Origin of the sequence: Tahibacter sp., from assembly GCF_032229445.1 — a bacterium.
Taxonomy (GTDB): domain Bacteria; phylum Pseudomonadota; class Gammaproteobacteria; order Xanthomonadales; family Rhodanobacteraceae; genus Tahibacter.
Genome location: NZ_JAVTWC010000007.1, coordinates 1 through 113,007 on the forward strand (window position 1 = coordinate 1; position 113,007 = coordinate 113,007).

The 113,007-nt window shown below is 66.4% G+C and carries 94 protein-coding genes, 1 tRNA gene and 3 pseudogenes; 49 read left to right on the top strand and 49 right to left on the bottom strand.

Going from position 1 to position 113,007, the window contains the following annotated elements; all coding sequences use genetic code 11:
• Nucleotides 1-472: 472 nt before the first annotated feature.
• Nucleotides 473-547, bottom strand: a tRNA-Ala gene (locus tag RUU78_RS01720).
• Nucleotides 548-1,561: 1,014 nt separating this feature from the next.
• Here RUU78_RS01720 and RUU78_RS01725 point away from each other — a divergent pair.
• From RUU78_RS01725 to RUU78_RS01745, 5 genes are all read left to right on the top strand, one after another.
• Nucleotides 1,562-3,046: a hypothetical protein gene (locus tag RUU78_RS01725; RefSeq protein ID WP_313913046.1), complete on the top strand. Its 1,485-nt coding sequence runs from the start codon at nt 1,562-1,564 to the stop codon at nt 3,044-3,046.
• Between the two features lie 231 nt (nt 3,047-3,277).
• A complete protein-coding gene (locus RUU78_RS01730) occupies nt 3,278-3,586 on the top strand; it encodes a hypothetical protein (RefSeq protein ID WP_313913048.1) in 309 nt (102 codons plus the stop codon).
• The gene (gene tnpB, locus RUU78_RS01735; protein WP_313913049.1) at nt 3,580-3,918 is read left to right on the top strand and encodes an IS66 family insertion sequence element accessory protein TnpB; all 339 of its coding nucleotides are present in this window, start codon (nt 3,580-3,582) and stop codon (nt 3,916-3,918) included. The genes RUU78_RS01730 and tnpB overlap by 7 nt, the downstream gene beginning before the upstream one ends.
• A gap of 15 nt (nt 3,919-3,933) precedes the next feature.
• Complete coding sequence (locus RUU78_RS01740) at nt 3,934-5,520, top strand: IS66 family transposase (protein WP_313913051.1); 1,587 nt, start codon at nt 3,934-3,936, stop codon at nt 5,518-5,520.
• A gap of 415 nt (nt 5,521-5,935) precedes the next feature.
• Nucleotides 5,936-6,166, top strand: a complete 231-nt coding sequence (locus RUU78_RS01745; protein WP_313913052.1) for a hypothetical protein — start codon at nt 5,936-5,938, stop codon at nt 6,164-6,166.
• Here the strand turns inward: RUU78_RS01745 and RUU78_RS01750 are convergent.
• Nucleotides 6,138-6,374, bottom strand: a complete 237-nt coding sequence (locus RUU78_RS01750; RefSeq protein ID WP_313913054.1) for a hypothetical protein — start codon at nt 6,372-6,374, stop codon at nt 6,138-6,140. The genes RUU78_RS01745 and RUU78_RS01750 overlap by 29 nt on opposite strands.
• A gap of 311 nt (nt 6,375-6,685) precedes the next feature.
• Here RUU78_RS01750 and RUU78_RS01755 point away from each other — a divergent pair, with 311 nt between their 5' ends.
• Nucleotides 6,686-6,886 carry a hypothetical protein gene (locus tag RUU78_RS01755; RefSeq protein WP_313913056.1) on the top strand — a complete coding sequence of 67 codons (201 nt, stop codon included), beginning with the start codon at nt 6,686-6,688 and terminating at the stop codon, nt 6,884-6,886.
• A 575-nt stretch (nt 6,887-7,461) separates the two neighbouring features.
• On the opposite strand, the gene RUU78_RS01760 is transcribed toward RUU78_RS01755, so the two are convergent.
• Both RUU78_RS01760 and RUU78_RS01765 read right to left on the bottom strand, forming a co-directional pair.
• Nucleotides 7,462-9,330, bottom strand: a complete 1,869-nt coding sequence (locus RUU78_RS01760; protein ID WP_313913058.1) for a hypothetical protein — start codon at nt 9,328-9,330, stop codon at nt 7,462-7,464.
• A gap of 229 nt (nt 9,331-9,559) precedes the next feature.
• Nucleotides 9,560-9,775 (bottom strand): hypothetical protein, encoded by a 216-nt coding sequence (locus RUU78_RS01765; RefSeq protein ID WP_313913060.1) that lies wholly within the window; start codon nt 9,773-9,775, stop codon nt 9,560-9,562.
• Between the two features lie 334 nt (nt 9,776-10,109).
• Here RUU78_RS01765 and RUU78_RS01770 point away from each other — a divergent pair, with 334 nt between their 5' ends.
• From RUU78_RS01770 to RUU78_RS01780, 3 genes are all read left to right on the top strand, one after another.
• Nucleotides 10,110-10,922, top strand: coding sequence for an ankyrin repeat domain-containing protein (locus RUU78_RS01770; protein ID WP_313913062.1), 813 nt, complete (start codon nt 10,110-10,112; stop codon nt 10,920-10,922).
• Nucleotides 10,923-11,045: 123 nt separating this feature from the next.
• On the top strand, nt 11,046-11,906 hold the full coding sequence (locus tag RUU78_RS01775; RefSeq protein ID WP_313913064.1) for a hypothetical protein: 861 nt from the start codon (nt 11,046-11,048) through the stop codon (nt 11,904-11,906).
• 114 nt (nt 11,907-12,020) lie between these two features.
• Nucleotides 12,021-12,281 carry a hypothetical protein gene (locus RUU78_RS01780; protein WP_313913066.1) on the top strand — a complete coding sequence of 87 codons (261 nt, stop codon included), beginning with the start codon at nt 12,021-12,023 and terminating at the stop codon, nt 12,279-12,281.
• 56 nt (nt 12,282-12,337) lie between these two features.
• Here the strand turns inward: RUU78_RS01780 and RUU78_RS01785 are convergent, their stop codons facing one another.
• The 4 genes from RUU78_RS01785 to mobQ all read right to left on the bottom strand — a co-directional run bounded on the left by RUU78_RS01785 (nt 12,338) and on the right by mobQ (nt 17,522).
• Nucleotides 12,338-13,066 carry an ATP-binding protein gene (locus RUU78_RS01785; RefSeq protein WP_313913068.1) on the bottom strand — a complete coding sequence of 243 codons (729 nt, stop codon included), beginning with the start codon at nt 13,064-13,066 and terminating at the stop codon, nt 12,338-12,340.
• A complete protein-coding gene (gene istA, locus RUU78_RS01790) occupies nt 13,063-14,739 on the bottom strand; it encodes an IS21 family transposase (protein ID WP_313913069.1) in 1,677 nt (558 codons plus the stop codon). Before istA ends, RUU78_RS01785 begins: the two co-directional genes overlap by 4 nt.
• Before the next feature lie 436 nt (nt 14,740-15,175).
• On the bottom strand, nt 15,176-15,538 hold the full coding sequence (locus RUU78_RS01795) for an HTH domain-containing protein (RefSeq protein ID WP_313913071.1): 363 nt from the start codon (nt 15,536-15,538) through the stop codon (nt 15,176-15,178).
• A 451-nt stretch (nt 15,539-15,989) separates the two neighbouring features.
• Entirely contained in the window at nt 15,990-17,522 is a 1,533-nt protein-coding gene (gene mobQ, locus RUU78_RS01800) for a MobQ family relaxase (RefSeq protein ID WP_313913073.1), read from the bottom strand.
• A 550-nt stretch (nt 17,523-18,072) separates the two neighbouring features.
• Between mobQ and RUU78_RS01805 the strand changes: the two genes are divergently transcribed.
• The 3 genes from RUU78_RS01805 (at nt 18,073) to RUU78_RS01815 (ending at nt 19,168) form a co-directional block, all read left to right on the top strand.
• The gene (locus tag RUU78_RS01805; RefSeq protein ID WP_313913075.1) at nt 18,073-18,354 is read left to right on the top strand and encodes a hypothetical protein; all 282 of its coding nucleotides are present in this window, start codon (nt 18,073-18,075) and stop codon (nt 18,352-18,354) included.
• 62 nt (nt 18,355-18,416) lie between these two features.
• A complete protein-coding gene (locus tag RUU78_RS01810) occupies nt 18,417-18,842 on the top strand; it encodes a hypothetical protein (RefSeq protein WP_313913076.1) in 426 nt (141 codons plus the stop codon).
• Nucleotides 18,824-19,168, top strand: coding sequence for a conjugal transfer protein TraD (locus RUU78_RS01815; protein ID WP_313913078.1), 345 nt, complete (start codon nt 18,824-18,826; stop codon nt 19,166-19,168). The genes RUU78_RS01810 and RUU78_RS01815 overlap by 19 nt, the downstream gene beginning before the upstream one ends.
• Nucleotides 19,169-19,276: 108 nt before the next feature.
• Here the strand turns inward: RUU78_RS01815 and RUU78_RS01820 are convergent, their stop codons facing one another.
• The 6 genes from RUU78_RS01820 to RUU78_RS01845 all read right to left on the bottom strand — a co-directional run bounded on the left by RUU78_RS01820 (nt 19,277) and on the right by RUU78_RS01845 (nt 29,718).
• On the bottom strand, nt 19,277-19,486 hold the full coding sequence (locus tag RUU78_RS01820) for a hypothetical protein (protein WP_313913080.1): 210 nt from the start codon (nt 19,484-19,486) through the stop codon (nt 19,277-19,279).
• A 161-nt stretch (nt 19,487-19,647) separates the two neighbouring features.
• Nucleotides 19,648-21,246: a tyrosine-type recombinase/integrase gene (locus RUU78_RS01825; RefSeq protein ID WP_313913081.1), complete on the bottom strand. Its 1,599-nt coding sequence runs from the start codon at nt 21,244-21,246 to the stop codon at nt 19,648-19,650.
• Between the two features lie 558 nt (nt 21,247-21,804).
• Nucleotides 21,805-22,908 carry a hypothetical protein gene (locus RUU78_RS01830; RefSeq protein ID WP_313913084.1) on the bottom strand — a complete coding sequence of 368 codons (1,104 nt, stop codon included), beginning with the start codon at nt 22,906-22,908 and terminating at the stop codon, nt 21,805-21,807.
• Nucleotides 22,909-23,869: 961 nt separating this feature from the next.
• Nucleotides 23,870-26,476, bottom strand: a complete 2,607-nt coding sequence (locus tag RUU78_RS01835) for a cation-translocating P-type ATPase (protein ID WP_313913086.1) — start codon at nt 26,474-26,476, stop codon at nt 23,870-23,872.
• A complete protein-coding gene (locus RUU78_RS01840) occupies nt 26,476-27,279 on the bottom strand; it encodes a histidine phosphatase family protein (protein WP_313913088.1) in 804 nt (267 codons plus the stop codon). The genes RUU78_RS01835 and RUU78_RS01840 overlap by 1 nt, the downstream gene beginning before the upstream one ends.
• Before the next feature lie 66 nt (nt 27,280-27,345).
• Nucleotides 27,346-29,718, bottom strand: a complete 2,373-nt coding sequence (locus RUU78_RS01845; protein WP_313913090.1) for a phosphoketolase family protein — start codon at nt 29,716-29,718, stop codon at nt 27,346-27,348.
• 400 nt (nt 29,719-30,118) lie between these two features.
• Between RUU78_RS01845 and RUU78_RS01850 the strand changes: the two genes are divergently transcribed.
• The 5 genes from RUU78_RS01850 to RUU78_RS01870 all read left to right on the top strand — a co-directional run bounded on the left by RUU78_RS01850 (nt 30,119) and on the right by RUU78_RS01870 (nt 34,859).
• Nucleotides 30,119-30,652 carry a MarR family transcriptional regulator gene (locus tag RUU78_RS01850; RefSeq protein WP_313913091.1) on the top strand — a complete coding sequence of 178 codons (534 nt, stop codon included), beginning with the start codon at nt 30,119-30,121 and terminating at the stop codon, nt 30,650-30,652.
• Between the two features lie 37 nt (nt 30,653-30,689).
• Nucleotides 30,690-31,259, top strand: coding sequence for an arsinothricin resistance N-acetyltransferase ArsN1 family A (locus tag RUU78_RS01855; RefSeq protein WP_313913093.1), 570 nt, complete (start codon nt 30,690-30,692; stop codon nt 31,257-31,259).
• Nucleotides 31,252-32,697, top strand: coding sequence for an FAD-dependent oxidoreductase (locus RUU78_RS01860; RefSeq protein ID WP_313913095.1), 1,446 nt, complete (start codon nt 31,252-31,254; stop codon nt 32,695-32,697). Before RUU78_RS01855 ends, RUU78_RS01860 begins: the two co-directional genes overlap by 8 nt.
• Nucleotides 32,694-33,893, top strand: coding sequence for an MFS transporter (locus RUU78_RS01865; RefSeq protein WP_313913097.1), 1,200 nt, complete (start codon nt 32,694-32,696; stop codon nt 33,891-33,893). Before RUU78_RS01860 ends, RUU78_RS01865 begins: the two co-directional genes overlap by 4 nt.
• A gap of 81 nt (nt 33,894-33,974) precedes the next feature.
• Nucleotides 33,975-34,859, top strand: a complete 885-nt coding sequence (locus RUU78_RS01870; RefSeq protein WP_313913099.1) for a sterol desaturase family protein — start codon at nt 33,975-33,977, stop codon at nt 34,857-34,859.
• A gap of 232 nt (nt 34,860-35,091) precedes the next feature.
• Here the strand turns inward: RUU78_RS01870 and RUU78_RS01875 are convergent, their stop codons facing one another.
• The 8 genes and pseudogenes from RUU78_RS01875 to RUU78_RS01910 form a co-directional block, all read right to left on the bottom strand.
• Nucleotides 35,092-35,658: a YdeI/OmpD-associated family protein gene (locus tag RUU78_RS01875; RefSeq protein ID WP_313913100.1), complete on the bottom strand. Its 567-nt coding sequence runs from the start codon at nt 35,656-35,658 to the stop codon at nt 35,092-35,094.
• Nucleotides 35,645-36,901, bottom strand: coding sequence for an organoarsenical effux MFS transporter ArsJ (gene arsJ, locus RUU78_RS01880; protein WP_313913102.1), 1,257 nt, complete (start codon nt 36,899-36,901; stop codon nt 35,645-35,647). Before arsJ ends, RUU78_RS01875 begins: the two co-directional genes overlap by 14 nt.
• On the bottom strand, nt 36,898-37,905 hold the full coding sequence (locus RUU78_RS01885; RefSeq protein WP_313913104.1) for an ArsJ-associated glyceraldehyde-3-phosphate dehydrogenase: 1,008 nt from the start codon (nt 37,903-37,905) through the stop codon (nt 36,898-36,900). Before RUU78_RS01885 ends, arsJ begins: the two co-directional genes overlap by 4 nt.
• A 34-nt stretch (nt 37,906-37,939) precedes the next feature.
• Nucleotides 37,940-38,464: an arsenate reductase ArsC gene (locus tag RUU78_RS01890; RefSeq protein ID WP_313913106.1), complete on the bottom strand. Its 525-nt coding sequence runs from the start codon at nt 38,462-38,464 to the stop codon at nt 37,940-37,942.
• 34 nt (nt 38,465-38,498) lie between these two features.
• On the bottom strand, nt 38,499-39,563 hold the full coding sequence (gene arsB / locus RUU78_RS01895; protein WP_313913108.1) for an ACR3 family arsenite efflux transporter: 1,065 nt from the start codon (nt 39,561-39,563) through the stop codon (nt 38,499-38,501).
• Nucleotides 39,560-40,093: an arsenate reductase ArsC gene (locus RUU78_RS01900; RefSeq protein ID WP_313913110.1), complete on the bottom strand. Its 534-nt coding sequence runs from the start codon at nt 40,091-40,093 to the stop codon at nt 39,560-39,562. Before RUU78_RS01900 ends, arsB begins: the two co-directional genes overlap by 4 nt.
• Entirely contained in the window at nt 40,090-40,449 is a 360-nt protein-coding gene (locus RUU78_RS01905; RefSeq protein ID WP_313913113.1) for a helix-turn-helix transcriptional regulator, read from the bottom strand. Before RUU78_RS01905 ends, RUU78_RS01900 begins: the two co-directional genes overlap by 4 nt.
• A gap of 60 nt (nt 40,450-40,509) precedes the next feature.
• Nucleotides 40,510-40,698 (bottom strand): annotated as a pseudogene (locus RUU78_RS01910) (PhoU domain-containing protein); the annotation flags it as partial.
• Nucleotides 40,699-40,943: 245 nt separating this feature from the next.
• Between RUU78_RS01910 and RUU78_RS01915 the strand changes: the two are divergent.
• A complete protein-coding gene (locus RUU78_RS01915) occupies nt 40,944-41,597 on the top strand; it encodes a class I SAM-dependent methyltransferase (RefSeq protein ID WP_313913114.1) in 654 nt (217 codons plus the stop codon).
• A gap of 68 nt (nt 41,598-41,665) precedes the next feature.
• Nucleotides 41,666-42,895, top strand: coding sequence for a chromate efflux transporter (chrA, locus tag RUU78_RS01920; protein ID WP_313913116.1), 1,230 nt, complete (start codon nt 41,666-41,668; stop codon nt 42,893-42,895).
• 242 nt (nt 42,896-43,137) lie between these two features.
• Here the strand turns inward: chrA and RUU78_RS01925 are convergent, their stop codons facing one another.
• Together RUU78_RS01925 and RUU78_RS01930 are read right to left on the bottom strand one after the other, a co-directional pair.
• Entirely contained in the window at nt 43,138-43,569 is a 432-nt protein-coding gene (locus tag RUU78_RS01925; protein ID WP_313913118.1) for a hypothetical protein, read from the bottom strand.
• Nucleotides 43,570-43,725: 156 nt separating this feature from the next.
• A complete protein-coding gene (locus RUU78_RS01930) occupies nt 43,726-43,926 on the bottom strand; it encodes a hypothetical protein (protein WP_313913119.1) in 201 nt (66 codons plus the stop codon).
• A gap of 416 nt (nt 43,927-44,342) precedes the next feature.
• On the opposite strand from RUU78_RS01930, the gene RUU78_RS01935 reads away from it, so the two are divergent.
• On the top strand, nt 44,343-44,978 hold the full coding sequence (locus RUU78_RS01935; RefSeq protein ID WP_313913121.1) for an MOSC domain-containing protein: 636 nt from the start codon (nt 44,343-44,345) through the stop codon (nt 44,976-44,978).
• Here RUU78_RS01935 and RUU78_RS01940 read toward each other — a convergent pair.
• The 7 genes from RUU78_RS01940 to RUU78_RS01970 all read right to left on the bottom strand — a co-directional run bounded on the left by RUU78_RS01940 (nt 44,959) and on the right by RUU78_RS01970 (nt 53,508).
• Nucleotides 44,959-45,861 (bottom strand): PHB depolymerase family esterase, encoded by a 903-nt coding sequence (locus RUU78_RS01940; protein ID WP_313913123.1) that lies wholly within the window; start codon nt 45,859-45,861, stop codon nt 44,959-44,961. The genes RUU78_RS01935 and RUU78_RS01940 overlap by 20 nt on opposite strands.
• A 73-nt stretch (nt 45,862-45,934) precedes the next feature.
• Nucleotides 45,935-46,474, bottom strand: a complete 540-nt coding sequence (locus RUU78_RS01945; protein ID WP_313913125.1) for a hypothetical protein — start codon at nt 46,472-46,474, stop codon at nt 45,935-45,937.
• 28 nt (nt 46,475-46,502) lie between these two features.
• Nucleotides 46,503-47,963: an efflux transporter outer membrane subunit gene (locus tag RUU78_RS01950; RefSeq protein WP_313913127.1), complete on the bottom strand. Its 1,461-nt coding sequence runs from the start codon at nt 47,961-47,963 to the stop codon at nt 46,503-46,505.
• Nucleotides 47,956-51,120: a multidrug efflux RND transporter permease subunit gene (locus RUU78_RS01955; protein WP_313913129.1), complete on the bottom strand. Its 3,165-nt coding sequence runs from the start codon at nt 51,118-51,120 to the stop codon at nt 47,956-47,958. Before RUU78_RS01955 ends, RUU78_RS01950 begins: the two co-directional genes overlap by 8 nt.
• Before the next feature lie 143 nt (nt 51,121-51,263).
• Nucleotides 51,264-52,469 carry an efflux RND transporter periplasmic adaptor subunit gene (locus RUU78_RS01960; RefSeq protein WP_313913131.1) on the bottom strand — a complete coding sequence of 402 codons (1,206 nt, stop codon included), beginning with the start codon at nt 52,467-52,469 and terminating at the stop codon, nt 51,264-51,266.
• Nucleotides 52,466-53,266 carry an SDR family NAD(P)-dependent oxidoreductase gene (locus RUU78_RS01965; RefSeq protein WP_313913133.1) on the bottom strand — a complete coding sequence of 267 codons (801 nt, stop codon included), beginning with the start codon at nt 53,264-53,266 and terminating at the stop codon, nt 52,466-52,468. The genes RUU78_RS01960 and RUU78_RS01965 overlap by 4 nt, the downstream gene beginning before the upstream one ends.
• Nucleotides 53,263-53,508 (bottom strand): hypothetical protein, encoded by a 246-nt coding sequence (locus tag RUU78_RS01970; RefSeq protein WP_313913135.1) that lies wholly within the window; start codon nt 53,506-53,508, stop codon nt 53,263-53,265. The genes RUU78_RS01965 and RUU78_RS01970 overlap by 4 nt, the downstream gene beginning before the upstream one ends.
• A gap of 130 nt (nt 53,509-53,638) precedes the next feature.
• Here RUU78_RS01970 and RUU78_RS01975 point away from each other — a divergent pair, with 130 nt between their 5' ends.
• Together RUU78_RS01975 and RUU78_RS01980 are read left to right on the top strand one after the other, a co-directional pair.
• Nucleotides 53,639-54,700 carry a LysR substrate-binding domain-containing protein gene (locus RUU78_RS01975; protein WP_313913137.1) on the top strand — a complete coding sequence of 354 codons (1,062 nt, stop codon included), beginning with the start codon at nt 53,639-53,641 and terminating at the stop codon, nt 54,698-54,700.
• 255 nt (nt 54,701-54,955) lie between these two features.
• Complete coding sequence (locus RUU78_RS01980; protein ID WP_313913139.1) at nt 54,956-55,939, top strand: MBL fold metallo-hydrolase; 984 nt, start codon at nt 54,956-54,958, stop codon at nt 55,937-55,939.
• 100 nt (nt 55,940-56,039) lie between these two features.
• On the opposite strand, the gene RUU78_RS01985 is transcribed toward RUU78_RS01980, so the two are convergent.
• Nucleotides 56,040-56,348: a hypothetical protein gene (locus tag RUU78_RS01985; RefSeq protein WP_313913141.1), complete on the bottom strand. Its 309-nt coding sequence runs from the start codon at nt 56,346-56,348 to the stop codon at nt 56,040-56,042.
• 310 nt (nt 56,349-56,658) lie between these two features.
• Between RUU78_RS01985 and RUU78_RS01990 the strand changes: the two genes are divergently transcribed.
• The 6 genes from RUU78_RS01990 to RUU78_RS02015 all read left to right on the top strand — a co-directional run bounded on the left by RUU78_RS01990 (nt 56,659) and on the right by RUU78_RS02015 (nt 64,393).
• Complete coding sequence (locus RUU78_RS01990; RefSeq protein ID WP_313913143.1) at nt 56,659-60,366, top strand: CheR family methyltransferase; 3,708 nt, start codon at nt 56,659-56,661, stop codon at nt 60,364-60,366.
• A gap of 89 nt (nt 60,367-60,455) precedes the next feature.
• Nucleotides 60,456-61,172 carry a c-type cytochrome gene (locus RUU78_RS01995; RefSeq protein WP_313913146.1) on the top strand — a complete coding sequence of 239 codons (717 nt, stop codon included), beginning with the start codon at nt 60,456-60,458 and terminating at the stop codon, nt 61,170-61,172.
• Complete coding sequence (locus RUU78_RS02000; protein WP_313913148.1) at nt 61,169-62,461, top strand: c-type cytochrome; 1,293 nt, start codon at nt 61,169-61,171, stop codon at nt 62,459-62,461. The genes RUU78_RS01995 and RUU78_RS02000 overlap by 4 nt, the downstream gene beginning before the upstream one ends.
• A 3-nt stretch (nt 62,462-62,464) precedes the next feature.
• Nucleotides 62,465-63,886, top strand: coding sequence for a PLP-dependent aminotransferase family protein (locus tag RUU78_RS02005; RefSeq protein WP_313913149.1), 1,422 nt, complete (start codon nt 62,465-62,467; stop codon nt 63,884-63,886).
• Nucleotides 63,883-64,089: a twin transmembrane helix small protein gene (locus tag RUU78_RS02010; RefSeq protein ID WP_313913151.1), complete on the top strand. Its 207-nt coding sequence runs from the start codon at nt 63,883-63,885 to the stop codon at nt 64,087-64,089. Before RUU78_RS02005 ends, RUU78_RS02010 begins: the two co-directional genes overlap by 4 nt.
• 4 nt (nt 64,090-64,093) lie before the next feature.
• Nucleotides 64,094-64,393, top strand: a complete 300-nt coding sequence (locus RUU78_RS02015; protein WP_313913154.1) for a hypothetical protein — start codon at nt 64,094-64,096, stop codon at nt 64,391-64,393.
• Nucleotides 64,394-64,526: 133 nt separating this feature from the next.
• On the opposite strand, the gene RUU78_RS02020 is transcribed toward RUU78_RS02015, so the two are convergent.
• Complete coding sequence (locus RUU78_RS02020) at nt 64,527-64,775, bottom strand: hypothetical protein (protein ID WP_313913156.1); 249 nt, start codon at nt 64,773-64,775, stop codon at nt 64,527-64,529.
• A 304-nt stretch (nt 64,776-65,079) separates the two neighbouring features.
• Between RUU78_RS02020 and RUU78_RS02025 the strand changes: the two genes are divergently transcribed.
• The 3 genes from RUU78_RS02025 (at nt 65,080) to RUU78_RS02035 (ending at nt 66,224) form a co-directional block, all read left to right on the top strand.
• On the top strand, nt 65,080-65,535 hold the full coding sequence (locus RUU78_RS02025) for a MarR family transcriptional regulator (RefSeq protein ID WP_313913158.1): 456 nt from the start codon (nt 65,080-65,082) through the stop codon (nt 65,533-65,535).
• Nucleotides 65,532-65,768 carry a zinc ribbon domain-containing protein gene (locus RUU78_RS02030; RefSeq protein ID WP_313913161.1) on the top strand — a complete coding sequence of 79 codons (237 nt, stop codon included), beginning with the start codon at nt 65,532-65,534 and terminating at the stop codon, nt 65,766-65,768. The genes RUU78_RS02025 and RUU78_RS02030 overlap by 4 nt, the downstream gene beginning before the upstream one ends.
• Nucleotides 65,769-66,008: 240 nt before the next feature.
• Entirely contained in the window at nt 66,009-66,224 is a 216-nt protein-coding gene (locus RUU78_RS02035; RefSeq protein ID WP_313913162.1) for a LytTR family DNA-binding domain-containing protein, read from the top strand.
• 90 nt (nt 66,225-66,314) lie between these two features.
• On the opposite strand, the gene RUU78_RS02040 is transcribed toward RUU78_RS02035, so the two are convergent.
• Nucleotides 66,315-66,719, bottom strand: a complete 405-nt coding sequence (locus RUU78_RS02040; protein WP_313913164.1) for a response regulator — start codon at nt 66,717-66,719, stop codon at nt 66,315-66,317.
• A gap of 355 nt (nt 66,720-67,074) precedes the next feature.
• On the opposite strand from RUU78_RS02040, the gene RUU78_RS02045 reads away from it, so the two are divergent.
• Complete coding sequence (locus tag RUU78_RS02045) at nt 67,075-67,350, top strand: hypothetical protein (RefSeq protein ID WP_313913166.1); 276 nt, start codon at nt 67,075-67,077, stop codon at nt 67,348-67,350.
• A gap of 201 nt (nt 67,351-67,551) precedes the next feature.
• On the opposite strand, the gene RUU78_RS02050 is transcribed toward RUU78_RS02045, so the two are convergent.
• Nucleotides 67,552-68,427, bottom strand: a complete 876-nt coding sequence (locus tag RUU78_RS02050) for a ribonuclease H-like domain-containing protein (protein ID WP_313913167.1) — start codon at nt 68,425-68,427, stop codon at nt 67,552-67,554.
• On the bottom strand, nt 68,424-70,820 hold the full coding sequence (locus RUU78_RS02055) for a DEAD/DEAH box helicase (protein WP_313913169.1): 2,397 nt from the start codon (nt 70,818-70,820) through the stop codon (nt 68,424-68,426). The genes RUU78_RS02050 and RUU78_RS02055 overlap by 4 nt, the downstream gene beginning before the upstream one ends.
• Here RUU78_RS02055 and RUU78_RS02060 point away from each other — a divergent pair.
• The gene (locus RUU78_RS02060; RefSeq protein WP_313913170.1) at nt 70,786-71,283 is read left to right on the top strand and encodes a hypothetical protein; all 498 of its coding nucleotides are present in this window, start codon (nt 70,786-70,788) and stop codon (nt 71,281-71,283) included. The two genes, RUU78_RS02055 and RUU78_RS02060, sit on opposite strands and share 35 nt — an antisense overlap.
• Nucleotides 71,284-71,441: 158 nt before the next feature.
• Entirely contained in the window at nt 71,442-73,304 is a 1,863-nt protein-coding gene (locus tag RUU78_RS02065; RefSeq protein ID WP_313913172.1) for a hypothetical protein, read from the top strand.
• 164 nt (nt 73,305-73,468) lie between these two features.
• On the opposite strand, the gene recQ is transcribed toward RUU78_RS02065, so the two are convergent.
• Both recQ and RUU78_RS02075 read right to left on the bottom strand, forming a co-directional pair.
• Complete coding sequence (gene recQ / locus RUU78_RS02070; RefSeq protein ID WP_313913174.1) at nt 73,469-75,295, bottom strand: DNA helicase RecQ; 1,827 nt, start codon at nt 75,293-75,295, stop codon at nt 73,469-73,471.
• Between the two features lie 338 nt (nt 75,296-75,633).
• Complete coding sequence (locus RUU78_RS02075; protein ID WP_313913176.1) at nt 75,634-75,888, bottom strand: hypothetical protein; 255 nt, start codon at nt 75,886-75,888, stop codon at nt 75,634-75,636.
• Nucleotides 75,889-76,085: 197 nt separating this feature from the next.
• On the opposite strand from RUU78_RS02075, the gene RUU78_RS02080 reads away from it, so the two are divergent.
• The 3 genes from RUU78_RS02080 to RUU78_RS02090 all read left to right on the top strand — a co-directional run bounded on the left by RUU78_RS02080 (nt 76,086) and on the right by RUU78_RS02090 (nt 80,895).
• A complete protein-coding gene (locus RUU78_RS02080) occupies nt 76,086-76,586 on the top strand; it encodes an ECF-type sigma factor (protein ID WP_313913178.1) in 501 nt (166 codons plus the stop codon).
• 259 nt (nt 76,587-76,845) lie between these two features.
• A complete protein-coding gene (locus RUU78_RS02085) occupies nt 76,846-79,644 on the top strand; it encodes a serine/threonine-protein kinase (protein ID WP_313913179.1) in 2,799 nt (932 codons plus the stop codon).
• A 501-nt stretch (nt 79,645-80,145) separates the two neighbouring features.
• Nucleotides 80,146-80,895, top strand: coding sequence for a hypothetical protein (locus tag RUU78_RS02090; protein WP_313913181.1), 750 nt, complete (start codon nt 80,146-80,148; stop codon nt 80,893-80,895).
• A gap of 200 nt (nt 80,896-81,095) precedes the next feature.
• On the opposite strand, the gene RUU78_RS02095 is transcribed toward RUU78_RS02090, so the two are convergent.
• The 3 genes from RUU78_RS02095 to RUU78_RS02105 all read right to left on the bottom strand — a co-directional run bounded on the left by RUU78_RS02095 (nt 81,096) and on the right by RUU78_RS02105 (nt 86,350).
• A complete protein-coding gene (locus RUU78_RS02095) occupies nt 81,096-83,606 on the bottom strand; it encodes a PKD domain-containing protein (RefSeq protein WP_313913183.1) in 2,511 nt (836 codons plus the stop codon).
• Nucleotides 83,607-83,670: 64 nt separating this feature from the next.
• The gene (locus RUU78_RS02100) at nt 83,671-83,931 is read right to left on the bottom strand and encodes a hypothetical protein (protein ID WP_313913185.1); all 261 of its coding nucleotides are present in this window, start codon (nt 83,929-83,931) and stop codon (nt 83,671-83,673) included.
• A 724-nt stretch (nt 83,932-84,655) separates the two neighbouring features.
• On the bottom strand, nt 84,656-86,350 hold the full coding sequence (locus RUU78_RS02105; protein WP_313913187.1) for a hypothetical protein: 1,695 nt from the start codon (nt 86,348-86,350) through the stop codon (nt 84,656-84,658).
• Nucleotides 86,351-86,807: 457 nt separating this feature from the next.
• Here RUU78_RS02105 and RUU78_RS02110 point away from each other — a divergent pair, with 457 nt between their 5' ends.
• The 6 genes from RUU78_RS02110 to dxs all read left to right on the top strand — a co-directional run bounded on the left by RUU78_RS02110 (nt 86,808) and on the right by dxs (nt 93,677).
• Nucleotides 86,808-87,281, top strand: coding sequence for a hypothetical protein (locus RUU78_RS02110; RefSeq protein WP_313913189.1), 474 nt, complete (start codon nt 86,808-86,810; stop codon nt 87,279-87,281).
• A gap of 16 nt (nt 87,282-87,297) precedes the next feature.
• Complete coding sequence (locus tag RUU78_RS02115; RefSeq protein ID WP_313913191.1) at nt 87,298-89,085, top strand: acyl-CoA dehydrogenase C-terminal domain-containing protein; 1,788 nt, start codon at nt 87,298-87,300, stop codon at nt 89,083-89,085.
• A gap of 132 nt (nt 89,086-89,217) precedes the next feature.
• Nucleotides 89,218-89,697 carry a GNAT family N-acetyltransferase gene (locus tag RUU78_RS02120; protein ID WP_313913193.1) on the top strand — a complete coding sequence of 160 codons (480 nt, stop codon included), beginning with the start codon at nt 89,218-89,220 and terminating at the stop codon, nt 89,695-89,697.
• A gap of 198 nt (nt 89,698-89,895) precedes the next feature.
• Nucleotides 89,896-90,816, top strand: coding sequence for a right-handed parallel beta-helix repeat-containing protein (locus tag RUU78_RS02125; protein ID WP_313913195.1), 921 nt, complete (start codon nt 89,896-89,898; stop codon nt 90,814-90,816).
• 137 nt (nt 90,817-90,953) lie between these two features.
• The gene (locus RUU78_RS02130) at nt 90,954-91,547 is read left to right on the top strand and encodes an HNH endonuclease (protein ID WP_313913197.1); all 594 of its coding nucleotides are present in this window, start codon (nt 90,954-90,956) and stop codon (nt 91,545-91,547) included.
• 231 nt (nt 91,548-91,778) lie between these two features.
• The gene (gene dxs, locus RUU78_RS02135) at nt 91,779-93,677 is read left to right on the top strand and encodes a 1-deoxy-D-xylulose-5-phosphate synthase (protein ID WP_313913199.1); all 1,899 of its coding nucleotides are present in this window, start codon (nt 91,779-91,781) and stop codon (nt 93,675-93,677) included.
• A gap of 370 nt (nt 93,678-94,047) precedes the next feature.
• On the opposite strand, the pseudogene prmC reads toward dxs, so the two are convergent.
• From prmC to RUU78_RS02155, 4 genes and pseudogenes are all read right to left on the bottom strand, one after another.
• Nucleotides 94,048-94,692, bottom strand: a pseudogene (gene prmC / locus RUU78_RS02140) (peptide chain release factor N(5)-glutamine methyltransferase); the annotation flags it as partial.
• Nucleotides 94,671-95,099 (bottom strand): hypothetical protein, encoded by a 429-nt coding sequence (locus RUU78_RS02145; protein WP_313913202.1) that lies wholly within the window; start codon nt 95,097-95,099, stop codon nt 94,671-94,673. The gene RUU78_RS02145 and the pseudogene prmC, both read right to left, overlap by 22 nt.
• Nucleotides 95,044-99,228, bottom strand: coding sequence for a hypothetical protein (locus tag RUU78_RS02150; RefSeq protein WP_313913203.1), 4,185 nt, complete (start codon nt 99,226-99,228; stop codon nt 95,044-95,046). The genes RUU78_RS02145 and RUU78_RS02150 overlap by 56 nt, the downstream gene beginning before the upstream one ends.
• A gap of 122 nt (nt 99,229-99,350) precedes the next feature.
• The gene (locus RUU78_RS02155; RefSeq protein WP_313913206.1) at nt 99,351-100,622 is read right to left on the bottom strand and encodes an MFS transporter; all 1,272 of its coding nucleotides are present in this window, start codon (nt 100,620-100,622) and stop codon (nt 99,351-99,353) included.
• A gap of 97 nt (nt 100,623-100,719) precedes the next feature.
• Between RUU78_RS02155 and RUU78_RS02160 the strand changes: the two genes are divergently transcribed.
• Nucleotides 100,720-101,523: an MOSC domain-containing protein gene (locus RUU78_RS02160; RefSeq protein ID WP_313913208.1), complete on the top strand. Its 804-nt coding sequence runs from the start codon at nt 100,720-100,722 to the stop codon at nt 101,521-101,523.
• A 13-nt stretch (nt 101,524-101,536) separates the two neighbouring features.
• On the opposite strand, the gene RUU78_RS02165 is transcribed toward RUU78_RS02160, so the two are convergent.
• Nucleotides 101,537-103,633, bottom strand: coding sequence for a delta-60 repeat domain-containing protein (locus RUU78_RS02165; protein WP_313913210.1), 2,097 nt, complete (start codon nt 103,631-103,633; stop codon nt 101,537-101,539).
• A gap of 117 nt (nt 103,634-103,750) precedes the next feature.
• Here RUU78_RS02165 and RUU78_RS02170 point away from each other — a divergent pair, with 117 nt between their 5' ends.
• The 3 genes from RUU78_RS02170 to RUU78_RS02180 all read left to right on the top strand — a co-directional run bounded on the left by RUU78_RS02170 (nt 103,751) and on the right by RUU78_RS02180 (nt 106,388).
• Nucleotides 103,751-105,355, top strand: a complete 1,605-nt coding sequence (locus RUU78_RS02170; protein ID WP_313913212.1) for a choline dehydrogenase — start codon at nt 103,751-103,753, stop codon at nt 105,353-105,355.
• Nucleotides 105,356-105,625: 270 nt separating this feature from the next.
• On the top strand, nt 105,626-105,835 hold the full coding sequence (locus RUU78_RS02175) for a hypothetical protein (protein ID WP_313913214.1): 210 nt from the start codon (nt 105,626-105,628) through the stop codon (nt 105,833-105,835).
• A gap of 82 nt (nt 105,836-105,917) precedes the next feature.
• Complete coding sequence (locus tag RUU78_RS02180; protein WP_313913216.1) at nt 105,918-106,388, top strand: DUF1203 domain-containing protein; 471 nt, start codon at nt 105,918-105,920, stop codon at nt 106,386-106,388.
• An 8-nt stretch (nt 106,389-106,396) separates the two neighbouring features.
• Here RUU78_RS02180 and RUU78_RS02185 read toward each other — a convergent pair whose 3' ends face one another.
• Complete coding sequence (locus RUU78_RS02185) at nt 106,397-107,554, bottom strand: alanine racemase (protein ID WP_313913217.1); 1,158 nt, start codon at nt 107,552-107,554, stop codon at nt 106,397-106,399.
• 185 nt (nt 107,555-107,739) lie between these two features.
• Here RUU78_RS02185 and RUU78_RS02190 point away from each other — a divergent pair, with 185 nt between their 5' ends.
• Both RUU78_RS02190 and RUU78_RS02195 read left to right on the top strand, forming a co-directional pair.
• Complete coding sequence (locus RUU78_RS02190; protein WP_313913220.1) at nt 107,740-108,048, top strand: metalloregulator ArsR/SmtB family transcription factor; 309 nt, start codon at nt 107,740-107,742, stop codon at nt 108,046-108,048.
• 36 nt (nt 108,049-108,084) lie between these two features.
• Nucleotides 108,085-109,467 carry a DUF2867 domain-containing protein gene (locus tag RUU78_RS02195; RefSeq protein WP_313913222.1) on the top strand — a complete coding sequence of 461 codons (1,383 nt, stop codon included), beginning with the start codon at nt 108,085-108,087 and terminating at the stop codon, nt 109,465-109,467.
• A gap of 289 nt (nt 109,468-109,756) precedes the next feature.
• On the opposite strand, the gene RUU78_RS02200 is transcribed toward RUU78_RS02195, so the two are convergent.
• Both RUU78_RS02200 and RUU78_RS02205 read right to left on the bottom strand, forming a co-directional pair.
• Nucleotides 109,757-112,648, bottom strand: coding sequence for a TonB-dependent receptor (locus tag RUU78_RS02200; protein ID WP_313913224.1), 2,892 nt, complete (start codon nt 112,646-112,648; stop codon nt 109,757-109,759).
• 133 nt (nt 112,649-112,781) lie between these two features.
• Nucleotides 112,782-113,007, bottom strand: a pseudogene (locus RUU78_RS02205) (hypothetical protein); the annotation flags it as partial.

Genomic DNA, 113,007 nt, shown 5'->3' on the forward strand with positions numbered 1-113,007 from the left:
CCCCCCCCCCCCCCCCCCCCCCCCCCCCCCCCCCCCCCCCCCCCCCCCCTCCCCGCCCCCCCCCCCCCCCCCCCCCCCCCCCCCCCCCCGCCCAGCTGGAATGTGCAGGTAACAATCAGCACTGGGCGCATGCCCTCCGGGCCAGAACTAGGCGCATGCCCTTCGGGCCAGAACTAGGCGCATGCCCCTCCGGGCCAGCACCCCTCCGGGCCAGGACTAGGCACACGCCCCTCCGAACCAGCACTGGACGCATGCCCCCGCCCTGCTTCTTGGGTGCCCCCAGCCTCCCTCTTGCCCCCCGGCCTGCTTCATGGCCCCTGCTTCCCGGACGCCCCGGGAACGGATTCCAAGAGACCATCGCAGTCGATCGATACTGGATAGCTCCAGCTGCAGCACCATAAAAGAAGGCCGCCCGAAGGCGGCCTTCCGCAGGGTCGCAACTCCCCGCTACGCTTCACTCTACAGGTTCGTAAGGCCCGGGCGGGATTCGAACCCACAACCCTCTATTTGCGAAAATGAGAACTCTATCCAGTTGAGCTACCGGGCCGGTGAACCGACGCTAACGCTACGCCGAGTCGACCACGATTTCCAGTTTGACATTCGCCGCCGCCCCTCGTAAGATTGATTCGCGAAAATGAGAACAGAGCTCTTCGGATCTCTGAGCTACCAGCAAAAAAGGCCGGCCCAGCTGGCCTTTTTTGTTGCCTAAAAAACAGAGGCTTGTCCGAATAGTCGGGCTTTCGCGCCACGGTCGCGCCTGCTGGACCTGCCCGGCGCTCAGTCTTCGCCTGGCGCCATGATGATCACGCCGAGCGGACCCGATTCGCCGCCCCGGTCGCCTCCGCCGTGGCCCCTGCCTGCAGCGAAGCCCCCGCCTCCCGCCCGTCCGCTGCACCCGTCGCCCCGGCCTTCAGCATCCCCGCCATCGGCCCGCCCCCCGCATCCCCATCGGGCGGACCCGATTCGCCCCGCCTCTCGGTCACCGCCGTCGGCACGGCCATCGGCCCGCCCGCCTTCGTCGGTGCCCGCCCAGCCGTCCGAGCCGCCTTCTCGGCGGCCCGCTCCTCGTCCCGTCTTTTGGCCCGCTCGAGCCGTTCGGGCTCGGCCGGCGTCCAGACGGCGTCAAACCGATCCACCAAGTCGGCCACCGTGCGGCCGCAGAAAGACCATCGGGGTTGCCATCGGGCCCGGCGTTGGTTGCGTGCGTGAACCGTTGGGCGACGCTTCGCGATCGGTTGCGAAGCTACATCGTTAGTCGTGGCTGAGCTTCCCGGTATCGCGGGCGTTCGCCCACCCGGCGTGGCCCACGTCCATCGCCGATCGTTCCCGTGGATCGAGGTGTGGGCCATCACGACGACGTCGGCGTCCTTGGGCTGGTCCGCGTCCGTCGAACCCCAGAACCCTGTAGCCGTCCACGTTGAGTTTGTCCGATCGAAGCGTTTCGCCGTCGCGCGGACCGCCCGGCAAGAATCAGATGAGGCATGTACTGCCCACTTGGCTGCCGGCCTGTATGCGCGGAGGATGGTGGCATCATCGAACTCGGGCCACAGGAGCAGTCGAAATGACGCGGACCGGTGCGACGGGACGTGTGGGGATCTACTTCTCGGATTTCTTCGAGGTGGACAAGGCGGCCCTGGATTCCTACGGCGCCTTCAACGTGTCGCTCGTCAACGACCTGCCACTGTTCATCGACCCGTTCCTACTGTTCGACAGCGAGAACGCGGTCTACCAGGGTCTCCATGAACAGATCATCGACTACTTGAAGTTTCTGCGCGATGTGTCCGCCACCGGCGCGCTCACCCAAGTCCATATCGACCAGTGGTTCCGCTTCGCGGAGGTCAAGCAGAACTGGCTGGGCTTCAGCCGGTCGGGCAACAGCGGCAACGGCCTGGGCACGCAGTTCGCCAACACGCTGCACAAGAACCTCCACCACGTCTTTCGCGACTTCGGCGCCGAGAAGATCACCAAGTCCAGCCACTTGGAGAAGCTGTGTTTACTGAGCGATGGGGTAGGCCGCGACCACCTGAGCGATTTCGTCACCAACCTGATCAAGCAGTTCCTGCTGGAGTACACCCAGACCTTTGCCAAGACCCATCTGCGCGCCGAGCTGGTGAGGGTGGTCGCGGTCAATCGGGTGGCCTTCAATCCGGCCAGCAAGCGGTGGACATCGGGAAAGTACGAGCTGCCGTTTGTCAACGGCGACTACGTGATCCTGACGCCGAGGGACATGCTCACCAGGGACGAGGCGTGGATCAATCGCGGCGACCTGCTGGACGGGATCGAGGACGTCTATCAATCCATCCCGAACCAGCAGCTGCGCCATCAGATCGACACCTATTTCATGTCCCGTTTGGCCGAAGACGCGACGAATCAGGAGCGAAAGCGACTGGCGGCGCAGACTGTGGAGGAGTTTCCGGTCCTGTTGGACCACTTCATTCGCGCCAAGGAAGACACGGCCGACGAAGCCCACCGGACCAGCAAGAAGAAGGTGGCCGACACGCAGGCGCAGTTCGTCGACGAAGTGTCCCGGTTGGTCCGGGAGCATTTGGAAGGAACGGTGTTCTACACCGGCGGCAATTCCTTCACCGAGAGCATGGCGCGAGTCAACTTCCTGAAGGACGTCATCGAGCACAAGGATGGCTGGCGGATCTTCTACATCAACGGAAAGCCGATCACGCAAGAAGCTCACCTTCAGCTCCTCTATCGGCTGACGTGGTTCGCGTCGCGGATGGACGTCAACCGTGAGGTCAACAACGGCCGGGGTCCGGTGGACTACAAGATCTCGGAAGGCAACGCCGACAAAACGCTGGTGGAGTTCAAGCTGGCGCGGAACACCAAGCTGAAAACGAATCTGCAGAACCAGGTGCAGATCTACGAAAAGGCCAACGACACGTCGTCGTCCATCACGGTGATTCTCTACTTCACCGATGGCGAATGGACGCGGGTGAAAAAGATCTTGCAGGACCTGAAAATCGATAAGGCCAAGAACATCGTCCTGATCGACGGCTGCTCCACCAACAAACCCTCGGCGTCGACCGTGAAGTAGTCCAAGTCGCTGCGATCAAGGCGGTCGCAGCGCTCCTTCGCGAGACGGAATGGACGGACACGACGCTGGTTTCTAGCCAGTCCCCTTGGTTGCTGGCTAGGGTGGGAACGAATCGATGCTGACTGCTTTCCGCGAGGATAGCGGCATGCGACGTAAGCGTACGCCCTCGCCACCTTCCCCAACTACAGCAAAGCACCAATGCTCGCCTCTCCACCCGCAGAGGCGTCGAGCATGGCAATTCCAAGGTCAGAGCGATTCTGGCAGCAGCACGTTGATGTGTGGCGTGCGAGTGGCCTGACGCAGAAGCAGTACAGCAAGCGGCACGGGCTCAATGCGATGACACTGGCGAAGTGGAGCAGCGTGCTGCAGCGTCGCTTGCGCGCGACGCCGGGTCAGGCGCTGGTGCCTGTTCGTGTCGTGGCCGAACAGGTCCCAGCGTCAGCGATCGAAGTGCGGCAGGGCGGGCTGCGTGTTTTGGTCCCGGTGGGAACGGAGCCGCGCTGGGTCGCGGCGCTGCTGCGCGAGCTGGCTGCATGTTGAGTCCGGCGTCGTGGTGGATTGCAATCGAACCGATCGACCTGCGTCGTGGCATGGACGGATTGTTGACGACCATCGCGACGAAGTTTGGTCACGATGGGTTGGCCGGTGGCGCGTACGTGTTCCGTAATCGCAGTGGTACACGCATCAAGGTGATCTGCGCGGATGCGCACGGCGTGTGGATGTGCGTTCGACGCTTGCGCGAAGGCCGATTCGTGTGGCCGCGACGCAGCGATCGGGTGTGTGAGATCGACGCGCAGGCGTTCGCCTGGCTGTGCACCGGTGTCGATTGGCATCGTTTGTGCGCGAAGCCTCTGGTCGGCGAATTGGTGTGACTTTACTATCGGCGCATGAGTATCGATGCCCCTGCCTCCGACGATCTGCACGCACAATTGCGCGCCGCGTTGGCGGCAGTTGCTGAGCGCGATGCGGTGATTGCTCGGCGTGATGCACAGATCGCCGAGATGGCCACGATCGGTGCGTATCGCGAAGCGCGGATCAAGGCGTTGGAGTCACAGCTGGCGGCGATGAACCGCCTGCGCTTCGGCCGTCGTTCCGAACAACTGGATCCGGCGCAGCGGCTGTTGTTCGACGAAACACTCGACGAAGATATTGCCGCGATCGAGAACGAACTGGCCTCGCTGCGTTCGACACCGTCGACGCGTCGTCAGCCCAAGCGGCTGCCGTTGCCGGAGCATCTGCCGCGCGTGGAGGTACGTCATGAGCCGGCAGCGTGCACGTGTGAGAGCTGTGGCGGCGCGCTCGTGGCGATGGGCGAAGACGTGACGGAACGGCTGGATTGCAAAGCCGCCGAGTTCTGGGTGGAACGACACATCTATCCGAAGTACGCGTGTCGTGCGTGCGAGACGATCACGGTAGAACCCAGCGTGCCGAGTGTCATCGAGCGCGGCCGTGCGGCGCCGGGTTTGCTGGCACACGTGCTGATCAGCAAATACGCCGATCATTTGCCGCTGTATCGCCAGCAACAGATCTATCAGCGCAGCGGCATCGAGTTGGCCCGCTCCACGCTGGCCGGCTGGACCGGTGCCGCGGGCGTGGCGCTGATGCCGCTGGTGGCAGCGATGAAGGCTGACTTGCTGCAACAGCCGGTGATTCATGCGGATGAAACGCCGGTCGCCTTGCTCGATCCGGGCGCCGGCAAGACGGCGCGGGCTTACCTATTTGCGTATACCGCGGCCAACGGGCCACCGATCACGATCTTTGACTTCTGCACGAGCCGCAGCGGCGAACACGCGCAGCGCTTCCTCGGCGTTACCACGCATGCCGATGCCCAGGGCGCGGTTGCGGCAGCGTTCCGCGGCAGTCTCGTGGTCGACGATTACAGCGGCTACAAGGCGCTGTTCGCCGGCGGCATCACCGAGGTCGGCTGCTGGGCACACGTCCGACGACTGTACTTCCAACTCCATGCTGCCCAAGCCAGTACGCAAGCCGAACACGCGCTGCGCTTTATAGCTGAGCTTTATCACATCGAGACCGAAGCCAAAGGCCTGGATCCGCCCGCACGCCAGGCGCTGCGACACCACAAAGCACGCCCCGTCCTCGACGAGTTCCAGCGCTGGATCGCCGACGTCTCCGCACGCGTACTGCCCAACAGCGGCCTGGCCAAAGCCCTTGCGCATACGCGCAAGCGCTGGCCGGCGCTGGTTCGCTACATCGACGACGGTTTGGTGCCGATCGACAACAACCCGGTCGAGCGCGCCATCCGCCCTGTCGCCGTGGGCCGCAAGAACTGGCTCTTCGCCGGATCCAAAGCCGCCGGCGAGCGTGCCGCCGCGATCATGAGCCTGATCGCCACAGCCAATCAGAATGGGCACGAACCCTATGCCTACCTCAAGGATGTGCTGACCCGACTGCCGACTCATCCCTACCGCCGCATCGCCGAGCTGTTGCCACACCGATGGCAGCTGGCGGGGTAAGGATCGCTTTGATTTGTTCGCGGTGGAAGGTGGTCTGGGCGGACGCTTACCATGCGACGAGCTTTACCGGCAGTGAGACTCCGGCCGGCCGTGATGTTGGCGATCGTTTCGTGACGCGCCGAACGCAATCCATCGCACGGGGCCGAGGCGCCAGAGCTCCTGCCGATGCGGGCGCTCGGTCACAGGAAAACCATGGCGAAAGCAGCCCGGCCCGCCGTCGTTCTCTTCGGCCATGGACCGTCATCCAGCACGGGCTTGCGCGACGGACAATATCTGGTAAGTACAGATGACCCGTGTCTTGGATGCATCGCCGGCGAAATCAGACGATCGGCCGTCGCGCGATCCAAGGCAGGGTGACGGTGGCTGAGAACGCTTTGCCTCGGCCGTTACGAACACGCCCTGTTGAGGATCGCCCATGTCCGACGTGCCGAACCACCTCCCCAAGACTGATTGGGAGCTGGACCATCACCTACTGCTGGCCGAGGTTCGATTCTGCATCGAGCCGTTCAATCATCGCCTCGGAATCAATCAGAACCAGGCGTTCGCTCACCACGCTCAACGGCTGAACGAACGGATTCCAGAATGGATCCAGCGCTACAACGAGCTGACCAAGTCGGTCAAAGACGAATCTCTACCGAAATCTTAGAGAGCATTCCTTGGACTGCGAGCCTTTCATCACCGGTGTGATCCATCTGCCCTAGATTGTACGTAACGCCTTGGTAGATTGCGGTCAGCTGTTTTCCATAAACTCCCTGCTTCTCGTAGTCGACCTCCAGGATCTCAAGGCAGATTTCATCGAGGGGAAGGTAAACGACTCGTCCTGTCTCAGTAGCTCTGACGAAAAATTTGACCATGACCGAAACTCCTCCTTGGTGAGATACCCGGATTCAGACTGCAAGGAACAATCGTGAACTCTGGAACAGATGCAGCGTGCGCATTATGCACATAAGAAATTGCGCGAAGGGTGTGCCGCACACACGGCTACCGTCGCTGTCTCCGCTGTTGCGATAACGGTCGGCGACCGGAGCTGGCCTAGGGCACGGGTTCATCGATGGAAGATGCGGTCCGGGAGTTGGCGGCCGCTGCAGCGTCAGGCTCGGAGCCGATTGACTGTCCGACCGTCAACAAGCTCCGAGAGGCCCCGCTCGCCGTGCGATGGGCCGCCTTGAGCAACGCCATCGGCGCCCACCGCTTGGCGGCGATGGGGCGCGGGAACACCGAGAGCACCCGATGGCGCTTCCTGGCCGCTCGAAGAGCCATCCAGGCAGACTTCGCCAAACTGCAGCGTGAGCTTTTCTGCACGGTGGCGGGTCGAATCAGTCCGCTCGATGCCGCCCTCAACGCTGCGGATGCCTTGCAGGCGTAAAGACGAGCCACGGTCCAATCGGTGAACGACGCCTGGCCCGCGGTTCCCTCATGCGCGGTGGCGAGGACCCGGGCCGCTCCGGTCGGCGGGACCAAGTTCGCGCGACGCGCTACAACCGCGCTCGGACCAGCGTGGCGCGTGAGCCCTTGGCCCTCAACCCGTAACCGACTGCTCGAGCGGTCTGTGCGCCTCCTTGTGGCCCGGGAACAGTGCCGATCCCCGCATCAAGCATCTCGGCGCCGCTCGGGGCATGCTGCTCCGCCGGCTCGATCGGCAGTGCCTTCCGAACGCCGACCGACGCAGCCGATGTCTTGCGCATGCGCATCGGGTGCCTGCCGCACGATGAGTTCCGGGTGCTGCGGCTCGGTACCGCCACAACACCCTCGCCGCCGACCGGCTCTTCAGCAGCCTCCGCGGGCGGCACGACGGTTCACCCGCGCGAGGTGGTGGTCCACGGAGCGCTCGAAGTCAACGCCGGGTTCGGTGGTGCTAGCAGGCCAGTGTTGTTGGCGAGGCGGGGCGCGCTGCAGCGCGCCCTTTCCATAACTGGACCTTTCATCGCCTCCGTCGTCGATCTATTGTGAGGCCGAGCCGCTGTTCGCCTCTTCTTGCTTGGGGGGCAGGTCCGGGCTGATCGGTGCCATCGGTTCCTTGGCCGGCTCGGTTGGCGGTGAGCACGCAGTCAGGGATGCCGGACCTTGCGACGTCGCCGACCCAAGACAAGTGGACGCTGCGTTCGGCCGAGCTTTGATACCTTCAAGCGTGGCTTGAAGCCGCTCGCTGCCAAAAGGATTATCGCCGGGGACGCCGACGCCAGCGGTTTCTTCGTACCGACCAATCGTCGAGTAGTAGCCGAATACGCGTCCGTTGAATTCCCGGGACTCGATGGCGCAAGCATGAAGTCCACCGACGTAAACGGCGATCAGTGTGCCAATCAAGATCAGGCCGGACCCGATACGTGAGCGCTCCGAATTTTGTGGACGTGGCCACGCTTCGTTGCGTTCAAAACCCCTCCATAGCAACCATGCTGACACCACGGATGCCAGCAAATAAATCGCCGGCGTAAACCAGCTACTGAATGCGAAAATACTTCGAACCAGCGTGCCGGTGTCCAATCCCCGAGTTACTCCGATGTGCGCGAACCGTATTACAAGCATCAGGACAGCCGACATGAAGATCAACCACGCTAGCTTGCGATGGGCGGTTGCGTTGGCATCGGGTTTTGGTGCGTGGATCCACCGCCATAGCCCTGCCAGGACAGCGATCAAGAATGGAGCGACGATTGCGCCGATCAAAGCTGCCTGAAGGGACTCGATGTTTTTGTAATGCTCAAATTTTGCAGTAAAGAAAGTAGAAACAAGTAGCAGGCCGTTCGCTGCGGCGGCCGCCGTCAGCACCCGGGTATCCGCAATTTGCCATAAGCGCCAAACCGACAGGGCGGACACTACCGTTATGGCCGGTAACAGGAACAACAAGGCAAAGAATGCAAAGGCACCGGTGAGCTTGCGCCGAATATCAATGCGCCGCAGCTCTTCAAACATCGTTGGCTCTAGGAAATTCCGATTCTTTGCGTGATAGTAGGTTGCCGAAAGACATCCCACTAGCTTCTGCCATCTTCTATCCGTGACCTGCAAAGTGGCTTCGCCATCGGCGCTCAGTATTTGCCATAGAGCGGGCCATGTTGGAGGCGTGGGGACGTCAGCCTGTCGTACGGAACTCGAACTGCCCGCGTCATTCGACCCATCCTTTTGCAGGGTTTGCACTGCGCCGCAAATCGATTGGATTGTTCGTAGCTGAAACAAGCTCTTTCCGAGAGCTGTCAAGCTCACTTTGGCTGACTCAGGTATGCAATCCCCTTTCTGCTCGGAGGCGGACGCAGCAGTTATCATCGGGCCGATCAACCCGGAAGAAAGCTCTTTCTCAAGTGCGGCGTTCTGTTTCGCATCACATTTTTTCGTAGCGGCTATTTCAACGAGCCGTGCGGCGCGAGCGCGATGCTTGCTCGAAAGTGAGTCGAACCTGACCCCTAGGAAATTGCCAGTTGGTGAAACATACCTGACCAGCGAGGATGCCGGTGCAGAAACAACCTCCGGCTGCTCCTCGACGATGTGCATCGCCAGATCTTCCCCGATCAGGCCAACGACCAGCGAGATAGCGAGAAAGACCGTAAAAGGAATTGGATATTGTTTGGGACGCGAGGCTATTTTCCCCTCGTTCCGTTCAGTGGCCTGTCGCCGCGCCTTCTGCTCGCGCTTGCCATGGTCGATTTCGCTTCCGGCAGCGTCTTGTTCGGCCTTGAGGTTTCCGGGAAATCCGAAGAACTCTCCTTGATAAAAACCGGTCAAGTCGATCCTGAATACAAAAGACAGCAACCCTTCTGCAACCAGAAAGATGAACGATCCAACCAGTAGCGTCGCGCCGATCTCGCGAATGTCGAAGTCCATGAAGCATCCAATTGTGCCGTCGATGGAGTATTCGTGTCCCAAGTTGGCCGGATCTCTCACCCCGTGGCTTGCCTCACGAGCTAGTTGCGATCCAGCGCTCAGCAGCTGGGGATCGGAGCCAGCGTGGTTCGCCGTTTGATCAAGCGATTTAGCCGAGCGCAATTGCGAGGGCACAGCACGCGGGACGTCGGTTCGTCGCCCAATACCCAGATCGCAAGAAGGCCATCCGTCAGTCGGCCTGCTCCTCGACCTGCTCGGACAGCTGCGATTCGCGAGGCATGGAAATCCCTACCCGCTCGGGAAAATCCTTGATGATCCTTTCGACGTCGTCGCTGAACCGTTCAGCGGTGTCCCGATCGCACAGGGAGGGCCAATGCGACGCATGACCGCGCCTCGCGCCCGAAATGAGCTCGATGGAAACGTCCTGGGTCTTCGAGTGAGCCACCGCGTCGCGAAACTCGATCAGCTCCTTGACCGACTGGTAAGGGCGACTTCCCCAATCGATGGTTACCGTGCTTTTCTGCGATGATTTTCAGCTTGTCGCGCACCGGGGGTCGATGGTGCCGATTGAAGTCGTCAGCAATCCCCACTCACCGTCCGCTTTCCTATGTGGTTAATCCTGCAAAGTTGGCCAGCCAGTCCTGCTTGGCCAACGCGCAGTAATTTTCTGACGGGCCGGCCCGGGTCGTGATTTCGGACAACCCTTGGTGCCAAGTGCCCCACTTGACGAATCGGCGATCCCCGTTAGGTTGGCGTGCACGTCACACGGAGGTGCTGCCATGCTGCATGTGTTCGATTGCGATTTGGACGACCTGCTGTCGAATCTGCCTTCCGCGCAACTGACCTACATGGCCCGGGAGACGATTGAGGCATCGCGCGTTCGGAGCTTCCTGATGGAGTGGACCAAGCCCAATGAGGTCTGGGTCGAGTTCGTCGGGGCTGCTCAAAAAGTGTTCGACAGGAAGCGTGCATCGAAACGGCTGCGGCATTTTGCCGAGGCGGTGGTGCAGGCTCCGGACGACGTGCGCGCTCGGGTGCTTCTCGCGGTGGGGGCTACCGAAGACGCCTACGCCTACTGGGCGCTGCGCGCCGCGTTGGCCGACCAAGAACGGGCCTACGGTGAGCTTCCTCCGCCCGAGTTCTCTCCCGATGCGGAATGTTCCGACGGGCGTACGCCGCTGAACGACGCGCTGAGCGCTGGCGACTTCCGAACGGCCGCCTACCTGCTCGATCACGGGGCGAATCCGAACCACCCGGACGGGGACGACGACACCCCTCTGAAAACGGCGACGTCTTACAACCTCGATGGAGACGATGGGGACATGCCGCCGCAGGAATGCGCGCTGCCGTTGGTGCGGCGGCTCCTGACGACGACGAAGGACGTGGACCGGTGGGACTGTTTCGGGTGGACGGCGCTTTCCGGCGCCGTGCGCTACGGTTTTGCGGAGGCCGCGCGCTTGCTCCTGGCAGCCGGTGCCGATCCCACCGCAGGCAGCCCGGGCAACCGGGCCATCGACCACGTGGCCTCGGTCTCAGCGCACCCTGACTTGGTCGCGGCTTTGGTCGCGGCGCGGGACGGTCCGAGCAAGTAGCCAGCCACGCTCTTTCATCCACATCCCTACCCACGCCGCGAACGCGGCTCGCCGCCTCGTCTTCGTAGTCCCCCGGGCGGCTCGGCCGCGCAGAAGGAGTCCGCTTTGCGAAATCCATTCTTCTTGGTCGAGGCCGACCGCTTTTCCCACATCGAGGCGATGGAGCGGGACAACGCGCCCTCCGGCGGGCGACGCCAAGCCTTCCACGACGTGCTGGCGTGCTGGCGCCCGAAGCCTCAGGTGTGGACCCAGCCCGCGGTCGCCGTCGCCCTCGCCACCGAGGCCGTCAGCTCGGCGCCCGCCTTCAACGGCGCGACGAAAGAGTGGTTTGCCTCGGCTTCAGCGGCCGACCGAATGGCGTTGCTCTACGAACAGCGCAACGACTCCGCGGATCGCCCCGGCGCCGGCCGTGAGCTGGTGGAGGCCTGGCTGCTCCACCACGCCGCAACGCGGGAGGCGTTGAAGGGGGACGAGGCGCTCGACTGGCCGGTGCCGCAGTTGGCCAGGGAAGCATGGGCGGCCCAGCGCACGCTTTTGCAGGAGGCGGTCGCCGGCGAGTGCCCGCCGTCCTACGTCCCGTTGCTCCTGGCCGCGGGGCAGGACGTGTCCGCCCGGGACGCGCAGGGAGCGACCGCGCTGCATTGGGCCGCCGCGATCGCGGAAGACCCGGAAGAAGACGGGGCGCCTTACAGCTTCCTTGCCCAGGCTTTGCTCGACGCGGGCGCCCAAGTCGATGCTCGGGAAAAGCGGGGCCTCACGCCCTTTGCCATCGCCTTGTCCAAGGAGAACTGGTCGGCGGTGAGAACCCTGGTCAATGCCGGGGCACTCATGTCGGAGGAGCAGCGGAGCCTCGTGTTCGAGGTGGCCAACGGTATGGGTTGGCACGAGTTAGAGGAATGGCAGAGCCGGTGCGCTGCGCAGAGCCTCGACCGGGTGTTGGCCCGACCCGTAGGCAAGAAGCCGGAAGCGCGAGTGCGCTTGTAGGGGGGCTTTGCAGGAAGATTCCAGACGCTAGGAAGAAAATGCCCCCGTGAGCCCGTGCTGAGCGTTGACGGGTGGCCCGCCATGATGACTTCCTTCGCAGCTCGTGGATGGACCATGTTTCGACGCCGATACGAAGTCCGTTTCAACGCTGCGGCGAACCACTGGGAACTTTGGCGTTGGGTCGGCAGGGACGGCGAGGCCGAACTGGTAGCCGACTACGCCAGCGCGGAAGCGGCCGTGTCTGGCTGTGAGAGTGTGGGCGGCCAGATTGCGGAAGCGGGTCTGTACGCCACGCTCACCGTTTTCGCCGACGGCAACCGGGTCGATGGGCGTACCTTCGGGACACCGCCTCCGAGCGACTTGGACGCCGCGTAAACCACGAAGCCACGGCAATCGTGCCGTGGCTTCGCTAGCGTCCCGCGTCGAGCGGACTACGCCGCCCTCACCCCCCTACGCCGCAACGAACCGCCCTCCAGACCGATGACCTGGGAGGCCGCCTCCAGGCGGTCGACCAGACCGTCCGCCACCAACGAACCGCCGAGCCATTGCCGCCACGCGGAGGGCGGCAGCGCGGAGGCGATCAGCAGCGACTTCCGGTCGATGCGGTCCATCACCACGCGGCGGATCACCGAAGCGTCCTCCGGACGCAACCGCTCCACACCCCAGTCCTCCAGGATCAACAGGTCCAGCTTGCCCAACCGGCGGCGGAACAGGTGCAGCCGGTCGCCGCTCGCCTGCCACTCCGCGAGCAGGTCGGGCACCGCCCACGCCTGCACCGACCGACCCTGTTCGATCGCGGCGTTGGCCATGGCGCAGGACAGCCACGTCTTGCCGGTGCCCGTGCCCCCGGTGAACACCAGGTGCGAGCCGGCCTCGACCCAGGCCAGTTTCCCCAGCGCCCGCACCACCGCGCCGTCCAAACGCCGCTCCGCGGGGTGCCGCAGGTCCCGCAGATCCGCCGACGGCTGCTCCAGCCGTGCCGCCGCCCGTCGTCGCCCCAGCACGCCGTCGGCGCGACCCGACCGCTCTGCGCCCACCAACTCTGCCAGGCGAGCCCCCGCCTCTCGGGGGTCCTCCGCCCGCTCCTGACGCGCCCACAGCACGGCCATGTGGGTCAGGCCCAGCGCCTCCAGCTGCTCCACCACCGACGGCGCGCTCACGAGCGCACCGCCTGGGCCGCGGCCGGCGAACGGTGCGGGGTGCGGGCCGTTCGCGGCGCCCGACGGCTGCGGTGCATCGGTTGCGGCGCACCCTCGGCCGGGGCGGCCGACGGGAACGGGTCGGCCGCCAGCTTCGGCAGCGCCTGCACCAACCGCTTCACGTCCGAGGCGGCGAACACCCGGAGCGCCACCGCCTCCTTCGCCGCGGCTTCCAGCTGCTCGGGCGTGGCCTTCCGACCCAGATCCTGGATCGCGAACGCCGACTGCAAGCCCTGCAGGGGAACCTTGTGCCGGCGGAACTGCGCCTGGATTACCTGTTCCATGCACGGCCCGATGCCCGCGCCCCACGCGATCACCTGCTCCGGCGTACGCAACGCCTGAGCGCGGTGGGCTTCCGTCTGGTGCGCCGGATCCGTGGTGCACCCCCCGGGCGCTCCCTTCGGGTGCTTGGCCACGCACTCGCCGTCGATCCAGACCTGCACCTCGTTGGTCGAGGCCCGCGCCTCCGCGTCCCACCCCACGAACTCGTGCGGCACCGAGTAGTGGTGCTCGAGCACGCGCACGTGGTAGTCCAGCGGCACCTTCTGCTTGGACACCCGTTCGAAGTAGACGAACGGACGCTGCGGCAGCGGTCGGAGCGCGGCCCGCTCCACGGCTTCGAACTCCGACAGGCGGGAGCCCGGCCGCTTCTGGAACGGCTTGGCGTTGTAGACCACCATCAGCTCCTTGATCGCCGCGTTCAGCGCTTCCAGCGAGTAGAACTTCTGCTTGGCCAGCTCCGGCAGCAGGTGCTGCTGGACGTGCTTCACCGACGCCTCGACGATGCCCTTGTCCTGCGGCCGCCGGGCACGAGCCGGGATGATCGGCACGCCGTAGTGCTCGCCGAGCTCCAGGTAGTCGGCCTGGATCTCCGGCACGCGGCCCGCCTTGGTGACCGCCGACTTCAGGTTGTCCGGAACCAGGCGTCCGGGCACGCCACCGAAGAACCGGAACATCTCCTTGGCGCCCGCCATCCAGTCCACGACCTTCTGCGACGGGAGCCCCTCCACGAACGTGTAGTGGCTGTAGGCCAGCACGATGACGAGCAGCTCCACGTGGATTTTCGCGCCGGTCGTACGATCGAAGTAGAACGGACGCTTCCCGGAGAAGTCGACGAACGCCGCGGAACCCGGCTCGTGCTGCTGGCGCATGGTCAGCTCCTGCCCCACCCCGCTCGCCTTCATCACACGGGTGAAGTGCGGGTAGCTCATCGCCTTGTCCGGCGGAAGCTCCGCGCGGTACTCCGTCCACAGGCGGTGCCGGGTCTGACCCGGCTCCAGCAAGCGTTTCTCGACCACCGCGAAGTCGGGCCGCGTGCAGCGAACTTCCCGCTTGCCGGTCAGCTTTTCGTACAGCTTCCGCGCCGTCATCGCGCAGGCGTCCCTGCAGGTCGCCAGCAGCGACCGAAGCGGCTGCACGTACTTCAGGACGGTCGTCTTACCCCAGCCGACGGCAGCCGCCAGCTGACGGGAAGACAGCGCTTGGCCGGTCGTGTCCAGAATACGGACCACGCTCGGCAAGGCGTGGGCCCACTTCGGCAGGGGGCGCCGCTCCGCCAGCTGCTGGGCCGGGACGCTCGACGCGGAGACTTGCGGGGACAGCAGGTTCTTCGCTTTCAGGTTCGTCGCTTTCATGATCGTTTCCTTGAGGTGCCGGCCCGTCGGGGGCCGGCGAGGGGGGAAACGGTCGGGCGCACCGTGCCCTGCCGCGGTCGCGGCTTGACACAGGGCTCCAGGCAGCTAGGATGCCGGCGCGGGGGTTGTCATCCGCACCATGCGTTCCCCGAAGGCTCACGGATCCTTGCACGGATTCGTGAGCCTTCGTGCTTTCTGGACGACCGTTTTTTGCAGGTGGATCGCCAAACGGTTCAGGGCAGCTAGGTGGTCATCGGGGCTCTCCTCGTGGGCCAGGGGGTGGCGTTCGGGGGGCACGCTAATGCGCGATCCGGATCTGTCAAGCGCCCGACTTTCTTCGGCGCCGACCATGTACATCGGTACATGAAGTTCCGGTGGAACGTCTCGGAATCGCTGACGTTGCGCCGCCCCTGGAACCAAATCCGACGGGCGGCCATCACGGACGCGCCTCGCGGTACATGCGCACGAAGTAGCCGTAGCACACCGCATCTTCCGGATCGATGCGGGCGTAGTCGCGCCACGCGTCGCGAAAGGTCGTGCCGGGCACGGCGAGCGCGGCGTCGACGGCGTCGAGATCGATCTGCCGCTTGCGCGGGCCGGTGTGGGTCTCGTTGAGCCGACGATGGATCGACCGGCCGTCGAGGTTCCTCACCTCCTCCCAGGTGACGCCTTTGCTGGCGATCAAGTTGATGTAGCGGCGGACGGTCTGGGCCGTGCGGCCCACGCGCTTGGCGATTTTTTGGTCTGAGAGTTTCGGGCGTTGAAACACCAGTTGCATGAGAAGCGGTAAGCGCCGCATCGTCGAACTCCTTCGTTGCGAAGTGGAAAAAGCAACCATTCGGCAACACCTGACCCTCCGACGAACGCGGATTGACCCAGGGGGGCGACGCGATACGATGCATGGGCGGGGGAAAGCCAATCCGCCGCACCGGAGGCTCGGGATCCCACAACGGTCCCGAGCCTTCTTCGCTGTAGCCTGCCGACTGCTGACACGGTCCCTCGGAACGGTTTACACGGCACGTCCTCCTTGGCGGGCGATCGCGGGGATGCGTTGGGTTCTCGGGGCGGATGAGCGCACGCCGCAGGCCGGCGCCTGGGTGCCGCGCCATCCGGTGGCGTGGGGTGCTTCCGTGTTCATGGGCTTCTCGTGGCTCCGAAACACCTAAAAGCGAAACGGACTTGCGTCAACCGTTGACGTACGTGCACGTCCGTTCAGCACGGTGGACTGCGGGCGCGCGTCACAGCGCGCCTCACGGTCGGTAGCTCGGGCGGCGATCGGGCACCGGCGCGTTCGCCGGACCCGCCATCGCTCCTTGGGCTCGCGACGCGGGCGGCGCCATGGGCGCGGGCCCGGGGCCGGGCGTTCGCGACGCTTGTTCAGCGGCGCGAAGCGCGTTCCAGCAATCCAACCGTTTCTTCTCCGCGATCGCCACGACGACCGGCATCGGCCCGCCGTCGACGACGCGCATCAGCAGCCGACGCTCGGTCCGCGCCGCCTCGGTCAGTCTTTCCTCTTGGTCGCGACGCTGTTCGCCCCACCGCCGGCGTCTCACCAATCGGACCGCGCTCGGCTTGGCGGCGTCGATCCGCTCGAGCGCTTCACGCTCGTGCTGCGTCGCCACGCACGCTCGACCGTACTCGCCGCGGGCCGCGAGCAGCTGGTCCTCCGCCTCCCGCACCTCGGCGTCCGCCTCGCGCAGACGGGCGAGGAACGCCACGTTCTCCGCGCTGCGCACGCCCCACCGGGCTAGCGCGGCAATCTCGTCGTCCCTCACCATCGCTCGACGGAAGTCGTCGTGGATGCGCCGCGCCGTTCGTTGCAGATCGTCGATGTACATCTGTGTTTCCTCAGGTAGAAAAGGGGACAACGGCAAAGTCGCGGGCGGTGCCGAAGAGCGTGAGCCCCCCGGAGAACGCGTCGGACGGTTTCGGTGCGGCGGGGACCGTGCGCCCGAACCTCGCGCGCGGCGATCGTGTTCGGCGCGCAACGCGGCCGCGCGCTGACGCGACTGCTGCAGCAAGAACACGTTGGCGCGGATGCGTTCCGCGTGCTCGCCGCCGCGGTGCGTCGAGCGACCGGCTCGGACGGCTGCGGCGGTGGCGCGTCCCAGGTGCCGGGTCGGGTCGCGCGCGAGCGCGGCGACCGCGTCGAGATCGCCGCGCACGACGGCACGCCGGGCTTGCTGTTCCAGGCTGCGGTGGTCGACGCGCGCCGCCACGCCGGCCGCGTTCAACGCGGCGTTGATGCGGTCGGCCACCTCGGCCCGCAGCGCACGCACTTCGGCCGGTCCGGTCGATCGGTCGTCGAGGACGCGTACCTTGGCGCCAAAACCGTGGGCCTCGAGCACCCGCGTGGAAAACAGCAGGTGGACGTGGTGGTTGCGCTCGTCGTTGCCCGGGTTCGGCTGGTGCACGGCCGCGAGCACCGCGACTCGGTAGCGGTCCACGAGCATGCGGGCGAGGTCGTGCGCGAGCGCGCACCGTTGCGCGCGGTCGAGCTCGACCGGCAACGACACCTCCAGCTCACGGGCCACGCACGCGTTGCGGCGCCGCTCTGCGCGTTCCGCAGCGTTCCACAGGGCCGCCATGTCCGACGCCCACGGCGGCGCACCGTCCGGCGCGAACAAGTCGGCGGACACCACGTCGCGGCGCCGCGTGTAGTCGTGCGTTATCCCCGTGTCTTCGTCCGCAACACGCGAGCCGGCGCGATACGCCGCCGCGGCCGTCGCGGTGTGGCCGGCGGACCGGCTGTAGATCTTCAAGGTGGCGTGGTAGATCGCCATGCGTGTCGTCGGAACTTTTTCGGAGTTACGAACAACGTAGCAAAGGCTAAAAACGCCACAAGTCCGAAAAAATAGGTACACGCTCATAGTCCGCTGCGCGGTTGGCGCGCCAACCCGTGCCGGCCGGCTCGTGCGTCGGCGTGCCGTCCCACCCAAGACTGCTGGAACCCGAACGCTCGACCGGGGCGACCGAAGGACGCTCGCGCCGCGCCGCGGCGGGGTCCGGGGCGAAGCCCTGGCGCACGCGGTCCCGCAGGGCCGCCGCAAACCCACAGGGTTTGCATAAGTGCGCCCTTGCTCAGCTCGGGTAAGAGGCTCCTGCTCGGCTCCGTTGAACGGGGCTGGTGCCTTCTGCCGCACGCGCCACCGGTGCGACGAACGCGACGCCCGCGTGAACCCGTGCGACCGAGGAAAGCCGGGCGACCTTCGTTCGGCATGCCCGATGAAAGAACGAACGACCGCACCGATGACCTTGTTTTTCGGACTTGTCCGTTTCGTCGCGGCGATTTAATCCTGGGAACACACACCCCCCATCGAGCACGGACGAACCATGGACGCACCGAAAGCAAGCCCGGAACTGGAAGCACTGATTCAAGCGATCGTCGAACGCGCGAAGGACGCCGATGGTCACGGCGTGGTGATCGTCGTTATTGACGACCGTGAGCACGCACGCCGGCACGAGCAACGCAGCGACGCCAACCGCACGCTGAATCCGTGGAAGCGCAGCAGCACGGCGAACGACGGGTACTACTGTCGGGGGCGCGTCGGCGCGTTCCGCCACGCGGCCACCGTTCGCGCTCGCCGCGCGCTCAACTTTTTTCGCGTCGCATGACGGACGCCCGCTTCGTTTCGCCCTCCGCGCTCAGCGGCCCTTTCTCTCTCCAGGAACCTTGTATGGACGCCAGTTACCGCTACGCCGTGTTCGACTTGGCCAACGCGCTCGACCACTACCTGTGCTCGCACGCCGACGCGCTCGATCGTTCGCCCGATTTTTGCGCGAGTGGGCCGCACGTCGCGCTGGCGGAGAGCGCGCTGCGCACCGCCGCTTGGGCGCGCAACGTGTTTGACGACGACGCCCGCCGGCATCGCCATCGCTATCGGTCGCTGTTGCAACCGTCTCAGGGCGAGGCGCCGTGGCCTCACCCGACGCCGCTCGACGGCGAGCGTTCTGCGGTGGCTTCGGACAGCCCTTCTCCGGCGGGATGGCTCGTCCCGTGTCCGATGCCGGACGACGACAGCCCGTCGTGTTTTTGGGATTACGCCGAGGAACCGGCTGAGGCGAACCGAACGACGGACGACCGGTGGCGTCGATCGTCGTGAGTCGGTCGTCGGGTAGGTCGGCGGTGCCGCTCGTGCAGACGCCGCAGAAGTTCACGAAGGAGGCGCGAACGTTGTTCTACGAACACCTCGCCGCCGCCCGCCTGAGGACCCAGGAGCGGCGAGCGCTCGCGCGCCGCCGCTTCGAGCTGGGCGAAGCGGTGATGAGCGCCGGCCTCGCCGAGTGGAGCGTCAGCGAAATCCTCGGCGTGCTCCTCGACGCCCGGGAACGGATCGGAGGCTCGCCGATCAAGCGGAGGGCCGCCTGGAAACGTGGGGAGCAGCACATGGGCTTGACCAAACGATCGGGCGAAGCTACCGCTCCGTAGCGGACAAGCTCGCGTCCGTCTGACATAGGCAACGATGCACGATCGCAGCTTCCACCACTTTCTTACTCATACCAGCCGAACGTGCGCGGTGCGCATTGGACGGCAGGATCATTCCTGGCCCGTCGACTTCTTGTTCTCAAGCTCTCTTTCCAGAGCTTTATTCAACCGGCCGATCTCTTCACAAGTCCTGAAGAGCTCGTCGATCGACGCGTCGGCGGAATGCCCGCCCGACCGCAGAGTATCGATTCGCTGACTGAGGAGCGTCGCCTGTACCGCGAGGTGTTTCGCATTGTCGTTAAGCGCTTCCCAAAAAGTCACCGCACCCTCCATCTCAACTCTGTCAGTAGTTCTAAAGGCATACCGCCCCTCTTAAGATTCTGCTCGATGAGGGAGGCTGCGCAAATAAGTTACTTCTCGTCATATAAATAATAAAACATTGCGGATGCAGACTCTACTTGCAATCTCACCACAGCGAGTCGTCATGCGAGCTTAGCTCGTCGCCGCAGCAATGCGCCAAGAAGCTGCTCGACCGCACCGTCATCGGACTCGATGCGTCGCAATACGGCCTCCAAGTCCAGATTGACTGACTCCTTTCGAGCAGTCGTCGTCATCGGTTCCAACGTAGGCAACCCGACGAGCGAACGCAGCCTATCTTCCCGCGCTTGGTAGCTGGGCCGCAGCACTTCCGCTTGCTCCTGGATGTACCCTGACGTCGCATTACTAGGCGTCGCGCCGGTTGCACCCCGGCTGTGGTTCAACGCCGCGCCGACGATGAGCAACCGCCCAAGATTTTCGGCGGATACCTGCACCTGCCCGAGCTCGGTCGCCAACGTGCGGCGCAGGTCGTGCGCGGTGATCCAGAGGCCGGTGTGCTTCTGAAGCGCCAGCAATACCGATCGCGGGTTGTTCAACGGCTTGCCCCGTTGTCGGGATGGAAACACCCAACACGCCTCGTCGTCAGGGCGCCATGCGCTGTTCGCAGTACGCCGCTCGACCAGGACCTCCTTCGCCCAAGGGGTTAGCGGCACAACACCGGCTTTGCCGGACTTCGTGATGGATGCCGGGAAAACGACCAGGTTGCGCTCCAGGTCCACGTCGTCCCATTTCAGCCGCGCGGTCTCCTCTTTCCGCGAACCCCACAGCAGAACGCACACGAAGAAATCCAGGAGCACGCTCGCGTGGGGCTTGACTTCGCGGCTGCGCGGATCCGGCCGCTGCCGCAGGATGTCCGGATCGTGAGCTTGGGCGCGCAGATCCACGAGCTGCTTCAGCCATGACTGTCCGGCGTCGGTGGCCGTGGCCAAATACGTCTCCCGCCGTACCGGCTGCGGCCATCGCTGATCCGCACGCCACGTCGCGAACGGGCCCACCCCGCGTCCGGACGGAAGACCGACCTTGGGTGACGCACGCGCGTAGGCCGCCGAGCAATAGGCGAACAGCTTGGCGACGGTTCCGCCGCTCAGCGATTTCGGCCCCCAGGCCGGCCGCTTCGTTCCGTCGGCCACCGCGCGCAGCAGCGGACCCATGGTGGCCTCCACCGCCGCCTCATCGATGTCGTGCACGGGCATCGCCCACAGCGGAGCACCGGCCATCCATTTGGGCACTTTCTTGCGGTCGGTTGTGGTGCTGGCTTTCGCTTTCCGCGAGCGGGCCTCCACGTAATCGTCGAAGGCGACCTTGAGGGTGAGGCCGTCCCGCTCGCGTTCCGACTGCGCGGCCCGCTGACGTTTCTTTTTCTCGACGAGCGGATCGACGCCCTGCTCCATCAGCCCCAGCCAAATCTTGGCGCGCTTGCGCGCTTCGGTAAGGGAGAGCCGGCGGTAGCCTTCGTTCGCGCTCCACCAATGACCCATGGCGCGACGCATCGGTGCTCCACCCACTTTCTTCTGGACGTACCAGGTCGTCGTCCTCGGGGTCAAGCGGAGGAGCAAGCCCCGGACGCCCAGGTCGCGCACGACCCACTCCCGCGTGCCGGGTGGCGTCGGACCGGCGACCTTGCCGCGCTCGTCCAATCTCGTGTCGAAACGCAGGGACTCGAGTAGGCTCGGGGTCAGGTCCAGATGAACGGATGTGGACATCTGCGGCTTCCGTGACCGATCGAAAGGCCGTCACATTAACCGATTATGTGACTCCTCTGTGGCTACCTAAATCCCTCGGTCAGCTGCGGTTCCCGGCGGCCGTTTGCGAGCGCAAATACCCACATACAATTGATTTGTATGACAAACGCATACACAGCGCGGCCGGCAATTCGTCGGACACCTGTTTGAAAATCCCCGTGTCGGCGGTTCGATTCCGTCCCCGGCCACCATTTTGCATTCTCTTGCACTTACGCCCCGGCGGCGTCGCAGAGCTTTGCGGGTTTTTTCCGGGTGTTGCCGACACGGTTACCCAAGAATTATCCGACGCGCTTTTATACCTTTCCACATCACGCGCCCTACCCGATAGCCTGTGCGAGGTTGGCGCCCAAACGGCAGAATCGGTGCGCGGCGCTTGGCCGCCCCACGAGTCCCCACCGTGAACGACTCGGCCTGCAGACGAGGCGGCCAATAAAAAACGGCGCTGCCTGCGCAGCGCCGTCGAGGTGTATCGCATCGTGGCGGCGGCTGCGGCGCGTTGCCGCAACCGCCGCCGCGGAGTCAGCGGCTCAGGCGCAGCGTGATGTCGCCGTCCTTGCCGGCCGGCACGTGGATGCCGGTGATGTCTTCAATGCGGTCGACGCCGTCAATCTGCTTGGCGATCTCGTAGCTGCCGTTCTTGCCGAGCAGCACATAGGCCTGGCGCGCGGCGATATCCACCACGAGCAGATCTTCCTGGCCGTCCTGGTTGAAGTCGCCGGCGCTGTGCTGGACGGTGGCGGACTTCAGGTCGATGCCGAGCTTGTCTGCGCCGGTCGCCACGTCGGCGGCTGCCTTGTCTTCACCGCTGGTGATGAAGTTGGACACGTGCACCCAGATCGCGGTGCTGCCTGTGCCGCCCGGGCCGTAGCAGTAGACCCAGAGCGCGGTCGTGAACGAGAAGTACTGGTAGCTCGATCCCCACGTGCCACCGAGGTTGCAGTAGTTGGCGTTGGTGGAGTTCCAGTGGATCCAGGTATAGCCCGGCGCCTGCAGCCAGCTCGGGCTGGCATAGCCGGTCACGTAGGGCGGCGCCGGCGGCTGCGGCGAGACAGTCAGGTTGGCCGTGGCCGAGGTCGAGCCGCCCGTGCCGGTGCAGGTCACGGTGGTGGATTGGCTGGCGCCGGGGCTGACACTGGTGCTGCCGGCGGTGCTGTTCACCGCCACGCCGCCGGTGCTGGTGCAACTGCTGGCGTACTGCGAACTCCAGCTGAAGGTGGAACTCTGGCCGACATAGATCGATGCCGGCGAATAGCTCACGTTGACCACGGGCGGCGTGTTGGGATTCTGCACGGTGAGCGTGGCATTGGCGGAGCCGATGGCGCCGTCGATATTGCCTTCGCAGGTCACGTTGGCCTGCAGGTTGGTGCTGGCGGTGAACGTGTGCGAACCGCTGGCGCCGCCGAAGTTGATGCCCGGCACGCCGCTGATGTCGCAGAAGCCGACCTGGCCCGTGGCATTCCACGAGAACGTGGTCGACTGGCCGGCCAGCACCGCATTGGGCGAGAAGCTGGCGGTGACGCGGATACGGCCGCCGGGCGGCAGGTTGATCTCATTGCCGGCGGCAAAGGTATTGGAAGCGATGGCGGCGAGCGAGAGCGCCGCAAAAGCAAGTGCGTTCTTCATTCTGGTTCCTATGGCTGATGTTTGCCCGCGCAGGCGCAAGCCGGCCCGGACGCGGCAGGGTCGCGTCGTTGTGGTGTATGCATGGTTTGCGTGCGGAGCGGAAAAGGTCGCTTCACCTGTCGCCGCCGCGGCATTCCCTCTGGCGTGCCCCCCCGGCACGGCAGCGTCCGCACCGTTGGTGCGGCTAATTCGCTGGGATATGCCGGAACCGCTGCGACAGGTTCGGCGCCTGCATCGTAGATTAATTTATTCGTTAGTCAACAATTGCTGTGCAAATAACCATTTATTAATGCGTGCCCATAAAATAAGCAAATAAATCGCTTTGTTTCTTTGCTATTTTTATAACCACGGGCAAATGATGGGCCGCGCTGATCTCAGGGGTTGCGACCTGATGGCACGCGCCGTGTTCAGGGTGTGCGCAAATGGCGCGCCGGCGTGGCTGTCGCCGTGCGGCGTGTCCGCGGCTCGGGCAGCGCGGCGCCACTCGCTTGGGCCTCATGCTTGGCTGTCCACCGACAAATTTCCCGCGCACAGCAACACCGTGGGACGCTGGCGGGACATTGCGACCCATGATGGGGCACATTTCCCATCAGGTACCAACACCTAGACCAATGACAACGCTCTCGCCAACACCCCCCAATCCTTGCGCAGTTTGATTGCCCCCCGTGTCGTCGGTTCGATTCCGTCCCCGGCCACCATTTACTCATGTACTTGCATCACTTCTCCACATCGACCACGGTGTGCTGCTCCGGCATGGCACCTGTCGAGCAGAGCAGCACCGCTCAGCGGACCCGTGCGGCAGGCTTGATCCACGACCAGCCATCGCAAACAAATACACTTTTTCTTTCGATCGCGACGTTCCTGCAGCCGCTACCGTTGAGCGGGGACGATGTCGCCGAACAGCTAACACGCTTGACGCGGCTTATGCCGCAATGACGGACGACCCACGCGAACTGCGAGGCTACGAACCGCGTGACCGGGCGACCTTTTCAATGTCGCCCCCTGCCCGAAACCATCGCCCCTTCAGCGCTTCCAGAACCAGCAAGCTGAGCACGCCGGCAATTGCGCACAGGGCAAGTTCGTCGAGGTGCAGCTGGCCGAAGTGAAACAGCGTTCGTGCGGGAGGCCAGTAGAGTGCCGTCGCGAGCACGACGGTGACGCCGCCGAGCAGGATCCACAATGAACGGTTGGGCCGCAGGAAGGCCTGGACCAGGGATGTGGAGAACGAGCGGTTGACGAGGATCAGTCCCAGATTGATCAGCACGAGCGACGTAAAGACCAGCGCCCGGACATCATCCTCCGGTAGTCCGATGCGAACCGCGCCGACGAGCGCGATCGCGACGATGGCGAGGGCGACCGTCCCCTGAAGCACGGCCCAGAGGATTCGCCGCGGCAGCAGCAAGGGGCTCGCCGGATCGCGGGGCGGACGCTGCATGACGTCAGCCTCTTCTTCTTCGGCCTCGAACACCACCGAGCACGCCGGGTCGATCACCATCTCGAGGAACGCGATCAGGATCGGGGTCAGCATCAACGGCAACCCCAGCAGCAGTGGCAGCAGCGCGAGCCCTGCAATCGGGATGTGCACGGCGACAATGTACTCGATCGCCTTGCGCAGGTTGTCGTATATGCGCCGGCCGAGCCGGATCGTCTTGACGATGGAACCGAAATCATCGTCGAGCAGAACAATGGCCGCGGCCTCGCGCGCGACGTCCGTGCCACGCTTGCCCATGGCGATGCCAATGTGGGCTGCCTTGATGGCGGGAGCGTCGTTGACGCCGTCGCCCGTCATCGCCACGACCTCGCCGCTTGCCTTCAGGCTTTGCACGATGCGCAGTTTCTGGGCCGGCTGAATGCGCGCGAAGATGGATGTCGAACTCACACCCGCGGTGAGCTGCGCGTCAGACAGTCCTTCGATGTCCGCGCCGCTCAGGACCTTTGCCGAATCGATTCCGGCCTGTCGGGCGATAGCCATCGCGGTTGCCGGATAGTCGCCGGTGATCATGATCACGCGGATTCCGGCCGAGCGACATTCAGCCACCGCGGCCGGCACGTTCGCGCGCAGCGGGTCGGCAAAACCGATGAGTCCGACGAACTCGAAACTCAGGCTGCGCAGCGATTCGGGCGCGCCTTGTCCGCGCTCGAAATCGGTCAGCCGGGTTCTGGCCACACCCAGCACGCGTATCCCCTCGTCAGCACGCGCATCGGCCTGCCCACGGATTCGCGCGAGCCGGTCAGCCGGGAGATGACATAGCTCCGCGATTGCCTCGAGCGCGCCCTTGGCGTAGGCGACCGCGTCGCCGGTGCGTTCGTCCGAAACAACATTCGCCACGGCGAACAGGTCGGGACGCAGTCCGTAGGCCCGAACGATCTCCATCCGCGTGAATCGCTCGAGGTCGGTCTTGATCTCCACGCCCGCCAGCGCATGGATCGCGACATCCATCGGGTCGGTGGGGCGCTGGGGACAAGCGAACAATGCGGCTTGCAGGATCTCGTGCGCTGTTTCCGGAATCGGCGCGCCGGCATCCGGGCTCCAGTCGGCGTCCTCGTCGAAGACGCCGGTGACCGTCATGCGGTTTTCGGTCAGCGTGCCGGTCTTGTCGGTGCAGAGCACGGTGGTCGAACCCAAGGTCTCGATGGCAGCAGCGCGCCGGGTAAGCACGCGGGCGCGGGAAATGCGCCACGCGCCCATTGCCATGAACACCGCCATGACCAGCGGAAACTCTTCCGGGAGCAGGGACATCCCGATCGCGATTCCGCCGAGCATGGCCTCCAGCCACGAACCGCGGAGCAACCCATAGAGCACAACCACCAGGCCGCCGGCGATCACGCCGACGATCGCGAAGTCACGCACCAGCCAGCGCATCTGCTGCTGCAGGTGGGGTTGCTCGGTTTCGATGGTCTGCAATGCGCGACCGATTTTCCCGATCTCGCTGCGCAACCCGGTCGCGTGGACGCGCGCATGACCCGTGCCGCGAACGACCAGCGTTCCGGCGAACAGGTAGGGCAGATCTTCGCCGCCCGGCCTGGGTGTTGCCACCTCGGTTGCGCTCTGCGCCGATGCTTTCGATGCCTGCTTGCGAACCGGAATCGACTCACCGGTGAGCAGCGACTCGTCCAGCAGCAGATCGTTCGCCGACAGAATCGTCGCGTCCGCAGCAACGCGGTCGCCTTCGCCAATCACAATCAGATCCCCGGAAACCACGTCCCGTCCCGCGATGTGCATTCTCTCGCCGTCGCGGACAACCAGCGCCCTCGGGCTGGCGAGATTGCGCAAGGCCTCGAGTACGCGTTCGCTACGCGACTCCTGGATGATGGTGATGCCGACCGACAGGCAGGCGAAGGCGAGCAACAACAGTGCCTCGATACGGTCGCCGAGCAGCAGATAGACGACGCCTCCGCCGATCAGCAGGGCGAACATCGGCTGTCGCACGACCTCCAGCACAATGCGCAGTACGCCGCGACGCCCTGTTGCGGGCAGCTCGTTGTAGCCATCCGCTTGCAGACGCTCTGCGGCCTGAGCCGACGTGAGGCCGCGGTCGTCCGGCGACGGCTCGGCCGGGATCTTCATCAACAGGCTTTCCGGAAGCCATGCTGCGCACCGCCGATACCGACACGCGAGCCATGCTCATGCGCTTCGCTCACGGGCTTGCCAGCACGCGCCGACGGGGGCGTGCGCTGGATGTCGCCACCTTCGTTTTCCCAGCGCTGGATGGCAGACCTTCTTTCCCTGTCCGCCACCCTGATGGCGTCATCGTCGGTGACGTCCGCTGCAATCCCGTGCGGCGAATTCCACAAAGCAATGACAGCGACTTCCGGCTGCGCGGACGCCATTGCGAGAATGCTGATCGACGCGGTGTCGAGCACGAAATGCTGGGCCTGGACCACCGGCATTCCCAGCCATCGCGCGGCTAGCGCACGGCCGAACTGTCCGTGCGAGAAAATGGCGACGTTGCCGCTGCGCTGGCGCAGGCGACGGATCACGCGGTCGGCGCGATCACAGACCTGCCCTGCCGTCTCGCCGTTGGGGCAACCGTCGCGGAAAAGGCTCCAGGCAGGATGCTCTGCACGGACATCGGCCGAGTAGCGCCCTTCGTAGTTGCCGTAGTCGGTTTCCACCAGATCGTGATCGATCTCGGCAACAGCACCGAGACCGGCGAGCTCGCAGGTACGCTGCGCGCGTTGCAGCGGGCTGACGAGCACCTGCGAAAACACCGTGCCGCACAACCGTGCAACCAGACTTCCCGATTCGCGCTCGCCGACGGTGGTAAGCCCGATGTCGGTAAGGCCGGTGCATTGTCCCGACAGCGACCATTCGGTCTGGCCGTGGCGGATCAGATAGATCCGCAACGGTGGATGCGAGTCATCGCGCATCTGGCAGTCCCTCTCCAATTCGACGCTGCACCGACCGGACTGCGCACAGCGATACGCGGCGCAGACTCATGTCTTATGCGTCCAACGCCAATTGCGGATCTCGGGCATGTCCTGACCGTTTCGGTTGATGTACTGCCGATGCTCGATCAGTTTAGCCTCGAGCCGCTGCTTGAGTGCAGAGCCCTTGCCGCTCAATTGAAGCGCACGGTCTATCACGTCGATCGCCAGATGAAAGCGGTCCATGTCGTTGAGCACGGTCATGTCGAAGGGCGTTGTTGTCGTGCCCTCTTCCTTGTACCCGCGAACGTGGATGTTGTGATGATTGGTGCGGCGGTACGTCAGCTTGTGGATCAGCGACGGATACGCGTGGAACGCGAAGATCACCGGCTTGTCCCGCGTGAACAGCGCATCGAAATCCGCATCGCTCAGTCCATGCGGATGCTCGCCGGGCGGCTGCAGGCGCATCAGGTCGACGACGTTGACCACGCGGATCTTCAGCGCCGGCAGGTGTTCGCGCAGGATCGAAACCGCGGCCAGCGTTTCCAGCGTCGGCACGTCGCCGCAGCAGGCCATGACGACGTCCGGCTCGCGGCCGGCATCGCTGCTCGCCCAGGACCAGATACCGATGCCAGCGGCACAGTGTTCGACCGCCGCTGGCATGTCCAGCCATTGCGGAGCCGGATGCTTGCCGGCAATGACGACGTTGACGTAGTGGCGGCTGCGCAGGCAATGGTCCATCACCGACAGCAGGCAGTTCGCATCGGGCGGCAGATAGACGCGCACCACGCCGGCCTTCTTGTTGGTCACGTGGTCGATGAAGCCGGGGTCCTGATGCGAAAAGCCGTTGTGGTCCTGGCGCCAGACGTGAGAGGCAAGAAGGTAGTTCAGCGACGCCACCGGATGGCGCCACGGCAACTGGGCGCTGACCTTCAGCCACTTAGCATGCTGGTTGAACATCGAATCCACGATGTGGATGAAGGCCTCGTAACAGTTGAACAAGCCGTGCCTGCCGGTCAGCAGGTAGCCTTCGAGCCAGCCCTGGCATTGGTGTTCGCTCAGCATCGAATCGACGACGCCGCCACTGCGTGCGAGGAATTCGTCGTCCGGCAGGATCGCCGCGTCCCACTGCCGGCTCGTCACGTCGAACAGCGCCGCCAGTCCGTTCGAGGCGGTCTCGTCCGGGCCGAAGACGCGGAAGTTCCGCGGTGTCTCGTTGCGCTTCGCCACGTCGCGCAAGAACGGCCCCAGCACGCGCGTATCGCCGATGCCCTGGCTACCTGGCGCAGGAACCGGTGCGGCGTACGCGCGAAAATCCGGCAACTGCAGGTCGCGCAGGAGTGCGCCACCGTTCGCATGGAGGTTGGCGCCCATGCGTCTTTCGCCGTGGGGCGCCAGTGCGGCGAGTTCGGCGTTCAGGCGCCCTTTCTCGTCGAACAGCTCTTCCGGCCTGTAGCTCTTGAGCCAGTCTTCCAGCAGTTGCAGATGTGCCGGCTGCGCAGACGGTGCCGATACAGGCACCTGGTGTGAGCGGAACGTACCTTCGATGGGCTTTCCGTCGACAACTTTGGGGCCGGTCCAGCCCTTCGGCGAGGACAGGACGATCATCGGCCAGCGCGGTCGTGCGAGTTCCCCATCGGCGCGCGCCCTGTGCTGGATGGCCTTGATCTGCAGGACCGCACTGTCGAGCGCGCTGGCCATCGCTTCGTGCATGAGCGCCGGGTCGGAACCTTCGACGAACAGCGGCGACCAGCCATAGCCGAGGAACAGTTGTTCCAGCTCCTCGTGCGTGATGCGCGCCAGCACGCTGGGATTGGCGATCTTGTAGCCGTTGAGGTGCAGGATCGGCAGCACTGCACCGTCGGAAGCCGGGTCGAGGAACTTGTTGGAGTGCCAGGCGGTGGCCAGCGGGCCGGTCTCGGCCTCGCCGTCACCGACGACGCATGCCACGATGAGCGACGGGTTGTCGAACACTGCGCCGAACGCATGGCTCAGTGAATAGCCCAGCTCGCCCCCTTCGTGGATCGAGCCCGGGCACTCCGGCGATGCGTGACTGGGAATGCCGCCAGGGAAGGAAAACTGGAGAAAGAGCTTTTGCAGCCCGGCCTCATCCTGGCTGATGTGCGGATAGATCTCGCTGTAACTGCCTTCCAGATACGTGTTGGCCACTACGGCAGGCCCGCCGTGCCCTGGGCCGCAGACGTAGATCATGTCGAGGTCGTACTCGCGAATGACCCGGTTCAGATGCACGTAGATGAAGTTCTGTCCCGGCGTCGTACCCCAGTGGCCGAGCAGCATCGGTTTCACGTCGCTCAACAGCAACGGTCGCTTCAGCAACGGATTGTCGAACAGATAGATCTGGCCGACGGAAAGATAGTTGGCCGCTCGCCAGTAGGCGTCCATCTTGCGCAGCAGGTCGGGCGCCAATGTCGCAGGGTTCATGATGGGGTTCTCTGTGCGGCCCGCGCGACGATGGTGGACCCATTGTGCCGCGCCGGATCTGCCGGATGGAAAGGAATTTCCGAAGTGTGCAGTCGTCACGCGGACGATGGCGTGACGAAGGGAATGCTGGCATCGGGAACATCGCCAGCCTGATTTCCTGGAGGAACGGATTCCGCCTGCACATCGCACCCACGCCAGCCGGGTTCGCGCTGCACGTAGGGCGCGATCCCACTCCAGCACCTACGTAGTCACACGCTGCGGTTCCAGGTAGTGCATGCCGTGCACCACCACTCCATCATCGTCTTCGGCGTCGAAGACAATCCCTGTCATGCGGTGGTCGTCAGAGTTGAACTCAAAATGCCGCTTGCAATAGTTGCCGGCGGCTGGATATAGTTGGCACATGCAACCGAATCCAAAAGACCGCGCACGCACCCCGTCCCAGGCCTTGCTGGCCGACGCGGCGGCGTTGAACGCGGCGCTCGCGGACCTGGTTCGCGTGTATCAGTTCCGCGACCGCGACCGCATCTGCTGTTACGACATCTCCGTGACCCAGTGCTACGCGCTGGAGGCGCTGGCGGACCACGGTCCGATGCGCAGCCAGACCCTGGCCGGGCTGCTGTTGCTCGACAAGAGCACCACTACCCGGGTGGTCGATGCGCTGGAGCGCAAGGGCTACGTCGAGCGGCGTACCGACGAGGAAGACGCCCGCGCGGTGTCCTTGCGGATCACGGCCAGCGGCCGAGCGCTCTACGACACCATCAACCGCGGGCTGATCGCGCAACAGGCTGAACTCCTGGCCGACCTGGATCCTCAGGTTCGAGCCACCGTAACGGACGTCATCCGGCGCCTGGCCAAGGCCGCCGAAGCACGCTTCGTCTCCGGCGTCAGCGTCGGCAACTGCGCGCCTTCGTGCGCCACCACCGGCTGCAGCTGACCTTTCATTTGCTCCTATAGTTGGCACTGACAACACTATGACCATCCCCGTTTCCACGCTCCACATCTCCACCCGCTCGGCGTTTGCCACCGACGCACCGGCGATCACTGCCATCTACAACGAGGGCATCGCCGCGCGCAGTGCCACGTTCGAAACCCAGCCCCGCAGCGTCGACGATCTGTTGCCGCGCATCGCCGACAGCCGCTACCCGCTGCGGGTCGCGACGGATCCACCGGACCGGGTCGTCGGCTGGGCCGGCTTGAGCAGCTACCGCGCGCGCGACTGCTACGCCGGGATCGCGGAGTTTTCGATCTACGTCGATGCGGCGGTGCGTGGTCAGGGCGTCGGGCGCGTCCTTCTGGGCGACCTGATCGACGCGGCCCGCGCGGCCGGATTCTGGAAAGTCCTGTCGCGCGTCTTTCCGTTCAACACCGCCAGCCTGGCGCTGTGCCGGGCCTGCGGATTTCGCGAAGTCGGCCGCTACGAAAAGCACGGCCGGCTCGACGGCCAATGGCTCGATGTCGTGATCGTCGAACGGCTGATTCCAGAAAACCTCGCCGGCGCCGCCGGCAGCCTTCCCACTGAACCTGAGGTGCGCCATGTCTAGTTCGTTGCCCGTCGTCGTCATCGGTGCCGGCCCCGTGGGCCTGGCCGCCGCTGCCCAACTCCGCGCCCGCGGCCTGACCCCGATCGTGCTGGAAGCCGGCGCTCAGGTCGCTGCCGGCATCCGGCGGTGGTCGCATGTGCGGATGTTCTCGCCCTGGCAATACAACATCGACGCGCGCTGCGCGGAACTCCTCACCGCGCACGGCTGGCAGCCGCCAGACCCGGCACAGTTCCCTACCGGGCGCGACCTCGTGGAGCAGTATCTGGAACCGCTCGCCGCCACGCGGGAGCTGGCCCCGCTGATCCACCTCGACGCACGCGTCGTCGGTGTGACCAGGCATCAGCGCGACCGGATGAAGAACACTCAGCGCGACACCACGCCCTTCGTGGTTCGCTACCTGCAGGGCGGCCAGGAGCGCGAACTGCTGGCGCAGGCCGTCGTCGACGCCTCCGGAACCCTCGACACGCCCAACCCGATCGGCGCGGCGGGCCTGCCCGCTCTGGGCGAGCGCGCCGCAGCTGCTCACATCACCTACGGAATACCCGACGTGCTTGGCACCGCCCGCAGCCGCTACGCCGGCAAACGGGTACTCGTCGTCGGCAGCGGCCATTCGGCATTCAATGTGCTGACCGATCTCGCCCGTCTGGCCCAGACAGCGCCCGGCATGCAGATCCACTGGGCCGTGCGTCGCCCCTCGCTGCAGCGGGTGCTGGGCGGCGGCGAAAACGACCAGTTGCAGGAACGCGGTCGACTGGGGCTGCGCATCGCGCGTCTCGTCGACGAGGGCGCCATCGTGGTCCACACCAGCGCCCACATCGACCGCATCGGACACGCGGACACCGGATGGATCGCCTGGAGCGACACCACGCCACTGCCCCCGGTCGACGAGTTGATCGGCGCCACGGGCTTCCGGCCCGACGTGAGCATCCTCAGCGAGGTGCGGCTCGAGTTAGATGCCGGCACGCAGGCGCCTTCGGCGCTCGCACCGTTGATCGATCCCAATCTCCACAGCTGCGGCAGCGTGCGGCCGCACGGTGCCGTGGAGCTCCGGCATCCCGATGCCAACCTCTACGTCGTCGGCATGAAGAGCTACGGCCGGGCACCGACGTTCCTGCTGCTGACCGGGTACGAGCAGGTGCGTTCCGTCGCCGCCGCGATCGCCGGTGACTGGGAGGCGGCGCGGCGGGTCGAGCTGGTGTTGCCGGAGACCGGGGTGTGCAACACCCAGTTCGGTGCTGACGAGGCGGCGCCGCTGGCCGCTGCGGCGTGCTGCGGCGGCCCCGCACCGGCCGACGCCGACGCCTGCTGTATGGCCGACGCCGACGCCAAGGCCAGCGGAGAGGCCGGTTGCGGCTGTGGGTCTGCCACCGTATCGGCGCCCGTGGTGGCGGCGGCCGCTCCCGCCACGTCGTCCTGCTGCGGCCCGGCCCGCGCATGAGTGACCCGCGTTGGCCCGTGGTCTGGATCCTGGGCGCGGGCCAATGCGTCTACTGGGGCATTCTGTACTACGCTTTCTCCGTCCTGCTGGTACCCATGCGCGACGAGTGGGGCACCTCGGATGCGGCGATAGCGGGCGCGTTCTCCGCCGGCCTGGCCGTCAACGCCGTGCTGGCCACCGCCGTAGGCCGCTGGCTCGACCGCGGCCGTGGCGTGGCCCTGCTGCGCGGCGGCGCGCTCGCCGGCGCCGGACTGCTGCTGGCGTGGTCCTGGGTCGACAGCCTGGCGGGTCTCTACGCCGTCTGGACAGGACTGGGCGCCTGCATGGCCCTGGTCCTCTACGAAACAGCGTTCGCGCTGATCACACGCGCCTACGGCGATCCGGCGACCCGTCTGCGCGCTTTGGCCAGCGTGACCGTCGTGGGTGGACTGGCCAGCACGCTGTTTCTGCCGTTGGTCGGTGCCGGCGTGGCGCATCTGGGCTGGCGTCTCACCCTGCGCGTGCTGGTCGTGGTCTGGCTGCTCGCTACGGTGTGGCTGGAGCGGGCAGCGTTGCCAGGACTGCACGCGTCGGACCGGCGCACGCGCCCGACCTCGGCATCGGCACCGGCAGGCGACCCGGTGGACCGGCGCCTGCTCTGGTGGAGCGGCGCACCTTTCGTCGCCGCAACCTTCGCCGCGATGGCACTGACCACGCTCGTGGTTCCCAGCCTGGTCGCGCGCGGCCATTCCATCGACCAGGCGGCGTGGGCTTTGGCCGCCCTGGGCGTGATGCAGTTGCCTGGTCGCGTCTGGCTATGGCGCGGCGGCGGCCGAGCCGTGTCCCCGCGCGGTCTGCTGGTCGCACCGATGGCCTTGCAGGTCGTGGGGCTTGCCCTGCTCGGAACGTCGGGATCCTTGGCCGGCGCGTTTTCCGGCGTGGCGATCTTCGGGATCGGTGCCGGGCTGCACACGCTGGTGCGCCCCTGGATCGTGCCGCTGCTCTTTGGCACCGACGCCGCCGGTCGCACCAACGGGATCATCGCCCGCGCCCAGGGAATTGCCCGCGCCGCAGGCCCGTTCGCGGTGGCTGCCGCATCCGGATGGATCGGCAGCGATGCCGTGTTTCTTGCTCTGTCTCTGGCACTTCTGGCGTGCTGCCCATTGGCCTACGCGCTGTCGCGCCATCCCAGCCTCCTGGCCCATTCCGCGGCCTGAAGGCATCGACCGCTTTCCCTCGAGGACCACCGACCGATGCACGCCACGCTCCGCACCCTGCTCCGTTTCGCCGCGTTCCCGTTGCTGTTCGGCGGCGCTGGAATCGCCGCGTGGAAAGGCTACGCACCCGATTCCGTCGGCTGGCTGATGCCCGTCATCGTTGCAGCAGTGCTGCTGCTGACGTTCGGACTCGAGCGGCACTTGCCCTACGCAACGCGCTGGAATACGGGGCCTGGCACAGGGACCGACCTGGTCTACCTCGGCACGACGTCGGTCGTCGTCGCCATCGCGGAAGCCGCCGTCTGGGCGGTCGTGATCGTGCTGCTCGGCCAGTGGGCGGCTAACGGTGTCGCGCTGTGGCCGACACAGTGGCCCTTCGCGCCGCAGGTTTTCCTGGCCTTGGCGGTTGGCGATTTCTTCCCCTACCTCTACCACCGTGCGAGCCACGAATCGAACGGCTTCCTGTGGCGCACCCACGCCATCCACCACGCGCCCGAACGACTGTACTCGTTCAACTTTTCACGTTTCCACCCAATCAATGCGTTTCTTACCGCAGCGCTGACCCTGGTGCCGCTGGCCGTGCTCGGCGCGCCGCCGCAGGTGCTTTTCGTGGCGGGCGTACTCCACAACGTTCACGGCGTGCTCAGCCATGCCAACGTGGACTTCCGGCTCGGCGTCCTGAACACGATTTTCAGCATGGCCGAGCTACACCGCTGGCATCATGCGCGCGACCCTGATCTGGCCAACAGCAACTACGGCGCGACCCTGTTGCTGTGGGATTGGGTTTTCGGCACCCGCCGCCACCCCAAGACTCGACTGGACGCCGACGGCGTCGGCTTGTGGTTCGGAAGTACCGTGCCCCGCCGACTGCTCGACCAGTGGAAGTATCCGTTCGTTGGCGTGCTGCGACAGATCACACACCGAGTACGTACGGTGCTGACCTTGCGTTGCTGCCGAACTCACTGATCGACGGGCGATACAAGGTGAACCGCTGCGCCGCCACGGCCTTTTGGCTCGCGCGGCGCCGGCGCCTTTCGTGCGCCAGCCCATCAGCTTCCGACCATTCCAGAGTCATTCGCCGCCATACGCCGTTGCGGCTCCGCGCTAATGCGGTACGTCTCCTCGCTGCGCCTCGTCTCGCGGCGAAATCATGCGCAATCTATCGTTCGGAAACGTGTGGATCGGCACACTGGGCCTGTTAGTCGGGGCTTTCGGTATCGGGCAGCGGAAGAAATCGCTGCTTGCAATGCACATAGCGCCGCAGTCGACGTACCACGTCATCGGCGCGGCGTTGCCGGGTCTCGTCGCGCTTGGCTTGCCGGATCCATTCGGCAAGCTGGCGCCTGTAGGTGACCGCCAATGCGTCCCACGCGACCTGCAAGGTGCGGTCCTGACACAGCAGCGCGGCCAGATCGTCGGGCCTGTCTTCGCAGGCTGGCGAGATCTGCAGCTCCACCGAATCGCCTGTGTCGACGCCGGCATGCGCGCAGTGTTCGGCAGACAGTTCGAAATACCAATGCAATGCGTCCCAGGGCTTGATCGTTCGGCGTCCGATCGCAACGCTCGCCAGCGTGACGTCGGCGACGAACGTGGCTGCAAAGGTCAGCGACGGCGGCAGTACGACGAAGCGCGGCCGCGGTGCGGATTGGCGAACAATGGTGGCACGCACGGTCCACACGGGCTTCGGCCCGCTTTCCGACGATGGCGCGATCACCTCGGCACGAAAGGCGGTAGTGCGCGCCGGCACACGGTCAGGCGTCGGCATCGAACGCTCCCTGAGGCAACTCAGCCAGCGAACGGTGCCGAGGCAATGCTAACGAAAGGAACGCTGCGGCCACCACCAGCGCAGTTGCAATCCAGAGGCAAGGAACCAGGCCGCCGGCCTGGAAGACCGCACCGGAGAGCACGGTGCCGAGCAGACGGCCCATAGCGTTGGCCATGTAGTAGAAGCCGACATCGAGGGACACGCCGTCCTCGGTGGCGTAGCTCACGATGAGGTAGCTATGCAACGAGGAGTTGATGGCGAACAGCACACCGAACAGAGCCAAGCCGACGACCAGCACGAGCGTCGCGTCAACCCCGTAACCGAGCAGCAGAGCCATTGCCGCCGGCGCAACGGCCAGTGCGGCCGCCCACGCAAATGCGCTCCTGCCGTCGGGAACACGACCGCTGCGACGGCCCGTGAAATACGGCGCAAGTGATTGCACAATGCCGTAGCCGATCACCCAACTGGCCAGGAAGGCACCGACCGACCAATCGCTCCAAGCCAGCGCCGTGGCAAGGAAGACAGGCAGCGCCACCACAAACCAGACATCGCGAGCACCGAACAGGAACAGGCGCGCCGCGGACAGCAGGTTGATCGCGCGGCTCTTGGAAAACATATCGCGGAACTTCGGCTTGTTCCGGGCCTTGCCCAGATCGCGCTGCAGCGCGATCAGACTGACCACCCACACCAGCACCAGACCGATGGCCATGCCGGCGATCGCGACGCGAAAGCCGAACGCCGTGAGCAACGCACCACCGAGGAAGAACCCGATGCCTTTGAGCGCGTTCTTCGAGCCGGTCAGCGCCGCGACCCATCGATACAACGCGCCTGGCTGATCGCCGGGCACGAGCAGCTTGATGCTGCTCTTGGCGCTCATCTTGTTCAGATCCTTGGCGATACCCGACAAGGCCTGGGCGGCCATCACCCACGGCACGGTCAGAGCGACCGCAGGCACCGTCAGCATGCCCAGCGCAACGACCTGCAAGGCCAGCCCGATGTTCATCGTGCGATTGAGCCCGATGCGCGCACCGAGCCAGCCGCCAACCAGGTTGGTAATGACGCCGAAGATTTCGTAGAACAGGAAAAGCAGCGCGACCTGCAGCGGTGTATAGCCCAGCTGATGGAAGTGCAGCACCACCAGCATGCGCAGCGCACCGTCCGTCAACGTGAACGCCCAATAGTTCCCGGTGATCAGGAAGTACTGGCGAACCGCGGCGGAACGATGGGCTGCCACGGTGCTCACTGATCGGCTGCGCCGACCAGGCGGACGAGCTCGGCCGTCCTGTTCACATAACCCCATTCATTGTCGTACCACGCGTAGATTTTGACGTGCGTGCCGTTGACGACCAGGGTGGACAAGGCGTCGACGACGCCGGATCGCGGGTCGCCACGGTAATCGATCGAGACCAACGGTCGTTCCTCGTAACCGAGGATGCCGCGCAGAGGGCCATCGGCAGCGGCTTTCAGCAGTGCGTTCACTTCCTCGACCGTCGTGGACTGCTCGACCTCGAACACGCAATCGGTGAGTGACGCATTGGTCAACGGCACGCGCACGGCATGCCCGTTCAAGCGGCCTTTGAGTTCCGGAAAGATCTGCGCGATGGCAGTGGCCGAACCGGTCGACGTCGGTATGAGACTGGACCCGCACGCCCGTGCCCGGCGCAGGTCCTTGTGCGGCGCGTCCACGATGACCTGGGTATTGGTCAGGCTGTGGATGGTCGTCAGGCTGCCGTGGCGGATACGCAGGCCTTCGTGGATCACCTTCACCACGGGCGCAAGGCAGTTGGTCGTGCAGGAAGCAGCCGTGACGATGCGATGGACGGCCGGATCGAAGCGGTCGTGATTGACACCGACCACGCAATCGAGCACGCCGGCTTCCTTGACTGGCGCAGTGACCACGATGCGTTTGACACCCTGGTCGAGATACGGCCTGAGTACCTCCGTCTTGCGAAACTTACCCGATGCTTCGATGACGACGTCGCAGGACGACCAATCGGTATCCGCGATAGCTTTGTTGCGCGTAACGGGTATCCGTCGGTCTCCGATGACCAATGCGTCTGCGTCGGGGCGGGCCTCGTGCGACCAGCGACCGTGCACCGAATCGAAGTTCAGCAGATGCGCCAGGGTGGAAGCATCGCCAGCCGGGTCGGTGATCTGCACGAAGCGCAGATCGGGGGAATCCCAGGCGGCGCGCAACGTCAGCCGCCCCATGCGGCCGAAGCCGTTGATGCCTACACGAATCGTCATTGTCGCTCTCTGGTTGTTCAGCAATAACGTGAGGTCAAACCGGCCGCTCGGACTCGGAATGGCTTGATGTCTGTTGGGCGATTTCGCCGAGTCGCGTGCGCAGCGCCATACGGTCGAGCGATTCGACCTTCAGCTCGGTCAGCAATGAAACCCGTTGTTTCAGCACGTACATCGCACTGCGAAAAGCGGCTTGCTGGATCGGGAGCGGCCCAGCAGCCGCGGCGGGGTCGGGAACACTCCAGTGTCCGGTAATGGGATGCCCAGGCCAAACCGGACAGAGTTCCCCTGCGGCGCGATCGCAGACCGTAATGATGAAATCCATTTCTGGCGCATCGGGCACGGCGAACTCGGACCAACTCTTGCTGCGCAATCCTTCGGTGGGAAGGTCGACGCTGCGCAACAGCTCCAACACCATCGGATGGACTTCGCCTCGCGGGTGGCTGCCCGCGCTGAACGCCTCGAAGCGGCCGTGCGCGAGCCGGCGAGTCAGGGCTTCGGCCAGGATGCTACGGGCTGAATTGCCGGTGCACAGATATAACACGCGATACGGTCGCTGCATTGCGTTCTCCAAGGGTCTGCACGAGTGCTTGACGTCAGCGCCGGTCGTACCAGCCACGCGAAGCGTTGACACCCCGAACTACCGTCAGCATGACGGGCACCTCGATCAGTACGCCGACGACGGTCGCCAACGCAGCACCCGAGTGCACACCAAAGACGCTGACGGCCGTTGCCACGGCGAGTTCGAAAAAGTTGCTGGCGCCGATCAACGCCGATGGGCCGGCGACGCAGTGCGCGACACCAAGACGGCGATTGAGCCAGTACGCAAGACCGGCATTGAAATAGACCTGGATCAGGATAGGCACAGCAAGAATCGCGATCACGATCGGCTGCGCCACGATCTGCCGACCTTGAAAACCGAACAGCAACACCAGCGTCAGCAACAGCGCGATGAGTGACCACGGCCCCAAGCGCGCCAGCAGTGCCTGCAGCGCACGTTCACCACCGCGGCTTACCAGCAACCGTCGCACCACGACCGCGATGACCACCGGGACGATGATGTAGAGACCGACGGAAACCAGCAGCGTGGCCCATGGAATCGTTATCGACGACAAACCCAGCAGCAACGCTACCAGGGGTGCGAAAGCCACGACCATGATCGCGTCGTTGAGAGCGACCTGGCTCAGCGTGAACTTGGGCTCACCTCCACACAGATTGCTCCAGACGAAGACCATCGCCGTACACGGTGCCGCCGCCAGCAGGATCAACCCGGCGATGTAGGCGTCGATCTGATCGGGCGGCAGATAGGCCGCAAACACGTGGCGGATGAAGATCCAGCCGAGCAGCGCCATCGAAAACGGCTTGACCGCCCAGTTGACGAATACCGTCACGCCGATGCCGCGCCAATGCTGGCGCAAGTCCCCCATCGCGGCGAAATCGACCTTCAACAACATCGGGATGATCATGATCCAGATCAGCACCGCCACAGGCAGGTTGACCTTGGCCAGCTCCCAGGCACTCAATGTCGTAAAGACGCCCGGCAGCGCGTAGCCAAGGGCAGTTCCTGTCGCAATGCAGGCAGCGACCCACACCGTGAGGTAGCGCTCGAACACCCCCAGTCGTGCGGATGGCGCGGCGGAGGTCAATGCTGCGGCACTCATGACGCCCGCTCGGGAGGAACCGGGTACTGCTCGGCAATCGCGTTGACCACCGCGCCAAGCGCTTCGGCGCTCAACGTTTCAACGGGCGCTGCGACCAGTGCCTGGACACGCGCCGTAATCAGCGCGTGGGTGGCGGCAAACGCCTGGGCAATGGCCGCGGCATCACCGACCGTGCCGGAGGGATCGGGCAATCCCCAGTGCGCTCGGACGAAGTCGCCGAAAAACACAGGACATGGCTCCTGCGACGCGCTGTGGCAAACCGTGATGACGAGATCCATGGGCGTCGACCCCGCGGCCGCAAACTGATCCCAGGATTTGCTCGAAAGACCGTCGGTGGCGATCCCGGCTTGACGCAGTTGCGTCAGCGCATTGGGATGAACCCGGCCGGCGGGTTGGCTGCCGGCGCTGAACACGTCGAAACGTCCATCGCCCCAGTGCCGCAAGGTGGCTTCGCACAGAATGCTACGTGCGGAATTACCGGTGCACAGGAACAACACGCGGAACGGACGATGCGCCACAGCGACACTCATTGGGTACGCGCCGTCTTGCGCTTCACCGTCGGCATAGGCAGCGGTACGGCGACAGGTGCGCACATCTCAGGCCTGCCGCCGCAACACGTTTCCGTCAGATAACCCACCATGGCCTGGATCGTGGCGAGGTTGGCCATGTAGCGAACGAACCGCCCTTCCTGTCGACTGTCCACCAGCTCGGCGTGGTTGAGTTCCTTCAGATGGAACGACAACGTCGCGGCAGGCAATCCCAGCGCTTCGCCAATGGCGCCAGCGTGCGCGCCCTGGGGACCCAGCTCGACCAGATGACGGAAGATTGCCAGGCGCGAGTCTTGCGCCAAAGCAGCGAGGGCTTTGAGTGCGGCTTTAGTTTCCATTGTTCGATTATTGTGGAACAAATGAAGCTTCGCAAGGTCTCACCCGAGCCGGAAACGCCATCAGGAGCTGGCCTCCGACGTCAGATAGCTCGACCGATCGCTCTTGGGGCGCTGCTGCACCAGCGGTGCGCCGTGAACGCAGAAGTGGACGTTCTCGGCGATAGTGGCCGCGTGATCGCCGATGCGTTCGATGTTCTTGGCCATGAACTGCAGATGCGTGCAGGGCGTGATAGTGCGCGGGTCTTCCATGGCGGGCACTGGCTTGGCCGTCGGCCCACAAAGCCGGGGGGTGTTGGGCGTAGCGGCGGCGGCGATGCTCGGCGTGACCGGTCCTGCTGCGACGACCGCGGCGGCTGCCGTTGCGCGTCGCCGAGGCGAAGATCACGGGTGCGGCGTTGCTCAGAACCGACGGCTGGCCGGCGCTCTGCTTGGCCGGGCCAACGGCCAGGGTTGGCGCTACCCTTCGGGATCCTGATCAAAGAGCGCTCCGCGCCATGTCCGTTCCGCAAAACCCCGCATTCACCGACGCATCGAATACGCCCGAGCACTGGGAACGCGCGTACCGCGCCCGGCCGTCCACGGAGGTCAGCTGGTACCGCCCGCACCTGGAGCGTTCCCTGGCCTTCATCAACGACGTCGCACCTGATCGCTGCGCCCACATCCTGGATGTCGGCGGCGGGGCCTCGACCCTGGTGGACGATCTGCTGGCGCAGGGCTATCGGCATCTGTCGGTGCTCGACCTGTCGGAAGGCGCGCTGTCGACGGCCCGCGACCGCCTCGGTGCGGCGGCCGGCGGGGTGGCCTGGCTGCACGGCGACGTGCGCACGATCGCGCTCGAACCACAGAGCCTGGATCTCTGGCACGACCGCGCCGTGTTCCACTTCCTGACCAACGAGGCGGACCAGGCAGCCTACGTGAGCCAGGTCGTGCACGCGCTGAAGCCTGACGGCCACCTGGTGATCGCCACGTTCGCGCCCGACGGTCCGACGCGCTGCAGTGGCCTGCCGGTCGTTCGCTACGATGCGGCCGGCCTCGCGCAAGTGTTCGGCGGAGCGTTCCGGCTGGAAGACCAGGCGGCCGACGCGCACGCCACGCCTGGCGGCAGTGTCCAGTCGTTCCTCTACTGCCGCTTCGCGCGGGTGGGCTGAGCCGGTGTCCCTTCAGCCCGGTACGTGGCGGGCCTGCCCGCGCTCGACCGCTCAGCCGGCCGCCTGACGTGGCCCACGACAGCGACGAGACCGCACCCCAGCAAGCCGTTTTCGGCGCGGGCGAAGTGTTCCGGGCGTTCCTGGTGCTGGGCCTCACGTCGTTCGGCGGCCCGGTCGCGCACCTGGCCTACTTTCATCGGGAATTCGTGGAGCGGCGGCGCTGGCTGAGCGAGGTGGCTTACGCCGATCTGGTCGCGCTATGCCAATTCCTGCCCGGCCCGGCCAGCAGCCAGGTCGGGATGGGGCTTGGCCTGCACCGTGCCGGCATCACCGGCGCGCTGGCGGCCTGGCTGGGCTTCACACTCCCTTCGGCGCTGCTGATGATCGCAGCCGCCTACGGCGTGGCCGGCCTGAGCGACGTGGCGCATGCGTCGTGGCTGCACGGCCTCAAGCTCGCCGCGGTGGCCATCGTGGCGCACGCCGTGTGGACCATGGGTCGACAGCTCTGCATCGGATCCCTCCGCGTCGGGATCGCTGTCGCTGCGGCCTGCGTCTGCACCGCCTTTCCGTCCGCCTGGACGCAGTTTGGCGTCATCGCCGGCGGAGGCCTGCTCGGTTGGTATCTGCTCGACGCAACAGTCCACAGCCGGTCCGCGCCTGAGCAAACGCCGTATCGGCGACGCTGGGCAGTGGTCGCCTTGGCACTGTTTGCGCTGGGCCTGGTCGGCTTGTCGCCGCTGGCCGCCTGGAGCGGCAGCCATGGTGTCGCGGTGTTCGACGGGTTCTACCGGTCCGGCGCGCTCGTGTTCGGCGGCGGGCATGTGGTGCTCCCGCTGCTCGACGCCGAAACCGTGGGCCGCGGCTGGCTTGATGCCGACACGTTCCTGGCCGGCTACGGCATGGCCCAGGCGCTGCCGGGTCCACTTTTTACGTTTGCCGCATACCTCGGCTTTACCATGACACCGCAACCCAATGGATGGGCCGGGGCAACGCTGGCATTGCTCGGCGTGTTCCTGCCGTCCTTCCTGCTGCTGACCGGCGCGTTGCCATTCTGGGATCGGCTGCGCCAGGCCGTCGGTGCGCGGGCCGCGCTCCACGGCATCAACGCCGCCGTGGTGGGACTTCTTGCGGCGGCACTCTACGACCCGGTGATCGTCAGCGCAGTCCGCACGCCGGCGGACATGGTCATTCCCGGTGTTGGCGTGGTGCTACTGGTCGCCGGCAACCTGCCCAGCTGGCTGGTGGTGGCCCTTTGCGTGGCGGCGGCGAGCCTACAGGGCGTCTTCGCGCACACCTGACGCGCGGTGCCGGGCCGCAGCGGCCGCCGGATCCGGCGCCAGCATCGCGGGAACAAGTAAACCGCAGCGCAGGTGTCGGTGGTGTTGCCGGACGAAGTCACCGCTGATCCGGCACTCTGACGGCGCTTACCTCGCTCCGCCCAAGCAGGGCTGTGCGTCAGCACCGGCGAGACGTCGCAGAACAGCGTCACGCAGCACGACGACATCATCGCCGTACCGCCATCCGCTCGATTCCAACGGCGCTACGCCGTCGCAATATCGAAGTTGCGCAACAACACGGGATGTTTCATATGCAGCGCCACGCTGGCCGCCTGATCGCGCTGCCGCATGCTCGATGCGATGTCCTCGGCGTTGGCCAGCAGCCCCGTGAACTCACCGGGTTCCTCGTTCGCGACCGCATCGAGACTCAAGCCGGCGAACTGCAGATCGGCCAGGGCAACGAGGGTGGACAGGCCCAGGCCCGTTCCGCGCCGGGCCGCATGGACTCGCGCGGCTGCTGATATCCGTCCGGTCTCGCGACGGCATTCCTTCGTCGCGTCGCGGATCGCGTTGACCACCGTGGCGCTATCGGTTCGTCTTGCCTGGACGAGGGAGCGCAGCGCTTCGCGCAGCTGATCACCGATCCGATAGATGGCCGCGCAGGCCTCGAGATCGAACCGCATGTGGTCATACATGAGGGTTGCGCTGGGGTCTCGCGGCAAAGGGCGTGGCCCTTCGGAAGCCGCATTCAGCTGTCGCCGTGTGGTGAAGTCCATGTGCGTTACTGTGTCCATGCCTGCCTCGCTCAGCTCGCCAGGGCGTTGAACTCGCCTACGGCGAGCTGCAACAGGTCAGCGCCTGGTGCCGCGCTTGTCGTTGATGCGGAATCTGACGACCGAGGGAGAGCCGTTGATCTTGTCGCCAGAGTCATTGTCGTGCTTCGGTTCGGTCGAAGCGTCGACTGTCGCGTCGTTGGCTGCCGTGTCCGGCGCGACGACGGTGGTATCGCCCAAGGGCATGTCGCCCGACGCGGGGGGATTCGAATTGTTCATGGATGCACTCCTGGAAAACCGTCCGTGGCGTTTTCTTGCGGGGAAAGGCGCGCAATCGGCGTGACCCATCGCGCGCGGCGTGCGGTCGCCCGGCACGGGAACGGATGACATCGCTGATGCACTCGACAGTGGCGAGACGAACGATGGGACGACGCAGTGTCGTCGATGAACGCTGCGAGAAAGGCAGGGTTCGGAGGGATCGTCCGCACTATGCGCCCGACGCCGTTAGTGCCGCGTTACGACTTTGCGCGCCTGACTGGCGACGGGCGATCCGTTCGATATGACTTCGTTATGCGTCTTGCGGCACGGTTTCGATCGGACGGTCCGGCGGCTTGCGCAGCACAGCAGGTGCCGAATCGGTGGCTTCGCTGCATGCTGTGCATGCGTCCCTTCCCGCCACGGACCGCGCGGCTCACATGCCATTGCAACCGCCATCACCATCGCTATCGAACCCGATGATCGTCGAGCAGCTGATGCTCAAGCGGCAGCCTGGGCTCGCCCTGGAGCCGCGCTCCGAGTTACAGCTCGATCCCGTGACAGGCATCGAAGGCGCGCAGCGCGCCGCTCCGCTGCGCCATGTGCTGCTCGTCGAGCGCGAGAGCCTTCTACGCCTCGGACTGCGGCCCGGCGACTTGCGCGAGAACGCGGTGCTCAGTGGCGCCAGACTCTACGGCCTGCCGTCGGGCACGATGTTACGCATGGGAACGGCCGAGCTGCGCCTCACCTTCCATTGCGAGCCGTGCGCCCGTGTCACCGCCCTCGCCTCGGCCAAGGCGCTGCTGCATCAGCGTGGCTATCTGGCGAGCGTCACCGCGACCGGCACCGTGCGGATTGGCGACGCCGTGCAGGTGCTCGAAGCGCGGCAGGCGCAGATCCCCTACGCGACGCGCGATCGGATCGCGTGGTATCTGCAGGATCGCGACGCACCGATCGATGCCCTGGAACTGCTCTGGCAGGTCGGCCTGCCGCGCGCCTATGCGCGTGCGTTGCCAGCACTGCTGCGGCGTATCGGTGGCAGCGCGGCCGGCAAGGTCAGGTTCCGGACCCGGTAGACGCGCCAACGGCCGCGCGATGGCCGGGGCCGTCTGCCATGGCACCCAGAAAGAAACGCAGCAGGATCGCCGATGCATCCGGGCCGAGCGAATCGGAGAATGCACCAGCACCGCCGCCCGGCCACGCGTGACCCGCGCCTGAGATCTTCCACTGTTCCACTACGACGCACCCGTCGGCCGTCCGATGCCGGATGCAGGTGAACGCACGGCCGCTGGAAATCCCGGATTCACTGTCGGCGGCCGTCACGCCGAACGGCTGCAGCGCCTGGGTGACCAGTGCGTCAGCGTTGCGCGGCACGACGGTGCGGTCGCGCTCGCCGTGGATCACCACGGTACGCACGGGCTGACTTGCCGCGCCAGTCGCATCGTCGGTCTCGTGCGCGGGCCGGTGGCGTCCGCGCATTGCGAGCACGGCCGTCGTCGCCGTGCGCGCGGACGCATACGGCATGCCGGCACAGGCGCCAACACCGCGGAACAGATCCGGATACGTGCGGCCCAGCACCACGGCCAGCGCACCGCCGGCCGAAAGACCGGCAACGAAGACCCGACCAGCATCCAGCCCGTGGACGCGAATCATCTTCTTGACCAAGCCCGCGAGGATGGCCGGCTCGCCGGCGCCGCGCTGCTGGTGCGCGGGATCGAACCAATTCCAGCAGCGATGACGGTTGGCGCTGACGGACTGCTCGGGATACAGCACCCAGCAGCCGTAGGCTTCCGCTTCAGCCGGCATGCGCGTCGTCGCCACGAAACCCTCGGCGCCCTGCGCGCAGCCGTGCAGCATCACGAGCAGCGGCGGCCGCGTTCCTCCTGCCGGCGGCGTGGTCGGCCGGTAGAGACGAAAGGCGCGCGTGCCCGACGCGTTGCGGAAGCGGCCTGTCTCCATCGCGCCGGCCTGCAGCGTGGCAGCACCCGCAGGCCGGGCCTGCGCGGATGCCGGCGATCGGGCGGCGGTCCGGCTACGCGAGGTACCGATCGGCTTCGCGTCGCGCGTGGTTGCACCATTCTTCGCCGTGCCGCGCCTGGGCGCGCGGCCGTTTGTCACGCTGCGCTGGCCGGTCTTTGCCGCGACCTTCTTCACAGCAGGCTTGGGCTTTGTCCGCGTCTGTCCCATCGCTGTGGCCATGCGCCGGCTCGCCGCCGACGCGGTAGCGGCGAGCCGCAACGCCGCTCGCATCGCGGACGTCCAGGATTTCAGTGCGCTGGCACCAGTGCGGCGACGGGGCATGCGGCGACGATCCGATGATGGCCATGCTGCCACCGTTGCGCACAGCATGACGGCCGAAAGGGACGCGGGCGTGAATCCACTGCGACGTGTCGCTGACTGCGACCACCGGCAGCCGCGCACTGCCGCGTTTCCCTGCGACACACGACCGTAACAGTGGATTCGGCAAGCGTGCAGATCGGTCGATCACCGCGACGCGCGCGATGCGGCCACGCTGAGCGGACATCGCCTCGCGCCGCCGATTCGCGACGGCCACGACGCAGACGATGCCCATCTCCGCGCGCCGTGGCCGCCCGTACCGTTCAGCGCCCGGCGATCGGCTCGCGCAACGGCAGCGTGCCGGGCCATCCGCCGGCGAGCGCCTTGTACACACCGATCGCGCCGACGATGCTGCGCGTGCGCGCGTCAGCGAACGCGTCCTGGGCCTGCAGACGCGTGCGCTCTGCGTCGAGCACTTCGAGCAGGTCGGCCGCGCCGGCGTCGAAACGCAATCGCGCCAGACGCGCCGCCTCGGCGCTGTCGATAGCGGCGCGGTCGAGATGCGCATCCTCGCGCCGGGCGTAGGCGTAGCGCACGAGCGCGTTCTCCGTGTCTTCCAGCGCGAGCAGCACGGTCTTGCGATAGTTCGCGAGCTCACCGACCGCCTGCGCATCCGCCGCGGCGATGCGCGCATTCACGCGGCCGAGGTCGAGAAAGGACCAGTCGATGCCGAGTGCGACGAGGTGCGTCGCGCTGCCGCCTTCGAACAGCGCGCTGCTGTCGATCGCCTGCGTGCCCAGCAGCCCGCCCAGCGTGAAGCGCGGGAACAGGTCGGCCGTGGCGACGCCGATGCGCGCGGTGGCCGCATGCAGGCGATATTCGGCGGCGACGACGTCGGGGCGGCGGCGCAGCACGTCGCCCGGCGTGCCTGGATCGAGCCGGGCCGGCAATGACGGCAATGCGCGCTGCGGCGTGAAGTCCGCGATCAGCGCTGCCGGCGGCCGGCCCGTGAGCACGGCCAGCCTATGCAACGCGACCGCAACGGCGCCTTCGAGCGCCGGCACGCGCGCCTGCGTCGCTTCGAGCTGCGCCCGCACGCGGGCGGTGTCGAACCCGGTGCCGCGACCGGCGTTCACTCGCGTGTCGACGAGACGCAGGGTTTCACGCTGCGTGCCCGCGTTTTCCTGCGCGACACGCAGACGTTCCTGCAGGCCGCGCAATTCCACGTAGGTGCGCGCGACTTCGCCGACGACGGCGACCTGCACGGCCTGCAGATCCGCCGCGCTGGCCGCAGCGTCCGCGCGGCTGGCCTCGACGCCGCGGCGGATGCGCCCGAACAGGTCGAGCTCCCAGCTCGCGGCGATGCCCGCGCTGTAGCGCTCGCCGTCGCGCTGCGCACGCGTCAGGCCCGGCGCCTGGTCGGCCGAGGACAACGCATGCGCTGCTTCGGCGTTGGCCGTCACGGTCGGGAACTGGTCGAACTTCGCGCCGCGCAGCAGCGCGTTGGCCTGGTCGTAGCGCGCGAGCGCGATCTTCAGGTAGTGGTTCTCCGCGAGCGCGGTCTCGACCAACGCGGTCAGCTGCGCATCCTCGAAGCCGCGCCAGAATTCGAGCAGGTCGACGGGCGAAGTATCTGCGCCCACCGACGCGTCGGCGCGGGCGAAGGCCGCCGAGGTCTGCGTCGTCGGCCGCACGAACTCCGGACCGACTGCGCAGGCGCTCAACGCCAGCGCGAGCAGCGAAAGCGTCGGAAAACGCAGGCGGGAAGCAGTGAACTTATGCATGGACGATCTCCAGCGCGGGGCTGCCGTGGCTGCCCAGCTTCGTGCCGGCGAGCTTGCGCAGCGCGACGTAGAACACCGGCGTGAGAAACAGGCCGAACAGGGTGACGCCGAGCATGCCGGCGAACACGGTGATGCCCGTGGCCTGGCGCACTTCGGCGCCGGCGCCGTGGGCAAACAGCAGCGGGACGGTGCCGGCGATGAACGCGATCGAGGTCATCACGATCGGGCGCAGGCGCAGGCGGCAGGATTCCAGCGCGGCCTCGACGATGCTGCGGCCCTGCATTTCGAGTTCGCGCGCGAATTCGACGATCAGGATCGCGTTCTTGCACGCCAGTCCCATCAGCACGACCAGGCCGACCTGCACGAACACGTTGTTGTCGCCGGTCATCCAGACGCCGATCAGCGCGGACAGCATGCACATCGGCACGATCAGGATCACCGCGAGCGGCAGCGTCCAGCTCTCGTACAGCGCGGCCAGCACGAGGAAGGCAAGCAGCACCGCGAGCGGGAACACGATCAGCGCCGCATTGCCCTGCGAGGCCTGCTGGTAGCTCAGGTCGGTCCACTCGATCGCCATGCCGTTGGGCAATACCTGGCTAGCGAGTTCCTCAAGTTTTTCCATCGCCTGGGCCGAGGACAGCAGCGTCGGATCGGCTTCGCCCATGAGGTCGGCGGCGGGATGGCCGTTATAGCGGATGACCGGGTCGGGACCGAAGGTCTGCTGCACTTTGACCATGCTGCCGATCGGCACCATCTCGCCGTTGACGTTGCGCGTGCGCAGGTTGGCGATGTCCTCGACGCTGTCACGGAACTGGCCGTCGGCCTGGGCGATGACCTGCCAGGTGCGGCCGAACAGGTTGAAGTCGTTGACGTAGGCCGACCCGAGATAGGTCTGCAGCGTGTCGAACAGCTCGTTCAGCGGCACGCCCTGCGCCTTGGCCTTGACGCGGTCGACCTCGGCGTCGAGCTGCGGCACGTTGGCCTGGTAGCTGCTGTTGACGAAGCCCAGACCCGGCGTCTGCATCGCCGCGCCCTGGAACGCCTGCACCGTGCTTTGCAGCGCGCCGTAGCCGAGGTTGGTGCGGTCTTCGACGTAGAGCGAATAGCCCGAGCCGTTGCCGAGCCCCTGGATCGGCGGCGGCAGCAGCGAGAACGCGAGGCCTTCCTGGATGGCGGAAATCTTCATGCTGAGTTCGGCATTGATCTCGGCCGCACTGCGGCTGCGCTCGCTGAACGGCTTGAGGTTGAAGAACGTCACGCCGATGTTCGGCGTATTGCTGAACTGCAACGGGTTCAGGCCTGGGAAAGCGACTTCGTTGGCAACGCCTTCGATGCGCATCGCGACGTCGGCGATCTTCTTCAGGGCCGCGTCGGTGCGCTCGATCGACGCGCCTTCCGGCATCTTCACGCCAGCGATGATGTAGGACTTGTCCTGCACCGGGATGAAGCCACGCGGCACGATCTGGAACATCAGTCCGGTAGACAGCAGCAGCACCGCATAGACCGCGAACACCATGCCGCGCCGGCCGAGCACGCGCGAAACGCCTTTTTCGTAGCGCGCCGAACTGGTGTTGAAGAACCGGTTGAACGGGCGGAACAGCCAGCCGAACGCGCGGTCGATCAGTCGCGTCGGCGCGTCCTTGGCCGCGCCATGGGGCTTGAGCAGGCGCGCGGCCAGCGCCGGCGACAGGGTCAGCGAGTTGATCGCCGAGATCACCGTGGAGATCGCGATGGTCACCGCGAACTGTTTGTAGAACTGGCCGGTGACGCCGCTGAGAAACGCCATCGGCACGAACACCGCGCACAGCACCAGCGCGATCGCAATGATCGGGCCGGAGACTTCGCGCATCGCCAGGTGCGCCGCATGCAGCGGCGCCGCGCCTTTCTCGATGTGCCGTTCGACGTTCTCCACGACCACGATCGCGTCGTCGACGACGATGCCGATCGCGAGCACGAGGCCGAACAAGGTCAGCGTGTTGATCGAGAAGCCGAGCAGATACAGCGCGGCGAACGTGCCCACTACCGACACCGGCACGGCCAGCAGCGGAATGATCGAGGCGCGCCAGGTCTGCAGGAACAGGATCACGACGAGCACCACGAGCAAGGTGGCTTCGAACAGCGTCGTGATGACCGACTTGATCGAATCGCGTACGAACATCGTGGTGTCGTAGATCGACTTGTACTCGATGCCCGGCGGGAAGCGCTTGGACATGTCGTCCATGCGCCGGATCACCTCGTCACGGATCTGCAGCGCGTTGGCGCCCGGCGCCTGGAACACGCCGATTGCCGCGGCATTCATGCCGTCGAGGCGCGCGCGCATGGAGTAGTCGCCCGCAGCGAGTTCGATCCGCGCGACGTCGGCCAGGCGCACGATCTCACCGCCTTCGCCGCTCTTGAGCACGATGTTGCCGAATTCCTCGGTCGTGCTCAGACGGCCTTTGGCATTGATCAGGGTCAGGAACTCGCTGCCGTTGGGCATGGGCTCGGCGCCGAGCTGGCCGGCGGAGACCTGGATGTTCTGCTCGCGCACGGCGCGGACCACGTCGCCCGCGGTCAGGCCGCGCGAGGCGACCTTGTCCGGATCCAGCCACAGGCGCATGGCGTAGTCGCCGCCGCCGAACGGCTGCGCCTCGCCGACGCCAGGGATGCTCGCGATCTGGTCCTTCACGTTCATGCGCATGTAGTTGCGCAGATACAGCGTGTCGTACTTGCCGGTCGGCGAGACCAGGTGCACGACCATGAGGAACACCGGTGACTGCTTCTGCGTGGTCACGCCCTGGCGCCGCACATCCTCGGGCAGGCGCGCGAGCGCCTGGTTGACGCGGTTCTGCACGCGCACGGTCGCCTCGTCCGCGTCGACTTCGGCGCGGAAGGTGACCGTGATCTGCAGCACGCCGTCGGAACTCGCGACCGACTTCACGTACATCAGGCCTTCGACGCCGCGGATGGACTCCTCCAGCGGCGTGGCGACGGTCTCGGCGATGACCTTGGGATTGGCGCCCGGATACACGGTGCGCACGACGACCGACGGCGGCACGACCTCGGGATATTCACCGATCGGCAGCAGCGGTATCGCGATCAGGCCGGCGGCGAATATGACGATCGACAGCACGGCCGCGAAAATCGGCCGGTCGATGAAAAAGCGGGAGAAATCCATGAGTGGAATCCTTGCAATACGGAGCCTTCACGGCGCTGGCGGCGACGCGTCGGCGAAATGATCACGGCGGCGGCGACACGCCGCTTGCGGCTGCCGGGACGAACGCCAACCGCAGGCGGCGCGTCTGTCCCGGCCGGTTTGCCTCAATGCACTGCGACTTGCTGCGGTGGCGGCGCCGCAGCACCCATCTCGATCAGCGTCGGCGTGACCGGCATGCCCGGGAAGAACACTTTCTGCACGCCGTGCACGATGACTTTTTCCTGCGCCTGCAGGCCCGACTGCACGACGCGCAGGCCTTCGACGGTGCGGCCGAGCACGACGTCCTTGCGCATGGCCTTGTTCTGCTCGCCGAGCACGTAGACGTACTTGCGGTCCTGGTCGGTCAGCACGGCCTTGTCGTCGATCAGCAGCGCCTGGAACTCGGCACTGCCTTCGAGCTGCACGCGCGCGAACAGGCCGGGCGTGAAGACGCGGTCGGGATTGCGCAGGATGGCGCGCGCGCGAATCGTACCTGTGGCCGCATCGACCTGGTTGTCGACGAAGTCGACGGTGCCTTCGTGCGGATAGCCGTCTTCGTTGGCCAGGCCGACGCGCACCGGATTGTGGCTGCCGCTGCGTTCGCCCTTGCGCGCCAGTTCCAGATAGCGCAGGTAGGCCTGTTCGTCGCTCTCGAAATTGACGTAGACCGGATCCTGCGACACGACCGTGGTCAACAAGGTCGCGTCGGCCTGGGCGAGATTGCCCTGCGTGATGGCGGCGCGCCCGGCGCGGCCGTCGATCGGCGAGCGCACTTCGGTGAAGGTCAGGTCCAGCTGCGCGGCAGCGACCGCAGCTTCGGCGGCGCGTACGCCGGCACCGCCCTGTGCCGTGGCGGCCTTGCGCGTCTCGAATTCCTCGCGCGAGATCGCCTTGGCCTCGATCAGCGATTGCGCACGCGCATCCTGCGCCTGCGCGAGACGCGCTTCGGCGCGTGCGCGGTCGAGGTCGGCCAGCGCGCGATCGAGCACGGCGCGATACGGTCGCGGGTCGATCACGAAAAGCAGGTCGCCCTTCTTGACCTCCTGGCCTTCCTCGTAGGCGACACGCTGCACGTAGCCGCTGACGCGCGCGCGCAGCTCGACCATTTCCACCGCGCCGATGCGGCCGGTGAAGTCGTCCCACTGCCGCACCGGTTTAGCGACGACGGCGGCGACGCTGACGTCGGGCGGCGGCGGCGCGGCCGGTGCCGCCGTGCTGGAGCAGCCGGACAGGCCGACGCCAATGGCCGCGACCAGCGCGAGCGCGACCAGCGACAGGCGCGTGGCCACGCGAGACAGGTGTTTCGGGTTGGAGGGGGCAGGCGCAGTCATGGCGAAACCTCGTGATGTGACGTGTTCGAAACGGTGCCGGGCAGCGCGCGCGCATCGCGCTGGTCGCTGCCCGGAGTAGAGATGTCGTGGCGATCGACGGCTGCACGCCGGGTGCTGAACTCGACGATGGCGTCGGTCGGCGCGCCGGGACCGAACAGCTCGAGCGCATGCCTGCCGATATCGAGCGCACTCGGCCAGTCCGCCCGCGGCAGGCCCGCGTGCACGCCCCAGGCGGGGGTATCCAGCGAGAGCAGTTGCACGCGCACGCCGAGCGGACGCGCCTCGCCATGGAGCACGCGCGCGAGCATGCGCAGCGCTGCCTCGGTGACGGACGGATGGCCGTAGCCAGCCCAGGGATTGACGCCGCCGGGACCGCCGACCAGCACATAGCCGGCGCCGCGGCCGCCATCGGCGAGCAGGGGCAGCAGGTGACGTGCCGCGGCGAGTTGCGGCGCGAGCGCCGCCTCGAAGCGGCGGCAGCTCGCATCCACCGGCAGGTCGAGCAGGCGACCGCGCAGCAGCTCGCCGTCGACCGCGGCGATGACGCCACCCAGCGGCAGATCGAGCGACCGCAGTGCAGCAGAGAGTTTCGCCGCAGTCGCTTCATCGCGTGCGCAGCCCTGCAGCAAGGTCAGCGCGGCCTGCGGATAGGCCGCAGCGAGTACGCGCAGCGCGGCGGGATCGGAATCGACCGCGACCAGCGGCCAATGCGCCGCAACCGCCGCGGCGACGACACCGCCGCCGATCGGACCGGCCGCGTCGAGCACGACGAGCGGCGAAAGTATTGTCCCGTTCATGGGATTTTTTCTCCCGCGAACGGGATGATGGCGCAGTTTCGACCGCGCGACGGCGAACGCCGGGCGTCGCTTCCGGACGCCGCTAGCAAGGTAAGGCCCAGCAGCCCGAAGAACAGTGAAAAACGAGCTGCAGCCTCGGGAATCGCGGCCAGGCGGGGGGCAGTCGAGCGCAGCCACCAACCCGCCAGAACGATGGCGGCGGCGACGGCAAACAGCAGGCGGCGGACGGTGGCGGAGGACATTGCAGGTCTCGCTGGATACGACGGGGCACAAGGTAGTCCTCCCGCCGGCGCTTGATTAGCCACCAAATCGGGGAATAATTGTCCCCGCAGTGGGCCAATGGCCCATTCCCCCTCGTCCGGAGGTTCCGCCATGTCCCGCGATCTCAACGACACCCTGATCTTCGTCAAAGTGGTGGAGCAAGGCAGCTTCATCGCCGCCGCCAAGACCCTGCGCCTGCCCAAGACCACCGTGAGCCGCAAGGTGCAGGAACTCGAAACGCGCCTCGGCGCGCAGTTGCTGCATCGCACCACACGCAAGCTCGGCCTCACCGAAGCCGGCAACATCTACTTCGAACACTGCCAGCGCATCGCGCGCGAGCTCGCCGAGGCGGAAAGCGCCGTCAGCCAGTTGCAGGGCGGGCCGCGCGGCTGGCTGCGCATCACCGCGCCCTACTCCTTCGGTATCGAACGCATCGCGCCGCTGCTCGGCGAATTCCACGCGCGCCATCCGGAGGTACGCGTGGAAATGCTGCTCACCAACGAGCCGCTCGACATCATCGACAAGGAAATCGATATCGCGCTGCGCGTCGGCCAGCTGCCCGATTCCAACCTCGTCGCACGCAAGCTGGCCACCCTGCGCACGCAGATCTTTGCCAGTGTGGATTATTTGAAAAAGCATGGAGAGCCACTGCATCCGGACGATCTGCAGCACCACCGCGCGCTGGCAATGAACAAGCAGCGCCGCAACGGCAGCTTCTACTGGCCGCTGGACGACGGCAGCGGGCTGGTTGAATACCGCATAGACCCGGTGTTCGTCGCCAACGACCCGGCCGGCCTGCGCGGCGCGCTGGTCGGCGGCGAAGGATTGATGCTGGCCAACGACGTGATGGTGAAACCCTACGTCGAAGCCGGCTACCTGCGCCGCGTGCTGCCGGCCTGGAACGGCTCGGAATACGAACTCAACGCGGTGTTCCCGCGCGGCCGCGTGCAGTCGCCGAAGGTGCGCGCGTTCGTCGACTTCCTGGTCGAGCGCTTCGACTACGACGCCGACTACATGCAGATGCTCTGCCCCGACAAGCGGCGCGAATGCGAACAGGCCAAGCAGGCGCGCGACACGGCGAGGACCACGCTCGCCGGCATCGCCAAGGCGGTCAACGCGGCGCCCGCCCCGCCGGACGGCGCCGACGTGGGACGCGAACCCGAACTCGTCTGAAAAACACCCAGCGTCCGCGCGCGGCGTCACGGCGACGACCGTGCCTTGACGCAGGCCTTGCGGGGATCGATGCACGCTCTGCCTCGTGCGTCGAACGCTGCGGTGCCGGCCCCGACGCTATTGGGGCGCCGCAGACGCGGCGGTTTTCCACCTTTCGCCCTGGCAAACGGCCGTTTACGCTTGCCGCGACCTCACGCAAGACTTGCCCCCGTCGCGCTCTTCCCCGCCAACAACCTGATTTACCGGAGAACTTCCATGCCGTCCGTACGCGCTCGCCGCACGCCTGTCTCGCATCGCCTGGCCACGCTGTTTCTCGCCCCTGCCGTCCTGGCAGCCGTCGCCTTCCCCGCGCTCGCCGCAGCGCCCGCGGTAAAGACGCAGCCCGGCTACTACCGCATTTCGGTCGGCGCGTTCGAGGTCACCGCGCTGTCCGACGGCTGGCTCAATCTCGAACCGACCAAGCTGCTGCAGGGCCGCAGCGTCGAGCAGATCACGCAGGACCTCGCCGCCGTGCACATCCACGAGCCGGTGGTCACATCGATGAATGCGTTCCTCGTCAACACCGGCACGAAACTCGTGCTGATCGACACGGGTGGCGCCGGCAGCATGGGCGAGCATGGCGGCAAGCTGATGCAGAGCCTCAAGAGCGCGGGCTATACGCCGGCGCAGGTCGACGAGATCTACATCACCCACCTGCATGGCGATCATGTCGGCAACCTGTCGACCGACGGCAAGCCGAATTTCCCCAACGCCATCGTGCGCGTCGACAAGGCCGACGCCGGCTTCTGGCTCGACGAAGCCACCATGGCCGCGGCGGCCGAAGGCAGCAAGCCGTTCTTCAAGATGGCGCAGGACGCGATCAATCCGTACGCGAAGGCCGGCAAGTTCAAGCCGTTCGAGGGTGATACCGAATTGACGCCGGGCATCCGCAGCGTCGCGCAGCACGGCCATACGCCAGGCCACAACAGCTATCTGATCGAAAGCGGACAGCAGAAGCTCGAAGTGATCGGCGACATGATCCACGTCGGCGCGGTGCAGTTCCCGCACCCGGAAGTCGTGATCGCCTTCGACAGCGACAGCAAGACTGCCGCCGCCGACCGCCGCAAGGCGTTCGATGCGGCCGCGAAGGACGGCCGCCTGATCGCCGCGGCGCATCTGTCGTTCCCCGGCATCGGCTACATCAATGCCGAGGGAACCGGCTATCGCTGGGTGCCGGTGAACTACGCGCCGGCGCGCTAAGGTCTCGGCGGGACGGCGCAATTCCGGCGGACGCCGCCGTCCCGCTTTCGGCGCTGCCTGCGAGCAGGCAGCAGACAATGTCATGCAGACAGGGCTGCGATCAGCGTCTCTGCGGGTCCGGCCTACCCTGCTTTTCCCAGCGATCGAGTATCGCGTCGTAGCGGTTGGCCTGCTCCTCCCATCGCTTGAGCAGCAGATCCATGCGCCGCGCCTGATCTTCCGCCCGCTTCATCTGCGCGTCGTACTGTTTCATCTGACGATCGGTTTCGGCTTGCTGCTGTGCCACCTTCTGCGTTTGCTGATCGTAAGTTTCCATGCGCATGACATCGGCCTGCCCCTGCTCCGGCAGCCTGCAGCCAGCCAGCAGAAACAGGCAGGCCAATGTGGCCGCCCAGATGCGCGTTTCCATACTTCGGCTTCCCCTTTCCGTGACGATTCCTGCGACCTTGCGCAAGTCTTCGCGCCCGTCAGGCGCGCGGTTGCTGCCGCAACCAACGACACGGGCCGATGGCCGCAATCATCATATTGGCCGCATTCCGCGCATCAGCGCAATGCGGCCCACGTCACGCCCCTTCGACACAATCCTGGCTACAAGCAGGCTCATCGGACTCGCGACGAGTCTCGCTCGTCGGTGCCTCGGCATTAGAATCGCCGCGGGCCTGCTGCCGCCGCGAGAGGCAACGACCGGTCCGGTCCCTGGCCAGTCGAAGAGATCAACCATGAGTGAAGAGCGCGCCGGCACTGCAGAAGACGAGCCGTCGGCCTCGTGGAGGGTTGCCGTGCTGGGCGCTTCCGCCGGTGGCATCGACGCGCTCAAACGCACCCTGGCAGGACTGCCGGAACGCCCGCAATTCGTCACGGTGGTGATCCCCCACCTCGATCCAACGCACGAAAGCGTCCTGACGGAAATCCTGCAGAAGGCCACGCCGCTGCCGCTGCGCGCGCTCGTTCACGGCGAACGGCTGGAGGACGCGACCGTCTATGTGCTGAGTCCCGGCGAAGTAGCCGGCGTGCACGAGCGCTGCGCACAGATCGCCGCACGACCGCCCGGCGCCAATCACGCCATCGACCGGTTCCTGGAATCCGCCGCGGCGCAGGACGATGTCTGCGTCGCGGCCGTGGTGCTGTCGGGCATCGGCAGCGACGGCGTGGCCGGCGCCGCCGCGGTCAAGCTTGACGGCGGCCTGGTCATCGCCCAGGCGCCGCAGAGCGCCGAGCACGACGGCATGCCGCAGGCGCTGATCGAGGAAGGCCTAGCCGACGAGATCCTCGTGCCCGAGGAGATCGGCGCCGTGCTGGAGCGCTTCTTCGGCCCCGGCGACGTCGCGACGCCACCACACGACGAGGCCGCACTCATCGCCGAAGCGCTCGCGCTGGTGCAAACGCAGCTCGGCCTGGACCTGCGTTACTACAAGGACGCCAACGTGCGCCGTCGCCTTCTGCGCCGCGCCTTCTTGCGCTCGCGCGGGGATCTGTCGGCTTATCTCGGCGTGCTGCGCGACGACGTCGGCGAGCTGTCCACGTTCCGCGACGACCTGCTGATCGGCGTCACCGCGTTCTTCCGCGACCAGGAATTCGTCGTCGCGCTGGAACAGCACATATTTCCTGACCTGCTCGACCGCACGGCCGACGCGATCCGCATCTGGGTGCCGGCCTGCTCCACCGGCGAGGAGGCGTATTCGATCGCGATCCTGCTGCACCACACGCTGCAGGTCGCCGGCATCTCGCGCAAAGTGCAGATCTTTGGCAGCGATATCAACGAACGCGCGATCCAGCATGCGCGCGCCGGCTGCTACGACGCCACCGCGCTGGCGTCGGTGCCGGAATACCTGCGTTCGCGCTACTTCGTACGCGACGACAAAGGCTGGCGCATCGCCAAGCCGGTGCGCGAGATGTGCGTGTTCGCCGCACACGACGTGTTCTCGAATGCACCGTTCTCCAACGTCGATCTGGTCTCGGCGCGCAATTTCCTGATCTATCTGCGCAAGTCGGCCAAGCGCCAGGCGTTCGATGTGTTCTTCTACGCGCTGCGCCGCGGCGGGCACCTGTTGCTGGGGCCGTCCGAAACCGCCGATGCGGAGCTGTTCGAAGACCGCGAGCCGGCGCTGAGCCTGTACCGGCGCCGCCAGATCACGCGCCCGCCGGTCCGCGGCTTCTCGTTCACCGAATTGCCGACCAGCGCGGTGGCCGCGCCCACCGACGGCACGCAGGCTTCGCTCGAAAGCCTCGTCGACCGCCTCGCGCTCGCGCGCTATGCGCCGCCCGGATTCGTGGTCGACGCGAACGGCCGCGTCGTACAGTTCCGCGGCGATACCGCGCATCTGCTGCAGCCTACCAGCGGCGACGCCGCGCTGTCGCTCGCGCGGCTGGTGCGCGCGGAACTGCAGGTCGACGTGCGCGCGGCGCTCATGGAGGCGGTGCGCGGCAAGCTTCCGGTACGGCGCGAACGCGTACGTCTGGGCGATCAGCACTGCACGCTGGACGTCGTGCCGATCCCGGCCGGCGGCACCGAACGCTATTTCCTGGTCTCGGTGCAGGCCTGCGCCACGCGCGACGCGGAACCACCGGCGGCGTCGAGTTCCGACGCGCGCAACGAAGACCTGGAACGCTATGTCCGCGTGCTCGGCGACGAGCTGGAACAGACCCGCGCGCAGCTGCGCAATCTGGTCGCGGAATACGATGCGACCAGCGAGGCACTGCGTACCGCGAACGAGGAAATCCTCTCGGCCAACGAAGAGCTGCAGAGCGCCAACGAGGAACTCAAGGAAGCCAAGCGCGACCTGGAACAGGCCAATACACACCTGACGTCGCTCAACGAGGAGCTGCGGCAGGGCAATGAACAGCTGGTCGCGCTCAACGACGATCTGAGCAACCTGATACGCGGCATTCCGGTGCCGGTGCTGATGCTCGATCGCGAACAGAACGTGCGGCATTTCTCACCCGCCGCGGCAGAACTGTTCGGGCTGACCGAAGCGAGCGCCGGCAGTTGTTTGGCCGCCGGCATGTTCCCCGGCGCGGTCCTCGACTCCGCTTTCAACGAGGCGCTGCAGGAACTGCGGCCGGTCGAGCGCGAAGTGCAGGACCACCACGGCAGCTGGTTCATCCTCTGGGCACGCGCCTACCAGACCAGCGAAAGCCGCATCGAGGGCGCGGTGCTCGCGTTCCAGGACATCCATCACCTGAAGATCGCACTCGACGTGGCCAACCGGGCACGCGCCGAATCCGAGCGCGCCAATGCCGCAAAAAACGATTTTCTCGCCCTCGTCAGCCATGAACTGCGCGCGCCGCTCAACGTCATCGCGAACTGGCTACAGGTGCTGCGTGTCATCGGCGTCACCAACGCGGACCCGAAGGTCGCGCTCGGCGTTGACGCGATCGACCGCAGCTGCAAGACCCAGGCGCAGCTCATCAACGACCTGCTCGACATCTCGCGCATCACCAGCGGCAGTCTCGTGCTGGATCTGCGGCCGACCGATATCGCCGCCGTGGTGCGCGCGCTGACCGACGCGCTCGCGCCGCGGGCGGCCGAAGCCGGCAAGACGGTCGCCTCGTCGGGCCTGTCCCTGCCGATCATGGTCACCGGCGATATCCGGCGGCTGCAGCAGATCGTCAGCAACCTGCTCGAGAACGCGGTCAAGTTCACGCCGGCGGGCGGCCATGTCGACGTGAGCCTTGCTCGCGTCGGCAACTATGTGGAACTCAGCGTCAGCGACACCGGCATAGGCATCGCCGAAGACGAATTGCCGCGCATCTTCGACCGCTTCAGCCAGCGCGACATCAGCAAGACGCGCGAATTCGGCGGCCTGGGTCTGGGCCTTTCCATCGTGCGCAACCTGACCGACGCGCACGGCGGCAGTGTGATCGCCAGCAGCGCGGGGCTTGGCCGCGGCGCGCGCTTCGTCGTGCGCCTGCCGCTGACGCCGCTCACACTGCAGGAAGCCCGCGGCGGCAGCCAGTCCTCGCCAGCGCCGGCCTCGTCGCTGGCAGGCGTGCGCATCCTCGTGGTCGACGACGAAGCCTGCGGACGCGATGCCCTGGGCATGCTGTTCACCGCCCTGGAAGCCACGGTGACGACCGCCTGCGACGCGTTCGAGGCGCTGGAACACCTGAGCCACGACCTATTCGACGTCATGGTGGCCGACATCGCCATGCCGCGCATGGACGGCTACCAGCTCGTGCGCGAGCTGCGCCAGCGTGAAGCGCTGACGCAGGCGCCGCCCCTGTATGTCGTGGCCTTGACCGGATTCTCCTCGCTCGGGGAACGCGACGAAGCCCTGTCCGCCGGCTTCGACGCGCATTTCGGCAAGCCAGCCAACATCGACGAGATCGTGCTGAACATCGAATCGGGACTGCGCCAGCGCGCGGCGATGAACGGACGTCGTATCACCGCGACACGCACGGCGGATCCGGGCGAAGGTCTGGGGTGAATCGCGCCGCCGGCGGCGCAACTGATACCGTGAAACAGTGTCAAAACTGACGCTGTTCGGTCCCGACTGATCCGGTCACCATAGGCGACATGGAACATTGCCGCTATCTGTTGCTGCTGTTGCTGTCGCTGGGTTCCGCCGTGCAGGCCGCGGCGCCGGAATCCGCCGACCTGACCGATCGCCTGGCCGCCTGCAACGCCTGCCACGGCGCCCGGGGCGAAGGGATGACGGGCGCCGTCTACTACCCGCATCTGGCCGGCAAGCCGGCGCAGTACCTGTTCCGCCAGCTGCGCGCGTTCCGCGACGGCGGCCGCAACTATCCGCAGATGGGCTGGCTCGTGCGCAACATGGACGATGCCTATCTGCAGGCGATCGCGCAGCATTTCGCGGCGATGCCGCCGCGCACCCGCGCGCCCGGCGAGCCCGTAAACAGCGTCGATGCGGCGCTCACGCAGCGTGCGCGGCAGCTGATCGAAGACGGCGATACGGCGCGCCGGATACCGGCCTGCACCGCCTGCCACGGCGCGGATCTGGCCGGTCTCGAACCCGCCATCCCAGGCCTCGTCGGGTTGCCCGAGGAATACGTGGTCGCGCAGTTCGGCGGCTGGCGCACGGGCGTGCGCACGGCGCAGGCGCCGGACTGCATGGCCGGAATCGCGCGAGCGCTCGATCCGGGCGAGATCCGCGCGATCGCGACATGGCTGTCGGTGCAGGTGCACGACGAGCCGCAACGGCCGGCCGCAGCAGGCAGTTTCCTGCCGCCACTGGCCTGTGCCGATCTGCCACACGCGCCGGTGCAGCCATGACGCTGCGCCGACGCCTGCTGTTCGCCACTATCGTGCTGCTGCCGCTGGTGCTGCTGGCCGCGGGCTGGATCGGCCTGATGTTCCTGCAGCAAGGCGGCATGGCCCCGTTCCGTGTGCCCACCGGCATCGCCCGCGTCGTGTCCGCCGATGCGGCATTGATCCAACACGGCCGCCGGCTCGCCCAGATCGGCAATTGCGGCGGCTGCCACACGACCCACGGCGGCGCGGCTTACGCGGGCGGACGCGCCTTCGCCACACCCTACGGCACGATCCACAGCAGCAATCTCACGCCGGACGTGCAGCACGGCATCGGCGCGTGGTCGCTGGCCGAATTCCGCCACGCGATGCGCCACGGCGTCAGCCGCAACGGCGTACAGGCGCCGGTATTCCCGTATGCGAACTTTGCCCTGCTCGACGATGCGGAGCTGGACGCGCTGTACGCCTTTCTCGCCACGCTGCCCCCCGTCGCACAGACACCCGCCGCAGACCGGCTCGAATTCCCGGCCAGCCTGCCGGGCGCGATGACCGCCTGGCGGCTGCTGTACTACCGTCCTGCGCCGCCACGCCCCGCAACGACGGCAGTATCGGCACTGCAGCGCGGCGCGGCACTCGTCAATGGCATCGGCCATTGCGCGGTCTGCCATGGCACCCGCGGCACGTTTTCGTCGCTGGCCGGGGGCACCCGGCTCGATGGTGGCAGGGTGTCGGGCTGGTACGCCCCCGCGCTCGACGCGCGGACGCTGGCTCGCTATCCGCCGGGCGCGCTGGCGCATTACCTGCGCGGCGCTTCCATCGACGGCCACGCGGCCTACGGCAAGATGGCCGATGTGATCGCGCAGAACCTGCAGCACCTCGATGTCGCCGATGCCGACGCGATGGAAGCCTATCTGCGCACGCTGGCACCTGCGCCGCCGTCGCGGCGCGAAGCGCCGGCGTGGGACCTGCCGGCGGAGCAGCGCGCACTCGGCGACCGGCTCTACGCCGAGCACTGCGCCGACTGCCACGGCCAGGACGGCCGCGGCGAAGCGGGCAAGTACCCATCGCTGCAGGCGTCCTCGGCGATCACCGGCCCGGATCCGATCAACGCGATCAAGCTGACCCTGTTCGGCGCGGTCGGACCGGCCACGCCGCAGAATCCGCAGCCCTGGACCATGCCGCCGTACGCCCAGACGCTGTCGGCTGCCGACGTCGCCGCCCTCGTCAGCACGCTGCGCGCACGCTGGGGGCGGGACGCACGCCCCGTGAGCGCCAGCGACGTCGACGCCTGGGGCGGCATCGACGAGCGCTGAGCGATGAAACTCTATGACCAGTACGCCGACGAGATCGCCGCGCTGATCCGCGACGGCCAGCTCACTCCGGGCGAGCGCCTGCCGTCGGTGCGCGAAACCCGCGCGCGCCGCGGCGTCAGCGCATCGACCGTGTTCCAGGCCTACCAGCGCCTCGAACGCGAAGGATTGATCCACGCGCGGCCACAGTCCGGTTTCTACGTATCCGCGCCGATGACGACTGCCGCGAGCGAGCTGGCAGTCACCGCGCCGGGCCGCGAGGCGAACGAGGTCGCGATGAGTGATCTCGTGTTCGAGGTATTGCGCGCGGCGCGCTCCAGCGGCATCGCGCCGCTGGGTTCGGCCTTTCCCGGGCCGGACCTGTTTCCGCTCGCGCAACTGGCGAAGGCGATGGCCAAGGGCCTGCGCCGGCTCGACCCTGGCAGCATTGTGGAAAACCTCTCACCGGGAAATCCGCGCCTGCGTGAACAGATCGCGCTGCGCTACCGCATCGACGGGATTCGCCTGCAGCCCGACGAGATCGTCGTCACCACCGGCGCTCTCGAAGGACTCAATGCGGCGCTCCAGGCGGTGACCCAGCCCGGCGATACCGTCATCATCGAATCACCCGCGTTCTACGCGGCGCTGCAGGCGATCGAGCGGCTCAAGCTCAAGGCGCTGGAGATCCGCACCGATCCGGAACGCGGCATCGACCTCGAGGCGCTGGCCGAGGCCCTGTCGCGGCAGCGCGTCGCCGCCTGCTGGCTGATGCCGACGTTCCAGAATCCGCTCGGCAGCCTCATGCCAGAAGCGCACAAGCGCGCGCTGGTCGCACTGCTGGCACGGCACGAAGTGCCGCTGATCGAAGACGACGTCTATGCGGAACTGTATTTCGGCGCGCAACGGCCACGCCCGGCCAAGGCCTACGACGAGGCCGGACTGGTGCTGCACTGCTCGTCGTTCTCCAAATGCCTGGCGCCGGGCTATCGCGTCGGCTGGATCGCCGCGGGTCGCCAGGCGCAGCGCATACAGCGCCTCGTCCTGATGACGACCATGGCGGCCTCGGTGCCGGCTCAGACCGCGCTGCTGCACTACCTCGAGGAGGGCGGATACGACCGCCACCTGCGCCGCCTGCGCACGGCGCTGATGGCGCGTATGAGTGCCGCCATGCAGGCGATCGAGGCGGCGTTCCCGGCGGGCACGCGACTGACCCGGCCGCGCGGCGGCTATTTCCTCTGGCTCGCGCTGCCGACCGGCGTCGACACCATGGCCCTGCACCAGTCCGCGCTGCACCACGGCATCGGCATCGCGCCAGGGCACATTTTTTCTCCCGACCATCGCTTCAGCGACTGTCTGCGCATCAACTGCGGGCACGCGACGGCCGATGTCCTGCCCGCGCTGCGGCAACTCGGCGCGCTCGCCCACGCACTGCAACGGAACACCGCATGAAAACCCTGATAGCGCTCGGCTTCCTCGCCGTCATCGTCTACAACCTCGGCGCTGGCCTGTACTTCATGATGACCGACAAGGGCGGCAGCGGCCGCATGGTCAAGGCACTGACGCGGCGCATCGCGCTGTCGGTCGCGCTGATCCTGCTCGTGCTCGCCGGAATCGCGAGCGGCTTCATCCAGCCGCACGGCGTACTCGGATGACGCCATGAGCCCGCTGATCGCGCTGAACCTTTCGCTGATCCTGTTGCTGCCGTGGTATCTCGTGCTCGGCATCGTCTACTGGCGCACACGACGCAAGCCCGCGTCGGCGGCGCAGCGCCTGTTCGACGCGGCGAGCCTGCTGTGCGCGTTGGTCTGCGCCGCGGCCAGCGGCTGGTGGAGCATGCACAACGCCGATCCCGCCGCCGGTGCGATCTGGAAGCAGGTGCTCGCGAGCCTGATCGGCTATGGCGCGTTTCTGCTGGTGCTCGCCGCCGCGTTCGCACTGCGGCGCATGCGCGGCTAACGCGGTTGGGTCGAGAGCCGACCGATATCGCTGGCTTAGCGGCAATTCAGCCGCTTCCAGCGGCCGTCTTGCGCAGGCACACGAACGTGCCGCCCATACTGCAATGCCTCGTGCGCCGCAGCAGCGTCCCGGCTCAGCCGACCGCAATGCCCGGCTCGAACAGCTGCTCGAACGCGATATCGCCGTTGCGGTCGTAGGCGAGCAGATCGGCAACCCAGCCGTTGCAGCGCAGTCCGCCGCAGTAGCGCTTGCAGCCGCAGATCGCGTCTTCGCGGGTAGTGAACCGGTCGACCAGCTCGACCGACTGGTCCGCGCCGATCTTGCGCAGTTCCCACAGCTGCGCCGGAACATCGAAAACCACGACGTATTTGCGCAGGATCATGATGTCCACCGATGTCCTTGCCTCACGACTTCATACTGACGCGTATTACGGGCCACACAACCGGGGTTTTGCCTCAGGCGGAGCCGGGGTTATTCGTCACATTTGACGAAAAACAGCAGCAAGTTCGCAAAGTCTCATCGACCGGAACGGAACTGCCGACCCGAGCGCTGCCGGCACGACCGGCCCGGCGGTATGGCGTCCCGGGCCCTCGCCCGCCGTCACGGCGGCCGGCGACGGCCATGCCGGTCGCATCGCGTAGTGCTTCGGGATTGCCGAAGCATTATTGCTATCTAGAATGCAGTGCATGCCCGACGCCGACCACACCGCCGAACAGGTTGCCGACCTCTACCCGGCAGTCTACGAACTGCTGCATGCGCGCTGGCACCGCGACGAGAAACGGCCGTCACCGGAATCGCTCGCGGTGCTGCAGCATCTTGCGCGCAGCGGACCGCTGACGGTCAGCGAGGCCGCACGGCACTTCCGGCGCGCACTGTCCGCAGTCAGCGAACTGATGGACCGGATCGAGGCCAGCGGCTGGATCGCGCGCAGCCCCGACGGACGCGACCGCCGCCGCACCCTGCTCTGGCTCACCGACGCAGGCACCGACATGCTCGAGCGCTCGCGCCAGGTGCTGTCGCGCGATGCGCTCGCTGCGGCAACGGCGCGCATGAGCGCTGAGCAACGTGCGCAACTGCTTGCCGGCCTGCGCGCGCTCGTCGACGCGGCACGGCTTTCCTCAACCACGCGGAGTACACCATGACCCACGCACCTTCCTGCCAGAGCTGCGGCATGCCGATCGAAAGCGGCACGTACTGCAGCTATTGCGTCGACGCACACGGCGAGCTGCAGCCTTTCGAGGAACGCTTCGAACGCATGGTGCAGTGGCTGCTCGGACGTGAGCCCGAACTCGCGCGCGACGTGGCCGAGGCGCGAACGCGCGACTACATGCGCCGGATGCCGGCGTGGAAGGACCATCCGGCGTTACAGGCCTAGCCATCCTGCTACTTCGCTTTTGCCCCGTCGTCATCGGCGCTTCCGCGCACCAACTGGCCGCTGCGGGACGAACCGCACGCTCCGAACGACGCCCCCCCCGCAGCAGGCTTGCCGCCAAGCACCGGCTCCACTAGCGCACCGCGTCGACACGGCTGCTGGCATCTGCATGACGGACAGCATCGACCACGCCGCCGCACAGCAAAACAATGTGGAATTGCATAGCAGCGGTCGCAGTTCGTCGTGCGCAAGACACCGATCGCACTGCAGGCCGAGCTGGTCCCGCAGCGGTTCGCGCGTATCCATCGCTCACTGCTGGTGCGCGTCGGCGGCGTCGTCGAGATCGAACCGCTCGATTCGGCACGCTATCGCCTGCGACGGGGTTCGGGCCGGATGCTGGTTTCACGCCGAAGCTACCGCGCCCAGGTGCGCGAGTGCTTCGGAATGCGCGGCTTTTGAATCAGCGCCGCGGCGGCGCGGCGACAGTGCAATTCCAGAAGATTGCCAACCGCACGAGGAATTTCCGGACAGTGCGCTAGGCGAGCAGGCTCACACGTCGGCGCGCACGCGCCGCGGCGCGGTCGCCATGAAACGTTCGACACGGTCGATATCGAGCGGCTTGGTCCAATGCTCGTCGAACCCGGCGTCGCGCGTGCTCTGCATATCCTCGGGACGGCCGAAGCCGGTGATCGCGACGAGGTGGGCGTTGCAGCCGCTGGCGCGCAGCGTGGCGGCGATTTCGCGGCCGTCTATGCCGGCCAGGCTGATGTCGACGAAGGCGACGTCCGGTGCGCGCGCGAGGATGTCATCGGCCATGTCGCGCACGGTCGTGATCGGAACGATTTCGGAATCGTGCCCGATCAGGCGCAGGAACTCGGCCAGCATCGCGGCGGCGGCCGCGTTGTCGTCGACGACGATCGTACGTCCGCCGGTCCACGGCACTGAGCCAACCATAGTAATAATCCTCCCGGAGAGTTGAGCACCCGCTGCCGACACCGCGTCCTGATGCCCGACCCCACGCGGCCATCGCAGGCGGTTGCCCGCCCGATGCAAAAGAACTTCGCGAAGCGAGGGTGCCTTGGCAACGATGCGTCACTCCGCGTGATCGGGCCGTCAAGGTCGCAAACAGGCGGACGTGGCCGAGCAACGGCGCGGCGTTCCCAGCCGCCATCCACGACGCTGTTCACTTCCAGACAAATCCACAGATGCTGAGCTCAATCCCCTGTCCGGCGTGGGGGTTAATCCGTGCGGGCGGCTGTGCATATGTTGATAGATTGCCAGTCACTTCCTCGCTCTCGCGGAAAGGGTCATGAGCTTCAACTGGACCAGCGTGCGTGCCGTCGCGATCAACCAGGAACCCGAGATCGCGCGCGAGACCCTGCTCAACATCCTGTTCGATGCCATGCCCCAGGGCCGCTACCGCGTACGCCAGATCCCGACACGGCGCGATGAATGGCCGACCTTCGAGATTGAGATCGATGCCGGGCTGTACCACGGCGACCTGGACCCGACCACGGCCTGGCGCCACGTAGCCGATGCCTTGCATGAGGACCAGCTTTGCGGCCTGCAGTGCCGCATCATCTGACCGGACTGGCCGCGCCGGAAACAGGCGTTGCGGAGCGATCTGCGGCCACGCCAGGACATTGAGAAGCGTCCTGACGTTTCGACGACCCGGATGAGATCGCGGTGCAGTAGCACGGACGCTCGCCACCTCCCGCGATCTCATCCGGTTTTTTTTGGCCGCCGCGTGCGGGCGGGCCGCGGACGATGGCCATGCGCAGGTCGCTCAGGCCGACGTGAGCCAGGCTGTCGGCGTCGCGTTCTGGTCCATGTGTTCGAGCAGGCGCGCGAGCGTCGCCACGTCCTGGCGGTTGTGTTCCAGCACGCGCATCAGGTCGGTGCTGCGTCCGTCGCGCAGGAACGCACGCCATGCAGCCGGGGCTTCCGAGCCCGGCAGGTCATCGTCGCGCACGATTCGCAGCACGTTGCGCTCGATCGTCGCGAGGCGGCAGTTCTCCCAGCGTCCGCGGTAGACCCGGCGCACCGGATGCAACAAGTCCACGTGGGCGAGATCGCGCAACGGATTGGGCAGGCGCTGCAGGCGATAGCGCACCGCGAGCAGCGGCGCGTCGTAGCTGCGGCCGTTGTAGCTGACCAGCACCGTATCGGGCTGCAACCAGCGCGCGAACGCTTCGAGCATCGCCCCTTCGCCCGACATCGCCGTGAGATACAACTGGCGCACGCGCAGCTCGTGGCCGACCCAGTCGGCTGCGCCGATCATGAAGGCGCGCGTGCCGCTGCCACCGGCCAGCCCGGTGGTCTCCGTGTCGAAACAGAGGAACCGGGTGCGCGCCAGCGGCGTGCAGTCGGGCCAGCGCGGCGGCAGCAGTGGCGCCAGCGCCTCGACGCCGTAACGTTGCTCGACCGAATACAGTCCCGGCGCGATTTCCTCCCCGCGCAACGGCAGCGGCGCGCGCGCCGACGGACGTGACGGCGGCTTTCCGGAAGGCCGCAGGTCGAGCAGGCGCCGCAGGCGCTGCCGCTCGTCGCCGATACGCGCCAGCGCGTCGCTGACCGGCTCGGGTACCGCCGCCGCAGGCGCCGGGGCCTGCACACCGGCCTGGTTGCGCAGGCGCCGCAATTTCTCGACCAGGCCACTCATACGGTATGCAGCAGCGCGAGCACGCGCTCAGCCTGACTCTTCGGGGTTGCCGCGGCATCTTCGTCGACAGCGAGCACCGGACCGACGCAGGCCGGGCAACCGGCGCGGCACGCGCAACCGGCGATGAGTTCGCGTGCCTCGCGCACGAGTTCGGCCTCCACGCGGAACAGCGGATCGCTCAGTCCCACGCCGCCGGGGTAGTTGTCGTACAGGTAGACCGTCGGCGTGAAGCGCTCCGCATCAGTGGCCGCGGCTCCGTCACTGGCCCGCCACTGGCCGCGGCCACGCTGGTCGCGCTCGACGAAGGCGCTTGCATCGCCGCTGCCCACCGATTTCATGAGGTCGCGCGATTCGGCCATGACGCGCACGCTCGCGACCGTATGCAGCGCCGTCGCCGCGCCGAGGAATCCGTCGAGCGCGTCCTGGCGCGAGGCGAACGCCTCGTCCAGCGCCTCCTGCGGCAGCTGCCACCACAGCGCGGTCGTGTGCAGCTCCTGGTCCGGCAGCGTGACCGGTCCGTAGCCGATGTTCTCGTGCGTGTAGTAGCGGATCTTCTTGTAGCCGGCCACACGGCGCACGACGTGCACTTCGCCGAGATAGGCGTTGCCCTGCCCGGCGCGAACGCCGTCGAAGCGTTCCAGCACCTTGAGCCGCGTGTAGTCGATCGCGTCGGTGTAGTAGTCCACATGCGTGCGAGTGACGTAGGCCTTGCGCCCGTCCCAGTCGAGCTTCTCCACTTGGTAGGGCACCGACTGCACCATGTGGATCGCGCCTTCGTACAAGGTCAGCGCGGCACTGGAGAAATCCACTTCGGCAATGATGGACTGCCGTCCGTCGCTGCGATCCACGACGACGAAATTGCCGTCGGCGACCGAGCGCAGGTTGACCGCATTGGCCGGGTAGGCATCGGCGATCCATTCCCAGCGCGAACCTTCGCGATGCACGACGTCGGATTCGGCCAGCACCTGCAGATAAGCTTCGGGCGCTACCGGGCCGAAGCCGTCGCCGTCGACGAAGGGCAGCTCGAACGCGGCGCAGCGGATGTGGTCGAGCAGGATCAGCGGCTGGTCCGGCGCGATGCGCGCCTGTTCCGGCGGCGCGGCGCGGAAGAATTCCGGGTGGCGCACGATGTACTGGTCCAGCGGCTGGCTCGACGCGACCAGCACGCCGATCGAGCCCTGCTGGCGCCGGCCCGCGCGGCCGAAGCGCTGCCAGGTCGCCGCGATCGAACCCGGATAGCCCTGCAGCAGCACGACATCGAGCGCGCCGATGTCGACGCCGAGCTCCAGCGCCGAGGTGCTGACCAGACCGTCGATCTGGCCGGCCCGCATGAGCTGCTCGGTACGCCGGCGTTCCGTCGGCAGATATCCGCCGCGATAGGCATGGATGCGCGCGGGCTTGCGCGGGTCGTGGTCGAACACGTCCTTGAGGTACTTGGTCAGCACCTCGACCATCAGGCGCGACGGCGCGAACACCAGGGCCTTGAGTTTCGCGCGGATCGCCGCGCGCGCGATGCGCGTGACCTGGGAGCGCGCCGACGCGCGCAGGCCCAGGTCCGGATTGACCACCGGCGGGTTCCACAGCAGCACATGCTTTTCGCCGCAGGGCGCGCCGCTGTCGGTGATCGCGTGCACGGACCGGCCGATCAGGTTCTCGGCGTGCTCCTGCGGATTGCCGATCGTGGCCGAGCAGAGGATGAAGGTAGGCTCGACCCCGTAGAACGCGCAGATGCGCGCGAGCCGGCGCAGCACGTTGGCCAGGTGCGAGCCGAACACGCCGCGGTAGCTATGGATCTCGTCGATGACGACGTAGCGCAGGTTCTCGAAGAACTGCGCCCACTTGGTGTGATGCGGCAGCATGCCCTGGTGCAGCATGTCGGGATTGCTGACGACAATGTCGCCGTGCAGGCGGATCGCCTGGCGCGCGTCACCGGGCGTATCACCGTCGAAGGTATAGGCGCGCACGCCGAGATTTCCCGCACGATTGAGTTCGAGCAGTTCGGCCACCTGGTCCTGCGCGAGCGCCTTGGTCGGGAACAGGTACAGCGCCTTGGCGCGCGAACGGATCGCCGCATCGACGACGGGCAAGGTGTAGCACAGGGACTTGCCCGACGCAGTCGGTGTCACGACGACCGTGTGCTGGCCACGCTGTACCGCGTCCCAGGCCTCGGCCTGGTGACTGTAGAGCCGCGAGATGCCGCGCAGCCGCAACGCCTCGCGCAGTGGCGGCGACAGCTCCGTCGGCAGCTCCGCATAGCGGCCGGGCCGAGCCGGCACGGTGAACTGTCCGGTGATGCGATCGGCGTAGCGCTGGGCCAGCCGCGCGAGCAGGCGCGCCGGATCCGGCGGAGCCGGCAGCTTGTCGGCGATGAGGCGGGCGAGATCGGAGGGCATTGGAGATTCCGGGCCGTGGCGGGGCTCGGGCTATACGGCTGGCTTGTCTCAGAAGCTGCGACACGCCATCGAACCGCCGCGCGGCCGCGCTACCGTCGGCGCGGAGCGGGGATTTCCTGTCAGCGACCTCTGCGACCGCGTCGCCGCGACGGATTCGCTTGCGCTCAAACGGGCCTTCACGACCTTCATGGCGGCGCTGCTGCCGTTCTGCCGGATCCACTGCGGCCTGACGAATTTCCTGTACTTCTGCGACGTGACGATGATCTTCACGCCCGTGGCGATATGGGCCCAATCGCCGCTGCTCACGTCCATGCCTGCGTTCGGCCTGACCGTGCCGCAGTTCGTCTGGTGCGTGGATTTCCCGCCGAATTGGCTCGGCCTGCCGCAGCTGGGTATGACGGCGTGCATCTTCAATCCAGGCGTCCCGCTGTTCGCGCGCGGGCTGTCCTCGCTCCATGACTAGCTGGCGATGCTGGTGTTCTGGCCGACTCATCGGCTGCTGCGGCGGCGCTGGTTCGTCCGAGGATACGGCGACGTACGCTGTGCGCTGAGAGTTCGGCCGCCCGGACGGCACAGGTGTTTCGCCGTCCTCTACACGCGACCTTTTCCAAGGAAGACACCATGCACCGCTGCCTTGCCGTCGCCGCATTGCTGTTCACTGCTTCGCTGCCGCTGTCGTCCGCGCAGGCCCAGAGCCCGGGCGACCGGATATTCCACAGCGGCGTCGAGCCGGCCTTCGTCGTCGCCGGGCACATCGGCTATCCCGCGCCGCTGGCGGGCGCGACGATCGAAGCCTTCGCCGGCAGCTACGTCGCGACCACGCTGTCGGCGGCGGACGGCAGCTATCGCGTGCATCTGGAGACGCGCTATCTCGCCGCCGATCCGCTCGTCGAGATAGTCGGCTACGGCCGCGGCACTCGCACGCTCGAAGTCTGGGCCGGCGCGCTCGGACCGCTGTCGCGGCTGCAGTCGCTCGGCAGCGCAACCGGCATCAACGACAGCCAGGACGCGTTCGCGCGACTCGGCCCCTACAGCACCGCGGCGACGGCCGCACTGCGCGGATTCAACGGCTTCGCGCGCGTCACGGATGCCGCGACGTTCCAGCGCGCGACGCGCGCATCGGCGGCGAAGGACTACCTCACCTACGGGCTCGCGCTGATCGCGAACGGCACATTGCCGCTACCGACCGGCGCGACGAACACCTTCACCGCCGTGCTCGCGCCGGCACCGGCGCAGCAGCTGTACGCCGACGTCAGCGAACTCGACACCGTGAGCTGCACGCAGCCCGCCGACTCGACCTACTGCGCGATCGCATTGACCCTGCCCGTCGATGCCGCGATCGTGCCGCTCGCCGTGATCGCGCCCGAACCCCTTTACGTACTGTACGACGCGTATGCCAGCGTGCTGCGCTCCAGTGTCGAGAGCCAGCTCGCCTACCGCCTGCAGGGCACCAGTGGAACTGTGTATTTGGATTCTGAGCAACCGCTAACGGCCACGGTCACCGCCAATGCTCAGGGCGGCGTCGACCTGACGCGAAGCAACGGTTTGCCTTTCAGCCGATCCATCTCGTTCGACCTGGTCAACGGCACCCAGGTCCTCACGCTCTACGACGTGGTCGGCATCCGCGTGCGGCCGAGCTACGGTCCCGGCGGTATCGCGCGCCACGCCATCGCATTCACGACGCGCGTCACCTATCCCGACAACCCGGAAATCCCGATGCGCATGCTGACGGCGCGGCTGCGCCTGCCGACCGAAACGGCCGGTGAAGCGCTGCATCCGCTGCTCGTCGCGACGGTGCCAAATTTCGCCAACGGCAGCTTCGTGCTCGCGCTGCCCGAAGACCTCGGCACCTCGACCGACGGCATCGAAGGCCGCTTCGGCTACGACATCTACGATTTCGCCGCAAGCTTCAACGCCACGACGCGGCGCCGCGCGCGCAGCATGACCTGGGTCGCAGGCGGCAACACGGTGGAATTCACCTATGGCCCCGACTCCGCGACGTTGCAGTTCGTCAACGAGGAAGAACCCGGCGTCTGGCGCACGGTCACGCGGCTTCAGTCCGCGACACAGGACATCCTGCTGGTCGGGCTCGCCCTACGTGCCGATGCGGCGGGCTGGAGCCCCGGTGCGCCGCCGACCGCGTACCAGACGCGCGTCAACGGTCATCTCTGCGGCACGCCGTACGGCGATCTCGACCAGTTCGCGACTAACGCGCTGTGTGCGCCGTTCGGCTGGATCATGCAGCCCGGCGGCGTCCTCGACCGCCTCGACCTGGCCGGCTGGGGCAGCTGGAGCTACGCAGCCGCACCGCATGCCGGCAAGCTGCTGATCCAGAACAATTCCGCGACGCAGAAACGCGGCTGGGAACGCGTGCGTCATGCGCAAGGCGGCGGCTACATACTCGAAAACTTCGTCACCGGCAATCCGGCAACGGCGATCACCTTCGCGCCGACCTCGCGCCTCGTGCGGATTCGCGACTACTGACGCCCTCGCCGCGCGATGGCGCGACGCCCCCGGCGGCGCACCAAGATCGCAATACCTGTGCGCTGTGCGCATGGAAAGCGACTGGAGCGGAAGAATGGAGTGAGGAACCCGTGGGAAAGCGCAGGCGCGCTTGCCCTCGCGGTTTTCTCACTCCTCGTCACTCCTCACTCGCTCGTCAGCACCGCCAGAAACGCCTCACCGTATTTTTCCAGCTTGGTCGTGCCCACACCGCTGACCTGCGCGAGTTCGCGCATCGACATCGGGTGCTCGCGCAGCATGTCGAGCAGGGTTGCGTCGTGGAAGATCACATAGGCCGGCACGTTCTGCTCCTTGGCCAGCCGCGCGCGCACGGCACGCAGCGCATCCCACAGCGGCCGTTCGTCGTCGGCGATCTGCAAGGTGTTGCTCGCGCGGCCGGCCTTGGCGCCAGACTTGCCGGATTTGCGCGCGGCGCGGCGTTCGGCCTGAGCGGCCTCGAAGCGCATGAGCACGCGAGTCTCGCCCTTGAGCACGCCACGGCTGGATTCGGTCAGGTGCAATGTGCCGTAGCCTTCGTGATCAGCGGCCAGATGACCGGCCGCGACGAGATGGCGGAACACCCCGCTCCATTGGCGCGCGTCCAGATCCTTGCCGACGCCGTATACGCTGAGGGTGTGATGATTCCAGCTGCGTAGCTTCTCGCTGTCCTCGCCGCGTAGCACGCTGACCAGATGGCCGACGCCGAAGCGCTGGCCGGTGCGATAGACCGCCGACAGCGCTTTCTGTGCGACCTCGCTCGCATCCCAGCTACGCGGCGGCTCGATGCAGTTGTCGCAATTGCCACAATTAGCTGAAGCCACTTCGCCGAAATAGCCCAGCAGCAGGCGGCGGCGGCAGCCGGTCGACTCCGCATAGCCGAGCAGCGCCTCGAGCTTGGCCCGCTCCACGCGCTTGCGTTCCTGACCGGATTCGGACTGCGCGATCATCTGGCTCATCGTGACCACGTCGCCGAGGCCGTAGCACAGCCACGCCTCGGCCGGCAGGCCATCGCGGCCGGCGCGGCCGGTTTCCTGGTAATAGCCTTCCATGCTCTTGGGCAGGTCCAGGTGCGCGACGTAGCGCACGTCGGGCTTGTCGATACCCATGCCGAAGGCGATCGTCGCGACCATCACTACGCCTTCGTCGCGCAGGAAGCGCTGCTGGTTGGCCGCGCGCGTCGCCTGTTCCATGCCGGCGTGGTAGGCCATCGCGTCGAAGCCATCCTCGACCAGCGCCGCCGCGGTCTCGTCGACCTTCTTGCGCGACAGGCAATAGACGATGCCAGACTCGTCGCGGTGCGCCTCGAGGAACGCCTTGAGCTGGCGCCGCGCGTTGTCCTTCTGCACGACCTGATAGCGGATGTTGGGCCGGTCGAAACTCGCGACGAACTGGCGGGCGCCGTCGAGTCCGAGGCGTTCGACGATCTCGGTGCGGGTCGGTGCATCGGCCGTCGCGGTCAGCGCGATGCGCGGGATCCGCGGAAAGCGCTCGTGCAGCAGGTTGAGCCCGCGATATTCGGGGCGGAAATCGTGGCCCCACTGCGAGACGCAGTGCGCTTCGTCGATCGCGAACAGCGACACCGGCACGCGCTCCAGCAATTCCAGCGTGCGCTCGCCAAGCAGGCGTTCCGGCGCGACATACAGCAGTTTCAGTTCGCGCCGCAGCAGACGCTGCTCGACCTCACGCTGCGCCTGCGGTGACAGCGAGGAATTCAGGAACGCCGCCGCCACGCCGAGCTGGGTCAGCGCATCGACCTGGTCCTGCATCAACGCAATCAGCGGAGATACCACGATCGCGGTGCCGTCGCGCAGCAGCGCCGGCACCTGGTAGCACAGCGACTTGCCGCCGCCGGTCGGCATCAGCACCAGGCAGTCGTTGCCGTTTTCGAGATGTTCGACGATGGCGGCCTGCTCGCCACGGAAACTCGCGTAGCCGAATACGCGATGCAGGACTTCAAGAGCTTCGGATTTCATCCGCGCATGCTAACGGATGGGGCAAGGCCCTGGCATGGGCAGGCACAGGCGCGGTGGCTGCGAATATTCCGGTCCAGGTCGCCGCGGCTCCGCAGCGCCGGATCGAGTCGCAGCGCGGGACATCATCCGCGCGCACCAGCCCGGCGCCTGATTCACCACGTTCCCGCAGCGTGCCGCGAGCCGGTCTTGCCCATCTTGGCAGACCGCGTCTTTCGCGGCCTGCCGAGGCAGGGTTGCAGCAGGGGGAAATGAAACCCGGCTACTGGTGAGACATCACTGGCTACCGAAAAGCAGGCGGGTGTCGGTTTCGCCGACACTCAGGCTGACCGGCAGCGGACTCATCCCCGCACCGAACGTGAAACCAAACAGGTCAACACACCGGGGCTGGTGCAGTAGGCGCCGGCCTGAACCGGACCGGTGCCGATGGTTGCCGTGTGCATGCCCCCCAGTCCAGCTCTGCAGCACGCCAGGCGCCTCCAGGCGAGACGCATGACCGCGCCACTGTCGACGAGATGGTTGAAGTAGTCCTCGAACGGCTCGCTGCGGCCACCCGCGCTGAAGATGCCGGTAAACAAATACAGATTGCCGCCCATGAGGCGGCTACCGGCAGCCGCGCCGCGTGAGCTGAAATGGTACGTCCGCCCACTGCCGTCAAATGCAGCGACAGGCTGCCTGCCAGGCGGACCCGCATTGCGGCGATGATGCAGTTCTTGTCGGAATGCGCCGGTCCGAGGCCACGGCAAGCGCGTCGATTACCATAGTCCATAAGTTCATAGTGAGAAGGATCGTCATGGACAATGACTCACGCGACGCGCCGGTCGCACCGGATCTATCGGGAGAAGCCCTGTTCGGGGAGTTCTACCTGCGCCTGAAAGCCATGGCGGGAAGCCAGTTGGCGCGCAAGCGCAGCGATTCGATCAACACGACCGGGCTGGTGCACGAGCTGTACTTGCGGATGGCCGCGGGAGTGGCGCGGAATTTTCGCGATCCCGCACAGTTAATCGACTACGCGGCCGAAGCGATGCGCCAAATCGTCATCGATCGCGCCCGTGCTCGCACATGGGACAAACGCGGGGGCGCCGAACTGCTCCGGGTAGACCTGCGTGAGACCCCGTCGCTGGCGGACTTTACGGCAGAGCGCGCACTGCAAACCGATGACGCCCCGCGCAAGCTCGATGTCCACTCGGCACGTTCCGCGCGAATCGTCGAACTCCATTTTTTCGCAGGACTGCCGCGGGATCAGGTTGCGCGACAGCTGAGACACTCGACACGCACGGTCAATCGCGAGTGACGCGCCGCGCGCGCGTCCCTGTGCGGCGAGGCGGCCTGACCGGGCGGCGTGGCGGCCGGCCGTAAACCTGCGAATCCGGAAGCGTGCGCGTCGCCGGCGATTCGGGCCGGCAAATTTTCCGAGCCACGCGCAGCTCCAGGGAATTCGGTGCGGGGACGAGAACGCGACAGGCGTGGCGTAGATTGCCGCCCATTGGCGTTGTCCGTGCCGAACGAAAGTGCGCCACAGGTCCGACCGCCGGCAATCAAGAGGCAACCCGATGCAGGAACGCTACACCTATGACTCGCTCGCGGATCTGTTCACCGATCTGATCGAGCTTCCCAAGCCTGTACGACACCAACGGCTGGAGGAGCTCGCCCTTCATCCGCAAGACCATCGGCTGCTCGTGAACATGTTACGCGCCGATGCGAACACGGAACCGGGCTTCCTGGACGAGCCGGTCGTGCGGCACGCTCAGGCGCTGAAATCCGATCAGGATCTCGACACCGAACCCGAGGGCCTGATCGGACAACAGTTCGGGGCGTTCCGGCTCAGGCAGCTCGTCGGCCAAGGCGGCATGGCCACGGTGTTCCTCGCCGAGCGCGTCGGCGCCGACTTCGCCCAATGCGTGGCGGTCAAGCTGTTGCGGCGCGGCCTGTTTTCCGCGGTCGAACAGCGACTGTTCCGCCGCGAGCGCATGCTGCTCGCGCAACTCGATCATCCCAATATCGCGCGCCTGATCGACGGCGGGGTTACCGCAGCAGGCATCCCGTACCTGGTGCTGGAGTTCGTCGACGGTCGCTGCCTCGACGAGTATGTCGTTGAAGAGCGACTGGACTTGCGCGCTCGCCTGGCGCTGTTCATCACGTCCTGCCGCGCCGTCGAGGCGGCGCATCGGGCGCTCATCGTGCACCGTGACATCAAGCCGTCGAACATTCTGGTCACGCGCGACGGCGTGCCCAAGCTGCTCGATTTCGGCATCGCCAAATTGTTGCTCGACGGAGTCCCGGGCGATTCGCCGCACACACTCACCGCCGCGCTGACGCCGGGCTATGCCGCACCCGAGCAGATCGCCGGAAGCCCAGTCACCACGGCGACCGACGTCTATGCCCTGGGCGTCGTCCTGCACGAGCTGCTGACGGGCCAGCGGCCGCGAAGCCCGGATACGGTTCCGGCATCCGCTGCGATCAGCGACCGTGCGGCGACTTCGCCGGGTGCATTGCCGCTGCCGCCGCCGTTGCTGCGCCGCGCGCTGCGCGGCGATCTGGACAACATCATCGCGCGCGCGCTGTGTGCCGAGCCTGAGCGTCGCTATCCGTCGGCAGCCGCGCTGATCGAGGACCTGGAGAGCTATCTCGACGGGCGTCCTGTGCACGCGCACCCACGCTCGCGCTGGTATCTGGCGCGGAAATTCGTCCGGCGGCATCGCACCGTCGCGGTCACGACCCTGGCGTTCTCCCTCGCCGTGTTCGGTGCACTCGGCGTTGCGGTATGGCAAGGCAGAGCGGCCCAAGCCGAGGCGAAGCGCGCGAATGTCGTGCGGGATTTTCTGCTTGATCTGCTTGACACGGCCAAGGCCGAGCTGCCGCCGGATGAACAGCCGACGCCTGCCGTGCTCGCGACACGAGCAGCCCGGCGCCTCGCCACGAACGCCACGCTGCCGGCACTGACCCGAGCGGAGCTGCTGCAGACCCTGGGCCGGGTTTCGGCGACAGCGGCTGCCTACGATCAGGCAGCCAGTCTGTTCGAACAGGCCATTGAGATCCGCTCTGACCAGCTAGGGCCAGAGCATGCGGACGTGCTGTCGGTACGCGTGGAGCTCGCCTCGGTCCGCAACGATCAAGGGAGGACAGCCGACGCCCGGGACATGCTCCAGCGCGCTCTTCCGGCGCTGCGCCGTGACGACAGCAAGGACCTGGTTCCTGCACTGGCGCTGATGGGCAGCGTCGAATTGACCGCCGGCAATTCGGACGCGGCGATCGCCTATGAGCGCGAATCCGCGGCCGCCGCCGCGCGGCTGCTGGATCCGGCGTCCATCGACGCGCACCTTTCCCGGCTGGGGCTCGGAAACCTGATGATTGCCGCAGACCGATGGCGCGAGGGAGTCGACGCCCTGGTGCCGGAGCTCGCGGCGTGGCGCAGCGCCGGCCTGCCCACGAGTCACGCGAAATACTCGGCGAGCATCAGCAACCTCGCCGTTGCCTACCATTCGCTGGGCGAATACGACAAGGCTCTGCCCCTGTTCGAACAGTCGCTCGCCGCCCGCAGGAAGTCGCTGCCGGTCGACCATCCCGCGCTGGGAAACTCGATCGCCTCTCTGGGCATGCTGCTGGCTGGGATGATGCGTTTCGACCAGGCTGAAATGCATCTGCAGGAGTCGTTGCGCATTTCCCGTGCCGCCTATGGCGACACGCACCTCGAAGTCGCGCTGCACCTTTCGCAACTGGCCAGCGTCGAACTGCGTCGGCACCACGACGAAGCGGCCAGCCGCTACGCGCGCGAAGCCGTCGACATCTGCACGCGTGCTCGATGGACGGCACATTCCAACTGCAGCTACGCCACCGTGATGCTGGGTTCTGCGCTGCGCCACGCCGATCCAGCGCAGTCGTTGCGCTACCTCGACATCGGCCTGCAGCAGTACCGCGACCAGAATCAGGCGCCGCACGCGCTCATCGCCACCGCCCTGAGCAAGCGTGCCACGACCCTGCTGACGCTCAAGCGGTTCGAGGAGGCGCGACGAGACATCGAGTCCGCGCTAGCGATGTTCGCAGCCGCCAATGCGGCACATTCGCTGGAAGGCCTTATCGCCGTGGAGACCCGTGCCCTGGTCCTGCATCACCTCGGCAATGCATCCGAGGCGCTCTCGGAGATCGACCGCGCGTTGCCGGTCTGGCGCGAACGCTTCGCCGCACGCAAGGATCGGCTCCTGTCCATGCTGGAAACGCGCGTGAAGATCCTGCTGGCGCTCGGCGATCGCGCGTCCGCGCGCGCCTCGGCGCACGAGGCACTAGGGCTGGGACTGGACGATAGTGTGGTCAGGCCGGAAACGACGGCATTGCTCAAGGCAGCGGCGCGCTGAATGACGTGGAGAAAGCACACGGACCCGGATGGCATTGCCTCAACGACAGCGTAAGCGATTGCTTCAGCCCGTCGGGACATTAGCGATGTTTCTCGCTAAAGCCCCGGGTGCGGACCGCTCGTGCCACCTGGCCGTGGATGCTCCGTGCCTCGCGTAAAGCAGGATGCCTGCCGTTCCAGCAGGTCGACGGGCGCGTTCGCGCGCGCGGAAGTGACTCGCCGAGGCGATAGTGATGTCGTGGATCGCTGGACTGGCGTCGCGTTGAGCTGGTCGATGGCACAGCCGTGCCAATGCAGGATACGGCGGCCAACCAGTTACTGCGGCGCCGCGGCATAGGCCGGGCGGCTTGCCGATGCGCGCGCACTGAGAGGAGCCGCGCGCAGCCGGCACAACGCAAATCACACCTGCGGGAAACCAGATGATGAACATCACGACACTATCGTCGGCGTCGGCCGTCGCACAGGCGGCGCAATCCATCCCGCCGAATCAAGGCGGCGCTGTATGAAACACCGCCCGTTCATTCCAGATGCCCCTCACATTTTCCTTGTCGTTCCGTTCAACGAAAAACACGGCGCGGTCCAGCAGGAGATGCGCGCGGCGGCGACTACGCTCGGCCTGGGGTGCTTCCGGACCGACGATATCCGCCAGAGCACATCGATCCTCGATCGCGTGCTACAGGGGATTCGCAGCGCGACTGTGGTCGTTGCCGATCTGACCGAGAACCGCGTCAACTGCTATTACGAGCTAGGGTACGCGGATGCGCTCAAGCGGCCCGTCGTGTTGTTGTGCCATGAAGGCACGGAACCCGCCGTCGACGTGTCGGGGCGAAGCATCTGTCGCTATCGCGATGCGGAGCATCTGAAAGCTGAACTTCCGATCTGGCTGATGGAAGCAGCGCTGGTGAACCGCACGCAGTCAACGAGCGATGACAGGAACGCCGGGCGCTACGGTCGTCTGGCCATTCGCGACGAATACCTGCTGTCGGCCCACATGGAACTCGACGATCCCGACGAGCAGATGCGCGTCTGGGTGACGGCTACGGTGCGCCGCATCGACGCAAAGCCCTTGCCCTCCAACGCGAAGATCAAGTTCTTTCTCGACGAATCCCTCAATCCCGGATATCAGGAGGGGGAGATCGTCAACGGGATCGCGCGCTGTGCATTTCAGTGCCACCGCGCGTTCTCGCTCGGCGCCAAGGTCGCCACTACGGCACTGGAGCTGGATCTGCGGCATATCCCCGGAACCAATTGATTTGTTCCGGAGCCAATAGCTATGGCGCCCGCGGTTTTCTCCCGCCGCTTGCGCCGGAAACAACCACTCTCTGCATCGTCGGTTCCTCAAAGTGACAACGGAGCCCGGCTCATCTACCGGCGAAGGTAGATGAACCCGGCCCCGCTGTCGGTTTTCGACGGCGCCGTCCAGCGGGCGCCGTCGATCGCTGCGCGAGGACCTTACGGAGCGGTGTAGCTGCCCGTCAACGAAACGCCGGAGAACGTCGAGAACGCGCGCAGCATCACGAAGTACGTACCTGCCTGGACGTTCGAGATGGTGCAGGTCTCCGCGTTGCCGCCGATGTAAGGACGGCAGTCGTAGCTCGACGTCGTTGGCGCGGAGCCGAACTTGACGAACAGGTCGGCGTCGCCCGTGCCGCCGGCAGTGACGAACCTGAGGTTCGTCGCGCCGGCAGGAACGACGAGCCTGTAGGTCTGCGTCTGCAGGCCCGTGCCTGCCGAAAGTCCGGTTACGGCAATGCCGTTGCACAGGATCGCGCCGCCGCAGCCGCCCGAGAACACTTCCACCGACGACGATTTCGTCTGGATCGCACCGCCATTGTCGGTCACGGTCAGCGACACGGTATACGTGCCCGGCGTTGCGAAGGTCTTGCTCGGGTTTGTGGCCGTCGAGGTCGTGCCGTCGCCGAAGTTCCAGGAGCGCGTTGCGATCGTGCCGTCGACATCGGTCGAGGTGTCAGTGAATGACGCCGTCAATCCGTTGGTCGTGAACGAGAAGTTGGCGGTGGGCACGATGTTCGATCCACCGCCCGTCAGGAAGCTACCGGTCAGCGAGACGCCCGAGAACGCCGAGTACGCACGCAGCACGACGTAGTAGGTGCCGGCTTGCGCGGTCGCAATGTTGCACGTTTCTGCATTGCCGCCAATGTAGGGACGGCAGTCATAGCTCGACGTCGTCGGCGCCGAGCCGAACTTGACGTAAAGGTCCGCGTCACCCGTGCCGCCCGACGTGACGAACTTGAGGGTGCTCGCACCGGCGGGAACGGCGAGCGTGTATGTCGCAGTCGTTCCGCCCGCAGCCGCCGACAGATTGGTCGCTGCAATACCGTTGCACAGCGCCGTACCGCTGCAGGGGTTCGATATGACCGTAACCGACGACGTCTTCGTGTGCGTCGCGCCCGCGTTGTCCGTGACGGTCAGCGACACGGTGTACGTACCGGCCACGGCGTAGGTCTTGCTCGGATTCGTCGCGGTCGACGAGGTGCCGTCGCCGAAGCTCCATGCACGCGCAACGATGCTGCCGTCGCTGTCGCTGGAGCTGTCGGTGAAGGTGGCCGTGAGTCCGTTCGTCATGGAGCTGAAGTTCGCGGTCGGCGCGGTGTTCGGTGCAGCGACAGTGACGGCCTTCGAGACGGAGTTTGCCGTGCCGGCGTTGTCCGTGACGGTCAGCATGACGCTGTACGTGCCGCTGACCGCATACGTCTTCGACGGATTCACCGCCGTCGACGTCGTCCCGTCGCCGAAGTTCCAGAGGCGCGATGCGATCGTGCCATCGGCATCGCTGGACGCGTCGGTGAAGGACGCCGTCAGGTTCGACGTGGCGAGCGAGAAGTTCGCGACTGGCGGCAGATTGCCCGTGTTGGGACCGTAGAGCTCGGCCGTCGAGAGCGGCCCCGAACCACCGGCGAAAATGACATTTCCATTGTTCAACAATGTCGCCGTGAAAAAGCGCGTACGCGCGGCGGCCAGCGAGCCCACGCCCGACCAGGTGCCGGAAGCGACGTCATAGCGTTCCAGGCTGCTGGTGACCGAGGAATTCGCGTAGCCGCCGCCGACGAGCACGCTGCCGTCGGCCAATGCCACGGCGCTATGACCCGAACGCGGCGTCGCGAGGGCGCCCGTCGTCGAGAAGGTCTGCGTCGCGGGATCAAACACTTCGGCGCTGCCCAGCCTGCCGGGGTTTTCGTTGTATCCGCCGACGATGAGGATGCGACCGTCGGCCAGAGGCGTCGCCGTAGCCGACGTGCGCGCCGTCGCCATCGAGCCCGTGGCGCTCCAGGTGTTCGTGGCCGGATCCCAGATATCCGCGGTCGCGAGACTCGTATTGCCGTTCTGGCCGCCGGCCAGCAGCACCCGGCCGTTCGGCAGCAATGCCGCTGCCGCTGCCCCGCGCGACGTGTTCAGGGCGATGGCCTGGCTGAACATGCCGGAGGCCGGATTGAACACCTGCGAATACGAGGAGCTCACGACGAGCACGTTGCCGTCGGGCAAGGTGATGGTGATCAGATGGGCCGATGACTCGCTGCCGGTCAGCGAACCCGCCGTCATGCTCCAGCTCGCGCTGGCCGGATCATAGATTTCGGCGCTGCGCAGAAACTCGCCGCCCGATCCGGTCTGTCGCACACCGCCGACGACGAGGATGCGACCGTCGGCGAGTGTCGCGACGCTTGCCGGACTGCGTGAGACCACGAGCGCCGACGCCGGAGCGAAGGCGCCCGTGGCCGGATCGTAGATTTCAACGCTCGTGGTACTGGGCCCGCCGGTCGAGTAACCGCCCGCGACGAGCACGCGGCCGTCGGGGAGTTTCGCCGCAGCATGGTCGGAACGGGGTACGGACATCGATCCGGTCGGCTCCACCGCGCCCGCGATCGGAGCGACGGACAGCAGCGGGATCATCACCGAAAAGACCGGAAGCAGTAGCGTGCGTGTATAGCGGAAGGAATCGAGCATGGCTGTTGTCATCTCGTGTGTTGTTGGGAAAGGGTGCGGAACCGGAATGCAACGCTCGAGTCGATCAGAGTCGTGGCAGACCTGTGCGCGCCATCGGCGGACGAACGGGTGGTGGCTGGCGGAGGGCGGCATCTTGTCCGCGGCGACGAGGCGGAAACAACGGGTCGATTTCCTTCATGAACGAAGCCTTTTCTGGTCTCGGGTAAGAGAAGCTGGGGAGAATGGTGAAGCGTGTTTCGAGGTGCGGTTTCTTCTCGCTGGTTCGTGCGCGATGGGCGGCCTTGCCGCGCGGCAGGTCGCAGAAGCGCACGGCAGAAGTCTCCATCCGCGGCGTCTCACGCTCTGCGAGTAGCGGTGGCATGCGAATACAAGGGGTGGGCTCGAGGACGGCACAGATGCGCGAGTCTGATCAGCGCTTGCAGTAGAACGACGGCGTGCATGCAGGCACGTGGACGCATCGTTGTGAACGTGGTCGGGTCGGCAGCGATAGGGGAACCCGCGCCACATCGGTTTTTTCCGCCGTGATTCGCGACACCTGGTCCCTACTCATGCCGGCAGTCCCCGCGATTGCAACGAAGTGCGACTGAGACTGCTGTAACACGCGGCGCGCACACAAATCTTTGTGCGGCGGTCTATCGCCGTTGTCTGATCCGGTATCGCTATCTGATACCGCGCGTCGACTCACGAGCGCGGCAAAGGCTCTCGTGCGAGACATCGGCAGTGTGCTGCGCCAGTGCGGCAGGGAGAAACGCAACTGGCGGCGTTGCCCGATCTCGGCAACGCCGGACCACGAGTATCACGTTTGCCGTTCGCACAACCGTTCGATTGTGCGCACGACGCGGCCGCCGCTGATGCGGAAGTCGATCTCGATCGCCAGCGCGTCGCGAGCTGCCGACGCGGCGCGGCGTGAGCAGATCCAGAATTTCCTCGATGCGCGCAGGATCGCCCGGGCGGAATTCCCATTCCTGTTCGTCTTCGGGGCGAAGCGGCAGCAAGTTCAACAGCGCAGCGCCTCCCGCCGCTGCGATGCACTACCGGAACGACTTACCTCACAGCTCTGTGTCGGCGCGGAAAATCAGTTCGGTACACGTCGCATCGGTGCAGCCCGAAAGGTGCAAGGTGTTCATGTAGCCGCCGCCGACGGGCAGGCCTTCGGGGACGAGGTCGACCTTGTATTCGCCGGTCTGCTGCAGGCCGAAGCGGAAGTTCACGTCGATGGACGCGCCCGGCGCGAGGTCGGCCGCGAGCGGGATGTTGAACGACGAGTTGAAACCGCCTCCATTGGGCTGGGAAGGCGGCTGCTCGAGCGTGGCGCCGAACACGGTAGTGCTGCTCGTGCCGCTGCCACCGGGCGGGCGGTCCACTGTCACACTGAGGTTGGGCGAGGTGATCGGGCGCAGGTCGGCGACGCCGGTGGGCGCGGGGAACGTGCTGATGTCATCGACGCGATAGCGCAGACGCGTCAGCGGCACCGTCGTGTTGTTGGTAATGGTGCGACGGATGTTCAGCTGACCAAACGTGGAGTTGAGGGCCGGCGTCGAGGTGGAATCGCGGAACAGGTTCGGCAAAGCCCTTGCCTGCACACAGCTGTCAAGCGTCGCGTTGACGATCTTCGCGGTGCCGCTGACCGAGGCGCTGAGGTTCTGCGGCCCCGGCGCACCGAGCCGCTGGCCGGCGCCTGCGCTGGTGCCGTTGGTGTCGACGAACACGAAGTCCAGCGCGTTGTTGTTGCGGTCCCGCGCGAAGCCCTGGTCGGGACAGGCAGCGAAATGGGTGATGCTGCCGTTCTTGCCGCACTGGTCCCGATGAAACGCGTAGTCGATGGAGAAGGGCGTCAGCGCGGGACAGCCGGTGCCTTCCTTGTACAGGGTGTTGGCTTCGCTCGTCGATCCGACCGCATCGATGCGGGTGGTCAGCGAGAACGACGCGGGAAGCGAGGTGTTGAAGATTGCGATACCTGCGTTGTCGGGTATGTCGGCGGTATAGGTCGCATTGCCCGAAGCTATGGTGCCCGCGCCGGCAGGATAGGACCCCAGCGAATAGCCGGCCGAATTCACGCAGAGAAAATGGCCGTTGGCCGGGATCAAGGTTCCGTTCGTGATCACGCAGCGCGCGACACCGTTGCTGGCTGCGATCGCGAAGCCGGCCGAGGTCGGACTGGACACCAGCGTTGGCGTCGGGCTGTCGTTGTGGATCTCGATGTACTCGTCGTTGGCGCCGTTCGGACCGCGCACGCGGAATTCGCTGATTTTCAGCGGCGCGCCCAGGCGCACGCACCAGTTGCGGACCTGGCCACCGTCGACGTTGGCGTCGTCCATGACGTACAGCGACCAGGTGCCGTTGGGATTCGTGCCGTTGAAGACCGACGCGAATGTCGCTGAGCCGATCGGTGCGGGTTCGCTGTACGGGCCGGCCGGCGCCGGCGCCGCAAAGGTATCGACCGCGCCACCATGACTCGTGGGCCTGTAGGTGCCCGCGACGATTTCCGCGGAGTCCGGCAAACCGCCGGCGCCTGCATCGCTGAGGACGTAGCTCATACCCAAGGCAACGGTACTGCCGCCCGCGTCGCTCTGGATGATCATCTTCTGCCCACCCGGACCGACGAGCAGCAGGTCCACGTCATCGGGAAACGCATGGGTCAGGCCGTTTGTGGAAATGCTCAGATCTGTGATGCTGGCTGCCGCATTCGATACGGAAATCGTCGAAGGATACGTTCCCGCCGGTCCGGCCGCGCCGTCGCTCAACTGCACAGCCCCACCGGTACTGCACCACTACTGGGCCAGCACGGGTGTACTCAACAGCAGCAACGAAGCTGCCCATAGCTGTCTGAATGTGTTCGCTTCATTCCCCCCTTGAGTAGCATCTAGCTGGCACATCGGCGGCGAGGGCCAAGATGTCCCAGGACGGTTGCCCGCCGCCTCGGTCATGGCATGCGCATGAAGAATGAGAATTGGCGCACGAAACGAACATTTCCCCGTGTAACCGTGGGTTAGCGGACGTTTGACAACGCCACGCAAGGATCCGGGGGCGGCAACGTTTCAATGCTCGAGGCCGGCATCAGCGTGCTCCAGGCGGCGCGTGCGGGCATTCCTCACCGCCATGGCCCGGCCAGATCGGCCAAACTACGTCCCCTGGCGGCAGCACCCTTTGCTCCAGCCACCAGCCCCACGCTAACATTCAAACAATCGTTTGAGGTTGCCCATGAAGTCGTCGTTCCTGGTCCGCATCGCGCTCGTTCTCGCCGCCCTTTCCCTGCTCGCCGCCTGTGGCGGCGGCAAGCCGGTCCGTCGCATCAATCCGCCGACGATCAGCATCCAGCAGTTGGCCGTGCAGGCCGACGGACGCTGGTTGATCGAGCTGCGCATCCACAACTTCAGTACCGTTCCGATGCGCTTCGACACCTTCGAGGCTGGGCTGGAGATCGAGGGCAGCAATGCGGGCGCGCTGTTCCTGCGGCCGAACCTGGAAATCCCGGGCGAGTCGGCCGACGTGTTCGAAGCGACCCTGGCACCGAGCCGCGACGCCGCTGACCGCCTGGCCGAGGCGGCCCGCAGCGGCAGCGTCGGCTATCTGCTGCGCGGCGGCGTCCAGACCAGCGAGCCCTCGAAGAAATTCCCCCTGAGTCAGTCCAGCCGGCTGTCGCCGGTACCGGGCAGGCCCAATACCTACCGTTGATACCAAAGGCAGAATCATGAGCAAGTACGCCGCCCCGCTGACCGATATGCGCTTTGTCCTGTTCGACGTGCTGGGGGCTGAAGCCCTGTTCGCCCGCCTGCCGGGCGGCGACGCGGCGACGCGGGACGTCTGCGACGCCGTGCTCGACGAGGCGGCACGCTTCACCGAGCAGGTGCTGGCGCCGTTGAACCATAGCGGAGACCAGGAAGGCTGCCACTTCGCCGGCGGTGTCGTGACCACGCCCAAAGGCTTCAAGGAAGCCTATGCGCAGTTCTGTGACGGCGGCTGGGCCGCGCTGAACGCGCCGGAACAGTACGGCGGGCAGCACATGCCCGAGGCGATAGGCGCCGTCGTGAAGGAAATGATCGACTCGGCCAACCTGTCCTGGGGCAACTACCCCCTGCTATCGCACGGCGCCTCCGAGGCGCTCAAGCATCATGGCGAGGAGTGGCAGCGCGAGGTCTTCCTCAAGCCCATCGTCTCGGGCCACTGGACCGGCACCATGTGCCTGACCGAACCGCACTGCGGCACTGATCTGGGCCTGCTCAAGACCAAGGCGGAGCCCGCCGCCGACGGCACCTTCCGGGTCAGCGGGACGAAGATCTTCATCACCGCCGGCGAACACGACTTCACCGACAACATCGTGCATCTGGTGCTGGCCCGCCTGCCGGACGCGCCGCCGGGAACCAAGGGCATCTCGCTGTTCATCGTGCCGAAGTTCAAGGTGGCGCGTGACGGCACGGTCGGCGAGCGCAACGCGCTGGCCTGCGGCTCCATCGAGCACAAGATGGGCATCAAGGCCTCGTCGACCTGCGTGATGAATTTCGACGGCGCCGAGGGTTATCTGATCGGCCAGGCCAACAAGGGCCTGAACGCGATGTTCACCATGATGAACACCGCGCGCATCGCGGTCGGCTACCAGGGCCTGGCGCTGACCGAACGCGCTTACCAGAACTCGCTGGCCTATGCGCGCGACCGCCTGCAGATGCGCTCGCTGAGCGGGCCGAAGCGCGCGGACAAGCCTGCCGATCCGCTGATCGTGCACCCCGATATCCGGCGCATGCTGCTGACCCAGAAAGCGTTTGCCGAAGGTGGCCGCGTGCTCGGCTACTACGCAGCGACGCTGGTCGACATCATCGAGCGCACGGAAGACGCGGCCGAGCGCCAGCGCGCCGACGAACTGCTCGGCTTCGTCACGCCGATCGTCAAGGCGCTGCTGACCGAAACTGCGCAGGAAAGCACCTACTGCGCGATGCAGATCTTCGGCGGCCACGGCTACATCGCCGAATGGGGCATGGAGCAGTTCATGCGCGACGCGCGCATCACGACGATCTACGAAGGCACGACCCAGATCCAGGCACTCGACCTGCTCGGCCGCAAGATCATGCAGCTGCAAGGCGCCGGCCTGCGTCATTTCGTCGAGGAAATCAGCACGTTCTGCCATGCACAGCAGGCCAATGCGGAACTGATCGAATTCATCAAGCCGCTGGCCGAGCTCACCCAGGAATGGATCGGGCTGACCCAGGAAATCGGCAAGAAGGCCATGGGCGACGCGGAGGAGCTGGGCTCGGCCGCGGTCGACTACCTGTTCTATGCCGGATACATCGCGCTGGCCTATTTCTGGGCGCGCAGTGTTGCCGCGGCGGATGCCTCGACCAGCCACAACGCGGAATTCAAGCAGGCCAAACGCCTTACCGCGCGCTTCTACTACTCGCGCCTGCTGCCGCGCACGCGTGGGCATATCGCGGCGATCCGCGCCGGTGCGGAAAGCCTCATGGCCATGCCGGACGCATTGTTCGGCTGAGGGCAGGCACGCTGGCGCAGGCAATACCGGCCGGGGCTGGCGCAGAGCCCCGGCGTTCAGCTACTTTGCCATCGTCGCGGCCATGCTGCGGCAACATCAACCCGGCCCTTCACTCACTACGACACCGCGACCATGGACCAAGAATCGGGCATCCACATTCGTCTGGCCGATGCGGGCGACGATGACTTCATCCTGGGACTGGTCGAGCGTTTCGTGGATTTCGAACTGCCGCGCTGGCGCCGCCGCGGCGAGACGGCCGAGGGCATACGCCGCGACATCGCGCGCCACCTGCGTGAGCAGCCGGCCGGCTCGCACCTGTTCGTGGCCGAGGACGACGACGGCACGCTGGTCGGCTTCCTGCACCTGCAACTGATGACCGACTTCTTCACCGGCGCGCAGAACTGCCATATCTCGGACCTGGCGACCGCGCCGAATCACGAAGGCAAGGGTGTGGGCAGCGCCCTGCTCGCCTACAGCGAGCGCTTCGCCCACGACCACCACTGCCGCCACGTCACCCTGGCCGTGTTCGAGGGCAATGCCCGCGCGCGTTCCCTCTATGAGAGCAAGGGCTACGGCGTCGAAATCCTGCGCATGGTCAAGCCGGTCAAATAGGCCGCCAGACTGCGCAATTCCCTCACGCCTGACCGTACGCCGAGGAATACAATCGGCGCCGGAACCGGTCGGGAGGCGCCCGGTCCGCTCGCTACAGGCCGCTTGCAATAGTTCTGGCGTCCTTTGTGCGCTTTACGCGTAGGAACGGTCCGCGCGCGTCGCGGTGTAGCCATTACGCAAATCCACGGGGGTAATTCCATGAAATCCATTTCTCTGATCCGCCATATCGTCGCGGCCGTACTGCTGTACACGCTGTTCGCTGCCAGCGCCCACGCGCAGGCCACGCGCACCTGGGTATCCGGCGTCGGCGATGATGCCAATCCCTGCAGCCGTACCGCGCCCTGCAAGACCTTCGCCGGCGCGATCTCCAAGACCGCAGCCCAGGGCGTGATCAACGCGCTCGATCCGGGCGGTTACGGCGCCGTGACCATCACCAAGTCGATCACCATCGACGGCACCGGCACCAACGCCTCCATCCTCTCCGCCGGTACCAACGGCATCATCATCAATGCAGCGACCACGGACACTGTCGTCATCCGCAACGTCAGCATCGACGGCGTGAACACGGGACTCAACGGTATTCGAATACTGCAGGCCGGCAGCGTCCTGGTCGAAGACGTCCACATCGCCCGCGTCACGCAGAAAGGCATCGACGCGGCACCGGCGACGACGACGTTGAAACTCGCCGTGAACGAAAGCCGCGTGTTCTCCGCTGCCGGCGGCGGCATCGTCCTGACTCCGGGCGCGACCGGCGCCGTCACCGCGACCGTCAACGACGTCGACCTCAACGGCAACTCGGTCGGGCTCCAGGTCAACGCGCGCGCCAAGGCCACCGTCAGCAATTCCACGGCATCCAACAATAGCGGCGCCGGTTTCAGCGCGAACGGCGGCAGCGGCGCTACGCTGGTTGCCGACAATGCAACGGCCACCAACAACGGCGGAGCCGGCTTCAGCTCGTTCAACACCGGCTCGCAGATCACGCTTTCTCGCTCGGCCTCGCTCAACAATGCCGTCGGATTTCAACCGTTCCTCGGCGGCGTGATCCAGTCTTTCGGCGACAACCGCAACGTCGGAAACGGATCGCCGGGCACCGTGCCGCCCACGATTCCGCTGCAGTAGCCCGATTCGGTGCCGGGCACCGCGTGCCGGCGCGTGCGGTGCCCCATCCTCCGTGAATTCCGTTATGCTCCCCGCGCAATCAGGGAGTTACGACGGCAGGAATGCCCGTTTCGCGGTAGGCGCAAACGGAGGACTGAATGCTCGGGGCTATCCGTACACGGAATGACATCCATTCGACGCGCGTGCTGTCGTTGGATTCGACCGGTCGCATCCTGGACTGGATGAGCTGGCAGGACGCCGTTTGCCTCTACGTGCGCGGCGCGGTCGCCTGGACCCTCGGCGACCCCTGCCTGACCATCCATGGCGGCATGAACCGCGACTCGGGCCTGCAGAGCCAGATCGAACTGCATCCCATCGTCGCCAGCCGCGGCCACGCCCGGCCCGGCAGCTACGAACCGGCACCCGCGCTGACCAACACCGCCCTGTTCGCACGCGACCGGCATCTATGCCTCTACTGCGGCCAGCATTTCCACAAGACCCAACTGACGCGCGACCATGTGCTACCGCTGTCCAAGCGCGGCCAGGACGAGTGGGAAAACGTGGTCAGCGCCTGCCTGCACTGCAATGTCCGCAAGGGCAGCCGCACGCCGCAGCAGGCCGGGATGCCGCTCATGGCAGTGCCGTACCGGCCAAGCTGGGTGGAGCACCTGATCCTGTCGAACCGCAATATCCTGGTCGACCAGATGCAATTCCTGGTTGGGCACCTGCCCAAGCACCGTCGCGCGAGCTGAGTTTTTTCCCGCGCGTCGCGCTATCCGATGCTTGCTGACTCCTTGATCTTTTGCGTTCGCGGTGCGCGGCCGGTGGCGGCGCGCTCCGTATCGGGCGCGTGAAATACGCGATCACGGCTATCGCTTGCGGCACCGTGCCACAGGGTTTGCCCTTGTTTTGCAAGTTTGTTTCCTTGCCCCGGCAACAACCCTCGCCGAAAATAGCGGCCTGCCGTCCGGATTTGCCTGCAAATGATCGATTCTGAGCGCTACCCGCTCCTCGCCAAGCTCGACACTCCCGCCGCATTGCGCCAGCTCGGCGATGCGGATCTGCCCGCCGTGTCGCAGGAGCTGCGGGCCTATCTCGTCGAATCCGTGGCGAGTTCGGGCGGTCATTTCGGCGCCGGCCTTGGCGTCATCGAGCTTACCGTCGCGCTGCACTATCTGTTCGATACACCGCATGACCGGCTGGTCTGGGACGTCGGTCATCAATGCTATCCGCACAAGATCCTGACTGGCCGTCGTGACCGGATCACGACAGTCAAGAAGAAAGACGGCCTCGCGCCGTTTCCGCGGCGTGAGGAAAGCGAGTACGACACCTTCGGCGTCGGCCACTCCTCCACCTCGATCTCCGCCGCGCTGGGCATGGCCGTCGCGGCGCAGCGCAAAGGTGAGGCGCGCAAGGTGGTCGCTGTGATCGGCGATGGCGCGGCCACCGCGGGCATGGCCTTCGAGGCGCTGAACCACGGCGGCGATGTCGAGCCTGACATGCTCGTGGTGCTCAACGACAACGGCATGTCGATCAGCGAAAACGTCGGCGCGATGAGCAAGATGCTCGCCCGGCTGCTGTCGAGCCGACGCCTGAACCAGCTGCGCGACCGGGCCAAGGCGGCGATGCCGCGCGGCTCGTTCATCTGGCGCTTCTTCCGCCGCTGGGAAGAACATGCCAAGGGCATGTTCGTGCCATCGACGCTGTTCGAGGAACTGGGCTTCCATTACACCGGCCCGATCGACGGACACGATCTGCCGGCCCTGCTGCACGCGCTGCGTACGGTCAAGGAACTCAAGGGCCCGCAGCTACTGCACGTCGTCACGACCAAGGGCAAGGGCTACGCACCGGCCGAGTCGGAGCAGATCGAATACCACGCCGTGGGCCCATTCGACCCGGTCAAGGGACTGGTCAAGAAAGCGCCCGGCAAGCCGACCTATACCGACGTTTTCAGCGACTGGCTCTGCGACATGGCAGCCGCCGACGATCGCCTCTACGGCATCACGCCGGCGATGCGCGAAGGTTCGGGCCTCGTGCGTTTCTCGCAGGAATATCCGCAACGCTATTTCGACGTCGCGATCGCGGAACAGCATGCGGTCACGCTGGCCGCAGGCATGGCCTGCGAAGGCGCCAAGCCCGTCGTTGCGATCTATTCGACCTTCCTGCAGCGCGCCTATGACCAGTTGATCCACGATGTCGCGATACAGAATCTCGACGTGACCTTTGCGATCGACCGCGCCGGCGTTGTCGGTCCCGACGGCGCGACGCATGCGGGCAGTTTCGACCTGTCCTTTCTGCGCTGCATTCCGAACATGGTCGTGATGGCGCCGGCCGACGAAAACGAGTGCCGCCAGATGCTGACGACCGGCTTCCGTCATGCGGGTCCCGCCGCTGTGCGCTACCCGCGCGGCACCGGTCCCGGCCGCGCGCTCGATCCCGAACTCACCGCACTGCCGATCGGCAAGGCCGAGTTGCGACGCGAAGGCCACGGCCTGGCAGTGCTCGCATTCGGCAGCACCCTCGCCGCAGCCGAAACCGTCGCCCGCGAGATCGACGCGACCCTGGTCAACATGCGTTTCGTCAAGCCGCTGGACCAGGACCTGCTGCGCCAGCTCGCACGCACCCACGACGCTTTCGTCACCGTCGAGGACAACGCCGTTCAAGGCGGCGCCGGCTCGGCCGTGGCAGAGTTCTTCGCCGCCGAAGGGCTGGTCAAGCCGCTGCTGCACCTGGGGCTACCGGATACCTTCCTCGATCACGCCAGCCGCGACGACCTGCTCGCCCAGAGCGGCATCGATACCGACGGCATCCGCCGTGCGATACGCCAGCGATTCGCCGCGCTGCTGCCGGTACAGCCGGCACCGCTGCGCAGCGCCGGCTGAGCATTTCCCCGGCGAGGCGCTTCGCGTCTCCCGCCGGACCGGCGCGAAGGAGTGATTCGTCCAGGCGCTGGACTTCGGACGGACAGCGCAGCCCCGCGAACAAAAGCGGTACGAAAAAAACCCCCGCGCGAGGCGGGGGCGGTTGAGCACGTTCCGTTGGCGGCGACCGAGGTCGGCCTGCCGAGGGTCCCGCCACGGCTGCCTCACGACAGTCGCTGTGCACTGGAGCCAGAAATCGCTCCGCGGCGGGGGCCACACCAGCCATGTGGCCTGGAGCGTATGTTCCGGATTCCCAAGCGCCTTGTCCGTGAGGCGTGATCCAGTTGGCAGTTGAAGCAATCGACACAGGAATCGCCAACTGCATCACACTTCAGGCGTTCCAACGCCCGCCGCTGACCCGGTCGAGGCCGCCCAGATCCTGCCAGGTGGCGACGTTCGCAAAGCCCGCCCCCTCGAGCAGCGCGCGTACCGCACCACCCTGATCGAATCCGTGCTCGAGCAGCAGCCAGGCACCGTCGTGCAGATGGGGGCCGGCCGCGGCGACGATGCGGCGGATATCGTCGAGGCCATCGGCACCGGCGGCCAGCGCGGAATGCGGCTCGAAGCGCAGGTCGCCCTGCTGCAGGTGCGCATCGTCAGCCGCGATGTACGGCGGATTGGACACGATCAGGTCGAAGCGCTGCTGCGCCACGGCCGTGAGCCAGCTACCCTCGGCGAATTCAACATTAAGTATTTTGTTTATTTCTGCATTCTGTCGCGCGACGTCCAGCGCCGCGGCACTGGCATCCGTGGCGACCACCCGGGCCTGCGGCCGTTCCGACGCGATCGCGAGGGCGATGGCGCCGCTGCCGGTGCCGAGATCGGCCACGCGCAACGGCGTGGCGGGCGGCAGCCGCTCCAGCGCGAGTTCGACCAGGCGCTCGGTGTCGGCGCGCGGGATCAGGGTCGCGCCGGTCACGCGCAGGGCCAGCGACCAGAACTCGCGCGTGCCGGTCAGATAGGCCACGGGCTCGCCGACACGGCGGGGGGGGGGGGGGGGGGGGGGGGGGCGCCGGGGCGGCGCCCCCCCCGGGGGGGGCGGCCCCCCGGGGGGGGGGCGCGGCCGGCGGGGGGGGGGCGGCGCCCCGCACCCACCCGGGGGCGCGGCCCGGGGGGTGCGAACGCCTCGTGCAGCGCCAACGGCAATTCATCGTCCGCATGGGCGTAGAGCCAGGCTCGCGGCTGGCCGAGCACATGCAGCAGCAGCACTTCCGCCTCGAGCCTCGCCTCGTCGCCGGCCAGCGCCTGGGCGGCGGCGGCAAGGGTCTCGCGCACGCGTATCACCACGGCAGTGCGAGACCCGTCTGGCCGCCCCGAACCCAGTCGGTCATGCGGCGGGCGGCGGCGGCGGATCGGGCAGCTTGACCCGTACGCGTGCGTCACGGCGCCAGTAGCCGCCGCGCGTCCAGGCCGCGAACGCCCAGCGCAGCCAGCCGACCAGGGCCGATGCGAGCCACAGTGCCCAGGCCAGCATGGCCACCTTGTGCAGCCAGATCGGCAAGGTCAGCGCGCCGGCCTGCGGCAGCAGCGCGGGGCTCTGGTCGGCGAACCAGCGCAGGTTGCGCGCGCTCGACCAGTTGCCGGTCACGCTCATGTCCGGATCGCCGAGCAGGCCCGCATAGACCGCGCCGATGAGGCATAGCATCACCGGCACACTGAGCAGCGCGAGACCTACCTGCACGAGGTTGAACCACACGGTCGATGTCGTGCTCCAGCGCTCGCGCCAGTCGAGTGCAAACAGCCAGGCCACGACGACGAGCAGGGCGAACCACGACGCGGTGGAGAAGCCGAACCCGAGCAGCAACCATTGCCACAGCTTCAGCGGCGTCCTGCGCAGCCGGCTCAGCGCCCAGGCCAGCAGGATCATCACGATCAGCTCGCCCCAGTACAGCACCGCCGGGCCGACCGCGGGGCCATGCGTGAACAGCACCCAGCGGTTCGCCGGAAGATTGAGATTGATCTGCAGATTGGCCGACGGCAGCCCGAGATCGAAGGCCGGCGTCCTCGCGCTGAAACCGAGTTCCTGCGCCTGTCGCACGGTCACCTTGTAACGCTTGCTGCCCGGCGTGACTGGCAGGCTGAGCTTGTTGTCGCGCGGGCGCAGGTTGATCGACACGCCGTTCTGCTCGACCGACAGCACTTCGGCGCCCGCCGGCAAGATGATGGTGTGCTCGCCGCCCTGGGTGCTGCGCAGCGAAATGTCGAGCGTCGTATCGAGCGCGCGCTTGCTCGCCGCCGTGGTCACCTGCACGTCGTCGATCGCGATGCTCTTGCCCGCCACGGCTTCGGGCCGCGACAGCGCGATGCGAAGTTTCTCCTCGGGCAGCGGATGGAACTCGTGCACCCACTGCTGCTCCTGCGGACGCTGGCGCGCTTCGGGCACGCCGCTGAAATCCGCATGCCAGGTCGGGCTCAGCACGACGCTCCAGACTTCGGCACGCTGGTCCAGCGCCGGCGCAACGAGTTCCACTGCCTCGCGCCGCGCGAGCGTGCTGTCCCAGCTGACTTCGTTCTCGTCGGCGCCGAAGGACACGAGCACCTGACCGCTTTCGATCTTCGTGTCCGAGCTCATGACCTGCTCGCCATCGAGCAGTGGCACGCGCACCGAGAAGCCGCCTTCGGCTGGCGCAAGCCGCCGCACCGTGGTCAGCACGCGCCATTCCAGGTCAAAGGCCAGGCTACGTTCGACCTGCACGTAAGGAGGAAACTGCTGCGCACCGCCGCGCGCCGGCGCCGAAGCGGCCGTGCGTTCGCGCGACAGCGTCACGGTGTCGCCGAGCAGGCGGTTGTCGCTGACACCGACCGCCTGCCAGCCGTTGAGGCTCAGGCGCATCTCGGCCGGCGCGAGCACGAACTTCAGCGCCACGTGATCGGAGTCGACGATGCGGTAGTTCAGCGCGATGCGGTGCACGCCGCGCGGCACGGCGAGCCAGTCCTGCTCGTCGTGGCGCACGACGGTTTCGGCGACGACGCCGTCCACGCGCACTTCGTCCAGCACGACGCTGCCGTCGACGACCGGCAGCGGCACCGCGACGCGCTCGCCCGCATGCACGTCCAGCGCCGCCTGCAGCGTATCGCCCGCAACCGTCAGCTCGGTACGCGCGAGCCGTGCGCAATCCGGCGCGCAGGCCGGCGCTTCGACGAGACGCTGGCGCAACTCCGCCAGCAGTGCCGCATCGGGCAAGCCGGCGCGCGCACTGGACGGGGTTTCCTGCGCACGCAGCGGCGCAACGGGTGCGGCGAGCGCGAGCGCCAGCAACCAGCCAGCCACGCCGGCCGCCATTGGTGCGGCGCGGGCATTCGTGTCGTCGCGATGTGCGGCGTAGAGTCGCCGCGCCAGGGCGGCCAGCATCCCCACAAGCAGGCCAAGCATCAGCACGCGCAGCAGGCGGGTCAGCCACGGCGGCGAAATCAACAGGCGCACGTCCTGGTCGGCGAGCACCGGACCACTCCACCACAGCTGATAGACACGACCGTAGCTCCACGACGGCTCGCCGCGGCCGGCCTGAATCACGGTGTTCTGCGCGTAGCGCTGCACCGCGTTGTTCTGGTCCTGGCGTGCGCGCGACTTGCTGCGTGTCGCGTAGTCGGCGAGACCCTTGTTGGACTGCGCGCCGCCGAGCACGGCGTAATCGTTGCGCTGCATTTCCGCCGCGGGCGGCGGCGGCGCCGCGGGTACGGGCTGCTGCATCGGCTCTGCCTGCACCGCTGCGGCTTCCTCGCGGCTCATCCCGGACGGCGGCGAAAAAGCGACATTGCTGGAAACGTCCCAGGCGCTGCCATACCCGGTCTCCAGCTGCGGATACAGCGCATAGCGCACCTGTGCCGCCACGAATGGCAGCGACAGCAGCGCGAGCAGCAGACCAACAGCCATCGCCGTGAATCGCACGCCGCTGCGCAAGCGGCCCAGCGGCAGTGCCTTGTGGATCAGGCCGAGCGCGACCACGATCAGCAGCGTCCACAGCGGCGAACCCGCTTCGTGGTAGCCGAGCACGAGATAGCCCAGCGCAAATGCGCCGGTCAGCCAGCCGAGCAGCCGCGCCGCGAGCAGCGCCGTGATCGCGACGAGGAACACGTCGAGCAGCGTCCATCGCGATACCCAGCTGCCGTCGGCGCGGTCGGCACCGGGCGCGGCGAGCAGGCGGTAGCTGTACGGCAGGTGCAAGGTCCACGCGATGCTGTCGAAGGATTGACGCCAGCCCGCGATCGGCAGCGCACCGTCGCGCGCCACGCGCACGCCGGCGGCGAGATTGACCACGGCCTCGCGCAGTTCCACGCCAGTCGCGCCGTCCGCGGCCTTGGTCACGAGCAGTCCTTCGCCGCGGCTGTCGGCGCGCTCGAGCACGTACGGCGCGGCCATATCCAGGCGCCAGTCGCGGTGCATGGTGCCGCCGATGCGGTCCTTCGCGTACAGGGCGCTGCCGTCGAACTGAAGCCAGACCTCGCGCTGCAGCGTCAGGCGGTTCGCATCTTCGCCGGACAGGCCGCGCGACCGCTCGTCGATGCTCAGCACGCCCTCGGGCGAGAGCGCGAAGGCCGGCAGTCCACGCCAGTCCTCGGGCACGCCGGCCTGGGCCGGATCGATCGGCTGCTCGCCGCTCGCGCCGCTGACGCGCAGCCAGCTCTGCGCTTCGAAACTCCAGATTTCCTGTTCGGGCCAGGGTGCATCGATCGCCGGCGCGGCGACCTTGGCCAGCGGCGCCGTCGCGCGCGCCTGCAGTTGCAGATCCCAGTCGCCCGGCTGCACCTGAATGTGCAGACGCCCGTCGTTGCCGAGGCGTGCGGTCAGGCCGCCGCTCAGCGCCAGCGGCACGAAGCCCTGCGGCAGTACCGGACCGACGCTTTCCTCGCGCGCCTGGCCGGAGACATGCAGCCGCAGGCGTGTTTCGAGTCGCGCCGGCACGTCGTCGGTCAGCTTGCGGAAGGCCTCGATCACGATCGCATCGGCTTCCGGCTCGACCGCTTCGCCGCGGCCGAGCGTCAGCTGCTCGCCGCTGCGCTCCAGCGGCAGCACGCCCTTACCGTCGACGCGCAGGTCGACCAGGGCGACGCTCGGCGGCACGCGCAATTGCTGCGGCCTGCGCACCCAGGGGATGCGTCCCTCGATGCGATAGCTGCCGGGACCCAGGCGCAACTGCGGTTCACCGCCGCGGTTCAGTACCGGTGCGGCCTGCCCATTCACGGTCACGTCCTGCGGCCAGTCCTCGGCATCGCCGGGGAGACTGACCCAGCTTGGCGCATCGACGCGCCACGGCTGCGCGAAACGAGCGCCGTTCGCATCGGCATCCAGCGCCAGGCGGCCCGGCCAGGCGCAGACGAAATCGTCAGGACCGTCGGCCGCAGCGCCCGCGATCAGCGGGCAGGCGCGGTATTCGAGATCCTTTAGCACCCAACCTCGCCAGTCGCGCAGCACGACCGGAATCGGATCGGCCGCGGCAGCCGGCGTCTGCGCGTGAGCGAATGGAATGACCGCAAGGGACAGCAGCACGAACAGACGAAGAACTCGACGCATGACCGGCTCCATGATCGCGACGAAGGGACTGCTGCAACGACGGCGCCGAGTCTACGGGGTTCGGCACAGTGCGCGCACCGACGTGGTACGAACTGGCGCCTGGGCTTGCGACGGTACCGGTGCTATCCGTTCGCCGTGGGCGCCGCCGGCGGGCGCATGCGCGATCCGACCCAGGCCGACGCGATGCCGGCCGCCACCGTGATCAGCGCCAGTCCGGACGTAGCCACGCTGAGGCCGCGCAGCAGGTTGATGCCGCTGGTCACGGCGAGGTCGCCGAAACGCCAGACTGCCGTGTCGATGAAATTCTTGGCCTTGTAGCGCGTCTCCGCATCGACCTCGGTGTACAGCGAGTCCGCCGCCGGCTTGAAGATGCCATAGGCGCTGGCCCGCGTGACGATCGCGACGGCGATGATCCAGCCGCCGCCGAGCAGCGCGAAGCCGAGCAGCATCACCGCCTTGACCACGCCGTCGAGGACCAGCGCCGCGGTTGGGCCGAGCCGGGTCAGGATTTCGCGCGTGAGGAACAGCTGGAAAAGTATCTGCAGGACATTGGTCGCGAGATCCAGGCTGGAGGAAAAGCCGATCCGGGCCTCCTGCGTCGCGAACATCGCACCGTTGTAGTCGGACAGGAAGGCGTACACGAACGTGCCTACGCAGTCGCCCAGCAGCATCAGCAGCGCGACCCGTCGCAGGAACGGCGAACGCATCGTCTCTATCGCGCCGGCGATGACGCTGCCGCCGATGACACGCTGGTCGCGGTCCGGCTCGCCCGCTACGGGATGTCGCCGCGCCCAGCCGAGCAGCCAGTAGACGCAGCCGATGCACAGGCCGAGCAGCAGCGCCGAGACGACCAGCAGTCCCTGCACGCCGACGACGAACACGAGCGCCTTCGTCATGGCCGGCCCGGCGATCGCACCGAGCGCACCGCCGATTCCGATCAGTGGAAACAGCCGCCGCGCCTGGACGCGGTCGAAGATGTCCGACATGAAGCTCCAGAACAGCGCGACGACGAGCAGGTTGAACACGCTGACCCAGACGAAGAAGATCGTACCCAGCACTTTCGCGCCAATCTGCTGCTGCAGGTTGAACAGCGGAATGAACCCGATCGCACAGAGCAGGAAGAACGCATAGACCGCCGGGATGAACACGCCGCGCCGTAGCCGCGAGGTCAGTGCGCCGAACACGGGCGTCAGCACGAGCGTGGTTACGAACACCGCCAGATAGAAGACCCACAGCTGGGTCGAGCCCACGGCGGCGGAGAACTGCTCGCGCACCGGCCGGATGATGTAATAGGCGGCAAGCAGTACGAAGAAATAAGCCGCCGCCACGAACAGGGCAGACTGTTCGTGAGGCCTGACGGTCTCGCGCAGATAGTTTTTCAGCGTATCGAGCAAACGCGCGTTCCGTTGCCGGCGGTCGGGCGGCGCAAGCCTAGCATGCGTTGCCGACGGCCATCGCACGCGGCGGGACGCCCGGCATAGAATCGGCCGCATGAATCCGACGCTCGCCGCACTCCACGTCTATCCGGTCAAATCCTGTGCGGCACTGACGCCGCCCTCGGCGCAAGTCGAGGCGCGCGGCCTTGCCGACGACCGCCGCTGGCTCGTCGTCGACACGGCTGGCAAATTCGTGACCGGGCGTCTTTACGCACGAATGCCGCTGATCCGTGCCACGCCGCTCGCGCAGGGCCTGCGCCTCGAAGCACCCGGCATGCCGACGATCGAGATTGCAGTGCCCACGTCCGCCGCGCCGCGGCGAAGCGTCGAGATCTGGCGCTCGCAGGTGGACGCGGCGCAGACCGACGCCGCCGCTGGCGACTGGGTCAGCCGCTTTCTCGGAACCGAACTGCACCTCGTCCACATGGACGACATCGCGCATCGCAGCGTCAATCCCGAATTCGGCCGCCCAGGCGACGAAGTCAGCTTCGCCGACGGCTATCCGCAACTACTGATCTCCAGCGCCGCGCTCGACGCGCTCAACCAGCGCCTGAGTGAACCGGTGTCGATGCTGCGCTTCCGCCCTAACTTCGTCGTCGAAGGCACGCTGCCGCATGCCGAGGACGACTGGAAGCGCATCCGCATCGGTAGCGTCGAATTCGAGCTGGTCAAGCCCTGCACGCGCTGCATCTTCACGACAGTCGATCCGGAACGCGGCGAACGCAACGCCGATGGCGAGCCACTGAAGACGCTGACGACGTACCGCCGCTCGCCAGCCGGCGTGACCTTCGGCCAGAACCTCATCGCGCGCGGCAGTGGCACGATCCGCGTCGGCGATGCGGTTGAGGTGCTCGACTGACGCGTGCCGGGCTTCAGTCGAAGGGCGTCGCGAAAATCGTGTCGCCGATGTCGAGCGGATAGGCGATGACGCCGCGCAGGCCCCAGACGAAGTAGACGCGATCGTCGGCCACTGCCATGCGACCGCCGCCTGACGGCGCGACCCAGCGGTCAAGCACGATGCCGTCGGCAGGATCCAGCTCGGCCACACCATTTCGTGCCTTGCCGCCGATCGTCTTGAATGCGCCGCCGACGAACAGGCGGCCCGTCGTAGTTGTACCGAATGCTGAGACGCTCGCGTCAGGCGCCGGATTCCAGTCGCGGATAAGGACTGGCGCAGTCGCCGAGACGCGCGCGAGGCGACTGCGTGGCACTCCGTTGATACTGTCAAAGCTACCGCCGATGAGCAGATCGCCGTCCGGCATTTGCGTGAGCGCCCATTCATCGTTTTGCGAAGCCAGGAACAACTGCCAGTCGGGATCGACCACACCGGTCGACACCGATACTCGATGCATGACCCGGCGATCCTGGGTATCAATGCCCAATGCATAGACATGACCGTCGATTCGCTGAAGCCCATAGGTCAGCATCTGCGGTGCGGATGGATTCCATCCCGGATCGGTGCTGCCATCCGGAAGAAGGCGATAGGCCGGCCGCGTGGAACGGTAAAACGTGGATACATATACACGATCCGCCGAGTCGACCGCGACTGCTGACGGTATCTCGCCACCGAGCCACGGCAGCCAGTCGGATACGACACTACCGCTCTTGCCGTCGATTTTCGCGAGTCCCTTCTCGACTTCGTGACCGTCGATGTACTCGAAATTTCCGACCAGATAGAGATCACCCTGGCTATCGAGGGTCATCTGTCGGATCCACTCATCGACGCGCGGCGCCCACGTCGAATCCAGTGTGCCGTCCGGCAACAGACGCAAGAGGCGCTGCCGTTCTATCCCATCCACGCGGTCGAACTGTCCCGAGACGATCAGGTGGCCGTCGGGCTGGCGCACGATGCGCTCGGCATAGGCGCGGTTTTCGGCAGCAGCAAGAGCGACCGGCAGACTCGTCGGCGAAGCCAGTTCTGCAAGACCGAGCGCCGGCGTCGTACCGACCCGCGCGAAATTGCCGGCGACGATCATGCGACCGTTATTGCGACGTTCGATTGCGCGCACCCACCGTCGAATGCCTTCGATTTTCCAATTGGCAAGCGTCTCGCCAGTCGTGCCTGAAACCGCCTTTGCCCAGCCGACACCAGCGAGATACAACGTATCGTCGTCACCCAGCACGAACGCCCACGGATTATTCGAAACTGGTTTTGGCCATCCAGGCGCGCTGACGCCGGTCGTCAATGACCGTTTTTCTACGTAGCCGGATGCGAAGGCCAGGTAAATTTCGTCCGATGTGGCGGCGGCCCCGCCGCCGACGAGAGCGCCGCTCCAATCGGACAACGGAATCTGCCAGACAAGCTTGGCCGTCGCCAGCGACACACGCGTCAGGAACGTCCCGTCGTACAAAATCAGGCCACCATTGCCGTCATAGAGGATCCCGGCGCCGAAAAATTGATAGCCCCAACTCGGATCGTGTTCGCCTGTATCAGTCCGTGCGCGACGAACAACACCCGCACCAAGAAAATAGACCCAGCCTTCTTCGTCGAAAGCCAGGGGGCCCGACAGGCAGCTCACGTTCAATCGCCAGGACGTAATGACGACGGGCGACGGATCGGCCGACAGCTTCTCGCCGCAACCTAACGAAAACTGGCCGTTGATGCGATCGAACTCGCCGAACAGCAATACGCTGCCATCAGGCAAAGCATGGACGCGCTGAGTCGCGTACTCCCGGTTTGTCCAGCGTACGCGCGGATACCACAGCGGATCGAGCGATCCACCTGCGGTCAACCGGGCGATACCGTCGCGCGGAGTTCCATTGATAGATGTGAATGTTCCAACCAGGATGAGTCCGCCGTCGGCCTGAGCCGCGACCGAGCTGATCTCGCCTGCGACAGTGAGGTCCAGGCGGGGAGCAGGTAGAGGCGCCGGAACCTGTGCCCGAACCTGCGCTGTAGCTGCAAAAAATGCGAAAACAATAAGCAGACGCGACAATAGGCCGCGTAGCGCAACCGACGAACCCAACATCGCGGGATTTCCCTGGAGAACAGTGCGAGTGTACCAACCCCCGATGCTGCACTGCGATGGAGCATCTGCTCTACCCCCGCCACCTAGCCTCGCGCGGTCCTCCCCGGGCAGCAGGAAATGACCTACGACTTCATCATCGTCGGCGCCGGATCGGCCGGCTGCGTTCTGGCCAACCGGCTCAGCGCCAATCCGAACCATCGCGTGCTGCTGCTCGAAGCCGGCGGCAGCGACTGGCATCCGTTCATCCACATGCCGGCGGGACTGGCCAAGCTGGTCGGTAAGAAAGGCGTCAATTGGGATTATTCCACCGAACCCGAGCCGCAGCTTGACGGCCGGCGCCTGTGGTGGCCACGCGGCAAGGTGCTCGGCGGCTCCAGTTCCATCAACGCGATGTGCTACATCCGCGGCGATGCGCGCGACTACGATGAATGGGCGCAGCTCGCTGGCGATCCGAACTGGAACTGGGACGCGGTACTGCCCTACTTCCGCCGCAGCGAAGGCAACGAGCGCGGCGCCGACGGTCTGCACGGCGGCGACGGTCCGCTGTCCGTCTCGAACCTGCGCCATCACAACCCGCTGTCGCAGGCCGCGATCGACGCGGCCGCATCGGCCGGCCATCCGCTGAGCAGCGATTTCAACGGCCCGAACCAGGGCGGCTTCGGCTACTACCAGGTCACGCAGAAGAACGGCGCGCGCTGCTCCACCGCGCAGGGCTACCTGCGTCCGGCGCGCGCACGCGCCAACCTTACGGTGATCACGCGCGCCACGACCGGACGCGTACTGCTCAGCAACGGCCGCGCGGTCGGCGTGGAATACCGCCGCCATGGCCGCACGCAGCGCGCCGAGGGCGGTCAGGTGATCCTCAGCGGCGGCGCGCTGAATTCACCGCAGCTGCTCATGCTGTCGGGCATCGGCCCGCCCGGGCAGCTGCGCCAGCACGGCATCCGCGTGGAAGCCGACAACGCCCGCGTCGGCGCGAACCTGCAGGATCATCTCGACATCTGCACGCTGACGCGCTGCACCCAGCCGATCACCTACGACAAGACCAACGATGTCGCCATCGCGCTGGAGTTCCTGCTGCGCCGGCGCGGCATCGGCACCTCCAACATCGCCGAGGCCGGCGGCTTCGCGCGCTCACGCCTGGCGCCGGACGAGCGCTGCGACCTGCAGTTCCACTTCGTACCGGCGCTGCTCGACGATCACGGCCGCAACCGGCTTCCCGGCTTCGGCTATACCCTGCACGCCTGCGCGCTGCGGCCAAAGAGCCGCGGTCATCTCGCGCTGCGCTCGGCCGACCCGGCGGAGAAGGTCGCGATCCACGCGAACTATCTGAGCGATGCCGACGGCTTCGACCTGCGCATGCTGATCGAAGCCGCGCGCCTGTCGCGCGAGATCCTGCGGCAGCCGGCCTTCGACGCCTATCGCGGCGAGGAGCTCCACCCAGGCGCGGCAATCCTCAGCGATGCGGATTTCGCCGCGTTCATCCGGCGCAAGGCCGAATCCATCTACCACCCGATCGGCACCTGTCGCATGGGCAACGACGCCGATGCCGTCGTCGACAGCGAGCTGCGCGTGCGCGGCGTCGAGGCGCTGCGCGTCGTCGACGCCTCGGTGATGCCGGTGCTGCCCGGCGGCAATACCAACGCGCCGACCGTCATGATCGCCGAGCGCGCGAGCGACCTGCTGCTGGGCGCGCGAGCGACCGTCCCGCACGCAGCCTGAGCCGGCCCGTGTTGACGACAGCCGCAGCGCGAAACCGCGCTGCGGCAATCGTGTCGCGCATGTCCTGCATCCTACCTGCCTCACCCGCTCATCGCAGTCCGTGAGATAGCCCCGCGGCATACTGCCTGACGTCGTCCCGCCGGCTCCGTAGCCGCAGCGACCGCGACGATACCGGACACCACGCCTTCATGCCGTCCCGTTCCCTGGCGGGCCGCGGCCGCGTGCGCGTTCCGGGCCGGATTCCTCTTTCAGTCTCGTGAGAACATGCCCATGTCGAACCAGCCGCTTTCTTTGTTCACTTTTACCAGCTTCATCGTTCCGCCGACCGAACGCCGACCGCGGCGAGCCGCGACCGGGGCGAGTCGCCGCTTGCGGCGCCTGCTCGCCGCCGCCAGCGCCAACGAAGTGCCGGACCCGTCTGAACACGCACTGGTCCTCGATCTGCACGCACGTCTGCGGCAGCTCGCGCAGGCCGAATGAACGATGCGGCGCAGGATCCGGATAGCGGCCTGAAGCAGGTCCGCGCATCCTGCGCCGCATCCTTCCTGCCGGAGATCACTCCATGTCGTTCCGCGTGCGCGGCCTGTCGCCCGAACCTTTCAGTCACCTGTTCGGCCTGTCCGACACGGCGTTGCGCGCGCACGGCGCGCAGCGCTGTGTCGCGGACCGCACGCCGGGCTTTCCCGATCGCATCGAACTGCGCGACGCACAGCCCGGCGAAAGCCTGCTGCTGCTCAATCATGTGCACCAGCCGGCCGACACGCCGTACCGCGCGAGCCATGCGATCTTCGTCCGTGAGGGCGCGCTGTCGGCGTACGACGCGATTGACGAGATTCCCGAGGTGCTGCATCGACGCGTCCTGTCACTGCGCGCCTTCGATGCGCAGCACCTGATCCACGTGGCGGAACTCGCCCGTGGCGACGACATCGCCGAGGCGGTACGCCGCCTGCTCGCCGATCCGGCCACAGCGTATATCCAGGCCCACTACGCGACGCGCGGCTGCTATGCCGCGCATATCGAGCGTCCGGGCTGAGAGCTGTGCTACCAGCCGTTGCAGCGCGGCCAGCGCTGCAGCGCCGCACCGTCATCGACGTGATAGGTGTCGTAGGCCGCCGCCGTCATGCAGGCGTGATTCGGCAATACGCGCACGCGGCTGCCGATCGGCAGCGCGGTGAACATGGCAGCCGACGCCGACGCGTCGCGCGGTGCGATCAGACCATGCTCCTGGTTCACTTCGACGACGCGCAGATCTGCCAGCGGCTGTCCGTGGATATCACAGACCTGGCCGTAGCCGTAGTCGATGGCCTGGCCTGCCGTGCCGTGGTCCTTCGACAAGGCCAGACCGCCGGCATCGATGATGACGCGGCCGGTGTCGCGCTTGTGGCTGATCACCGTGGCGAGTACCGACAGTGCGATATCGTCCAACGTGCAGACGCCGAGGTTGCTCTGCACCAGATCATTGAACACGTAGACGCCGACGCGTGCCTCGGTAACGCCGCTCAAGTCCTCGGCAAAGCTCACGCTCGGCGTCGAGCCGACGCTGACGCGCGCGCAGCCGAGGCCGGCAGCGCGCAACTGCGCCGCAGCCTGCACCACCGCCGCGCATTCGAGTTCCGCATGCCGGCGCAGCGCGTCCGCGCCGACACAGGCGTACGAACCGCCCGCATGCGTCATGACGCCGCTAGAGCGCAGATGCGATGCGGCCTCGAGCCCGCGCGCGATCTCGACGATGCGCACATCGTGCGGACGCAGGCCGGCGCGATGACCGTCCGCGTCGATCTCGACCAGCACGTCGAATGTCACGTCTTCGCGTTGCGCCGCCACGGCGATGTCAGCGGACGTCGCGCCGTCGTCGACGATGATCTGCAAGTTTGCGCCGGCCCTGACCAGCGCCGCGGCACGGGCGAGCTTCGACGGCACGATGCTCACAGCGTAGAGCAGATCGCGAAAACCATCGGCGACAAAATGCTCTGCCTCGCGCAGCGTCGACACGGTGACCGGGCCGGTCGCGCCACCGAAGATGCGCCGCGCGATCTGCGTGCATTTGGCGGTCTTCACATGCGGCCGCAGGTCGACCCCCAGGCGCGACGCGATCGCGTTCATGCGCGCAATGTTGCGGTCCAGGCGCGCAAGGTCGACGAGAAGACACGGTGTGTCGAGGTCGAAGCGGTCCGGGGCGAGTGACGCAGTCGCGGGCATGGGAGGATCCGGCAGGCACAGGGAAGGCCATTGTCCTCGACCTCGTATGCGACCGCAGCCGGGACGGCGGACGCTGCGCGCGCATGCGCGGGACTGCGGCAGGGTGTCGCAGACGCCGCGCCGCGGTTGACGCCGCTGCCGCTGCCGACTATTAGTTAACTAACTAATTAACTTCCGAACTCTCCATGGAAAAGGTATTCGAGGCACTCGCATCGACGGCTCGGCGCAAGATCCTCGCCTATCTCAACCAGGGCGAACTCAGCGCCGGCGAAATCGCCGAACGCTTCGACTTCAGCAAGCCGGCGCTGTCCGGCCATCTGCGCATACTCGAACAGGCCGGCCTCATTGCGCGCGAAAAGCGCGGCCAGTTCGTCTATTTCAAGCTCGTACCCGACCGCCTCGCCAACACCGTGTTCGCCTGGGCGGCCGAACTGTGTCCCGTGGCCGGCCCGCTCAAGCGCGAGAGCCGCGCGCGCGCGAACCGGCGCAGCTGACTCGAAGCGAGCCCGCAACAGACCAGGAGCGTGGCCATGCCGGCCTTGACCGAAGTGGTGCAGACTTTTCCGAGCGTACGACTACCGGGCGCCGGCGGCGGCCCTCCCGTGGAGGTTTCGCTGATCGCACAGCTGGGCCTGGGCGCAGGCGACCAGCTCTACGCCGGAGCGACCGCACGGCAACGCGCCCATGCGCAGTTCGTGGACGAACTCGATGAACCTTCGACGCGGCTGGCCGGCATGGACCTCGCACATGGCGACGCAACCTCGCTGTATTCCTTCGCCGTCGGCCCGCGCGGCCATCCGTTCCATCGCCACGCTGGCCATCGCGTGTTTACCGCGGTGTCGGGCAGCGGCGGCGCGCAACTGCGCTTTTCCAGCGCGAGCAGCACCGACATCGCGCGCGATCCGCGCAGCTTCCTGCGTCAGCTACGCTTCGTCGACATTCCTCCCGACAGCCTGTTCACCGTGCGCTTCGCCGGCGAGACCTGGCACCAGTTCGCGCCGCGCGACAAGGGCGCGGCGCACCCGGCACTGTTTGCGCTGTCCTGCCATACCAATGAACTCGGCGGCAATCTGCCCGCGGATCTGCGCGCCCGCGTCGAGGCCGGCGCCGCGACGATTCCGGCCCTGACCGAACTGCTGCCCGCAGCAGTAAGCATGCTGCTCGCGAGCGACGCACACGATCCTGCAAGCGTGCCGACCGTCGCCCTGTCGCTCTACGCACCGGCCGCTTCGGCGCAGGGTGCCGTCTGCCGCGGACTGCGCAGCCTGTCCGGCCGCGTGCGTGGACAACTTCGCCGCTGGCGCGCGTCGCCGGGTTTCCTGTCCGACAACGGCAGCGGCCACGCCGTCGTGGTGCAGCCACTGCAGGCCGGTTCGCTACTCACGGGTACGCTCGCGGAGCGCTGCCACCACGAGGATTCATTCGTGCTGGAAACCGCGCCCGGCGAGCTGCGCGCCGATTCGGCCAGAGCGTGGCTGTCGGCACTGCTGCAGGGTTTTCTCGACAACCGTCCGCGCGGCGTGTCGCGCCTGATGGTGCTGCGCAACGCGCTCGTGCGCCCGCTGGGACTGCGCACGAGCCCGCTCGGCTGTCCGGTATCTTCACTGCTCTGCGCGCAGCCCGAACAGCGCTTCGACGCACGCTTCCCGGTGCTCGACCAGGCCGTCGCCGACGACGACCGCAGCGCCGAAGTCCTGCTCGGTGCCGACGACAGGCACCTGCGCTTCCGCTCCAGCGTGCGCGTCGATCTCGGTGCCGATGGTCGTGTGCGTTTCAGCCTGAGCACGCGCGTGCAGTGCAAGAACCTGTTCGGCCGCGTCTACATGGCCAGCATCGACCGCGTTCACCGCGGCTATATCGCACCGGCCATGCTGCAGCTTGCGACAGTGTGGGCCATCAGGCAGCGTGCGTGAGACGAAGCGGAAAGCGCTAATTGAATATCGCAAGAAATACACCATACCCACCCAACCCTCCGGCCCGTCGGGCGCTCAAGACAGCCAGAACCTTGCGGTTCTGTGCGGCTGCCTTTCGCCCCCTTGAAGGGGAGGGCTAGTCATCGCGACAACTCACGAATCGCAGGGCTTCCGCGAATGCTCCGGTTGTTTGTAGGCTCGTCGCGAGGTTCTTAAAAACCCTCCGCTTCAAGGGGAGGGCGGGGTGGGGATGGTGTTTGCTTGGATGCCCCGGAGCCATGCGCTATCGCTAAAACTTCACGCTGAACCGCGCCCAGTAATAGCGTCCGACCGTATCGAACGTGACCGGATCGGTATTGCCGTTGGTCACGTTGTTCTGGAACAGCACCGGTGGCTGCTTGTCGAACGCGTTGTCCACGCCGAGCTCCACGCGCGCATTGATCGGTTCGATGCGATAGCCGACCTGCAGGTTGTGGTAGGTGGTCGCGCCGTAGCCGACGACGACGTTGGCGAACGTGCCATCGGCGGAATCTCCGCCGGGCCGCAGGGTGCCCAGATCGAAGCCGTGTACGTAGCGCGTCGTCCAGCTCGCGTCGATATTGCCCAGTTCCCAGTTCAGGGTGCCCAGACCGCGCCAGCGGGCGTAGTTGCCGAGCTGACGGTTGAACTGGCCGGCCGCGAAGATCGACCCGGTGGCCGTGCCGGTGTTGTCGCGGATCAGCTGGTTGAACTGCGCCGTGTACGTGGCATCGAGGCCGACACGGAAGGTGCCGATCGGCGTCTCCGGCAGGCGGTACTTGATGCTGAAGTCGGCGCCTTTGGCATCGAGGCGGCCCAGGTTCAAGGTCGGCTGGTCGATGTAGAACACCTGGCCGTCGGACTCGAAGCGATGGATGAAGTCGCAGAGGTTGCCGGCGGTGAAGCACTGCAGCGCGACGGTGTTGACGTCGAGCGCGCTGATGTTGTCATTCAGCGCGAAACGCCATAAGTCGACGCTGGTGGAAAGTCCTTCGATCCAGCTCGGATCGTAGACCAGCCCCCAGGTAAAGGCCTTGCCCTGCTCCGGTCTGAGGTTGGGGTTGCCGGCGACGAGGCCGGTCGTCTGGCCGTTCGGCGCGCCGGCGAAGCTGCCGTCGCGCGTCACGTTCTCGCAGGCGCGATCGATGTTCGCGTTCGCGCCAACCGGTGAGGTCACGCCGATGCACGGATCTCGAAACGTGGGCGCGTTCGCCGCCGGTGCGGCGAACAGGTTCGAGATCGTCGGCGCGCGGAACACCTCGGCGATCGTGCCGCGCAGCAGCACGTCGTCGAGTGGACGCCACTCGAGGCCGATCTTGGAATTGGTCGAGTTGCCGAAGGTCGAGTACTTCGAGTAGCGCGAGCCGAGCGTGATGTTGAGCGTCTTGGCGAACGCCACGTCGCGCAGCACCGGGATGAAGGCCTCGCCGTAAAGCTCTTTGACGTTGTAGCCGCCGATCACGGCCGAGGTGCAGGTCTCCTGCGCGAGCAGGCAGTTGGTGTAGTCCGGCGGCAGCGCGGTCACGAGGAAATCCGGATTGAAGCTCTGGTATTCCTTGCGATACGAGGCACCGACCGCGAGGCTGGCGACGCCGGCCGGCAACTCGAACAGTTCGCCGTTCGCGTTGACTTCGCCTTCGCGCTGGACATACAGCGTGCTGGTGCGGTACGGCGCTTCCAGCAGCGCGAATCCTTCCGGCGTTTCCTCGGGATTGAACGGATTGACCGGAACGCAGCCAGCGATCGGCGCGGCCGGCGTGCCGCAGGTCGCCACGCCGGCAGCGTCGATGAACGACGGCCCGAGCGCGTTGATGAGGTTGGGCTGGAAGATGTAGCCGCCGAACTGGCGACTCTGCGAGAAATGGCCGTAGGTGAAGTTCGCATCCCACTGCCAGCTGGTATTGCCGAAGCCACCGCGTAGGCCAAGGTTGATCTGGTCGGTTGTCACGGCCGTCGAAGCGCGGCGGTTGCCGACCGCTTCCAGACGCAGGAAGAACGCGTTGCCCGAATCGTTGTCCCCGCTGCGGCCGAAGTCGATGCCGAAGGGGTTGTAGACATTGTCGGCGGAGATCAGCACGTTGTCGTTGCGTGCGTCGAACGGCAGCGGCGCAATCGCGTAGGCTGCGCGTGTCTTGTTGTGGAAGGCCTCGACGTAGGCCTCGACGTTGTCGCTGATACGGTAGTTGCCGACGACGAACAGGCTGCCACGCTCTTGCGGCGTGAGTTCGAGATTGCCGACGGCCTGGAAGTTGAACGCGTCCGACGCCGGGTCATAGCACTTGTAGTCATTGAGCGAGCTGCCGGCGGCACCGGCGATGCGCGTGACCGAACCGGCGGAATTGGCCGGACAGTTGAACTGCGCGATGAGATCGGTGGGCAGGAAGATGCGTCCGCGCGGCGTACGGCTGGAGCCGCCGGCGACGATGGAACCCGAGGACAGGTACAGCGCGTCCTTGGAGAAATCGCGATCAGCCGCCGACACGGCGTCTTGCTTGTGATAGTTCACGCCGACCATGAGGCTGCCCTTGTCGCTGGTATGCCCCAGCGTCATGGTGACGCCCTTGCGCTGGCCGTCGTCGGCATCGGCGATGCCGTAGTCGGCGCTGAACTCGATGCCCTGATAGTCCCTGCGCAGGATGAAATTGACCACGCCGCCGATCGCGTCCGAACCGTAGATCGCCGAGGCGCCGTCCTTGAGCACTTCGACACGTTCGATCAGGTTGATCGGGATAGCGTTGACGTCGGGCGCCGGACCGGCCAGGCGGCGTCCGTTGACGAGGATCAGCGTGCGCGCCGTGCCCAGGCCACGCAGATCGATGGTTGCTGCGCCGGTGCCGCCGCCGTTGTTGACCGCGCCGTTGGTCGCGGTCGCGCCGCCGGCGATGACCGGCGTGCTTTGCAGCAGGTCGCCGACGGTGAGTTTGCCGGTCTTCTCGATCTGCCCCTTGTCGATGACGAAGACCGGGCTGGCGGTTTCGAGGTCTACGCGGCGGATGCGCGAGCCGGTCACGACGATGGTTTCGAGCTTGTCGGCTTCAGGGGCCGGCTCGGGCTGCTGAGCCGCCGCGGGCAGCGCGAAGCAGCCCAGCAGGATGGCGCCTGCACCGACACTGGGGCCGGCAAGCGCTGATCTCACGGCTCGGGGGAGCGAAGGATTGAACATGTGTTTCTCCTGAAATTATTCACAAATCGACCGCAGCGCCGCCGGCCGTTGGTCGAGGCAATGGCGGCATCGGCGCGATCGGTGAGCGCGCAGGCAAGGCCGGCAAACCGGGAAGAACCCCGGTGCGGCAACGTTAAAAATCTGTGGCTACGCCGAGTTGCCGCGAGTTGGCAGACGGCGTTGCGGAAACTGCGCGGCGCAGCAATTCGCTACTGTCGCAACGCCGCTTGCGCGGGTTGCGCACGCCTATGCCGTGTTCGCGACGCAGCGCGGCCGCGCTGATGCCGAAGCGCTGCTTGAACAGGCGCGAGAATGCACAGCGGTTCTCGAAGCCGCTGGCGCCGGCGATCTCGCTGATC

Bases quoted from the DNA above. Each gene is read 5' to 3' on its own strand.
- RUU78_RS01725 (WP_313913046.1), top strand. From the start codon at position 1,562: ATGACGCGGACCGGTGCGACGGGACGTGTGGGGATCTACTTCTCGGAT.
- RUU78_RS01730 (WP_313913048.1), top strand. From the start codon at position 3,278: ATGGCAATTCCAAGGTCAGAGCGATTCTGGCAGCAGCACGTTGATGTG.
- tnpB (WP_313913049.1), top strand. From the start codon at position 3,580: ATGTTGAGTCCGGCGTCGTGGTGGATTGCAATCGAACCGATCGACCTG.
- RUU78_RS01740 (WP_313913051.1), top strand. From the start codon at position 3,934: ATGAGTATCGATGCCCCTGCCTCCGACGATCTGCACGCACAATTGCGC.
- RUU78_RS01745 (WP_313913052.1), top strand. From the start codon at position 5,936: ATGTCCGACGTGCCGAACCACCTCCCCAAGACTGATTGGGAGCTGGAC.
- RUU78_RS01750 (WP_313913054.1), bottom strand. From the start codon at position 6,374: ATGGTCAAATTTTTCGTCAGAGCTACTGAGACAGGACGAGTCGTTTAC.
- RUU78_RS01760 (WP_313913058.1), bottom strand. From the start codon at position 9,330: ATGGACTTCGACATTCGCGAGATCGGCGCGACGCTACTGGTTGGATCG.
- RUU78_RS01770 (WP_313913062.1), top strand. From the start codon at position 10,110: ATGCTGCATGTGTTCGATTGCGATTTGGACGACCTGCTGTCGAATCTG.
- RUU78_RS01780 (WP_313913066.1), top strand. From the start codon at position 12,021: ATGTTTCGACGCCGATACGAAGTCCGTTTCAACGCTGCGGCGAACCAC.
- istA (WP_313913069.1), bottom strand. From the start codon at position 14,739: ATGAAAGCGACGAACCTGAAAGCGAAGAACCTGCTGTCCCCGCAAGTC.
- RUU78_RS01795 (WP_313913071.1), bottom strand. From the start codon at position 15,538: ATGCGGCGCTTACCGCTTCTCATGCAACTGGTGTTTCAACGCCCGAAA.
- mobQ (WP_313913073.1), bottom strand. From the start codon at position 17,522: ATGGCGATCTACCACGCCACCTTGAAGATCTACAGCCGGTCCGCCGGC.
- RUU78_RS01805 (WP_313913075.1), top strand. From the start codon at position 18,073: ATGGACGCACCGAAAGCAAGCCCGGAACTGGAAGCACTGATTCAAGCG.
- RUU78_RS01810 (WP_313913076.1), top strand. From the start codon at position 18,417: ATGGACGCCAGTTACCGCTACGCCGTGTTCGACTTGGCCAACGCGCTC.
- RUU78_RS01825 (WP_313913081.1), bottom strand. From the start codon at position 21,246: ATGTCCACATCCGTTCATCTGGACCTGACCCCGAGCCTACTCGAGTCC.
- RUU78_RS01830 (WP_313913084.1), bottom strand. From the start codon at position 22,908: ATGAAGAACGCACTTGCTTTTGCGGCGCTCTCGCTCGCCGCCATCGCT.
- RUU78_RS01835 (WP_313913086.1), bottom strand. From the start codon at position 26,476: ATGAAGATCCCGGCCGAGCCGTCGCCGGACGACCGCGGCCTCACGTCG.
- RUU78_RS01840 (WP_313913088.1), bottom strand. From the start codon at position 27,279: ATGCGCGATGACTCGCATCCACCGTTGCGGATCTATCTGATCCGCCAC.
- RUU78_RS01845 (WP_313913090.1), bottom strand. From the start codon at position 29,718: ATGAACCCTGCGACATTGGCGCCCGACCTGCTGCGCAAGATGGACGCC.
- RUU78_RS01850 (WP_313913091.1), top strand. From the start codon at position 30,119: ATGCAACCGAATCCAAAAGACCGCGCACGCACCCCGTCCCAGGCCTTG.
- RUU78_RS01855 (WP_313913093.1), top strand. From the start codon at position 30,690: ATGACCATCCCCGTTTCCACGCTCCACATCTCCACCCGCTCGGCGTTT.
- RUU78_RS01860 (WP_313913095.1), top strand. From the start codon at position 31,252: ATGTCTAGTTCGTTGCCCGTCGTCGTCATCGGTGCCGGCCCCGTGGGC.
- RUU78_RS01865 (WP_313913097.1), top strand. From the start codon at position 32,694: ATGAGTGACCCGCGTTGGCCCGTGGTCTGGATCCTGGGCGCGGGCCAA.
- RUU78_RS01875 (WP_313913100.1), bottom strand. From the start codon at position 35,658: ATGCCGACGCCTGACCGTGTGCCGGCGCGCACTACCGCCTTTCGTGCC.
- RUU78_RS01885 (WP_313913104.1), bottom strand. From the start codon at position 37,905: ATGACGATTCGTGTAGGCATCAACGGCTTCGGCCGCATGGGGCGGCTG.
- RUU78_RS01890 (WP_313913106.1), bottom strand. From the start codon at position 38,464: ATGCAGCGACCGTATCGCGTGTTATATCTGTGCACCGGCAATTCAGCC.
- arsB (WP_313913108.1), bottom strand. From the start codon at position 39,563: ATGAGTGCCGCAGCATTGACCTCCGCCGCGCCATCCGCACGACTGGGG.
- RUU78_RS01900 (WP_313913110.1), bottom strand. From the start codon at position 40,093: ATGAGTGTCGCTGTGGCGCATCGTCCGTTCCGCGTGTTGTTCCTGTGC.
- RUU78_RS01905 (WP_313913113.1), bottom strand. From the start codon at position 40,449: ATGGAAACTAAAGCCGCACTCAAAGCCCTCGCTGCTTTGGCGCAAGAC.
- RUU78_RS01915 (WP_313913114.1), top strand. From the start codon at position 40,944: ATGTCCGTTCCGCAAAACCCCGCATTCACCGACGCATCGAATACGCCC.
- RUU78_RS01925 (WP_313913118.1), bottom strand. From the start codon at position 43,569: ATGTATGACCACATGCGGTTCGATCTCGAGGCCTGCGCGGCCATCTAT.
- RUU78_RS01930 (WP_313913119.1), bottom strand. From the start codon at position 43,926: ATGAACAATTCGAATCCCCCCGCGTCGGGCGACATGCCCTTGGGCGAT.
- RUU78_RS01935 (WP_313913121.1), top strand. From the start codon at position 44,343: ATGCCATTGCAACCGCCATCACCATCGCTATCGAACCCGATGATCGTC.
- RUU78_RS01940 (WP_313913123.1), bottom strand. From the start codon at position 45,861: ATGGAGACAGGCCGCTTCCGCAACGCGTCGGGCACGCGCGCCTTTCGT.
- RUU78_RS01945 (WP_313913125.1), bottom strand. From the start codon at position 46,474: ATGGGCATCGTCTGCGTCGTGGCCGTCGCGAATCGGCGGCGCGAGGCG.
- RUU78_RS01950 (WP_313913127.1), bottom strand. From the start codon at position 47,963: ATGCATAAGTTCACTGCTTCCCGCCTGCGTTTTCCGACGCTTTCGCTG.
- RUU78_RS01955 (WP_313913129.1), bottom strand. From the start codon at position 51,120: ATGGATTTCTCCCGCTTTTTCATCGACCGGCCGATTTTCGCGGCCGTG.
- RUU78_RS01960 (WP_313913131.1), bottom strand. From the start codon at position 52,469: ATGACTGCGCCTGCCCCCTCCAACCCGAAACACCTGTCTCGCGTGGCC.
- RUU78_RS01965 (WP_313913133.1), bottom strand. From the start codon at position 53,266: ATGAACGGGACAATACTTTCGCCGCTCGTCGTGCTCGACGCGGCCGGT.
- RUU78_RS01970 (WP_313913135.1), bottom strand. From the start codon at position 53,508: ATGTCCTCCGCCACCGTCCGCCGCCTGCTGTTTGCCGTCGCCGCCGCC.
- RUU78_RS01975 (WP_313913137.1), top strand. From the start codon at position 53,639: ATGTCCCGCGATCTCAACGACACCCTGATCTTCGTCAAAGTGGTGGAG.
- RUU78_RS01980 (WP_313913139.1), top strand. From the start codon at position 54,956: ATGCCGTCCGTACGCGCTCGCCGCACGCCTGTCTCGCATCGCCTGGCC.
- RUU78_RS01985 (WP_313913141.1), bottom strand. From the start codon at position 56,348: ATGGAAACGCGCATCTGGGCGGCCACATTGGCCTGCCTGTTTCTGCTG.
- RUU78_RS01990 (WP_313913143.1), top strand. From the start codon at position 56,659: ATGAGTGAAGAGCGCGCCGGCACTGCAGAAGACGAGCCGTCGGCCTCG.
- RUU78_RS01995 (WP_313913146.1), top strand. From the start codon at position 60,456: ATGGAACATTGCCGCTATCTGTTGCTGCTGTTGCTGTCGCTGGGTTCC.
- RUU78_RS02000 (WP_313913148.1), top strand. From the start codon at position 61,169: ATGACGCTGCGCCGACGCCTGCTGTTCGCCACTATCGTGCTGCTGCCG.
- RUU78_RS02005 (WP_313913149.1), top strand. From the start codon at position 62,465: ATGAAACTCTATGACCAGTACGCCGACGAGATCGCCGCGCTGATCCGC.
- RUU78_RS02010 (WP_313913151.1), top strand. From the start codon at position 63,883: ATGAAAACCCTGATAGCGCTCGGCTTCCTCGCCGTCATCGTCTACAAC.
- RUU78_RS02015 (WP_313913154.1), top strand. From the start codon at position 64,094: ATGAGCCCGCTGATCGCGCTGAACCTTTCGCTGATCCTGTTGCTGCCG.
- RUU78_RS02020 (WP_313913156.1), bottom strand. From the start codon at position 64,775: ATGATCCTGCGCAAATACGTCGTGGTTTTCGATGTTCCGGCGCAGCTG.
- RUU78_RS02025 (WP_313913158.1), top strand. From the start codon at position 65,080: ATGCCCGACGCCGACCACACCGCCGAACAGGTTGCCGACCTCTACCCG.
- RUU78_RS02030 (WP_313913161.1), top strand. From the start codon at position 65,532: ATGACCCACGCACCTTCCTGCCAGAGCTGCGGCATGCCGATCGAAAGC.
- RUU78_RS02040 (WP_313913164.1), bottom strand. From the start codon at position 66,719: ATGGTTGGCTCAGTGCCGTGGACCGGCGGACGTACGATCGTCGTCGAC.
- RUU78_RS02045 (WP_313913166.1), top strand. From the start codon at position 67,075: ATGAGCTTCAACTGGACCAGCGTGCGTGCCGTCGCGATCAACCAGGAA.
- RUU78_RS02050 (WP_313913167.1), bottom strand. From the start codon at position 68,427: ATGAGTGGCCTGGTCGAGAAATTGCGGCGCCTGCGCAACCAGGCCGGT.
- RUU78_RS02055 (WP_313913169.1), bottom strand. From the start codon at position 70,820: ATGCCCTCCGATCTCGCCCGCCTCATCGCCGACAAGCTGCCGGCTCCG.
- RUU78_RS02065 (WP_313913172.1), top strand. From the start codon at position 71,442: ATGCACCGCTGCCTTGCCGTCGCCGCATTGCTGTTCACTGCTTCGCTG.
- recQ (WP_313913174.1), bottom strand. From the start codon at position 75,295: ATGAAATCCGAAGCTCTTGAAGTCCTGCATCGCGTATTCGGCTACGCG.
- RUU78_RS02075 (WP_313913176.1), bottom strand. From the start codon at position 75,888: ATGGGCGGCAATCTGTATTTGTTTACCGGCATCTTCAGCGCGGGTGGC.
- RUU78_RS02080 (WP_313913178.1), top strand. From the start codon at position 76,086: ATGGACAATGACTCACGCGACGCGCCGGTCGCACCGGATCTATCGGGA.
- RUU78_RS02085 (WP_313913179.1), top strand. From the start codon at position 76,846: ATGCAGGAACGCTACACCTATGACTCGCTCGCGGATCTGTTCACCGAT.
- RUU78_RS02090 (WP_313913181.1), top strand. From the start codon at position 80,146: ATGAAACACCGCCCGTTCATTCCAGATGCCCCTCACATTTTCCTTGTC.
- RUU78_RS02095 (WP_313913183.1), bottom strand. From the start codon at position 83,606: ATGCTCGATTCCTTCCGCTATACACGCACGCTACTGCTTCCGGTCTTT.
- RUU78_RS02100 (WP_313913185.1), bottom strand. From the start codon at position 83,931: ATGGAGACTTCTGCCGTGCGCTTCTGCGACCTGCCGCGCGGCAAGGCC.
- RUU78_RS02110 (WP_313913189.1), top strand. From the start codon at position 86,808: ATGAAGTCGTCGTTCCTGGTCCGCATCGCGCTCGTTCTCGCCGCCCTT.
- RUU78_RS02115 (WP_313913191.1), top strand. From the start codon at position 87,298: ATGAGCAAGTACGCCGCCCCGCTGACCGATATGCGCTTTGTCCTGTTC.
- RUU78_RS02120 (WP_313913193.1), top strand. From the start codon at position 89,218: ATGGACCAAGAATCGGGCATCCACATTCGTCTGGCCGATGCGGGCGAC.
- RUU78_RS02125 (WP_313913195.1), top strand. From the start codon at position 89,896: ATGAAATCCATTTCTCTGATCCGCCATATCGTCGCGGCCGTACTGCTG.
- RUU78_RS02130 (WP_313913197.1), top strand. From the start codon at position 90,954: ATGCTCGGGGCTATCCGTACACGGAATGACATCCATTCGACGCGCGTG.
- dxs (WP_313913199.1), top strand. From the start codon at position 91,779: ATGATCGATTCTGAGCGCTACCCGCTCCTCGCCAAGCTCGACACTCCC.
- RUU78_RS02150 (WP_313913203.1), bottom strand. From the start codon at position 99,228: ATGCGTCGAGTTCTTCGTCTGTTCGTGCTGCTGTCCCTTGCGGTCATT.
- RUU78_RS02160 (WP_313913208.1), top strand. From the start codon at position 100,720: ATGAATCCGACGCTCGCCGCACTCCACGTCTATCCGGTCAAATCCTGT.
- RUU78_RS02165 (WP_313913210.1), bottom strand. From the start codon at position 103,633: ATGTTGGGTTCGTCGGTTGCGCTACGCGGCCTATTGTCGCGTCTGCTT.
- RUU78_RS02170 (WP_313913212.1), top strand. From the start codon at position 103,751: ATGACCTACGACTTCATCATCGTCGGCGCCGGATCGGCCGGCTGCGTT.
- RUU78_RS02175 (WP_313913214.1), top strand. From the start codon at position 105,626: ATGTCGAACCAGCCGCTTTCTTTGTTCACTTTTACCAGCTTCATCGTT.
- RUU78_RS02180 (WP_313913216.1), top strand. From the start codon at position 105,918: ATGTCGTTCCGCGTGCGCGGCCTGTCGCCCGAACCTTTCAGTCACCTG.
- RUU78_RS02185 (WP_313913217.1), bottom strand. From the start codon at position 107,554: ATGCCCGCGACTGCGTCACTCGCCCCGGACCGCTTCGACCTCGACACA.
- RUU78_RS02190 (WP_313913220.1), top strand. From the start codon at position 107,740: ATGGAAAAGGTATTCGAGGCACTCGCATCGACGGCTCGGCGCAAGATC.
- RUU78_RS02195 (WP_313913222.1), top strand. From the start codon at position 108,085: ATGCCGGCCTTGACCGAAGTGGTGCAGACTTTTCCGAGCGTACGACTA.
- RUU78_RS02200 (WP_313913224.1), bottom strand. From the start codon at position 112,648: ATGTTCAATCCTTCGCTCCCCCGAGCCGTGAGATCAGCGCTTGCCGGC.